Annotated in this window: 94 protein-coding genes, 1 tRNA gene, 2 pseudogenes and 1 CRISPR repeat array; of the genes and pseudogenes, 68 read left to right on the top strand and 29 right to left on the bottom strand. The window is 72.3% G+C overall.

The window, feature by feature from the left end; all coding sequences use genetic code 11:
- Positions 1–64: 64 nt before the first annotated feature.
- Entirely contained in the window at positions 65–1,189 is a 1,125-nt protein-coding gene (locus tag ACL02R_RS08160; RefSeq protein ID WP_412796183.1) for a hypothetical protein, read from the bottom strand.
- Positions 1,190–1,325: 136 nt separating this feature from the next.
- Positions 1,326–2,216, bottom strand: coding sequence for a hypothetical protein (locus ACL02R_RS08155; protein ID WP_412796182.1), 891 nt, complete (start codon positions 2,214–2,216; stop codon positions 1,326–1,328).
- Between the two features lie 149 nt (positions 2,217–2,365).
- On the opposite strand from ACL02R_RS08155, the gene ACL02R_RS08150 reads away from it, so the two are divergent.
- The 19 genes from ACL02R_RS08150 to ACL02R_RS08060 all read left to right on the top strand — a co-directional run bounded on the left by ACL02R_RS08150 (position 2,366) and on the right by ACL02R_RS08060 (position 31,485).
- The gene (locus tag ACL02R_RS08150; protein ID WP_412796181.1) at positions 2,366–4,993 is read left to right on the top strand and encodes a valine--tRNA ligase; all 2,628 of its coding nucleotides are present in this window, start codon (positions 2,366–2,368) and stop codon (positions 4,991–4,993) included.
- Between the two features lie 128 nt (positions 4,994–5,121).
- On the top strand, positions 5,122–6,648 hold the full coding sequence (folC, locus tag ACL02R_RS08145) for a bifunctional tetrahydrofolate synthase/dihydrofolate synthase (protein ID WP_412796180.1): 1,527 nt from the start codon (positions 5,122–5,124) through the stop codon (positions 6,646–6,648).
- Positions 6,648–6,989, top strand: a complete 342-nt coding sequence (locus ACL02R_RS08140; protein WP_412796179.1) for a DUF4233 domain-containing protein — start codon at positions 6,648–6,650, stop codon at positions 6,987–6,989. The genes folC and ACL02R_RS08140 overlap by 1 nt, the downstream gene beginning before the upstream one ends.
- 127 nt (positions 6,990–7,116) lie before the next feature.
- Positions 7,117–7,530, top strand: a complete 414-nt coding sequence (gene ndk, locus ACL02R_RS08135; protein ID WP_412796178.1) for a nucleoside-diphosphate kinase — start codon at positions 7,117–7,119, stop codon at positions 7,528–7,530.
- Between the two features lie 351 nt (positions 7,531–7,881).
- Positions 7,882–8,901 carry a rod shape-determining protein gene (locus tag ACL02R_RS08130; RefSeq protein ID WP_052851024.1) on the top strand — a complete coding sequence of 340 codons (1,020 nt, stop codon included), beginning with the start codon at positions 7,882–7,884 and terminating at the stop codon, positions 8,899–8,901.
- A gap of 181 nt (positions 8,902–9,082) precedes the next feature.
- The gene (gene mreC / locus ACL02R_RS08125) at positions 9,083–10,192 is read left to right on the top strand and encodes a rod shape-determining protein MreC (protein ID WP_412796177.1); all 1,110 of its coding nucleotides are present in this window, start codon (positions 9,083–9,085) and stop codon (positions 10,190–10,192) included.
- 3 nt (positions 10,193–10,195) lie between these two features.
- Entirely contained in the window at positions 10,196–10,906 is a 711-nt protein-coding gene (gene mreD, locus ACL02R_RS08120; RefSeq protein WP_412796176.1) for a rod shape-determining protein MreD, read from the top strand.
- The gene (gene mrdA, locus ACL02R_RS08115) at positions 10,903–13,248 is read left to right on the top strand and encodes a penicillin-binding protein 2 (RefSeq protein ID WP_412796175.1); all 2,346 of its coding nucleotides are present in this window, start codon (positions 10,903–10,905) and stop codon (positions 13,246–13,248) included. The genes mreD and mrdA overlap by 4 nt, the downstream gene beginning before the upstream one ends.
- 42 nt (positions 13,249–13,290) lie before the next feature.
- Positions 13,291–14,529, top strand: coding sequence for an FtsW/RodA/SpoVE family cell cycle protein (locus ACL02R_RS08110; protein ID WP_412796174.1), 1,239 nt, complete (start codon positions 13,291–13,293; stop codon positions 14,527–14,529).
- Between the two features lie 75 nt (positions 14,530–14,604).
- On the top strand, positions 14,605–16,527 hold the full coding sequence (locus ACL02R_RS08105) for a TIGR03960 family B12-binding radical SAM protein (protein ID WP_412796173.1): 1,923 nt from the start codon (positions 14,605–14,607) through the stop codon (positions 16,525–16,527).
- Positions 16,527–17,108 carry a GNAT family N-acetyltransferase gene (locus ACL02R_RS08100; protein ID WP_412796172.1) on the top strand — a complete coding sequence of 194 codons (582 nt, stop codon included), beginning with the start codon at positions 16,527–16,529 and terminating at the stop codon, positions 17,106–17,108. The genes ACL02R_RS08105 and ACL02R_RS08100 overlap by 1 nt, the downstream gene beginning before the upstream one ends.
- 128 nt (positions 17,109–17,236) lie before the next feature.
- Positions 17,237–18,007, top strand: coding sequence for a TIGR03936 family radical SAM-associated protein (locus tag ACL02R_RS08095; RefSeq protein ID WP_362955514.1), 771 nt, complete (start codon positions 17,237–17,239; stop codon positions 18,005–18,007).
- 197 nt (positions 18,008–18,204) lie between these two features.
- On the top strand, positions 18,205–22,380 hold the full coding sequence (locus ACL02R_RS08090) for an Rne/Rng family ribonuclease (protein ID WP_412796171.1): 4,176 nt from the start codon (positions 18,205–18,207) through the stop codon (positions 22,378–22,380).
- A gap of 228 nt (positions 22,381–22,608) precedes the next feature.
- Positions 22,609–22,932 (top strand): 50S ribosomal protein L21, encoded by a 324-nt coding sequence (gene rplU, locus ACL02R_RS08085; protein ID WP_129840469.1) that lies wholly within the window; start codon positions 22,609–22,611, stop codon positions 22,930–22,932.
- A 14-nt stretch (positions 22,933–22,946) separates the two neighbouring features.
- Entirely contained in the window at positions 22,947–23,207 is a 261-nt protein-coding gene (gene rpmA, locus ACL02R_RS08080) for a 50S ribosomal protein L27 (RefSeq protein WP_362955520.1), read from the top strand.
- Between the two features lie 129 nt (positions 23,208–23,336).
- A complete protein-coding gene (gene obgE, locus ACL02R_RS08075; RefSeq protein ID WP_412796170.1) occupies positions 23,337–24,779 on the top strand; it encodes a GTPase ObgE in 1,443 nt (480 codons plus the stop codon).
- Positions 24,780–25,123: 344 nt separating this feature from the next.
- Complete coding sequence (locus ACL02R_RS08070; RefSeq protein WP_412796169.1) at positions 25,124–26,635, top strand: SDR family NAD(P)-dependent oxidoreductase; 1,512 nt, start codon at positions 25,124–25,126, stop codon at positions 26,633–26,635.
- A gap of 5 nt (positions 26,636–26,640) precedes the next feature.
- Positions 26,641–28,692 (top strand): hypothetical protein, encoded by a 2,052-nt coding sequence (locus tag ACL02R_RS08065; RefSeq protein ID WP_412796191.1) that lies wholly within the window; start codon positions 26,641–26,643, stop codon positions 28,690–28,692.
- 48 nt (positions 28,693–28,740) lie between these two features.
- Positions 28,741–31,485, top strand: a complete 2,745-nt coding sequence (locus ACL02R_RS08060) for a CDP-glycerol glycerophosphotransferase family protein (RefSeq protein WP_412796168.1) — start codon at positions 28,741–28,743, stop codon at positions 31,483–31,485.
- A 65-nt stretch (positions 31,486–31,550) separates the two neighbouring features.
- Here the strand turns inward: ACL02R_RS08060 and ACL02R_RS08055 are convergent, their stop codons facing one another.
- Positions 31,551–32,645 carry an acyltransferase family protein gene (locus tag ACL02R_RS08055; protein ID WP_412796167.1) on the bottom strand — a complete coding sequence of 365 codons (1,095 nt, stop codon included), beginning with the start codon at positions 32,643–32,645 and terminating at the stop codon, positions 31,551–31,553.
- Positions 32,646–32,810: 165 nt separating this feature from the next.
- Here ACL02R_RS08055 and ACL02R_RS08050 point away from each other — a divergent pair, with 165 nt between their 5' ends.
- Positions 32,811–32,984, top strand: coding sequence for a helix-turn-helix domain-containing protein (locus ACL02R_RS08050; protein ID WP_412796166.1), 174 nt, complete (start codon positions 32,811–32,813; stop codon positions 32,982–32,984).
- Positions 32,985–33,072: 88 nt separating this feature from the next.
- On the opposite strand, the gene ACL02R_RS08045 is transcribed toward ACL02R_RS08050, so the two are convergent.
- A complete protein-coding gene (locus tag ACL02R_RS08045) occupies positions 33,073–35,310 on the bottom strand; it encodes a hypothetical protein (RefSeq protein ID WP_412796165.1) in 2,238 nt (745 codons plus the stop codon).
- 379 nt (positions 35,311–35,689) lie between these two features.
- On the opposite strand from ACL02R_RS08045, the gene proB reads away from it, so the two are divergent.
- The 11 genes from proB to ACL02R_RS07990 all read left to right on the top strand — a co-directional run bounded on the left by proB (position 35,690) and on the right by ACL02R_RS07990 (position 45,494).
- On the top strand, positions 35,690–36,811 hold the full coding sequence (gene proB / locus ACL02R_RS08040; RefSeq protein ID WP_412796164.1) for a glutamate 5-kinase: 1,122 nt from the start codon (positions 35,690–35,692) through the stop codon (positions 36,809–36,811).
- Between the two features lie 226 nt (positions 36,812–37,037).
- A complete protein-coding gene (locus tag ACL02R_RS08035) occupies positions 37,038–37,493 on the top strand; it encodes a hypothetical protein (protein ID WP_412796163.1) in 456 nt (151 codons plus the stop codon).
- Between the two features lie 52 nt (positions 37,494–37,545).
- Positions 37,546–37,989 (top strand): tautomerase family protein, encoded by a 444-nt coding sequence (locus tag ACL02R_RS08030; RefSeq protein ID WP_412796162.1) that lies wholly within the window; start codon positions 37,546–37,548, stop codon positions 37,987–37,989.
- Positions 37,990–38,000: 11 nt separating this feature from the next.
- A complete protein-coding gene (locus tag ACL02R_RS08025) occupies positions 38,001–39,287 on the top strand; it encodes a glutamate-5-semialdehyde dehydrogenase (RefSeq protein ID WP_412796161.1) in 1,287 nt (428 codons plus the stop codon).
- Positions 39,288–39,337: 50 nt separating this feature from the next.
- Positions 39,338–40,276, top strand: coding sequence for a hypothetical protein (locus tag ACL02R_RS08020; RefSeq protein ID WP_412796160.1), 939 nt, complete (start codon positions 39,338–39,340; stop codon positions 40,274–40,276).
- Positions 40,277–40,552: 276 nt separating this feature from the next.
- Entirely contained in the window at positions 40,553–41,632 is a 1,080-nt protein-coding gene (locus ACL02R_RS08015; RefSeq protein ID WP_412796159.1) for a hypothetical protein, read from the top strand.
- A 150-nt stretch (positions 41,633–41,782) separates the two neighbouring features.
- Entirely contained in the window at positions 41,783–41,953 is a 171-nt protein-coding gene (locus ACL02R_RS08010; RefSeq protein ID WP_362955551.1) for a hypothetical protein, read from the top strand.
- 7 nt (positions 41,954–41,960) lie between these two features.
- Positions 41,961–42,599: a nicotinate-nucleotide adenylyltransferase gene (gene nadD / locus ACL02R_RS08005; RefSeq protein WP_412796158.1), complete on the top strand. Its 639-nt coding sequence runs from the start codon at positions 41,961–41,963 to the stop codon at positions 42,597–42,599.
- Between the two features lie 22 nt (positions 42,600–42,621).
- Positions 42,622–44,316: an LCP family protein gene (locus ACL02R_RS08000; RefSeq protein WP_412796157.1), complete on the top strand. Its 1,695-nt coding sequence runs from the start codon at positions 42,622–42,624 to the stop codon at positions 44,314–44,316.
- An 81-nt stretch (positions 44,317–44,397) separates the two neighbouring features.
- The gene (rsfS, locus tag ACL02R_RS07995) at positions 44,398–44,841 is read left to right on the top strand and encodes a ribosome silencing factor (RefSeq protein ID WP_362955557.1); all 444 of its coding nucleotides are present in this window, start codon (positions 44,398–44,400) and stop codon (positions 44,839–44,841) included.
- Positions 44,838–45,494, top strand: coding sequence for a histidine phosphatase family protein (locus ACL02R_RS07990; protein WP_412796190.1), 657 nt, complete (start codon positions 44,838–44,840; stop codon positions 45,492–45,494). The genes rsfS and ACL02R_RS07990 overlap by 4 nt, the downstream gene beginning before the upstream one ends.
- A gap of 312 nt (positions 45,495–45,806) precedes the next feature.
- Here ACL02R_RS07990 and ACL02R_RS07985 read toward each other — a convergent pair.
- Both ACL02R_RS07985 and ACL02R_RS07980 read right to left on the bottom strand, forming a co-directional pair.
- Positions 45,807–46,175 (bottom strand): annotated as a pseudogene (locus ACL02R_RS07985) (aromatic amino acid lyase); the annotation flags it as partial.
- A gap of 21 nt (positions 46,176–46,196) precedes the next feature.
- Positions 46,197–47,054 carry a helix-turn-helix transcriptional regulator gene (locus ACL02R_RS07980; RefSeq protein ID WP_412796156.1) on the bottom strand — a complete coding sequence of 286 codons (858 nt, stop codon included), beginning with the start codon at positions 47,052–47,054 and terminating at the stop codon, positions 46,197–46,199.
- 102 nt (positions 47,055–47,156) lie between these two features.
- On the opposite strand from ACL02R_RS07980, the gene ACL02R_RS07975 reads away from it, so the two are divergent.
- The 7 genes from ACL02R_RS07975 (at position 47,157) to ACL02R_RS07945 (ending at position 55,882) form a co-directional block, all read left to right on the top strand.
- Positions 47,157–48,626: an MFS transporter gene (locus ACL02R_RS07975; RefSeq protein ID WP_412796155.1), complete on the top strand. Its 1,470-nt coding sequence runs from the start codon at positions 47,157–47,159 to the stop codon at positions 48,624–48,626.
- Positions 48,627–48,804: 178 nt separating this feature from the next.
- Positions 48,805–49,038, top strand: a complete 234-nt coding sequence (locus ACL02R_RS07970) for a hypothetical protein (RefSeq protein ID WP_362955566.1) — start codon at positions 48,805–48,807, stop codon at positions 49,036–49,038.
- Positions 49,039–49,136: 98 nt separating this feature from the next.
- Positions 49,137–49,209, top strand: a tRNA-Ala gene (locus ACL02R_RS07965).
- Between the two features lie 304 nt (positions 49,210–49,513).
- Positions 49,514–51,193: an ABC-F family ATP-binding cassette domain-containing protein gene (locus ACL02R_RS07960; protein WP_412796154.1), complete on the top strand. Its 1,680-nt coding sequence runs from the start codon at positions 49,514–49,516 to the stop codon at positions 51,191–51,193.
- A gap of 215 nt (positions 51,194–51,408) precedes the next feature.
- A complete protein-coding gene (gene leuS, locus ACL02R_RS07955; protein WP_412796153.1) occupies positions 51,409–54,246 on the top strand; it encodes a leucine--tRNA ligase in 2,838 nt (945 codons plus the stop codon).
- Positions 54,247–54,362: 116 nt separating this feature from the next.
- A complete protein-coding gene (locus ACL02R_RS07950) occupies positions 54,363–54,980 on the top strand; it encodes a hypothetical protein (protein ID WP_412796152.1) in 618 nt (205 codons plus the stop codon).
- 56 nt (positions 54,981–55,036) lie between these two features.
- Positions 55,037–55,882 (top strand): DegV family protein, encoded by an 846-nt coding sequence (locus ACL02R_RS07945; RefSeq protein ID WP_412796151.1) that lies wholly within the window; start codon positions 55,037–55,039, stop codon positions 55,880–55,882.
- 21 nt (positions 55,883–55,903) lie between these two features.
- On the opposite strand, the gene ACL02R_RS07940 is transcribed toward ACL02R_RS07945, so the two are convergent.
- On the bottom strand, positions 55,904–56,353 hold the full coding sequence (locus ACL02R_RS07940) for a GNAT family N-acetyltransferase (RefSeq protein ID WP_412796150.1): 450 nt from the start codon (positions 56,351–56,353) through the stop codon (positions 55,904–55,906).
- A gap of 75 nt (positions 56,354–56,428) precedes the next feature.
- Positions 56,429–57,151, bottom strand: a complete 723-nt coding sequence (locus tag ACL02R_RS07935) for a PepSY domain-containing protein (protein ID WP_412796149.1) — start codon at positions 57,149–57,151, stop codon at positions 56,429–56,431.
- 121 nt (positions 57,152–57,272) lie between these two features.
- On the opposite strand from ACL02R_RS07935, the gene ACL02R_RS07930 reads away from it, so the two are divergent.
- Together ACL02R_RS07930 and ACL02R_RS07925 are read left to right on the top strand one after the other, a co-directional pair.
- Positions 57,273–57,941: a response regulator transcription factor gene (locus tag ACL02R_RS07930; protein WP_412796148.1), complete on the top strand. Its 669-nt coding sequence runs from the start codon at positions 57,273–57,275 to the stop codon at positions 57,939–57,941.
- Positions 57,934–59,439 carry a sensor histidine kinase gene (locus ACL02R_RS07925; protein ID WP_412796147.1) on the top strand — a complete coding sequence of 502 codons (1,506 nt, stop codon included), beginning with the start codon at positions 57,934–57,936 and terminating at the stop codon, positions 59,437–59,439. The genes ACL02R_RS07930 and ACL02R_RS07925 overlap by 8 nt, the downstream gene beginning before the upstream one ends.
- On the opposite strand, the gene ACL02R_RS07920 is transcribed toward ACL02R_RS07925, so the two are convergent.
- Both ACL02R_RS07920 and ACL02R_RS07915 read right to left on the bottom strand, forming a co-directional pair.
- Entirely contained in the window at positions 59,431–59,721 is a 291-nt protein-coding gene (locus ACL02R_RS07920) for a hypothetical protein (protein ID WP_412796146.1), read from the bottom strand. The two genes, ACL02R_RS07925 and ACL02R_RS07920, sit on opposite strands and share 9 nt — an antisense overlap.
- 82 nt (positions 59,722–59,803) lie before the next feature.
- Positions 59,804–60,151, bottom strand: a complete 348-nt coding sequence (locus tag ACL02R_RS07915) for a VOC family protein (protein ID WP_412796145.1) — start codon at positions 60,149–60,151, stop codon at positions 59,804–59,806.
- Between the two features lie 241 nt (positions 60,152–60,392).
- Between ACL02R_RS07915 and ACL02R_RS07910 the strand changes: the two genes are divergently transcribed.
- From ACL02R_RS07910 to ACL02R_RS07895, 4 genes are all read left to right on the top strand, one after another.
- Positions 60,393–62,030: a PucR family transcriptional regulator gene (locus ACL02R_RS07910; protein WP_412796144.1), complete on the top strand. Its 1,638-nt coding sequence runs from the start codon at positions 60,393–60,395 to the stop codon at positions 62,028–62,030.
- A gap of 218 nt (positions 62,031–62,248) precedes the next feature.
- Positions 62,249–63,601 (top strand): diaminopimelate decarboxylase, encoded by a 1,353-nt coding sequence (locus ACL02R_RS07905; RefSeq protein WP_412796143.1) that lies wholly within the window; start codon positions 62,249–62,251, stop codon positions 63,599–63,601.
- Positions 63,598–65,049, top strand: coding sequence for a Na+/H+ antiporter NhaC family protein (locus ACL02R_RS07900; RefSeq protein WP_412796142.1), 1,452 nt, complete (start codon positions 63,598–63,600; stop codon positions 65,047–65,049). The genes ACL02R_RS07905 and ACL02R_RS07900 overlap by 4 nt, the downstream gene beginning before the upstream one ends.
- A gap of 15 nt (positions 65,050–65,064) precedes the next feature.
- Positions 65,065–66,657, top strand: a complete 1,593-nt coding sequence (locus ACL02R_RS07895; protein ID WP_412796141.1) for an N-acyl-D-amino-acid deacylase family protein — start codon at positions 65,065–65,067, stop codon at positions 66,655–66,657.
- Between the two features lie 95 nt (positions 66,658–66,752).
- On the opposite strand, the gene ACL02R_RS07890 is transcribed toward ACL02R_RS07895, so the two are convergent.
- From ACL02R_RS07890 to ACL02R_RS07875, 4 genes are all read right to left on the bottom strand, one after another.
- Entirely contained in the window at positions 66,753–67,124 is a 372-nt protein-coding gene (locus tag ACL02R_RS07890) for an SH3 domain-containing protein (RefSeq protein WP_412796140.1), read from the bottom strand.
- A 28-nt stretch (positions 67,125–67,152) separates the two neighbouring features.
- On the bottom strand, positions 67,153–67,533 hold the full coding sequence (locus tag ACL02R_RS07885; RefSeq protein ID WP_412796139.1) for an SH3 domain-containing protein: 381 nt from the start codon (positions 67,531–67,533) through the stop codon (positions 67,153–67,155).
- A gap of 41 nt (positions 67,534–67,574) precedes the next feature.
- A complete protein-coding gene (locus ACL02R_RS07880) occupies positions 67,575–67,955 on the bottom strand; it encodes an SH3 domain-containing protein (RefSeq protein WP_412796138.1) in 381 nt (126 codons plus the stop codon).
- Positions 67,956–68,130: 175 nt separating this feature from the next.
- Positions 68,131–68,505 carry an SH3 domain-containing protein gene (locus ACL02R_RS07875; RefSeq protein WP_412796137.1) on the bottom strand — a complete coding sequence of 125 codons (375 nt, stop codon included), beginning with the start codon at positions 68,503–68,505 and terminating at the stop codon, positions 68,131–68,133.
- Positions 68,506–68,736: 231 nt separating this feature from the next.
- On the opposite strand from ACL02R_RS07875, the gene ACL02R_RS07870 reads away from it, so the two are divergent.
- Positions 68,737–69,066, top strand: a complete 330-nt coding sequence (locus ACL02R_RS07870) for a hypothetical protein (protein ID WP_412796136.1) — start codon at positions 68,737–68,739, stop codon at positions 69,064–69,066.
- 58 nt (positions 69,067–69,124) lie between these two features.
- Here the strand turns inward: ACL02R_RS07870 and ACL02R_RS07865 are convergent, their stop codons facing one another.
- On the bottom strand, positions 69,125–70,087 hold the full coding sequence (locus tag ACL02R_RS07865) for an alpha/beta hydrolase fold domain-containing protein (protein ID WP_412796135.1): 963 nt from the start codon (positions 70,085–70,087) through the stop codon (positions 69,125–69,127).
- Between the two features lie 92 nt (positions 70,088–70,179).
- Between ACL02R_RS07865 and ACL02R_RS07860 the strand changes: the two genes are divergently transcribed.
- From ACL02R_RS07860 to ACL02R_RS07850, 3 genes are all read left to right on the top strand, one after another.
- Positions 70,180–70,761, top strand: a complete 582-nt coding sequence (locus ACL02R_RS07860; RefSeq protein WP_412796134.1) for a TetR/AcrR family transcriptional regulator — start codon at positions 70,180–70,182, stop codon at positions 70,759–70,761.
- Positions 70,762–70,996: 235 nt separating this feature from the next.
- Entirely contained in the window at positions 70,997–71,908 is a 912-nt protein-coding gene (locus tag ACL02R_RS07855) for a hypothetical protein (protein WP_412796133.1), read from the top strand.
- On the top strand, positions 71,905–73,902 hold the full coding sequence (locus tag ACL02R_RS07850; RefSeq protein WP_412796132.1) for a hypothetical protein: 1,998 nt from the start codon (positions 71,905–71,907) through the stop codon (positions 73,900–73,902). Before ACL02R_RS07855 ends, ACL02R_RS07850 begins: the two co-directional genes overlap by 4 nt.
- 179 nt (positions 73,903–74,081) lie before the next feature.
- Here ACL02R_RS07850 and ACL02R_RS07845 read toward each other — a convergent pair whose 3' ends face one another.
- Complete coding sequence (locus ACL02R_RS07845) at positions 74,082–74,522, bottom strand: MarR family winged helix-turn-helix transcriptional regulator (RefSeq protein WP_412796131.1); 441 nt, start codon at positions 74,520–74,522, stop codon at positions 74,082–74,084.
- 87 nt (positions 74,523–74,609) lie between these two features.
- Here ACL02R_RS07845 and ACL02R_RS07840 point away from each other — a divergent pair, with 87 nt between their 5' ends.
- From ACL02R_RS07840 to ACL02R_RS07815, 6 genes are all read left to right on the top strand, one after another.
- Positions 74,610–75,731: an epoxide hydrolase family protein gene (locus tag ACL02R_RS07840; protein WP_412796130.1), complete on the top strand. Its 1,122-nt coding sequence runs from the start codon at positions 74,610–74,612 to the stop codon at positions 75,729–75,731.
- Positions 75,732–75,961: 230 nt separating this feature from the next.
- Positions 75,962–76,228, top strand: a complete 267-nt coding sequence (locus ACL02R_RS07835) for a hypothetical protein (protein ID WP_412796129.1) — start codon at positions 75,962–75,964, stop codon at positions 76,226–76,228.
- Positions 76,209–76,724 carry a DUF6879 family protein gene (locus tag ACL02R_RS07830; protein ID WP_412796128.1) on the top strand — a complete coding sequence of 172 codons (516 nt, stop codon included), beginning with the start codon at positions 76,209–76,211 and terminating at the stop codon, positions 76,722–76,724. Before ACL02R_RS07835 ends, ACL02R_RS07830 begins: the two co-directional genes overlap by 20 nt.
- 5 nt (positions 76,725–76,729) lie before the next feature.
- Positions 76,730–77,578 (top strand): helix-turn-helix domain-containing protein, encoded by an 849-nt coding sequence (locus tag ACL02R_RS07825; protein WP_412796127.1) that lies wholly within the window; start codon positions 76,730–76,732, stop codon positions 77,576–77,578.
- 220 nt (positions 77,579–77,798) lie between these two features.
- Complete coding sequence (locus ACL02R_RS07820; RefSeq protein WP_412796126.1) at positions 77,799–78,929, top strand: adenosylhomocysteinase; 1,131 nt, start codon at positions 77,799–77,801, stop codon at positions 78,927–78,929.
- A gap of 5 nt (positions 78,930–78,934) precedes the next feature.
- Positions 78,935–79,471, top strand: coding sequence for an NUDIX hydrolase (locus ACL02R_RS07815; protein WP_412796125.1), 537 nt, complete (start codon positions 78,935–78,937; stop codon positions 79,469–79,471).
- 209 nt (positions 79,472–79,680) lie between these two features.
- Here the strand turns inward: ACL02R_RS07815 and ACL02R_RS07810 are convergent, their stop codons facing one another.
- From ACL02R_RS07810 to ACL02R_RS07780, 7 genes are all read right to left on the bottom strand, one after another.
- A complete protein-coding gene (locus ACL02R_RS07810; protein WP_412796124.1) occupies positions 79,681–80,067 on the bottom strand; it encodes a VOC family protein in 387 nt (128 codons plus the stop codon).
- A 44-nt stretch (positions 80,068–80,111) separates the two neighbouring features.
- The gene (locus tag ACL02R_RS07805; protein ID WP_412796123.1) at positions 80,112–80,324 is read right to left on the bottom strand and encodes a DUF397 domain-containing protein; all 213 of its coding nucleotides are present in this window, start codon (positions 80,322–80,324) and stop codon (positions 80,112–80,114) included.
- 177 nt (positions 80,325–80,501) lie between these two features.
- Positions 80,502–80,912: an NUDIX domain-containing protein gene (locus ACL02R_RS07800; RefSeq protein WP_412796122.1), complete on the bottom strand. Its 411-nt coding sequence runs from the start codon at positions 80,910–80,912 to the stop codon at positions 80,502–80,504.
- A gap of 100 nt (positions 80,913–81,012) precedes the next feature.
- Positions 81,013–81,339: a hypothetical protein gene (locus tag ACL02R_RS07795; protein ID WP_412796121.1), complete on the bottom strand. Its 327-nt coding sequence runs from the start codon at positions 81,337–81,339 to the stop codon at positions 81,013–81,015.
- 63 nt (positions 81,340–81,402) lie between these two features.
- Complete coding sequence (locus ACL02R_RS07790) at positions 81,403–82,737, bottom strand: UDP-glucose dehydrogenase family protein (RefSeq protein ID WP_412796120.1); 1,335 nt, start codon at positions 82,735–82,737, stop codon at positions 81,403–81,405.
- 101 nt (positions 82,738–82,838) lie between these two features.
- Entirely contained in the window at positions 82,839–84,071 is a 1,233-nt protein-coding gene (locus tag ACL02R_RS07785; protein WP_412796119.1) for a hypothetical protein, read from the bottom strand.
- A gap of 10 nt (positions 84,072–84,081) precedes the next feature.
- Complete coding sequence (locus ACL02R_RS07780) at positions 84,082–84,567, bottom strand: NUDIX domain-containing protein (RefSeq protein WP_412796118.1); 486 nt, start codon at positions 84,565–84,567, stop codon at positions 84,082–84,084.
- 315 nt (positions 84,568–84,882) lie between these two features.
- On the opposite strand from ACL02R_RS07780, the gene ACL02R_RS07775 reads away from it, so the two are divergent.
- Positions 84,883–85,953, top strand: a complete 1,071-nt coding sequence (locus tag ACL02R_RS07775; protein ID WP_412796117.1) for an XRE family transcriptional regulator — start codon at positions 84,883–84,885, stop codon at positions 85,951–85,953.
- Between the two features lie 17 nt (positions 85,954–85,970).
- The gene (locus ACL02R_RS07770; RefSeq protein WP_412796116.1) at positions 85,971–86,549 is read left to right on the top strand and encodes an HD domain-containing protein; all 579 of its coding nucleotides are present in this window, start codon (positions 85,971–85,973) and stop codon (positions 86,547–86,549) included.
- A gap of 112 nt (positions 86,550–86,661) precedes the next feature.
- On the opposite strand, the gene ACL02R_RS07765 is transcribed toward ACL02R_RS07770, so the two are convergent.
- The 3 genes from ACL02R_RS07765 to ACL02R_RS07755 all read right to left on the bottom strand — a co-directional run bounded on the left by ACL02R_RS07765 (position 86,662) and on the right by ACL02R_RS07755 (position 88,157).
- Positions 86,662–86,784 carry a DUF397 domain-containing protein gene (locus ACL02R_RS07765; RefSeq protein ID WP_412796115.1) on the bottom strand — a complete coding sequence of 41 codons (123 nt, stop codon included), beginning with the start codon at positions 86,782–86,784 and terminating at the stop codon, positions 86,662–86,664.
- 257 nt (positions 86,785–87,041) lie between these two features.
- Entirely contained in the window at positions 87,042–87,269 is a 228-nt protein-coding gene (locus tag ACL02R_RS07760) for a DUF397 domain-containing protein (RefSeq protein WP_412796114.1), read from the bottom strand.
- A gap of 3 nt (positions 87,270–87,272) precedes the next feature.
- Positions 87,273–88,157, bottom strand: a complete 885-nt coding sequence (locus ACL02R_RS07755; RefSeq protein ID WP_412796113.1) for a helix-turn-helix domain-containing protein — start codon at positions 88,155–88,157, stop codon at positions 87,273–87,275.
- A 277-nt stretch (positions 88,158–88,434) separates the two neighbouring features.
- Between ACL02R_RS07755 and ACL02R_RS07750 the strand changes: the two genes are divergently transcribed.
- The 4 genes from ACL02R_RS07750 (at position 88,435) to ACL02R_RS07735 (ending at position 90,898) form a co-directional block, all read left to right on the top strand.
- Entirely contained in the window at positions 88,435–88,863 is a 429-nt protein-coding gene (locus tag ACL02R_RS07750; RefSeq protein ID WP_412796112.1) for an ATP-binding protein, read from the top strand.
- Positions 88,863–89,009, top strand: a complete 147-nt coding sequence (locus tag ACL02R_RS07745) for a hypothetical protein (RefSeq protein WP_412796111.1) — start codon at positions 88,863–88,865, stop codon at positions 89,007–89,009. The genes ACL02R_RS07750 and ACL02R_RS07745 overlap by 1 nt, the downstream gene beginning before the upstream one ends.
- A complete protein-coding gene (locus ACL02R_RS07740; protein ID WP_412796110.1) occupies positions 88,999–89,712 on the top strand; it encodes a hypothetical protein in 714 nt (237 codons plus the stop codon). Before ACL02R_RS07745 ends, ACL02R_RS07740 begins: the two co-directional genes overlap by 11 nt.
- Before the next feature lie 253 nt (positions 89,713–89,965).
- Positions 89,966–90,898 carry a hypothetical protein gene (locus ACL02R_RS07735; RefSeq protein ID WP_412796109.1) on the top strand — a complete coding sequence of 311 codons (933 nt, stop codon included), beginning with the start codon at positions 89,966–89,968 and terminating at the stop codon, positions 90,896–90,898.
- A gap of 98 nt (positions 90,899–90,996) precedes the next feature.
- A CRISPR array of direct repeats spans positions 90,997–91,391; the repeat unit is 29 nt; unit sequence GGGAACACCCCCGCATGCGCGGGGAAGAG.
- 84 nt (positions 91,392–91,475) lie between these two features.
- Here ACL02R_RS07735 and ACL02R_RS07730 read toward each other — a convergent pair.
- Positions 91,476–91,826, bottom strand: coding sequence for a DUF427 domain-containing protein (locus ACL02R_RS07730; protein ID WP_398840832.1), 351 nt, complete (start codon positions 91,824–91,826; stop codon positions 91,476–91,478).
- A 110-nt stretch (positions 91,827–91,936) separates the two neighbouring features.
- On the opposite strand from ACL02R_RS07730, the gene ACL02R_RS07725 reads away from it, so the two are divergent.
- From ACL02R_RS07725 to ACL02R_RS07705, 5 genes and pseudogenes are all read left to right on the top strand, one after another.
- Positions 91,937–92,341, top strand: coding sequence for an SgcJ/EcaC family oxidoreductase (locus tag ACL02R_RS07725; protein ID WP_362955684.1), 405 nt, complete (start codon positions 91,937–91,939; stop codon positions 92,339–92,341).
- A 48-nt stretch (positions 92,342–92,389) separates the two neighbouring features.
- A complete protein-coding gene (locus ACL02R_RS07720) occupies positions 92,390–92,524 on the top strand; it encodes a hypothetical protein (RefSeq protein WP_412796108.1) in 135 nt (44 codons plus the stop codon).
- Between the two features lie 46 nt (positions 92,525–92,570).
- Positions 92,571–92,798, top strand: coding sequence for a hypothetical protein (locus ACL02R_RS07715; RefSeq protein ID WP_412796107.1), 228 nt, complete (start codon positions 92,571–92,573; stop codon positions 92,796–92,798).
- Between the two features lie 378 nt (positions 92,799–93,176).
- Positions 93,177–93,332 (top strand): annotated as a pseudogene (locus tag ACL02R_RS07710) (DUF4440 domain-containing protein); the annotation flags it as partial.
- A 236-nt stretch (positions 93,333–93,568) separates the two neighbouring features.
- Positions 93,569–94,657, top strand: coding sequence for a MerR family DNA-binding transcriptional regulator (locus tag ACL02R_RS07705; protein ID WP_412796106.1), 1,089 nt, complete (start codon positions 93,569–93,571; stop codon positions 94,655–94,657).
- A gap of 203 nt (positions 94,658–94,860) precedes the next feature.
- Here ACL02R_RS07705 and ACL02R_RS07700 read toward each other — a convergent pair whose 3' ends face one another.
- The gene (locus tag ACL02R_RS07700) at positions 94,861–95,178 is read right to left on the bottom strand and encodes an immunity 53 family protein (protein ID WP_412796105.1); all 318 of its coding nucleotides are present in this window, start codon (positions 95,176–95,178) and stop codon (positions 94,861–94,863) included.
- Between the two features lie 108 nt (positions 95,179–95,286).
- Here ACL02R_RS07700 and ACL02R_RS07695 point away from each other — a divergent pair, with 108 nt between their 5' ends.
- On the top strand, positions 95,287–95,586 hold the full coding sequence (locus tag ACL02R_RS07695; RefSeq protein ID WP_412796104.1) for a hypothetical protein: 300 nt from the start codon (positions 95,287–95,289) through the stop codon (positions 95,584–95,586).
- A 56-nt stretch (positions 95,587–95,642) separates the two neighbouring features.
- Here ACL02R_RS07695 and ACL02R_RS07690 read toward each other — a convergent pair whose 3' ends face one another.
- The gene (locus ACL02R_RS07690; protein ID WP_412796189.1) at positions 95,643–96,749 is read right to left on the bottom strand and encodes a ricin-type beta-trefoil lectin domain protein; all 1,107 of its coding nucleotides are present in this window, start codon (positions 96,747–96,749) and stop codon (positions 95,643–95,645) included.
- 327 nt (positions 96,750–97,076) lie between these two features.
- Here ACL02R_RS07690 and ACL02R_RS07685 point away from each other — a divergent pair, with 327 nt between their 5' ends.
- Both ACL02R_RS07685 and ACL02R_RS07680 read left to right on the top strand, forming a co-directional pair.
- On the top strand, positions 97,077–97,571 hold the full coding sequence (locus tag ACL02R_RS07685) for a hypothetical protein (RefSeq protein WP_412796103.1): 495 nt from the start codon (positions 97,077–97,079) through the stop codon (positions 97,569–97,571).
- Complete coding sequence (locus tag ACL02R_RS07680; RefSeq protein ID WP_412796102.1) at positions 97,568–97,891, top strand: transcriptional regulator; 324 nt, start codon at positions 97,568–97,570, stop codon at positions 97,889–97,891. Before ACL02R_RS07685 ends, ACL02R_RS07680 begins: the two co-directional genes overlap by 4 nt.
- The last annotated feature ends 673 nt before the right edge of the window (positions 97,892–98,564 follow it).

Below are 98,564 nucleotides of genomic sequence, written 5' to 3'. Positions count from 1 at the left end.
GGACCAACCCCCCCCTCCCCCCCCCCCCCCCCCCCCTTCGCTGTTGCCGTCACCGCCTCCGAGGTCAGGCCGGATCGGCCGAGGGGTCGTCCCCGGCGCCCTCGTCAGCCTCGTCCGCCTCGTCCACCGGCGTCAGGGAGTCCGTCCGCAGGTCGGCCGCTATCTGCGCGGCCTCCTCGAACGTCACGTCCACGTTGCCCTGGCCGTCCACCCGCTGCGCGATGACCGCGCCGAGGGTGCTGGTGTCGGCCCAGACGCAGACCGGCACCACGACCGTCTCCATCAGGACCGGGTCCTCGGCCTCGGCGCCCTGGCACTTCATGACCGCGTCGCCGATGCCCTCGGGCGACGCGGCCTCGGGCTCGCCGACGAGCGTGAACTGGTCGTCGGCCTCCGAGGCGGTGTAGGCGAACAGGGCGTCCACGGCGGCGTCCGGTTCCTCCAGGGTGCCCCACAGGCCCACGACGAAGAGCGTCGTCGCCGCGCGGTCGCCCAGTTCGGCCGGGTCGGTGATGCCCGCCAGTTCGGTCGGGGAGATGCCGCCGACGTACTGGGCGGTGGCGCCCTCCGCGTCCTGGAGACCCATGCGCGCGAGGTCCTCGGGGGAGGCGTTCTCGGCGGTCTGTGGCGGTGCGAGGACCGCGTAGTCGCCGAAGACGCCGGGGAAGTCGAGCTGGTACGAGGTGCCCTCGGCCAGCTCGCCGCCGCCCTCACCGCCGCCCCCGCCCCCGCCGCCGCCACCGTTGTCGTCGTCACCGCCGAGCAGCGCGATCCCGCCGGCGACGAGCGCCGCCACGACCACGACGGCCGCGGCCACGATGCCGATCTTCTTGTTCCGGCCGCCGCTGCCGCCGGGCGGGGGCGCCTGGCCGTACGGCGGCTGCTGCCCGTAGGGACCGGGCTGGCCCGGCGGGGGCTGCTGCCCGTAGGGCTGCTGTCCGTACGGGCTCTGCGGGGGCTGCTGGCCCGGCGGGGGCTGCTGCGGGAAGCCGTAACCCTGGCCGCCGGGCGCGGCACCGCCCTGTCCGTACGGGTTCTGCCCGGCGGGCTGGCCGTAACCGCCGCCCTGCGGCCCGCCGTACGGGCCCTGCTGGTTCGGCGGCTGGCCGGGCTGTCCCGGTGGCGGCCCCTGCGGAGGCTGCTGCCCGTACGGCTGCTGCCCGTACGGACCCGGCTGGTGGTGACTCATCGATGCATCCCCTCACAAGCGCGTAGCTCGACGCTTCCGTTCATCCTGTCGGACGGTGTATGCGTATGTACATCTGACCGCCTGCCAGGGCCTGCGCCTTCCCCGGCAGCCCAGCCGCACCCCCCCCGCGGACGGGTCACGGCATCCCCTGCTCCTGCCCGCTCCCCACCTCGACCAGGGACGCCGCGCGCAGATCCGCCGTGAACCGGGCCGCGTCCGCCAGGGAGACCGGTTCCGGATGTTCCCCGGTCGTCTCGTCCACCAGCCGGTCGGTGACGACGATGCCGAGGGTGTCGAAGTCCGCCCATGCGCACACCGGTACTCGCGGCGTCTCCTCAGGATCGACGTCAACGCCCTCCAGCATCCGGCAGGTCATGAGGGCGTTGCCGAGCCCGTCCGGCTCCATCGCGGTCGGCTCGCCGACGAAGCGCGCGCCGCCGTTGGAGGTGAACATGCCGCCGTCGGCGAAGAAAGCGTCCAGGGCCGCCTGCGGGTCCCCGATGGTGCCGTAGTACCCGTTGAACATCGCGAACCCGACCACCGGGCCCTCGGGCGGGTTCGGGTCCTGGTACATCGCGCCGGTCGTGTCGTCGACCTGGACCGACGGGTGGAGGTTCCCCTCCGTGACGTCCTCCATGTCCTCCGATCCGTCGGGGTCCCTCTCCAGCGTCCCGACCGCGGCCGGGGGCTGGAGGGCGTACGCGCGGCCGTCGTCGCGGAGGCCGCCGTCGTCCCCGCCGAGCGCGACGACGAGGCCGACCGTCACCGCGGCGGCCACGGCGACGGCGACGGCCACGAGCAGTCCGGTCCGCCGCTTCGCGGGGCCCTGCCCCGGCGGCGGCGGATAGGGCTGCCCGTACGGCGCGGTGCCGTAGGGGGCGGGCTGCGGCGGGGCCGGGTATCCGTGAGGCGGGTATCCGTGGGCCGGGTTGCCGGGGGCGCCCGGGAAAGCGGGACTGCCGGGGGGCTGGTGGCCGTAGGGGGACGGGCTTCCCTGCGGAGGCGGGCCCGGCGGCTGGTGAGTCACGTGGCGTTCTTCCCTCTCGTTCCTGTGGCGGCCGCCCGGCGGGGCCGCACCGCCGCCTGCCGCCATCCTCTGCCATCCCCGCGCCGGTGCCGCCGGGGAGCGGCATTCTGATTCGAACTTGGGACACACCGCCTCGTAGACTGACCGTCGTGACCGAGAACACTCAGCCGCCCGCGAACGGGCCCCTCAGCACCCCAGCCGATCTGCCGACGCAGTACACGCCGGCCGACGTAGAGGGAAAGCTGTACGAGCGCTGGGTAGACCGGGGCTGGTTCAGGGCCGACGAGAAGAGCGGCAAGGACCCCTACAGCGTCGTCATCCCCCCGCCGAACGTCACCGGCAGCCTGCACCTGGGCCACGCCTTCGAGCACACGCTGATCGACGCCCTGACCCGCCGCAGCCGCATGCGGGGCTACGAGACGCTGTGGCAGCCGGGCATGGACCACGCGGGCATCGCCACGCAGAACGTCGTGGAGCGCGAGCTGGCCAAGGAGGGCCTGTCGCGGCACGACCTCGGGCGTGCGGCGTTCGTCGAACGCGTCTGGCGCTGGAAGTCCGAGTCCGGCGGCCGGATCTCCGGGCAGATGCGCCGCCTCGGCGACGGCGTCGACTGGGACCGCGAGCGGTTCACCATGGACGAGGGCCTGTCGCAGGCCGTCCAGACGATCTTCAAGCGCCTCTACGACGACGAGCTGATCTACCGCGCCGAGCGCATCATCAACTGGTGCCCGCGCTGCCTGACGGCCCTGTCGGACATCGAGGTCGAGTACCAGGAGGACGAGGGCGAGCTCGTCTCCATCCGGTACGGGGACGGCGAGGACTCGCTCGTCGTCGCGACCACCCGCGCCGAGACGATGCTCGGCGACACCGCCGTCGCCGTGCACCCGGACGACGAGCGCTACCGGCACCTCGTCGGCCGCCGCATCGCGCTGCCGCTGACCGACCGGACCATCCCCGTCGTCGCGGACACGCATGTGGACCCGGAGTTCGGCACCGGCGCCGTCAAGGTGACGCCCGCGCACGACCCGAACGACTTCGAGATCGGCCGCCGCCACGACCTGCCGCAGCTCACGGTCATGGACGAGCACGCCGTCATCACCGTCCACGGGCCCTTCCTCGGGCTCGACCGCCTCGAAGCGCGCTCGGCCGTCGTGGCCGCGCTGCGCGCCGAGGGGCGGATCGTCGCCGAGAAGCGCCCGTACACGCACTCCGTCGGGCACTGCTCGCGCTGCAAGACCACCGTCGAGCCGCGCGTCTCGCTCCAGTGGTGGGTCAAGGTCGCGCCGCTCGCGAAGGCGGCGGGCGACGCCGTGCGCGACGGGCGGGTGGACATCCACCCGAAGGAGATGACATCCCGCTACTTCGAATGGGTCGACAACCTCCACGACTGGTGCATCTCCCGGCAGTTGTGGTGGGGCCACCGCATCCCGGTCTGGTACGGGCCGGACGGCGAGGTCCGGTGCGTCGGCCCGGACGAGGAGCCGCCGGCGGGCGAGGGCTGGCACCAGGACACCGACGTCCTCGACACGTGGTTCTCCTCCGCCCTGTGGCCGTTCTCCACGCTCGGCTGGCCCGAACGGACCGGCAGCGTCGAGAAGTTCTATCCGAACTCCGTCCTCGTCACCGGCTACGACATCCTGTTCTTCTGGGTCGCGCGGATGATGATGTTCGGCCTCTACGCGATGGACGGCACCCCGCCGTTCGGCACGATCGTGCTGCACGGCATGGTCCGCGACCAGTTCGGCAAGAAGATGTCCAAGTCCTTCGGCAACGCGGTCGATCCGCTCGACTGGATGGACGCGTACGGCGCGGACGCCCTGCGCTTCACGCTGAGCCGCGGCGCCAACCCGGGCGTGGACGTCCCGATCGGCGAGGACTGGGTCCAGGCGTCGCGCAACTTCGCCAACAAGGTGTGGAACGCGACGCGCTTCGCCCTCCTCAACGGCGCGACGGTCGGCGGCGACCTGCCGGACGCGGCCGAGCTGGGCCCCGCCGACCGCTGGGTCCTCTCGCGGCTGAACTCGGTGGTCGCCGAGGTGGACGCGTACTTCGACGACTACCAGTTCGCCAAGCTCAGCGACGTCCTCTTCCACTTCGCGTGGGACGAGGTCTTCGACTGGTACGTCGAGCTGTCGAAGACGACGTTCGCCGCCGGCGGCCGGGCCGCCGAGGTGTCGCGGCGCGTCCTCGGCGAGGTCCTGGACGTGACGCTGCGGCTGCTGCACCCGCTGATGCCGTTCGTCACCGAGGAGCTGTGGACCTCGCTCACCGGCCGCGAGTCCGTCGTCGTCGCCGCCTGGCCGGCCGACTCCGGGTTCCGCGACCGGGCGGCGGAGGACGAGCTGGCGGCCGTCCGCGCGCTGGTCACCGAGGTCCGCCGCTTCCGCGCCGACCAGGGGCTCCAGCCGGGACAGCGCGTCCCGGCCACGCTCGACCTGGGCGGCACAGGACTGGAGGCGCACGAGGAGGCCATGCGCGCCCTGCTGCGCCTCCAGCCGCCCGGCGAGACCTTCGAGGCGACCGCCTCCCTCCCGGTCGGCGGCGCCACGGTCGCGCTCGACCTGCACGGCGTCATCGACTTCGAGGCCGAGCGCAAGCGGCTGACGAAGGACCTGGCCGCCGCCGAGAAGGAGCTGGCCCAGACCACCGCGAAGCTCGGGAACGAGGCGTTCCTCGCCAAGGCGCCCGACCACGTGGTGGACAAGATCCGCGCCCGCCGTGCCGCCGCCGAGGCCGACATCGCCCGCATCGGGACACAGCTCGCACAGCTCCCGTAACGGGACTGTCGGTGGTGCTCCGTACACTGGCCCCGTGAACGGCACACTCCGTGCCCGGCCCCCCGCCACCGGCGGGCGGACCGGGCGCGGGGTGGGGGTGCGGGCGGAGAAGTGAACGGAATGACGCAGTGACTGACAGTCCTACCGGCGGTGGTCCCCGGGACGAGAGCGGCGACCCGTTCGAGGACATCGTGGCCGCGGAGAGCGACCGCGACCCGGACCTCGCGGTCATCGAGGCGGGCAGCCGCACGCTGCGGGCCCAGTCCGGCCCCCCGCGCGCCGAGGACCTGCCCGGACGGCCCGCCGACCCCGAGGTGGACCGCGCCCTGCGGGAGGTCGAGGCGGAGCTGGCCGGGCGCTGGCCCGAGACCAAGCTCGATCCCTCGGTGGTCCGCATCCAGGCCCTGATGGATGTCCTGGGCGAGCCGCAGCGCGCCTACCCGTCGATCCACATCACCGGCACCAACGGCAAGACCAGCACGGCCCGCATGATCGAGGCGCTGCTGACCGCCTTCGACCTGCGCACCGGCCGCTACAGCAGCCCGCACGTCCAGTCGGTCACCGAGCGCATCAGCCTCGACGGCGCCCCGATCCCCGCCGACCGCTTCGTCGCCGCGTACGAGGACATCAAGCCGTACGTCGAGCTGGTGGACGCGCGGCAGGACTACCGGCTGTCGTTCTTCGAGGTGATGACCGGCATGGCGTACGCCGCCTTCGCCGACGCCCCGGTGGACGTCGCCGTCGTCGAGGTCGGCATGGGCGGCACCTGGGACGCGACCAACGTCGTGGACGCCCAGGTCGCGGTCCTCACGCCGATCTCCCTCGACCACACCGAGCGGCTCGGCGACACCCCCGCGAAGATCGCCGTGGAGAAGTCCGGGATCATCAAGCCGGACGCCCGCGTGGTCCTCGCCCAGCAGCCCGTGGAGGCCGCCTCCGTCGTGCTGCGCAAGGCCGTCGAGGTGGACGCCACCGTCGCCAGGGAGGGCCTGGAGTTCGGCCTGCTGTCCCGCGAGGTCGCGGTCGGCGGGCAGCTGCTGACGCTGCGCGGCGTCGGCGGCGACTACCCGGACGTCTTCCTGCCGCTCTACGGGGAGCACATGGCGCACAACGCGGCGGTCGCCCTCGCGGCGGTCGAGGCGTTCTTCGGCGTCGGCGAGGGCCGGGAGGCGGGCACGCTCGACCCGGACGTCGTCAGGACCGCGTTCGCCTCCGTCACCTCGCCCGGCCGCCTCGAAGTGGTGCGCAGCAGCCCCACCGTGATCCTCGACGGGGCGCACAACCCGGCGGGCGCCCAGGCGGCCGCCGCGGCCGTCACCGAGGCGTTCGGCTTCAGCCGCCTCGTCGGGGTGATCGGGACGAGCGAGGGCAAGGACGTACGCGGCCTGCTCGAAGCCTTCGAGCCGGTCCTCACCGAGGTCGTCGTCACCGGGAACGCGAGCCACCGCGCCCTCGACCCCGACCGGCTCGCCGCGATCGCGGTGGAGGTCTTCGGCGAGGACCGCGTGCAGGTCGAGCCCCGGCTCGACGACGCGCTGGAGGCGGCGATCGGTCTCGCCGAGGAGGAGCACGAGTACGCGGGGGCCGGGGTGCTGGTCACCGGCTCGATCATCACGGTCGGCGAGGCCCGGCTGCTGCTGGGAAGGAATCGCTGATGCGGACGCTCTGCGCCGGCACGCTCGTCGGGGAGTTCATCGTCATCGCGCTGGCCGCGCTCGCCACCGGGCAGCTGTCCGATGTCGCCACCGGCACGCTGTGGGCCGTCAGCGGCACCGCCATGGTGCTGTGCCTGCTGGTGTGCGCGCTGATCACCCGTCCGGGCGGGGTCCAGCTCGGCTGGCTGCTCCAGGCCGGGCTGGTCGCGGCCGGCTTCGTGCTGCCCGCGATGTTCTTCCTCGGCGCCGTGTTCGCCGGCCTGTGGTGGGCCTCGGTCCACTACGGCCGCCACATCGACGCGATACGCGCGGCCCGCGCCCGCGAGGAGGCGGCGGCCTGACGGGCCGCCCCGCGACCCGGCACGCCCAACTGCCGGGCCCTGATGCGGAACGGCGTCCCCCTGCCGGGTAATCTTGCTGCCCCCGCCGTCCTCCCTGTTGCCAGGCCTGTCGTCAGGAGCCGCGTCCATGAGCCAGCGCACCCTCGTCCTGCTGAAGCCGGACACCGTCCGCAGAGGACTTGTCGGTGAGGTCCTCGGCCGGATCGAGCGGAAGGCCGAGTGGACCATCACCGCGCTGGAGCTGCGCACGCTGGACCGAGCCACCCTGGAGACGCACTACGCCGAGCACGCCGGCCGCCCGTTCTACGAGCCGCTGATCGAGTTCATGTCCTCGGGCCCGAGCGTCGCGCTGGTCGTGGAGGGCGAGCGGGTGATCGAGGGCCTGCGGGTGCTGGCCGGTCCGACCGACCCGATCGCCGCCGCCCCCGGGTCCATTCGGGGGGATTACGGCACGATCGTGCGGGAGAATCTGATTCACGCCTCGGATTCCGAGGACTCGGCCGAGCGCGAGTTGAAGATCTTCTTTCCCGGACTCGACTGAGCGGAATGAACGGGACGGGCGCGCCTGACGTTCCCTCAGTGAAAACGGCGCGCCACGCCCGGTTCACCTGAAAGCAGTCCGCCATTCCGGTATGTACAGTCGAACGAGGGAACCCTTCACCCGAACACGACGTCACCATGACGGAGGGTGGGCCGGGTTCCGCCGACAATGGCGAGAGCGGCGCTACGGCGCTCCGTGTCCGACCGGCGGTGGCTACGATGGCAGCACCGCGACTCTCCTCCGCTCCGGGCGGAGAGGGCCCGCCTGGCGCTCCGTTCATCGCAGCCCCGCCGACCTCCCCGCACAAATCGCTCCAGCTGGAAGGCCAGATGTATCCCTATGGCGAACAATATGTCGTTCATCGGCCGTGACATGGCAGTCGACCTCGGGACGGCCAACACGCTGGTGTACGTCAGAGGTCGCGGGATTGTTCTCAACGAGCCGTCCGTCGTCGCCATCAACACCAACACCGGCGGCATTCTCGCGGTCGGTGCCGAGGCGAAGAAGATGATCGGCCGCACGCCCGGCAACATCGTGGCGGTCCGCCCCCTCAAGGACGGCGTCATCGCCGACTTCGAGATCACCGAGCGGATGCTCCGCTACTTCATTCTCAAAATCCACAAGCGCCGTTATCTGGCGCGCCCGCGCGTGGTCGTCTGCGTGCCCTCCGGCATCACCGGGGTGGAGCGCCGCGCGGTCATCGAGGCGTCCACCCAGGCCGGTGCCCGCCAGGTGCACATCATCGAGGAGCCGATGGCCGCCGCGATCGGCTCGGGGCTCCCCGTCCACGAGGCCACCGGCAACATGGTCGTGGACATCGGCGGCGGCACCACCGAGGTCGCCGTCATCTCCCTCGGCGGCATCGTCACCGCGCAGTCGATCCGGGTGGCGGGCGACGAACTGGACAACGCGATCATCCAGCACATCAAGAAGGAGTACAGCCTCCTCCTCGGCGAGCGCACGGCCGAGAGCATCAAGATCACCATCGGCTCGGCCTACGACCTCGACGCCGACGAGCACACCGAGATCCGCGGCCGCGACCTCGTCAGCGGCCTGCCGAAGACCGTGGTCATCTCCTCCGCCGAGGTCCGCAAGGCCATGGAGGAGCCGGTCAACGCCATCGTGGACGCGGTCAAGACCACGCTCGACAAGTGCCCGCCCGAGCTGTCCGGCGATGTCATGGACCGCGGCATCGTCCTCACCGGCGGCGGCGCGCTGCTGCGCGGCCTGGACGAGCGGCTGCGCCGGGAGACCGGCATGCCGATCCACATCGCCGAGGACCCGCTCGACTCGGTCGCGCTCGGCTCCGGCAAGTGCGTCGAGGAGTTCGAGGCGCTCCAGCAGGTACTGGACGCCCAGCCCCGGCGGTGATCCGCGGCACCCCCGCGCGCCGGTCCGCCGCGTGCGGGGCGGTCCGCCCGCGCGGCGGATCACCGGACCACCCCCGCCGACCGGCGCAGCACCTCGGCGTCCTGCCGCCCGGCACATTCCTGTAGCGCCACACAGCTTTCAGCGCCACACAGCTTTCCAGAGAAAGGCACGGCCGCCGCCAGTGAGGGACACCCGAGAGAGCCGGCTGCTTCTCGTCCTGTTGGTATCCATCGCGTTCGCGCTGATCTCGGTGGATATCCGGGGCGGGGACAACTCTCCGCTGGACGGTCCGAGACAGGCGGCGGCGTCGCTGTTCGGCCCGGTCGAGGAGGGCGTCGCGGGTGCCGTCGACCCGGTGGCCAACGCCATCGCGGCCGTCCGCGAGTCCGGTGACCGGCACGACCGGATCAGCGAGCTGGAGCGGGAGAACGCGGAGCTGCGCCAGCAGCTCGGCTCCGACGCGCACCGCGATTCGCGGATAGAGCAACTGGACGACATGCTCCAGACCGCCGGGGCGGGCCAGTACGGCATCGTCGCCGCGCAGGTCATCGCGATCGGCGCCGCCCAGGGCTTCTCCTGGACCGTCACCATCGACGCGGGCAGCGAGGACGGCATCACCCGCGACATGACGGTACTCAACGGCGACGGGCTCGTCGGCCGCGTCACCACCGTCGGCTCCGGCACCGCGACCGTGCTGCTCGCCAACGACCCCGGCTTCACCGTCGGCACGCGCCTGGAGGACAGCGAGGAACTCGGCTTCGCCACCGGCCGCGGGGACAACGAGCTGGAGGTCCAGCTCCTCAACCAGCAGGCGCGCGTGGCCGAGGGGGACCGCATGGTCACCTTCGGCTCGGACGACAACCGGCCGTTCGTGCCGGGCGTCCCGGTCGGCGAGGTCGTCAGCGTGGACCGCACGGCGGGCGACCTGACGAGGACGGTGCGCGTGCGGCCGTACGTCTCGTTCACCCAGCTCGACCTGGTGGGCGTCGTCGTCGAGCCGCCGCGCGACAACCCGCGCGACTCCGTCCTCCCGCCGCGTCCCGAGGACAGGGACGAGGGCCGCGACGAGGACGAGCGGGCCGACCGCGGCGCCCGCGAGCGCGACGGGGACAGCGGCACCGAGGACGGTCCCGGCGGCGTGGAGGACGGCACCCGGGAGCCGGAGGCGCCGGGCGAGGGCGGCCAGGACGGCGACGTCGCCGCCGAGGGCGGGCAGCCCGGCGGTCCCGGCGCGGGTCCACCCGCCGATCCCGCCGACCCAGCCGCCCCCGCCGACCCAGACGTGGAGTGACCGATGCGCGTAGCACGTACCCTCCTCACGATCCTCCTCGTGACCGTGGCGCTCGTCGTCCAGGTCAGCGTCCTCGCGCGGCTCGGCCTGCCCGGCGCCGTCCCCGACCTGCTGCTCCTGACGGTCCTCGGCCTCGCCCTGGTCTACGGCCACGTGGGCGGCTGCCTCGTCGGTTTCGCGGCCGGGCTGCTCGCCGACCTCGCGCCGCCCGCCGACCACGCGGTGGGCCGGTACGCGCTGGTCCTGTGCGTCGTCGGCTACGCGGCCGGGCTCACCAAGCCCGAGGGCGGCCAGCACAGGTCGGCGACCGTGCCGATGCTCGTGGTCGCCGCGGGCGCCGCCTCCTCGACGCTGCTCTACGCGGGCGTCGGCGCGCTGGTGGGCGACTCGGCCGCCCGTGACGTCGGGCTGACCGGCCTGCTGGTCAGCGCCACGCTCTACGACCTGCTGCTCGCCCCGTTCGTCGTCCCGCTGGTGATGGCCATGGCACGCCGCACGGAGAACGACCCGCTCGCCGGCGACGGCGGCTCCGGCGGCGCCGGGGACGCGCCGGTCAGCTGGCTCGGCCGCTCCGGCACCGGGCTCCGTACCCGCGCGCCGCGCCGCAGCCGCTACGGGAAGGCGACCCGTCTCGCCGGGAAGCAGCGGTCCTCGCTGCTCAGCCGCTCCGCGCGCAACCGCGCCGGCCGCATCAAGGGGGTCAAGCGCCTGTGACGAACATCCCGGAGACCGGGCGGACCTCGCGCATCACCATCCGCCTGGTCGTCATCCAGATACTGGTCTTCTCCCTGCTGCTGACGCTCGGCGGGCGCCTGTGGTACCTCCAGATCAGGCAGGGCGACGAGTTCGCCGCCCAGGCGGCGGGCAACCACGTGCAGCAGGTCATCCAGCCCGCCGTGCGCGGCGCGATCCTCGACGCGCGCGGCGTGCCGATCGCTGACAACGAGACACGGCTCGTCGTCTCCGCCGACCGGACCGAGCTGAGCAAGCTCCCCGACGACGGGGAACAGGTACTCGCCGACGTCGCCGAACTCCTCGGCCTGCCCGCCGACGAGGTCGCCAACCGGGTGCGGCTGTGCGACGCGCAGACGCCGCAGCCCTGCTGGAACGGTTCGCCGTACCAGCCGATCCCGATCACCGACGAGGCCACGACACGGCAGGCGCTCCAGATCCGCGAGCGCACCGAGGACTTCCCCGGCATCAGCGCCGAGCCCACCGCCGTACGCCGCTACCCCGCCCCGGACGGCGCCGACACGGCACAGGTCCTCGGCTACCTCTCGCCCGTCACCGACGACGAGGTCGCCGACTCCGAGGACACCGACAACCCGCTGCTGCGCTCGGACCAGATCGGCCGCGCGGGTCTTGAGCGGTCCTACGACGAGTACCTGCGCGGGCAGGCCGGTGTGACGCGGTACGAGGTGGACAAGTTCGGCCGGGTGCTCGGCCAGTCGGAGAGCGAGGCCGCCCGCGCCGGCGACTCCCTCGTGACCACCATCGACACCCGCGTGCAGGCCGTCGTGGAACAGGAGCTGGCGCAGGCCATGGAGGTCGCGCGCGCGCAGTACGACGACATCTCGGGCCGCAACTACGAGGCCGAGGCCGGCTCGGCCGTCGTCCTGGAGAACGCGACCGGCCGCGTCGTCGCCATGGCGTCCGCGCCCGACTACGACCCGAACGTCTGGGTCGGCGGCATCTCCAGCGACGACTACGCCGCGCTGACGGACGAGGACTCCGAATACCCGCTGCTCAACCGGGCGATCATGGGCCAGGGGCCGCCGGGATCGACGTTCAAGGTCGTCACCTCGACCGCCGCCGTCCGCGCCGGGTACGACTGGAACGGCCGCTACGACTGCGCCTCCTCGTACGACATCGGCGGCCAGACGTTCCGCAACTTCGAGTCGTCCTCGTACGGCCCGATCTCCCTCGGCCGCGCCATCGAGGTCTCCTGCAACACCGTCTTCTACGGCATCGCCCACCGCGAGTGGCAGGCCGACGGCGGCAACGACCCGGTGGACGACCCGGACGACTGGCTCTTCCGCACCGCGCACGACTTCGGCCTCGGCGAGCGCACCGGCATCGACCTCCCCGACGAGGCGGCGGGCCGCATCCCCGACCGCCAGTGGAAGCGCGACTACTGGGAGGCCAACAAGGACGAGTGGTGCGAGATCGCCGAGTCCGACCGCGACGACTACGCGGCCCGCATCGCCCGCGAGAACTGCACCGAGGGCATGACGATGCGCGCCGGTGACATGCTCAACTTCTCCATCGGGCAGGGCGACGTGCTCGTCACGCCGGTCCAGCTGGCCACCGTCTACGCGGCGCTCGGCAACGGCGGCACGCTCTACCAGCCGCAGGTCGGCCGCGCCGTGATCGGCCCGGACGGCACGGTGCGCGACGAGTTCGAGCCGGTGGAGACCGGCAGCCTCCCGGTGGACGGGGAGACGCTCGGCAACCTGCGGGACGCCACCGAGAGCGTCATCACGACGGGTAGCGCGGCGTGGAAGTTCGGCGGCTGGCCGCAGGGCGAGATCCCGCTGCACGGCAAGACCGGTACGGCCGAGGCGTCGGGCGACCAGCAGACGACGTCGTGGCTCGCGACGTACTCCGACGACTACACCGTCGTCATGACGATCTCCCAGGCCGGCACGGGCTCCGGCGCGTCCGGTGACGCCGTGCGGCACATCTGGGAGGCGATCTACGGGGTGAGCGGCGGCTCGGTGGACGAGGACAGGGCGCTGCTGCCTGAGCCGCACCGCGACCTGCCGCGCATCGACGAGAACGGCACGATCGTCCCCGACCGCGGCGACGAGGAGCGGGCCGACCGTGGCGAGCGCGACGGGGACGGCCCAGGCGGCGCCGACACGGGCGACACCGGCGACCCGGGCGGTGATCCCGGCGGCGATCCGGGGGACGACCCGGGGACCGATCCCGGCACCGACACCGGCGGCGATCCCGACGGCGACCCGGGACCCGACCCCGGCGCGGAACCGGGCGAGGAACCCGGCGCCGATCCGGGCACCGACCCCGGCGGCGGACCGCCCGACGACACCGCCTGACCACGACAAGCCCCCGACCCCCAGGCTGACGAGGCACCTCCGGTGAGCACGCGTAACCTGACCATCGCCCGGCTCGCCCCGCCCAAGAGCGCGTGGCGCAGACTCGCCGCCCGCGACTCCCTGGTCCGGCGGATCGACTGGGTGCTGCTGCTCGCCGCGCTCGCCCTGTCCGGCCTGGGGATCGTGCTGATCTACTCGGCGACCCGCAACAGGACCGGGATAACGGGCGGCGACCCGCAGTTCTTCCTGATACGCCAGACGATCAACCTCGCGATAGGCGTGGCCCTGGCCGTCGGCGTCATGTGGCTCGGGCACCAGCGGCTGCGCAGCTTCGTCCCCGTCTTCTTCGCGCTCTCGCTCGGCGCGATGCTCCTCGTCTTCAGCCCCCTCGGCACCGAGATCAACGGGCAGCGCGCCTGGCTGTCCATCGGCGGCTACACGCTCCAGCCAGGCGAGTTCGCGAAGGTCGCCGTCGTCCTGGGGCTCGCCGTCATCCTGGCCGACCAGGTGGACGCGGGCGACCGCGAGTTCCCCGGCACCAAGGCGATACTCCAGGCGCTCGGGCTGGCCGCGATCCCGCTGGCCGTCGTCGTCGTGGACGACATGGGCATGGCCATGGTGCTCAGCGTCATCGTGCTCGGCATCCTGCTGGCGTCCGGATCGCCCCTGAGGTGGTCGCTCGGCCTGATCGCGGCCGGGATCGCGGCGGCCGTCCTCGTCTGGCTGCTCGGCCTCCTCGACAGCTACCAGATCGACCGCTTCGCCGCCTTCGCCGACCCGTCGCGCGACCCGTCCGGCGTCGGCTACAACACCAACCAGGCCAGGATCGCCATAGGGACCGGCAGGGTCTGGGGCAGCGGACTGTTCAACGGCACGCAGACGACCGGCCAGTTCGTCCCCGAGCAGCACACCGACTTCATCTTCACGGTCGCGGGCGAGGAACTGGGCTTCGTCGGGGCGGGCGGCATCATCCTGCTGATCGGCGTCGTCCTGTGGCGCGCGCTGCGCATCGCCCGCGAGTCCACCGACCTGTACAGCACCGTCATCGCCGCCGGAATCGTGGCGTGGCTGGCGTTCCAGTGCTTCGAGAACATCGGGATGGCGCTCGGCATCATGCCGGTCGCGGGCATCCCGCTGCCGTTCCTGTCGTACGGCGGCACCGCCATGTTCGCCGTGTGGATCGCCGTCGGGCTGCTCCAGTCGGTCCGCATGAAACGGCCGCTGTCCGTCACCGCGGCCCCCGCCGCCGGACGGGCCGCGCGCGCGATGCCGGTACGCTGAGTGGCCGAGCCGGTCGCGGGCACGCCGCCCGCGCGCCACGCCCCGATGGTGACCCCGATGCTGAAAGGCGCCCGTATGCCTGTCGAGTCGGTCTTCCCGCGCCTGGAGGCCCTGCTCCCGCACGTGCAGAAGCCCATCCAGTACGTCGGCGGTGAACTGAACTCCACCGTCAAGGACTGGGACTCCTGCGACGTCCGCTGGGCGCTGATGTACCCCGACGCGTACGAGGTCGGGCTGCCCAACCAGGGCGTCATGATCCTCTACGAGGTGCTGAACGAGCGCGAGGGCGTCCTCGCCGAGCGCACGTACAGCGTGTGGCCCGACCTGGAGGAGCTGATGCGCAAGCATCAGGTCCCCCAGTTCACGGTGGACGGGCACCGGCCCGTCGGCGCGTTCGACCTGCTGGGCGTCTCGTTCTCCACCGAGCTGGGCTACACCAACCTCCTCACCGCGCTCGACCTGTCCGGCGTCCCGCTCGCCGCGGCCGACCGCACCGAGGACCACCCGGTCGTCGTCGCGGGCGGGCACGCCGCGTTCAACCCGGAGCCGATCGCCGAGTTCATCGACTGCGCGGTCATCGGCGACGGCGAGCAGGCCGTGCTGGACATCAGCGAGATCGTGCGCGCCTGGAAGGCCGAGGGCAGGCCGGACGGCAGGCCGGGGCTGCTGCTGCGCCTCGCGCGCACCGGCGGCGTGTACGTGCCGGGCTTCTACGACGTCGAGTACCTGCCGGACGGGCGGATCGGCCGCGTCGTGCCGAACCGTTCCGGCGTGCCGTGGCGCGTGTCCAAGCACACCGTCATGGACCTGGACGAGTGGCCGTACCCGAAGCAGCCCCTCGTGCCGCTCGCCGAGACCGTGCACGAGCGCATGTCGGTCGAGATCTTCCGCGGCTGCACCCGGGGCTGCCGCTTCTGCCAGGCCGGCATGATCACGCGGCCGGTGCGCGAGCGGTCCATCACCGGCGTCGGCGAGATGGTCGAGCGCGGCCTCGCCGCCACCGGCTTCGAGGAGGTCGGCCTGCTGTCGCTCTCCTCGGCCGACCACAGCGAGATCGCCGACATCGCCGGCGGCCTCGCCGACCGGTACGCGGCGGACAAGATCGGCCTGTCGCTGCCGTCCACCCGCGTGGACGCGTTCAACATCGACCTGGCCAACGAGCTGACGCGCAACGGCCGCCGCTCAGGACTCACGTTCGCCCCCGAGGGCGGCAGCGAGCGCATCCGGAAGGTCATCAACAAGATGGTCTCCGAGGAGGACCTGATCCGCACGGTCGCCACCGCGTACGGCAACGGCTGGCGGCAGGTGAAGCTGTACTTCATGTGCGGCCTGCCCACCGAGACCGACGAGGACGTGCTCCAGATCGCCGACATGGCCGTCAAGGTCATCGCCAAAGGCCGCGAGGTCACCGGCGCCAACGACATCCGCTGCACCGTCTCCATCGGCGGCTTCGTGCCCAAGCCGCACACCCCGTTCCAGTGGGCGCCGCAGCTGTCCGCCGAGGAGACCGACGCGCGCCTCGCGAAGCTGCGCGACCGCATCCGCGGCGACAAGCGCTACGGCCGCTCCATCGGCTTCCGCTACCACGACGGCAAGCCCGGCGTGGTCGAGGGCCTGCTCTCGCGCGGCGACCGGCGCGTGGGCGCCGTGATCCGGGCGGTGTACGAGGCGGGCGGGCGCTTCGACGGCTGGCGCGAGTACTTCTCCTACGACCTGTGGATGGACGCCGCCGCGCGCGCCCTGCCGCCGGCCGGCGTGGACGTCGACTGGTACACGACGCGCGAGCGCGGCTACGAGGAGGTCCTGCCCTGGGACCACCTCGACTCCGGGCTCGACAAGGACTGGCTGTGGGAGGACTGGCAGGACGCGCTCGACGAGACCGAGGTCGAGGACTGCCGCTGGACCCCGTGCTTCGACTGCGGCGTCTGCCCGCAGATGAACACCGAGATCCAGATCGGCCCGACCGGCAAGAAGCTGCTGCCGCTGACGGTGAAGTGATGGCGGGCGCGCCACAGCCGGGACCTGGGCCGGGGGACGCGGCGCTGACCGCCCCCGCGACGGCGGTCCACGCGTCGTTCCTCGCGGCCGTCCGCGAGTTCCGCGCCGAGGGGCGCGGGCTGCCCGACGACAACTCCATGCTCGGCCGGGACATGGCCGCCTTCGGCGACCGCTGGGCCGACCCGGCGGTCTTCGCCGAGTACGCGCGCCTCACCCGGGCCGACGCGGCGGACGACACGCCGCGGCCGGTCGGCCACGTACCGTCCACGGTGCTGTGGTGGACGGCGGGTGACACGTTCCTCGGCCGGCTGTCCATCCGGCACCGCATGACGCCGCGCCTGCTGGAGTGGGGCGGCATCATCGGCTACGACGTGCGGCCGTCCGCGCGGCGGCGCGGGCACGCCACGGCGATGCTCCGCGCCTCGCTGCCCGTCGCCCACCGCCTGGGCTTCGACCCGGTGCTGGTGACCTGCGACTGGGACAACACGGGCTCCCGCAAGGCCATCGAGGCGTGCGGCGGCGTCCTGGAGGACCGCAGGGCCGAGAAGCTCCGCTACTGGATCGCCACCGGGGGCACGTAACCTTGGAGGCAGGCAACGGTTCACCCACCGGTGACCGGCAGCCGTACGACCGGTGCACGACAGCAGCTACGAGGGACTGAGAACCACTGGGCAAGCGACAGCCCGTAGGCCCGCCGCCCGCACCCGCGGTGCAGCGCATCCGACTGCGCTACACCAAGCGGGGCCGCCTGCGATTCACCAGCCACCGCGACTTCCAGCGCGCCTTCGAACGGGCGCTGCGCCGCGCCGCGGTGCCGATGGCCTACTCGGCGGGCTTCACCCCGCACCCCCGGGTCTCCTACGCGAACGCGGCGCCCACCGGCACCGCGAGCGAGGCGGAGTACCTGGAGATCGCCCTCAGCGAGCGCCGCGACCCGGCCGCGCTGATGGCCGACCTCGACACGTCGCTGCCCGACGGGCTCGACATCGTGGAGGCCGTGGAGGCGCGTACACCCGACTTCGCCGACCAGCTGGCGGCCTCCCGGTGGGAGCTGCGGCTCGACGGCGTGGACCCGGCGGACGCCCGCGCGGCGGTCGCGTCGTTCCTCGCCGCGGAGACCGTCGAGGTGCGGCGGGAGACCAAGAAAGGGCTGCGCACCTTCGACGCGCGCACGGCCGTGGTGTCCCTCGAAGCCGGGTCCGATGGGCTCGACGGCCGCCCTTGTGCGATACTGCGCCTGGTAGTACGGCACCTCACACCTGCCGTACGACCTGACGACGTCCTGTCCGGTCTCCGCGCTACGGCCGACCTGGCGCCGCCGGTCCCCGCTGCGGTGACCAGGCTGGCGCAGGGGCCGCTCGATGAGGAGACCGGCACGGTGACCGACCCGTTCGCGCCCGACCGCGACGCTGCCCTGGCCGCCTCTTCCACGGCCGCCGGACAGCAGGCCGCGGCGGCGCCGGGCACCGCCGGACAGTGATGCCGTTGCCGCGCCGCCGAACCGCTAGGTGCCAGGGAGCCACTCGGGCCCCGCTGTTCCGGGCGACGCACCGACCAGGAGACTTTCGCCGTAGCCATACCGCAAGGGTCTGGAACCGGCGAGCTACACGACAGCTCCCGAGCGGCGCCCGCCGTCACCGGTGAGGCGCCCGGGAGCGTGACGGGAGAACCGCCCGCATGCACGAGCCCAACGAGTCCGCGGAAGCGGACGGCGCTGAACGCATCGACAGCACCACCAGCGTCCCCAGCTCCGACGACCGACCGACCGACGACCCAGGCACCGCCGCCGGGGACACGAGCCCCAGCGACACCCTGCCGCCGCGCCGCCGCCGCCGTGCGACCCGCGCGGCGTCCGCGCCGGACGTGACGCGCGTCACCGGCACCGGTGACACGCCCGCCGGGCAGCCCGCCGCCGAGGCGGAAGCCGCCCCTGAGCAGCAGCAACCCCAGCCGGAGGCCGAGCCCGCAGCCGCTCCGGCACCGCGCCGCCGCCGCGCCACGCGTGCGGCAGCCTCCCCCGAGTCCCCGGCCGCGGCCGTGTCCACCCCGGCTCCGGTGGAGGAGACGGCGGCGACCGTGTCCGAGACGGCCGAACCCGCTGCGCCGCGCCGCCGTCGCCGCGCCACGCGTGCCGCCTCGGCGCCCGAGGAGACCGGGAGCGCGCTCGCCGCCGAGGCGGTCGCCGTCTCCGAGGAGGCGGCTCCCGAGCCCGCCCCCGCGCCGCGCCGCCGCCGTACGACCAGGGCCGCCGCCGCGCCCAAGGCCCCGGTGGAGCCCGAGGCGGAGTCCGCCGACGTCAACGACGCCTCTGCCACCACCGACGTCACCGAGGAACTCGTCCCCGAGCCCGCCGCCGAGCCGGCCGCGGTCGAGGACCCGGTCGTCGGCGCGCCCGACGCGGCGGAGGAAGCGGCCGAACCGGCCGCGCCGCGCCGCCGTCGGCGTGCCACCCGGGCCGCCGCGCCCGCCGAGCAGCCCGCCGCCGAGGCGGAGGCCGCGCCCGCGCCCCAGCCGGAGGCCGAGCCCGCAGCTCCGGCGCCGCGCCGCCGCCGTGCGACGCGCGCGGCCGCCTCGCCCGAGTCCGTGGCCGAGGAGGTGTCGGCGCCCGCACCCGTCACGGTGGAGGAGACGGCGGCGACCGTGTCCGAGACCACGGAACCGGCCGCGCCGCGCCGCCGCCGCCGTGCCACCCGGGCCGCCGCCGCGCCCGACGCCGCCGCGCCCGACGCCGCCGAGGCCGTGGCCGTCTCCGAGGCCGCCGGGCCCGGGAGCGCCGAGCCGAAGGCCGCCGAGCCCGAGGCCGTACCCGCCCGGCCGGAGGAGACCCCGGCGGCCGCGCAGGACGAGACCGCCGCGCCCTCGCGCCGTCGCCGCCGCGCGACGCGCACCGAGCAGCAGGCCCGTGAGACCGCCCCCGCGGAGGCACCGCAGGCGCCTGCCGCCGTCTTCCGCGCGCCGGTGTTCCAGGCCCCCATGTTCCAGACGCCGCAGCGCGCCGCCGAGGAGGCCGCCGCCGGGCGCCGCCGGGCGGACGACGAGCACGACGACCGGTACCCGTTCCAGGCGCCCGGGATCGACGACGGGCCGGAGGAGACGGAGGAGGCCGCGCCGGCGGCCGAGGCCGACGAGCAGTCCGTCCCCGACGCCGCCGCCGGTGAGTACGACGAGGACGAGGGCCACGACCGGCCCGCGCGCCGCCGCCGCCGCGGTGGTCGCAGGCGGCGCCGCGGCGAGACCGCCGAGCGTGCCGCCGAGGTCGCCGGTGCCGCCGCCGAGGCGGACGGCGACGAGGACGAGGCCGGGCACACCGGGGCCGAGCCCGCCACCGACACCGCCGACACCGCCCGCGGTGACGAGGCGGGCGCCGACGAGACGGACGCCGACGAGGGTGCGGGCGGCTCGCGCCGCAGGCGCCGCCGCCGTCGCCGCAGCGGCGAGGGCGACGCCGAGGGTGACAGTGGTTCCCAGGACTCCGGGGACGACCCGGAGCGCACCGTGATCAAGGTCCGCGAGCCGCGCCGCAAGCGTGACGGCGCGACCGAGAGCGCGGACGGCGTGCAGTCCATCAAGGGCTCGACCCGCCTTGAGGCGAAGAAGCAGCGCCGCCGCGAGGGGCGCGAGCAGGGCAGGCGCCGTGCGCCGATCATCACCGAGGCCGAGTTCCTGGCGCGCCGGGAGTCGGTCGAGCGCGTGATGGTCGTCCGGCAGAGCGGCGAGCGCACCCAGATCGGCGTGCTGGAGGACAACGTCCTCGTCGAGCACTTCGTCAACAAGGAGCAGTCCGCCAGCTACGTCGGCAACGTCTACCTCGGCAAGGTGCAGAACGTCCTGCCGTCCATGGAGGCGGCGTTCGTCGACATCGGCAAGGGCCGTAACGCGGTGCTGTACGCGGGTGAGGTCAACTTCGAGGCGCTCGGCCTCGGACACGGCCCGCGCCGCATCGAGTCCGCGCTCAAGTCCGGCCAGCCGGTCCTCGTCCAGGTGACCAAGGACCCGATCGGCCACAAGGGCGCCCGGCTGACGAGCCAGATCTCGCTGCCCGGCCGCTACCTGGTCTACGTCCCCGAGGGCTCGATGACCGGCATCAGCCGCAAGCTGCCGGACACCGAGCGGGCGCGGCTGAAGCAGATCCTCAAGCGGATCGTCCCCGAGAACGCGGGCGTCATCGTGCGCACGGCGGCCGAGGGCGCGACCGAGGACGAGCTGACGCGTGACGTCGAGCGCCTCCAGGCGCAGTGGGAGGAGATCCAGAAGAAGGCGAAGAAGGGCAACGCGCCGACGCTCCTGTACGGCGAGCCCGACATGACCGTCCGCGTCGTCCGCGACATCTTCAACGAGGACTTCTCGAAGGTCATCGTCAGCGGTGACGCCGCGTGGGGCACCATCAGCGACTACGTGTCGCGCGTCGCCCCCGACCTGGCGGACCGCCTCCAGCGGTGGACGTCGGACGTGGACGTCTTCGCGACCTACCGGATCGACGAGCAGCTGATGAAGGCGCTCGACCGGAAGGTGTGGCTGCCGAGCGGCGGTTCGCTGGTCATCGACCGCACCGAGGCGATGGTCGTCGTGGACGTCAACACCGGGCGCTTCACCGGCCAGGGCGGCAACCTGGAGGAGACCGTCACCAGGAACAACCTGGAGGCGGCCGAGGAGATCGTCCGGCAGCTGCGGCTGCGCGACCTCGGCGGCATCATCGTGATCGACTTCATCGACATGGTGCTGGAGTCCAACCGCGACCTGGTCCTGCGCAGGCTGCTCGAATGCCTCGGCCGAGACCGCACCAAGCACCAGGTGGCCGAGGTCACGTCGCTCGGCCTCGTGCAGATGACGCGGAAGCGGGTCGGTCAGGGGCTGCTCGAATCGTTCTCCGAGCCGTGCGTGCACTGCAACGGGCGGGGCGTCATCGTCCACATGGACCACGCGCACACCTCCGGTGGCGGCGGTGGCGGCGGCGGTGGGCGGAAGAACCGCAAGCGCGGCAAGGGCGGCGCCGAGCACGCCGAGCACACCGAGCAGGCCGGGCAGACGGAGCCGGCGGAACAGACCGAGCCCGTCGAGGAGACCGGGCCGCTCGGGCTGGCCGACATCGCGGACCTGACCGTCACCGCCGAGGCGGAGGCGGCCGAGGCGGCCGGGGCCGTCGCGCCGGAGCCGGGCGCCGGGGAGGGCGAACGCGCGCCGCGCCGCCGTCGCCGTGCCACCCGGAAGGTCGGCACGCCCGCCGGGCCGCCGCAGACCGGCGAGGACTCCGAGGCCGAGGCCGAGGTGGTCGTGCCGGCGGTGGCCGAGGAGGCCGCCCCCGAGCCCCGGGAGGAGGCCCCGGCCGAGGCCGGGCCCACGCCCCGGCGCGGGAGCCGCCGCAAGGTGTCGGTGCCCGCAGGATCGCCCCGGGCCACGCAGGAGCCGGAGGTGCTGGTCGTCCCGGCGGCCCCGTCCGAGGCGGGGCCCGCCGTGGCCGAGGTCGCCGAGTCCGCCGTGCCCGCCGAGCCGGTCGAGGCCAAGCCGAGGCGGCGTGCCGTACGCCGTGCCTCGGCCCCCGCCGGGTCCCCCGAGGGCTCCACGGAGGCCGTGGTGACCGTCGTCCCGTCCGGGGCGTCGAAGACCGCGGAGAGCCCGGAGGCACCTGAGGCCCCCGAGGCGCCTGCCCCGGCCAGGAAGACGGCGAAGAAGGCGGCGGCCAAGAAGACCGCCACGAAGAAGGCGGCGGCGAAGAAGGCCACCACGAAGAAGGCGGCCGCCAAGAAGGCCACCACCAAGAAGACGGCCGCCAAGTCGGCGGCGAAGAAGTCGGCCAAGGCCACCGCCGCCGAGGCGACCCCGCCGCCCTCGGTCTCGGCCTCGACCGACGAGTGACAGGGTGACGCGCGGCCGTACGGCCGTGGACGCCGGTGGGACGGGTGATTTGACCGCCCCACCGGCGTCTCCGTATCCTTGGCGGTCGGCGTGTCACCTGGCACGTCACACCCCTGAGCATCTTCCTCCCGCGTCAGGCGCGGGCCCGGCAGTGGGCCGCGCGCGGGAGAGGCCGGGTCCGCCCGCTGCTGGCGTCAGGGGACCGAATCGAGCGAGAGAGAGTTCCGCGTGTACGCGATCGTGCGCACCGGCGGCCGTCAGCAGAAGGTTGCTGTCGGCGATGTCATCGAGACCGACCGTCTGGCCGGGAACGAGGTCGGCGACACCGTCGAGCTCTCCACCCTGCTCGTCGTGGACGGCGACACCGTGACCAGCGACCCGTGGGTCCTGGCGGGCGTCAAGGTCACGGCCGAGGTCCTCGACCACACCAAGGGCGAGAAGATCCGGATTCAGAAGTTCAAGAACAAGACCGGCTACCGCCGGCGGATGGGTCACCGCCAGCTTCAGACCCAGCTGAAGATCACCGAGATCCCCGCCCCGGCCGCGAAGTAAGGGACTGACGCGAGATGGCACACAAGAAGGGCGCCTCGTCCACCCGGAACGGGCGCGACTCCAACCCCCAGTACCTCGGTGTGAAGCGCTTCGGCGGGCAGCTGGTGAACGCCGGCGAGATCCTGATCCGTCAGCGCGGCACGCACTTCCACCCCGGCAAGGGTGTCGGCCGTGGCAAGGACGACACGCTGTTCGCCCTCCAGGCGGGCACCGTCGAGTTCGGCACGTACCGTGACCGCAGGGTCATCAACATCGTGCCGGCTGCCGCCGCGTAACGACCGGCAGCGCGTACACCCGAGGGCGGATCGCCTCCCCGGCCGGGGAGGCGGGTCCGCCCTTGCCCGTTGGGGCACGCCCCCGACCCAGCCCTGAAGCACACGCCAGAACCTGCCGGGAGGCACACCATGACCACCTTCGTGGACCGCGTCGAGCTGCATGTCGTCGCGGGTAACGGGGGCCACGGCTGTGCCTCCGTGCACCGGGAGAAGTTCAAGCCGCTCGGCGGCCCGGACGGCGGCGACGGCGGGCGCGGCGGCAGCGTCACCCTCGTCGTGGACCGCGACGTCACCACGCTGCTCGAATACCACCACCGCCCCTACCGGAAGGCCACCAACGGCAAGCCGGGCGGCGGCGGGAACCGTACGGGCGCCCACGGCCAGGACCTCGTCCTACCCGTCCCCGACGGCACGGTGGTGCTCGACACGTCCGGCGAGGTGCTGGCCGACCTGGTGGGCGAGGGGACCACGTTCGTCGCCGGACAGGGCGGCCGCGGCGGCCTGGGGAACGCGGCGCTCGCCTCGCCGCGCCGCAAGGCCCCCGGCTTCGCGCTGCTCGGCGAGCCGGGCGAGGAGCGGGAGATCGTCCTCGAACTGAAGACGGTCGCGGACGTCGCGCTGGTCGGCTTCCCGAGCGCGGGCAAGTCGTCGCTGATCTCCGTGCTGTCCGCCGCCCGCCCGAAGATCGCGGACTACCCGTTCACGACGCTGGTGCCGAACCTCGGCGTCGTCACGGCGGGCACGACCGTCTACACCGTCGCCGACGTCCCGGGGCTCATCCCCGGCGCGAGCGAGGGCAAGGGCCTCGGGCTCGACTTCCTGCGGCACGTGGAGCGCTGCTCGGTCCTCGTGCACGTCCTGGACTGCGCGACCCTGGAGTCGGAGCGCGACCCGCTCTCCGACCTCGACGTGATCGAGCGCGAGCTCGCCCAGTACGGCGGCCTCGACGGCAGGCCGCGCCTCGTGGTGCTCAACAAGACGGATATCCCGGACGGCGCGGATCTGGCGGAAATGGTCAGGCCGGAACTCCAGGCCCGCGGCCTGCCGGTATTCGAGGTTTCCGCGGTGTCGCGGAAAGGGCTGCGGGAACTCTCCTTCGCGCTCGCCGAACTCGTCGCGGAAGCGCGGGCCGCGGTGCCGGCCGAGGCGCCGACGCGGATCGTGATCAGGCCGCGCGCCGTCAATGACGCGGGCTTCACGGTGACGCGGGACGGCGAGGGATTCTTCCGGGTGCGCGGCGAGAAGCCGGAGCGCTGGGTGCGGCAGACCGATTTCAGCAACGACGAGGCGGTCGGTTACCTCGGGGACCGGCTGAACCGCCTCGGCGTCGAGGCGGAACTCGTCAGGGCGGGCGCCAGGGAGGGCGACGGCGTGGCGATCGGGAGTGACGACGACGCGGTCGTCTTCGACTTCGAGCCGTCCGTCACCGGGGGCGCGGAGATGCTGGGCAGGCGTGGCGAGGATCACCGCATCGCCGAGACGCGGCCCGCCGTGCAGCGCCGCCGGGACCGGGAGGCGCGGCGCAACGACAGCGCGCAGCGGGAATTCGAGGAATTCCACCCCTTCGACTGAACGGGCGCCGCGGGGACGCGCGGTGCCGGTCCGGTGCCCGCCTTGTGCGGACACCGGGCGGCGTTCGTGACAGGAGCGTCGTGCCCGGAGGGAGAAATACGCGCCTTTGTGAGTGATGTGACGGAAATGACCCGTCCCGCGCTGAATCATCCGGCGCTGCCCGGACATCTGTAAGAGAACGGGGGACGGCCGCCCGGTGAACGGCGGAGTACCCCTGTGTAACGTGCCCCTGTCACAAAGCGATAACCCCCGACAACGGTTCATCTCACTTAGGGGTCAGGCTTCTACGGGGGTTAACCTTCTCCTCGCGTAGGCGACACTTCTTGATACCGGCAGGAGCTGCCTTGTCCAACCAACCCAAAGGACCGTCCCCCCACACCACAGCGGTCGTGCTCGCCGGTGGTACGGGCCAGCGAGTGGGTCTCTCCATACCGAAGCAGCTGATCAAGATCGCGGGAAAGGCTGTCATCGAGCACACCCTCGCCGTCTTCGAGGACGCCCCGGAGATCGACGACGTGATCGTGCTGATGGCCCCGGGGTACGTGCCGGACGTCGAGCGGATCGTCGCGAAGAGCGGCCTCACCAAGGTCAGCCGGGTCGTCGAGGGCGGCGCGACGCGGAACGAGACCACGCAGGTCGCGATCGCCGCGCTGAGCGAGGGCCTCGCCGAGGGTGAGGAGCGTCACGTCCTGTTCCACGACGCCGTGCGGCCCCTGCTGTCGCAGCGCGTGATCAGCGACTGCGTGACGGCGCTGGAGCGCTACCAGGCGGTGGACGTCGCCATCCCTTCCGCCGACACCATCATCGTGACGCGCACGCACGGCGAGGACGGCGAGTTCATCACCGACGTCCCCGACCGTTCGCGCCTGCGACGCGGCCAGACCCCGCAGGCGTTCCGGCTGTCCACGATCCGCCGGGCGTACGAGGTGGCCGCGGGCGACCCGAACTTCCAGGCGACCGACGACTGCTCCGTGGTCCTGAAGTACCTGCCGGACGTGCCGATCCACGTCGTGCCGGGTGACGAGTTCAACATGAAGGTCACCCAGCCCGTCGACGTGTTCATCGCCGACAAGCTCTTCCAGCTCGCCTCGACCGCGGTGCCCCAGCAGTCCGACGAGGACGCGTACCGCGAGCGGCTGGCCGGGCGTACGGTCGTCGTCTTCGGCGGCTCGTACGGCATAGGCAAGGACATAGCCGACCTCGCCGAGCGGTACGGCGCCACCGTCTACGCCCTCGGCCGCTCCACCACCGGCACGCACGTCGAGAACCCCCAGGACATCTCCGAGTCCCTCGCCAAGGCGTACGCCGACACCGGCCGCATCGACTACGTCGTGAACACCGCCGGCGTCCTGCGCATAGGGAAGCTCGCCGAGACCGACGACGCGACCATCGAGGAAGCCCTCAAGGTCAACTACCTCGCGCCGGTCCGCATCGCCCGCGAGGCGCACAAGTACCTCGCCGAGTCCCGCGGCCAGCTGCTGCTGTACACCTCCAGCAGCTACACCAGGGGTCGCGCCGAGTACAGCCTCTACTCCTCCACGAAGGCCGCCATGGTGAACCTCACCCAGGCGCTGGCCGACGAGTGGGCCGGCGACGGCATCCGCGTCAACTGCGTCAACCCCGAGCGGACCGCCACCCCGATGCGGACCAAGGCGTTCGGCAAGGAGCCCGCCGGGACGCTGCTGTCCTCCGAGGCCGTCGCCCGCACGTCCCTGGACGTGCTGCTGTCCGCGATGACCGGGCACGTCATCGACGTCCGCCAGCAGGACCCGACCGCCGACGCGAGCAACGCCGGGTCGTTCGAACGCGCCCTGGCCGCCGCCCTCAGCGCCGACGCCTCCGGGGAGGTGGCGTGACGGGCATGCTGCTGCGCCGTCTCATCGGCGCGGTCTCCACCGCCGAGATCGTGGCGACGCTCCTCACGGTGCTGAGCTACCCGGCGATGCTGGTCACCGCCCTGCTGCCGTCCGGCTACGCGTTCGCCGTCGCCGCCGCGGTCTCGTACCTGGGCGACCACTACCTGCACCGCAGGGGCAGCTACATGCTGGTCCGGATGGGCAAGGCCAGGCTCGGCCTGACCATCCGCTTCCTCATACGGCAGTTCCTGCTGGTCCTGCTGCTGGCCCGCACCGAGGTCGCCGGGGACACGGTCTTCTACGCGGCCGTCGTCGGCTTCCTCGTGTTCTACGGCCTCCAGGCCCCGCACACCGCGCTGGTCATGCTGCTGCGCCGCAAGCGCCGCCTGCCCATCGCCACCCGCAACATCGACCTGACCACCCTGCCCGTGCCCGACGGCGCCCCGCGCTGGCTGACGCACCGGGCCGTGGAGAAGGTGCTGCACACCGAGGTCCCCACGTTCGCCGGCCTCCTCGCCGTCGCCGCGACCGGGACCGCCGCGTACGGCTACGCCGGCATGGCCGTGACGATCCTGCTGGTCGTGGCGTACATGGCCGTGCTGCTGCCTTTCTTCCGGGCGGGCAAACTGCCGCCGTCGCCCGAGCGGACCATGGAGTGGTTCGACGAGTGGCTGCGCACGTACCGGCCCGAGGTCGCCCTGTACTTCTCCGGCTCGAAGGACTCCGCCTACCAGGCCAACATGTGGCTGGAGACGATGGAGAACCTCGACGCCCGGCCGATCGTCATCCTGCGCGAGCGGTCCATCCTCGCCCGCCTGGCCACGACGAGCGTGCCCGTCGTCTGCGTGCCGAGCGCCGTGGACCTGATGAACATGGACCTGTCCATGCTGCGGGTCGGCCTCTACCCGGCCAACGTCGGCAAGAACCTGCACCTGCTGCGCGTCCCGACCATGAAGCACGTCTTCATCGGCCACGGCGACAGCGACAAGATCGCCAGCATCAACCCGTACTCCAAGGCGTACGACGAGGTGTGGAGCGCGGGCCGCGCCGGGCGCGACCGGTACGCGCTGGCCGACGTCGGCGTCCGCGACGAGGACATCGTCGAGGTGGGCCGCCCGCAGCTGGCGCCCATCCGCCCGGCCGGGCCGACGCCGCGCGCCGACCGCATCCCGACGATCCTCTACGCCCCCACCTGGGAGGGCTGGACGGACGACCCGGGCAACACGTCGCTGCTCCTCGCCGGCGAGAACATCGTCCGCCGCCTCCTTGCGTCGGAGCGCCCGGTCCGCGTGCTCTACAAGCCGCACCCGTTCACCGGTACGCGCAACCGCGCCGCGGGCGTCGTCCACCAGCGGATCGCCGCCATGGTCGAGCAGGCCGCCGCCGAGCGCGCCGCCGACCCGCGCTGGGCCGAGGAGGCACGCCGTACCGCCGCCGACCGCGCCGCGGCGCAGGCGCAGCTCAAGCGGCTGCGCGAGGCACGGCCCGCCACGGCCGTCACCGGGCTGTGGGATGACGCGTCCGTCTCGCGCGACGCGATGACCCCGGCGGACCGCGCCGTCGTCGAGCAGTACGCCGCCCGCGAGTGGAACGACGTGTACTGGCGCTCGCAGGGCTGGTGGGAGCACCGGGTCATCACCGGCCCCGAGCCCCTGCTGTTCGACTGCTTCAACGAGTCGGACGCGCTCGTCTCGGACATCTCCAGCGTCGTCTCCGACTGGATCGCCAGCGGCAAGCCGTACGCCGTGACCGACTCGGCCGAGATCGGCGAGGAGGAGTTCAAGCGGCAGAACACCGCCGTCCGCGCCGCCGTGGTCCTCGGCAACGACGCGGCCCGGCTCGGCGAGCTGATCGACGCCGTGACGCTGCCGGGCGCCGACCCCCTCGCCCAGGACCGCGCCGAGCTGAAGCGGTACCTGCTCGGACCCGACGAGCCGTCCTCCCTGGAGCGGTTCAACGCGGCGGTCAAGGCGCTCGCCGCGCGGGCCGAGGCGCGCAACCGGGCCCTCGGCGAGGCGGGCACCGCCGATGCCACCACCGTGGTCCCGGCCCCGTAGGAAGCGGAAGTAAAGGCACTGAGTGACGTGGTAGCGAAGCCTGAAGACGTGATCCCCGAGGAGCTGAAGCGACAGCTCCGGTTCCTGCCCGAGGCGGACGAGGGGGAGCGCGCCGCGTTCTTCTCCGCCGTCGCGGAGTTCCTCGGATCGGCGGACGGGGCGAAGGTCCGCAAGCTGCCGCCGCTCGCGCGCATCAAGTGGCACCTGGCCGGTGAGCGCCGCCTGGACGACCTGCTGGCGGTCATCGCCTTCGAGCGGGTCAACCCGAACGCGCTCCCCGTCCGGGGCCGCCTGCGCCCGTACGTCGCCGTCCCCGGCGTGGACACGGGCGCGCTGCCCGCGTCCGTGGGCCGGCTGCGGCTGCGCGAGATGCCGGTGCGTGCCAAGGCGACCGAGGTGCTGTGGCAGGACGGCAAGCTCGTCCTGCGCGGCTACGCCTTCGTGGTCAACCTGCCGGGCGGCGGCACCGGGCCGATGCCCCGGCTGGCGTGGCTGCGCGCCCCCGGCGGGCGCCGCGTGCCGGTGCGCTACCGCGCCGAGGAGTCGAAGCGCGCCACGCGCGACTCCAAGCAGGCGCTGCACAACTACGACGACGCCGGTTTCGAGATCACCATCGACCCGGCGAAGCTCAAGGTGCGCGGCAAGTGGAAGGCCGGCACGTGGGGGCTGACGCTCGCGCTGCCCCGGCCGGGCGGCTACGTGCCGGGCAAGGTGGAGCGCGTCGACGTCGGCTCCGCCGGGCACTCCCAGGCGCACCACCTGGGCGACGGCGCCCGGCTGATCGCCGGTTTCGCCGAGGACAAGTTCCAGGTCACCATCGACATACCCGAGGCGGAGATCGTCGACCAGACCGCCACGGCCGACGCCCTGCGGCTCGGCCTGCGGGCGCCCGTCTCCGCCAAGCACGCGACGAAGCTGCGCGTCGTCCGCAAGGGCCAGAAGGGCGGCGTCGAGTACCCGCTGACCCCGGCCGCCGGGAGTGACGCGCGCTGGCACCGCTACAGCGCCGAGATCCCGTTCGCCGACCTGTCGGTGGGCGCGGAGGGCGAGCGCAAGACGTACGACTTCCTGACGCACATCGAGTTCGCCGACGGCTCGTCGCGCCGCGCCACCGTCGTCGAGGGCTTCCTGCCGGGCCGCTACCTGCGTCCTGGCGGCCGGGAGATCGCCGTCACGACCGACGGCCCCGGGCTGCTGAAGCTGCACGACCGCGCGCGGCAGGCCGTCGTGGACCGGCTGGAGTGGGTCGCGAAGAACGAGCTGCTGATCGAGGGCTCGTACACCGGCCCCGGTGAGCGGATGCGGTTCGTCCTGCGGCACGGCGAGCGCTTCGAGGAGCACGTGCTGCCGCTGACGTGGTCGGAGTCGCAGAGCCGCTTCAGCGCGCGGATCACGCCGGACCGCATGGCGCTGTACGACGCGATCCTGCCGCTGCGCGCCGGACGCTGGTACTTCTCGCTGCGCGACAAGGACGCCTGGGGCAACGGGCAGGACGTGCCCGTCAAGCTGCGTGCCGACCTGATCGACACGCTGCCGCTGAAGACACGCACCGGCGGCCGTTCCTACGCGGTGAACCGGCGCTACTTCGACCGCATCTTCCTCGGCTCGGGCCCGGTCCTGTCGGCGGACGAGCGGGGCGCGTACCAGCAGCGGCAGCTGCGCGAGGTGCTGACGCCGCAGTTCAAGAAGGAGCCGCTGACCGACACGGTCTTCTACAACAGCTTCGGCGGCAAGCAGTTCTCGGACTCGCCGCGCGCCGTGTACGAGGAGCTGGCGCGGCGCGGTGTCGAGGTGGAGCACCTGTGGTCGGTCGCCGACCAGCAGGTGGACCTGCCGCCGGGCGTCCGCCCGCTGGAGTGGCACAGCCGCGAGTGGTACGAGGCGCTGGCGCGCAGCCGGTACGTCATCACGAACGTGGGCCTCGGCGACTGGTACGAGCGGCGCGAGGGGCAGGTCGTCGTCCAGACGTGGCACGGCACGCCGCTGAAGAAGATCGGCGCCGACCTGCTGGGCACGCCGCGCGCCAACCTCCAGTACATCGCGAGCCTCCCGCACCGCTTCCGGCAATTCGACTTCGTCGTGTCGCCCAACGCGTTCACGACCCCGATCATGCGGAACGCGTTCCGCTGCGAGGGCGAGATCCTGGAGGCGGGCTACCCGCGTAACGACATCTTCCACCGGCCCGACCGGGAGAAGACCGCGCAGCGCGTGCGCGCCACCCTGGGCATCCCCGAGGGCAAGAAGGTCGTGCTGTACGCGCCGACGTGGCGCGACGACCAGCGGCACACGCAGTCGAAGTTCAAGCTCGACCTCAAGGTGGACCTGACGGCGGCGGCCGAGGCGCTGGGCGACGACCACGTCTTCCTGTTCCGCAAGCACCCGAAGATCCTGGACGCCATCCCGGGCGCGGGGCAGGGCTTCGTCTACGACGTGTCGGCGTACCCGGACATCGCCGAGCTGTACCTGATCACGGACGTGCTGATCACGGACTACTCGTCGGTGCTGTTCGACTACGCGCACTCCGGGCGGCCGATGCTGTTCTTCACGTACGACCTGGAGCACTACCGGGACACGCTGCGGGGCTTCTACTTCGACTTCACGGCGAAGGCGCCGGGGCCGCTGATCAAGACGTCGGCGGAGCTGATCCACGCGATCCGCAACGTGGAGGGCGTGAAGCGGACGTACGCCGACAAGTACGCGGCGTTCGTGCAGGACTTCTGCGAGCCGTCGGACGGGCTGGCGACGGCCCGGGTCGTGGACCGGATGCTGGAGCTGGGCGAGCGGAGGCCCTGACGCTCCGCCCAGTACGTACGACAGCGCCTCCCGGATCGGGGGGGCGCTGTTCGTCGTGCGGGTGGTTACCGCGGGGTCGCGGGGGTGGGGCGTTCGGTGCGGCGGAAGAGCCAGTTCATGCGCGGCTCCATCAGCGGGCGGAAGACGCGTTGCACCAGCGGTGTGCACAGCAGCGTCATGCCGATGACGGCGGCGAGGGTGGCGATCACCAGTGCGCCGGGCTGGTCGTTCATCACGTCCGCGTCGTAGAGGTCGAGCCCCTGGGCGCCGCGGATGAGGAAACCGTGCAGCAGGTAGCCGTACAGGGTGCCCGCGCCCAGTTTCGTGAACCACCGGTGCTTGCCGGGGACGAGGGCGAAGAAGCAGACGGTCAGGATGACCGAGACGAGGAAGATCAGGCCCGTCGCGACGATGCCCATCCACCAGGGCTGGCCCAGCTCCTGCGCGCTCTCGCGGTGGTAGAACCACGTGTAGCGCATGCCGCGTGGGACGGCCCAGTACGCGGCGACGGCGGTCACGGCGAGCACCGGCAGCGCAGCCAGCCGTACGATCCGGTGGCGGGCGAGCCGGAAGTGCTCCGGCTTGAGCACCAGGCCCAGCACGAAGAACGGCATGAACTGGAGCACGCGCTGGATCTGGAGGTCGTCGCTCAGCGAGGGCTGCATGCACGCCACGGCCGCCACGCACAGCGCCAGCGGCACCGGCCAGCGGACGGCCTTCCACAGCGGGATCGTGAGCCGCCAGATCAGCAGGGCCAGCAGGAACCACATCAGCCAGCGCGGCTCGAACATCGCCAGGTACGTGTTGTCGTCCCCCTCGACCCGGCGGATGTACAGGGTGTACGCGATCTGGAAGACCACATAGGGGACGACCACTCCGGTGACCAGCCGCTGCACGCGGTCGGCGCGGCCGTCGAAGTTCCGGGAGAGGTAGCCGGAGATGACGATGAACGCCGGCATGTGGAAGGCGTACATCGTCATGTAGAGCGCCAGGACGGCGCGGGAGTCGCGCAGCGGCTCCCAGGCGTGCCCCATGGCGACCAGCACGATGGCGAAGTACTTCGCGTTGTCGAAGAACGCGTCGCGCGTCTTCGGTGTGGGGGTCTCGGCGGGCTGCCGGGGGACGGCGACTGTCCCCGTTATCCCTCGGGAGTCGTTCATCACCCCGGCACCCTAACGCCATCGGCCGTTCAGTGGCCCGGCGGGCGGGGCGGGCCGCTCTCCGTCTCACCACCGCGCGCCGTCCCGCCGCGCACCACGGGGAGCTGGGGGCGTTCGCGCTGTTCGGCCGGGTGCCGGACGAGGCCGCGCGGGTGTGCCGCCGACGTGGCCGCCGAGCAGCCGCGCCTCCATCACAGCACCGTCGCCCGCCGGCTTGAACGGATCGGGGAGAGACTGGGCATCGATCTCGCGGAACCGGCGGGGGCGGCGTGGCGGCTGCTCGACGGCTGGTTCACCCGTTCGAGCGATACCGCATCGGCTACGGAGCGTTTATGTTGATTGCGTGAATCGCTACGTAGAGTCATTGGGTCGGTGGGGGAAAGACCCTGCGGGGAGGGCGCGTCGCGGGGCCTCGACGCCCCGGGGTTCAGCGCGGGGCGCCCTGCGGGGCGGCCGGGCGCGCTATCGGCAGCTCCGAGGGGTCCGCCGGGTCGCCCTGGTCGCCGCCCGCCTCGGCCTCCGCCGTCTCGGCCAGCTCCACGACCCCGGCCGCGCGTGCCCCGGCCGCGCCGGGCGGCGACGTCTGCCGGGCCCGGCGTGCCTCGGCCGCCGCGCACAGCGCCCGCACCGCGTCCTGGAAGCGGGCCAGCGACGGCGGCTCCGCCGGGCCGAGGAGATACTCGGTCAGCTCCGCGCGGGCCTCCGCCAGCTTGTCCTGGCCCGGGTCCACGACCGCGTCGAGCAGCGCGGACACACCGTCGGCCTCGGGGGTGAGCACAGTCGCGCCGCGCACGGTCGGGTTGGCCGCGCGGAACTCGTCCTCGGGCAGCCCCGCCGTGTTGACGACGGCGTACGGCTTCCCGGACGCCAGGTGGTCGGCGACGACGCTGGACACGTCGGAGACCAGCACGTCCGCCTCGTTGAAGCACGAGTACAGGTCGGGCCGCGCGCCCGTGAGGACCAGGTGCGCGGACGGGTCCTGCGCCGCCCAGAACGCGCGCCGCCATGCCTCGGTGGCCGCCTCGACGGCCTCGGCGTGACCCGGGCGCGGCGTGCCCTGCGCCGCCATGCGCTCCATCTCGTCGGCCCAGGGGCGTCCGGCGCGCGCCGTCAGCGCGTCGAGCGCGGCCTCGCGGCGGGCGAGTTCCCCCGGGTCCGCGTCGGCGTGCCGTCCGGCCACGGAGACCGCGCCGCGCTCGGCCACCGGGTCGCCGGCCGGCAGCCGCAGCTGCGTGCGGCGCGGGCCCGGCGCGGGCCGTCCGGCGGCGGTGTCACGAGCGGCCTCGCGTGCGGCGGCCGTCCGTTCGTTGGCCTCGGCGATCAGCGCGCGGATACGGGCGTCCGCCGCGCCGGCCCTCGGGTTGACCGAGCCGGTCATCGGGTGCGGCCGGTACAGCAGCCGGACGCGCGGGTCGGCCAGCAGCGCGCGGACCACGTTCTCGCCGGCCAGGATGACCGAGGTGTTCCCGGGATCGTTGGTCCAGCCCTCCCACGTCGGCGCGTACAGCACGGTGACGGGTCCCGTCGCGGGTGGCGGGCCCTCGGCACGGCGGATCGGCGCCAGCTGCGGGCGGCCTACCTCGACGACGTCGCGGTCGTCCACGCCGACATCGGCCCGCGCGTACCGCAGGCGGGCGGCCGGGCCCGCGACCCACACCTGGTCGTAGACCTTGGCGTAGGGGTTGCAGCTCGACAGCTTGTCGCTCTCGCCGTGGTTGGTGAAGGCGTGCTTGATGGTCGGGATGCGCAGCACCTGGGACGTCTTGGGCGCGTTCGCCGGATGCAGCAGCATCTTCAGCGTGGAGTGCTCCAGCTCCATCAGGTGTGCGACGCGGGGGATGCAGACGATGGGCACGTCCGTGTCGGCGAGCTGCTGCGTCATGGGCCGCTCGCGCAGCACCACGAGGGGGCGCGGCAGTGTCGCCAGGGTGGAGAGCCACATGTTGGCCTGGTACGCGGTGCCCGAGCCGCCGGAGAAGTACAGGCCGACCTCCGGCCGGTAGTCGGCCAGCCAGGCGCGGAACCAGCGCAGCACCTTCTCCTCGCCCGGCGGGCGCTTGCCGGGCAGCAGCCACGTCGCCAGGTACGCCGTGCCGCCCGCGAAGAGCAGCAGCGACGTGCAGACGCCGATCAGGCCCCACACGACGCTCTCGGCCGCCACCGTGGCGATCATCCCGGCCGTGGCGGGGACGGAGAAGAGCAGCATGCGGCGCCCGGGGTAGGCCAGCAGGCGCGGCGGGGCGGGGGAGAGGTTCAGCGGACTGGTGTCCACGTTCCGGGTGAGCACCGGCAGCGTACGGGCGCGGCGCACCAGCACGCCGAGCGCGCGGCAGACGAAGTGCGCGCCATAGCAGGACAGCAGGCCGCCCACCAGCAGGAGGCGGGCCAGGGTGTCCACGGCGGACAGATGGGTGAGGCCCATCACCAGCAGCAGGTCGCGCAGGAGCTGTCTGACGGTCTCGTCGCAGTGCACCCGGCCGAGCACGGCGAGTACGCCGGGCTTCCAGAAGCGCAGGCCGAGGTCGAACGCGAGGCACGCGGCCCCGGCGGCGCACAGCAGCGGCGCGCTGGGCAGCTGCGCCCCGACGAGCTGGGCGGCGAAGAGACCGAGCAGGATGCCCAGGGCGAGTGGGGTGCCGCGGCGGAGCGACGGTCCAGCAGGCAAGGTGAGGCTCCGGTTCGGAGAGGGAACGGTGGAGGAGAGGGGGGCGTCCGGGAGGTTCAACGGGCGCGCGGGAGCAACCGCAGCGCGGAATCAACCGAAGGAGTGAAGCGGCCGTGCCGGACGCATGGGTGCGGCCCCGGGCGGCCGGCGCGGGACGCGGGCACCGCCGGGGCGGGAGCGGGGCGGCTATATGAGCGGGCGGCCCGTCCGCACGGTGGCATAGATTACGGAGAACAGACCGGTCTCACCGGGTACGAACGAACGCACGGGCGGTACGGCGGACGGCGGCGAGTGCGGCGCGGCGCCGCCGGGGACGGCGGACCCCGGCCCACCCGTGCCCACGCCGCCGAGGCGGCGCAGCGAACAGGGAGCAGCAGCAGTGGCAGCGGCACCACGCCAGGACGTCTCCGACGCCCGCAGGATCGTCGTCAAGATCGGCTCATCCTCGCTGACCACGGCGGCCGGGGGGCTGGACGCCGACCGGGTGGACGCGCTGGTCGACGTGCTGGTGAAACAGGACGGGAGGCAGATCGTACTGGTTTCCTCCGGTGCGATCGCCGCGGGTCTGGCGCCCCTGGGGCTCGCCGGACGCCCCGCCGACCTGGCCAGGCAGCAGGCCGCCGCCTCGGTGGGGCAGGGCCTGCTGCTCGCGCGCTACACCGCTTCGTTCGCCCGGTACGGACGGCGTGTCGGGCAGGTGCTGCTCACCTCGTACGACACCAGCCGCCGCAGCCACTACCGGAACGCCTACCGGACGCTCGACCAGCTGTTCGCGATGAACGTCGTGCCGATCGTGAACGAGAACGACACCGTCGCCACGGACGAGATCCGCTTCGGCGACAACGACCGCCTCGCCGCCCTCGTGGCCCACCTCGTCCGGGCCGACCTGCTGGTGCTGCTGTCCGACGTGGACGGGCTGTACGACGGCGATCCGTCGAAGCCGGGCGCGCGCCGCCTGACCGAGGTGGCCGGTCCCGGCGACCTCGCCGGGGTCGGGATCGGCAGGGCGGGCCGCTCCGGCGTCGGCACCGGTGGCATGGTCACCAAGGTCGAGGCCGCCGCCATCGCCACCGGCGCGGGCATCCCCGTCGTCCTCACCTCGGCGGGCCACGCGGGCGAGGCCCTGTCGGGCGCCCCCACCGGCACGTACTTCCGCCCCACGGGCCGCCGCGCCGCCGGGCGGCTGCTGTGGCTCGCGCACGCGTCCGCGCCGCGCGGCGCGGTCGTCCTGGACGCGGGCGCGGTGGAGGCGATCACCGAGCGGCACGGTTCGCTGCTGCCCGCCGGGATCACCGGGGTGGAGGGCGAGTTCGCGGCGGGCGAGCCGATCGAGCTGCGCGACCAGGCGGGCCGCCCGGTGGCGCGCGGCCTGGTCAACTTCGACGCCCGCGAGATCCCCCTCCTCATCGGCCGCTCCACGCACGACCTCGCGGCCGAGCTGGGCCCGGCGTACGAGCGGGAGGTCGTCCACCGGGACGACCTGGTGCTGCTGCGGCCGTAGCCCCGCCGCCCCGGTGGCCCGTACTCCTGGTGCGCTCTTCTTTCTGATGCCCCGTTCCTTCCCATGACGTGGCGTCCACGTGACGCAGTGCGCCCGGCCGTGCCGTCCAGGTGACAGCAGGCGGCCTTCGACGTGCGCAGATGTGTGAAAGACCAGTCTTTCCACGGAAGGTTCGGAAAACCGCCCACGCCGTGGCGCGTGAGCTGGTCAACTCGTGCGGGGGCACATGCCGTACCGCCCCGTACGTTCCGCACGTTCCGCACGATGCCAGGAGGCCGCGGTGAGACGACTGGCCAGCGTCGGTGGGGGCCGCCAGGGCCACACGCCGACCCGACCCGACACCAGCCGCCTGTGGCACATCACCCTCAGCGTCTCCGGCCCTGCCGCCCCGCTGCCCGACGTCAGGCGCGGCCTCGAACAGCTCGCGCACGACCACCCGTTCCTCCTCACCAGCCGCTACGCCCGCGACCGCGCGGAGATCCGCTACTGGGAGGAGGCCCGCGACCTGCACGACGCGGCGGCCGTCGCGCTGCGGCTGTGGGGCGAGCACCGGCGTACGGCGTGCCTGCCGCCGTGGGAGATCGTCGGCCTTGAGGTCATCGGCCGCGAGACGTACCACCAGCGGCTCGCCGAGGGGCACGGGCTCCCGGCGGCCGTACCGGTAGGCGTGCACCCGTTCTGACAGCGTCCGGCGCCCCGCGGAAGGGGGCGCCGGAGGGCCCGAGAGGCCCCGCATGCCGTTCGTCCGCATCGAAGCGTTCCGCGCCGCCCCCCAGCGGCTCGACGCACCCGGCCGCGCCGTCCACCACGCCCTCACCGGCACGCCCGGCTTCCCCGACGACGATCTCCTCCAGATCCTGACCAGCCACGACGGCGCCACGAGCACCATCCGCACCGGCACATACCCCGGCGTCCCCCGCGACGAGGGCGCCGTCTCCGTCACGATCACCCTGCGCGCCGGGCGCCCCGACGCCCAGGAGCGCGCCCTCCACCACCGCATCGCCCTGCTCGCCGAGGAGCACGCGGGCACCGAGCCCCGCAACGTCATGGTGATCCTCCACGAGAACGGCCCGGCGGACCGGTCGTTCGGCCACGGTGAGGCCGCCTACGCGCCCGCACCCCCGGACGAGCCGTCCACCCCTCGTACGCCCGGCCCCGACCGCACACCGAGCGCCTAAGCTTGGGCCCCATGACCGCCGCATCCGCCGACACCGCGTCGTCCCCCGTCCTCGCCGCCGCCGCCCGCGCCAGGGAGGCCGCCGCCGAGCTGGCCCCGCTGCCGCGCACCGCGCGCGACGCGGCGCTGCTCGCGGTCGCCGACGCGCTGGAGGCCAGGTCGGCCGAGATCGTCACCGCCAACGCGGCCGACCTCGACCGCGCCCGCGCCGCCGGCACACCGGAAGGCATGATCGACCGCCTGACGCTCACGCCGCAGCGGATCGCCGCCATCGCCGCCGACGTGCGGCACATCGTCACGCTCCCCGACCCGGTCGGCGAGGTCGTGCGCGGCTCCACGCTGCCCAACGGCCTCGAACTGCGCCAGGTCCGCGTGCCCCTCGGCGTCGTCGGGATCATCTACGAGGGGCGGCCCAACGTCACCGTGGACGCCGCCGCCCTGTGCCTGAAGTCGGGCAACGCGGCGCTGCTGCGCGGCTCGTCGTCCGCGTACGCCTCCAACACCGCGCTGGTCGCGGTGCTGCGCGACGCCGTGGTGAGTGCCGGGCTGCCCGCCGACGCCGTGCAGCTCGTGCCCGGCGAGAGCCGCGACTCGGTGCACGAGCTGATGCGGGCGCGCGGCCTCGTGGACGTCCTCATCCCGCGCGGCGGCGCCTCGCTGATCCAGGCCGTGGTGCGCGACTCGACCGTGCCGGTGATCGAGACCGGCACCGGCAACTGCCACGTGTACGTGGACGCCGCCGCCGACCTCGACATGGCCGTGGACATCCTGGTCAACTCCAAGGCGCAGCGCCCCAGCGTGTGCAACGCGGCGGAGACCGTCCTCGTACACGCGGACATCGCCGACCGCTTCCTGCCGCGCGCCCTCGCCGCCCTGACCGCGGCCGGGGTGACCGTGCACGGCGACGAGGCGTGGCAGAAGGCGGGCGCCTCGGCCGGGACCGAGGTCGTGCCCGCGACGGACGCGGACTGGGAGACGGAGTACCTGAGTTACGACATCGCCGCCGCCGTCGTCCCCGACCTGGACGCGGCCGTGGCGCACATCAGGCGCTGGACGTCCGCGCACACCGAGGCCGTCGTCACGCGCGACACCGCCGCCGCCCGCCGGTTCGTCTCCCGCATGGACTCGGCGGCGGTGATGGTCAACGCGTCCACCCGCTTCACGGACGGCGGGCGCTTCGGCTTCGGCGCCGAGATCGGCATCTCCACGCAGAAGCTGCACGCCCGCGGACCCATGGGCCTGACCGAGCTGACCTCCACGACGTATGTCGTCACAGGTGATGGTCACACCGTTGAGTGAAATCCCAATGGCCCTCCCCCTCGTCCGGTTTCCGGCCTACGCTGGTTGCCGTGCCGGACGACGTGGGGGGCCTGCCGTTCAGTGACGGCGACGGTCCCGACAACGAAGACCGCCACGGGGCAGCCGACGAGGCATTCGCCGCCGTGGTACTGGACGAGGCGTTCGTCGATGCCGCCGAGATCCACGAACCGACCGCAGCCGAACGGCTCCTGTACGCGGCGGTGGAACGGGCCGAGGAGCGCGCCGACGAGCGGGCCGACGAGCGGGCCGACGAAGGAGTGGCGGGCGAGCCGCTGTTCTACCGCGACCCGGACCTCGATCCGGGCAGCTCCACCGGGCTCGCCGGGTTCGCGGCCGGGGACGCCACCGACGCGTTCGACCCCGGGCGGCCGCTGACCGACGGGTTCGACGGGTTCGACGGTTACGACGGCTTCGACGGGCCGGGCGGGTACGACCCGTTCGAGGACCTCCGCGACCTGACCGCCCTCGGCGCCGCGCCGCACGAGGACGGACCCGGCATCGCGGGCGGAACGGTCGAAGGGGATGAAGAGGACGACGACGAGGGGCGGTTCGACCGCTCCGACTACCTGCGCTACCTCCCCGGGGAAACGGCCGACACCCCGGACACGGCGGACGCCGCCGACACGGCGGGCACCACGGGCACCGCAGCGCCGTTCGGCGGCCGCGGCGTCCCCCGCGTCCCGCCGCCCCGCGCGGCGATATCCCGGGCCCTGCCGCCCGGCGCGGGCCCGGTCCGCTGGCAGCGGCCGGTGGCCTGCGTGCTGGCGATGGTGATGGGCCTGAGCGTCCTCGCGTTCGCGCTGATCGCCATCCGGCGCGCGGGCTCGTTCCCCTCGGGCGACCCCGACCCGCTGCCCCCGTCGCCCTCCGGCGGCCCAGGCGCCGCCACGGGCGGGTCTCCCGGGCCGACCGGCATCGCGGAGGACGCTGCCGACGACACGTACCGCGCCGAGGGGGACGATTCCTAGGCCGTGTCGCCCGGATCGTGGCGGATCGGCCCGCGTCGTCGGACGCCGTGCGTCGCGAGGCACCGGATCGCCACGCGTGCCGGGTGTATCCGGGCGATGCGGTGACGCGGCGAGGTGCGGTGGCCGGCGGCGCGTGCCAGGCACGATCCGGACGACACGGCCCAGAAGCACCCGCGGTCCCGTACCAGGCCCCCGCGCCCCCACCGTGCCGTGGTGTGCCGAAAGTCCTGCCTGGCGGGGCTTTTTGAACCAGGCGTGGCGCTTTACGCTGGACAGGTGGCCGGGCGTTACGAGCCTCCTGGAGCATCCGGGAGCACCCCGGGAGCCGGGGACGACGAGTACGGGGCGACCGTCTTCGACGAGTCGTTCGTCAACGCTGCCCGCCTCCAGGAGTTCTCGGCCCAGGAGCGGCTGGCGGACCACACCACCGCCGTACGCCGCAGGCCGTCCGAGCCGCACGGGCCGCACGGGCCGCTCGCCCGCACCGTGCCCCGGCAGGGCATGGCGCTCGCCGTGATCATCCTGCTCGCCTTCGCCGCCGCCATCTACCTCGGCAGCCGCAACCCCTACGGCGCCAGTGGCCGGCTCATACCCGACCCGCCCTCGGGCACGACCGTCGTCCTCGCGCCGGCGGACGACGTGCCGGGCGCCGCGGACGCCGAGGCGCTGTTCGACAGCGGCCCGGTCCGCTCGTTCGGCATCGGGGAGGGCGGCGTCGCCCTCCCCGACCCGCGCCCCACCGAGCACTTCTCGCGCGAGCAGGTCCTCACCGCCCTGACGCTCGCGAAGCAGTACCTGGTGGCGAGCGCGCTCGACCCCGACGTCTTCGCGGGCGCCACCGCCGTCCCCGTACGGCAACTGCTCGGCGAGGAGCAGCAGCGGCAGCTCGACGACTCCCTCGCCGGGCGCGGCGGCCGGTCGGTGGCGACGGACTGGCTGGTCCGCTTCGACCCGGCCGAGGTCACGCCCGCGGGCACCCACGCGCGGGTGGACGGCCGCTTCACCTTCGGCGAGACGGCCGAGGAGGTCCTCCAGGTCACCGGCCGCCACGCGGTGGCGTACGCGCTCCAGCCCGCCGGTGAGCCGACCGCGCCCGTCGTCCTGTTCACGGTGCAGCGCGAGGTGCGGCTGCTGTTCGGCGACGACGAGCTGCGCGACCGCCGCGTCGTGGTGCGCCAGGTGGACACGCTCGCCGGGCCCATGGACTGCGCCAGCGACCCGGCGGACGCCCTGCACCCGCTGCTGGCCGGGCAGCACGCGTCGCTGCCCGGCACGTCGGGGATCGACCTGTACGCCCTGGACGACCAGCACCCCGTGCTGTGCGCGGCGTACGCGCCCGGCGGTGTGCCGCGCTGAGCGGACGGCCCATCGCGGCCCGGCGGACGGCCGGTTCACGCCCCCAGGGGTGGGGGCGGGAGGCCGGGGCGCGCGGCTCCGCTTACGATGACCCTACGTTCCAGACGTTCCAGCAGTCCGCCCGTTCCCGGATACCGGATAGGCAAGCCCATGACTCCGCTTCTCCAGCCCGCCGCCGAAGCCCTCACCCTCCTCGCGAACGAGGAGGGCGGCGGCGGCCACGGGCACGAGAGCCTGAACCCGTACGCCATCGGCGGCGGCGCCCTGCTCGCGCTGCTGATCCTGCTGTGGATCACGACGCGCCTCAACCGCGACCGCTGAGCCTGCCGTGGGAGACCGGATAGGCGCCCCCGGCAAGCGGCGGATCGGGGTGATGGGCGGCACGTTCGACCCCGTGCACCACGGTCACCTCGTCGCCGCGAGCGAGGTCGCGGCCCGCTTCGCGCTGGACGAGGTCGTGTTCGTGCCGACGGGCCGTCCGTGGCAGAAGGGGCACCGGCGGGTGTCGGCGCCCGAGGACCGTTACCTGATGACGGTGATCGCCACGGCGTCGAACCCGCAGTTCTCCGTCAGCCGCATCGACATTGACCGCGGCGGCACCACGTACACCATCGACACGCTGCGCGAGCTGCGTGCCGAACACCCCGAGGACGACCTGTTCTTCATCACCGGCGCCGACGCGCTGGCGCAGATCCTCGGGTGGCGCGACGCGTCGGAGCTGTTCTCGCTCGCGCACTTCATCGGCGTCACCAGGCCGGGGCACGTCCTCACCGACCCCGGCCTGCCGAACGGCGGCGTCTCCCTCGTCGAGGTCCCCGCGCTGGCCATCTCGTCCACCGACTGCCGCCAACGGGTGGCCAGGGGCGACCCGGTCTGGTATCTGGTGCCGGACGGCGTCGTGCGCTACATCAGCAAACGCGCGCTCTACCGCGACGGTCCGGACGCGACGGCGGGTGGCACGGCCTGATCCCCACGGAAGGGCGGCATTGGTGAACGACCGGCAGGACCCGTACGGGGGACAGCAGATCTACGGCTACGACGAGTACGGCCGGCCGTTGTACCGCGCCGGGGGCGAGGAGCCACCGGGCGGCCAGCAGTACCAGGACCCGTATGGGCAGGGGTACTACCAGCAGGACTACCAGGGCGGCTATCCGCAGCAGGACCAGCAGGGCCGGCCCGCTTACGGCACGCCCGGGTACGGGGGGCAGCAGCAGGCCCAGCAGTACCAGGCGCCGTACGGGCAGGGACAGGGACAGGGGCAGGCACAGCCGGGGCACCAGGGGTACTACGACCCTCCCGGCACGCCCCCGGCGCAGGAGCCGCCGTACGACGGCTGGGACGCCGGTACCGGCCGGCAGCCCGCCGTCGAGGACGCCCCCGCCCCGCCCGTACCGCCGCAGCGCCCCGGCGACGACCCGGCCGCGGGGCCGGACGGCGAGGAGTACCACACCGAGCAGTTCGCCTTCGTCGACGAGCAGAGCGACGAGGTCGAGGACGTCATCGACTGGCTCAAGTTCAGCGAGAGCCGCACCGAGCGCCGCGAGGAGGCCAAGCGGCGCGGCAAGTCGCGGCGCCGCCTCCTCGTCGTCGCGCTCGTCCTGGCCGTCCTCGGCGGCGTCGGCGGCCTGTGGGCCACCGGCAACCTGCCAGGCCTCGCCGCGCCCGGCGAGGAGGGCGCGTCGGGGCCGGGCGGCGAGGCGCGCGACGTGATCCTCGTCCACCTGCGGCCCGTCGATTCCGACGCCAGCTCCACCGCCCTCCTCGTCGCGAACGGCGGCGAGGGCACGGGCACCACGCTCCTGCTGCCCGGCGACCTCGCCGTCCTCGCCGACGGCACCGGCACCACCCTCGCCCAGGCCGTCGCCGACGAGGGCGCGTCCGCCGTCCAGGAGGCGGTGGGCGGCCTGCTCGGCGCGGACATCGTCGGCACCTGGCGGCTGGACACCCCCTACCTCGAACGGCTCGTGGACCTCGTCGGCGGCGTGCGCCTCGACACCGACACGGACGTGCCGGGCGACAGCGGCGAGCCGCTCGTCTCGCGGGCCGACGACACGCGCCTCTCCGGCCAGGCCGCCGTCGCGTACGCCACCTACCGCGGCCCCGACGAGCCCGCCACCGCGCAGCTCGACCGCTTCGGCCAGGTCATGCAGGCCGTCCTCACGGCCCTGCCGGCCGACCGCGCCGGCGCCACCGACGTCGTCCGCACGCTGGAGCAGATCGTCGTGCCGCCCCTCGGCGTGGAGGAGCTGGGCGCGAGCCTCGCGACCCTCGCCGGGTACGCGCAGGACGACGCGTACACGACCACCGTCCTGCCCGCCGAGGAGGACGGCACCATCAGCGACGAGACGGCCGAGGGCCTTGTCGCGGACGTCCTCGGCGGCACGGTCGGCGACGTCGGGCTCGACGGCGTGGTCCGCGTGGGCGTACGGGACGCCACCGGCGTGGACGGCACGGCCGAGGAGGCGCGTATCGCGCTGGTCAACGGCGGCTTCACCGTCGTGGACGCCAGGGCCGTGGACGCGGCGGAGGAGACGTCGCAGGTCACCTACGCGGACGAGGAGGACCAGCCGACCGCGCTGGAGGCCGCGCGCACCCTCGGACTGCCCGAGGAGGCGGTCGTCCAGGGCGACCCCGCGGGCAATGCCGATGTGACGATCATCCTGGGGGCGGATTATGGCGAGTGACTCCGCCGGGGGCCGTGAGACCCTGGAAGACCACGGCCGGGCCACCGGACCGGCCATGAGACCGAGGAGACAGCCGCACCTGTGACCGCCACGGACCGCGCCACCGAGCTGGTCAGCGCCGCCGCCCAGGCCGCCGCCGACAAGCTGGCGCACGACATCATCGCCTACGACGTCAGCGACGTCCTCGCCATCACCGACGCCTTCGTCCTCGCCTCCGCGCCCAACGACCGCCAGGTCCGCGCCATCGTGGACGGCGTCGAGGAGGCCCTGCGGGACAAGTGCGGCGTCAAGCCGGTGCGCCGCGAGGGCGAGCGCGACGGCCGCTGGATTCTCCTCGACTACGTGGACGTCGTCGTGCACGTCCAGCACTCCGAGGAGCGCGTCTTCTACGCCCTGGAGCGGCTGTGGAAAGACTGCCCGCAGCTCGACCTGCCCGAGGACGCCAAGGCCACCCGTGGCCGCGGCGCCGCCCAGGGCGAGGAGCAGCCCGCCGGCACCGGCGCGCCTGGCGGTGAGCTCAGCTGAGCGGCACGCCCGGCACCGCGCCGCCCCGCCGCGTCGTCCTGTGGCGGCACGGCCAGACCGCCTGGAACCTGGAGGACCGCTTCCAGGGGCAGCTCGACATCGACCTGACCGACACCGGCCGCGCCCAGGCGCGCCGCGCCGCCCGCCGGCTGGCCACGCTGGCGCCGCACGCCATCATCTGCTCCGACCTGCGGCGTACGCGGGACACGGCGGCCGAGCTGTCCGCCGTCACCGGCCTTGAGGTCACGTACGACGAGGCGCTGCGCGAGACGTACGCGGGGGAGTGGCAGGGACTCACGCACACCGAGATCCAGGCGCGCTTCGGCGACCAGTACGCCGCCTGGCGGCGCGGTGAGCCGGTGCGGCGCGGCGGGGGCGAGCTGGAGACGGAGGTCGCGGACCGTGCGGCGACGCTCGTCGAGCGCACCGTGGAGAAGCTGCCGCCGGGCGCCGTGCTGGTCGTGGTCAGCCACGGCGGGGCGATCCGTACGACCATCGGACGGATGCTGGGGCTGCCGTCGCAGAGCTGGGAGGCCCTCGGCGGGCTGACGAACTGCTGCTGGTCGGTGCTCGGCGAGAGCTTCCGGGGCTGGCGCCTGCTGGAGCACAACGCCAGCTCGCTCCCCGAGGCCGCCATCGGCGACGACGTCTGACCGCGCGGCTCCCCGTCCGTGCCGCGGCGCCGGACGTCCGGCGCCTGACGCGTACGGCGATGGAGGGGGCGCCCGCCGGGTCGGTCACCTCGGGCAGCACAGCGGTGATGCCGCCGCCGACCGGCGGCCCTCCGCGGTCGCCTCCCGCACGGGCCCCCTGCTGGCCGTCGCCGCGCGGCGGAGCACCCACGAGCGTCGGCGACCACGCCCGTTTCCCTTGACGCCCATGATCGGCGCGCCCCACCCGGCAGGGTCCCCGCCCGGCACCACCCTGGAACACGGGCTCCTCGACGCGGACGACCCTCCCGACGCTGCCCGCGCCGCCGCCAGGTCGGGTGCGAGGAAGCGGTCCTCCCCCGCTCCGCCGGCCCCGGCCGCGCGCGCCGCCGCGACCACCGCACGCGCGGCGGGCCCCGGCAGCAGCCCCTGTGCGGCGAGCGGCGCCCGCGGCCCCAGCGCGCGCGCCGCCGCGAACAGCTCGACCGCCACCACGCGCGTCAGCCCGTCCACCGCCGCCCGCAGCTTGCGCGCCGCCGACCAGCCGAGCGACACGTGGTCCTCCCGCATCGCGGGCATCGTCGGCCGATTCAGCTCGGCGACCAGCGCGACCCGCGCGTACTGGGTGATCAGCAGCCCCGAGTCCACGCCCGGGGCGTCCGCGAGGAACGGCGGCAGCCCGTGCGGCCCGCTCCGCGCCGGGCGTCAGACGGCGGCGCGGCGCGCGGCGGCCTTCTGCTCGATCAGCCGGTCGAGGCGGTGCCGGTGCCGCTCCTCCTCGGGGAAGAACACGTCCATCCGCGCCTCCGGCAGCCCGCCCACCGCAAGCGACTGGAGACGCGTCCTGATCTCGCCCACCAGCGCGTGCCGGAAGATCTTCGGGCGCGGCCCCGGCGGCGTCACGTCCCCGTTCGTCCACAGCAGCGCGAACTCGGCGCTCTCCCGCGTCAGCTCCTCGATGAACGCCTCCCACACCGGTTCGCCGACATGGTTGCCGTACGACCAGCGCAGCGTGGCCACCAGCCGCCGCCGTTCCGGCCCGTTCAGCACGACGGGGCAGTTGTCGCCGCCCTCGCCGCAGAAGACGGTCCGCAGGACGTTCCGCCCCGGGGAGGCGCCGCTCAGCGCCGCGTAGGCCTCGTTGAGCCCGAGCGCGTCGAACCGCGCGTTGAACAGGACGGCGGGCAGCGGGTGCAGCGCGTCGAGCATCGCCTGGAGGTCGGGCGCGAGCCGCGCGCAGGCGTCCGGTTCCGTGTCCGCCCCGCTGTGGTACGGCACCTCCGCGAGGTGGTACAGGTGCTCGCGCTCGGCCGTGTCGAGCCGCAGCGTGCGCGCCACCGCGTCGAGCACCTGCGCGCTCGCGTTGATCGGCCTGCCCTGCTCCAGCCACGTGTACCACGTCACACCCACCCCGGCGAGCTGCGCGACCTCCTCGCGCCGCAGCCCCGGCGTCCGCCGCCGGAAACCCGGCGGCATCCCCACGTCCGCGGGCGCTATGCGGGCGCGCCTGCTGCGCAGGAACGCCCCCAGCTCGGGTCGCCGCCGTGTGGCCGTCACACTCATCCCTCCACCCTGCCCCCGGGCCGCTGCCTCAGCCAGGTGTCTGCCAGTACCAGTATCAGGCGGCTCTCGTTACCCGTACCGGACGGGCCCGAGGGTGAGTGCATGACCCTGTCCTCCCCACCCGCCGCCGCCCCGGCGCCCGCCGTGCCCACCGTGCCCGCGCCGCACCGGTTCCCGCCCCGTACGGGACGGCTGCTCACCGTCGTGCTCACCGGTCAGTTCATGGCGCTGCTCGACGTCTTCATCGTGAACGTCGCCGCCCCCACGATCCGTACCGACCTCGGCACATCCGCCGCCCAGCTCCAACTCGTCGTCGCCGGCTACACGATCACATACGCCGTCCTGCTGATCACCGGCGCCCGCCTCGGCGGCCGCTACGGGCCCGGCCGCCTCTACCTCGCCGGGCTCTCCCTCTTCACCGTTGCCTCCCTGGCCTGCGGTCTGGCCGGAAGCACCGGGGCGCTGATCACCGCGCGCGCCGTCCAGGGCGTCGGCACCGCGATGATGACGCCGCAGGTCCTCAGCCTGATACAGCGGACGTTCACCGCCCAGGCGCGGGCGCGGGCGCTGACGTACTTCTCCGCCGTGCTCGCCACCGGCGCCGCCGCCGGGCTGATCGTGGGCGGCGTCCTGCTCGACGCGGACCTCTTCGGCCTCGGCTGGCGCTCGGTGTTCCTGGTCAACGTGCCGATCGGGCTCGTGCTCCTCGCGGCGGGCGCCCGCGTCCTGCCGCTGTCCCGCGCGGGCACCGACCGTGCGCGGGGCCTCGACCCGGTGGGCATCGTGCTGCTCAGCGCGGTCGTGCTCCTCGTCACCGTGCCGCTGGTGCTGGGGCAGGAACGCGACTGGCCCGCCTGGTGCTTCGCCTGCTTCGCGGGCGGCGCGCTGCTCGCGGCGGCCTTCGCCGCGCACGAGGTGCGGCTCGCCCGCTCCGGCGGCCAGCCCCTCATCTCGCCCCGCGTGCTGCGCACCCCCGGGGTCCTGCCGGGCGCGGCGGGGGTGCTGCTGACGATGGTGGTGAACGGCGGCGTCACGTTCACGCTCTCGCTGCACGCCCAGGGCCCCGCCGCCGGGGGCGGTCTCGCGTACTCGGCGCTCCACTGCGGGCTGACGTTCCTCCCCATGGCGACCTGCTACGGCCTCATCTCCCTGTACTGGCGCCATCTGCCCGCGCGCCTGCACAACCTGCTCGCCCCTGCGGGCTTCCTGCTGGCAGCGGCCGCCCTGGCCGCCACCGCCCTGCTGCTGCGCGACGGCGACGGTGTGGGCCCCGCGGTGCTCGTCGCGTACGCGGTCACCGGCCTGGGGATGGGCCTCGCGTACGCGCCGACCCTGGCCCGTACGCTCGGCTCCGTCCGCCCGGAGGACGCACCCGACGCGAGCGGCATCACGGTGCTGTGCACGCAGCTCGGCATGCTCGTGGGCATCGCGGCGATCGGCACCGTCTTCTTCAACCGCGCGGAGGCCACCGGGTCCTCGGCGGAGGCGCTGGGGCCGACCCTGGCGGTGCTCGCGGTGACGGCCGTGGTGGGTGCGGCGGCCGGTGCGCGGCGGGGCGTGAAGACGCCCTGAAGGACGGCCGGGGAGCGTATATCGATCCCGTCTCCCTTCCGTGGAGGCGGGATCTTCCGCTTATCGCCCCGTCGTTGCCGTGGCACAATCCGGGTAGACGCGGGGCGGCGGGAGCCCTGGCCGACGAGGGGTACGCCACGTGAGCACGGCCCACGACAGAGGGTGGAGCTGAGCGCTCTTGGGTGCACACAGCAGGAAGTGCGACTGGTGCGGGACAGGCACGCCCATCGTCCGCGATCTCCAGCCGGTCAACACGTCCTACCAGTACTGGTGCGTGGAATGCGCCCGCGCGCTGATCATCAAGGGCGACCCGATCGAGGTCTACCGCGAGCTGGAGGGCGAACCGATCTACGGCCGCCTGCTGGACGAGCACTGCGCGCTGAAACGCTTCTACTCCTTCGCCAGCGTCTGACCCCCCGCCCCCCTCCTCCGCGGATTTGGCATCAGCCCCCGGGGAGTGTGTAAAGTAGGGATCACCGCGAAGGGGAAGCCCGGAGCGGAGCAGGACAAGGGGCTATAGCTCAGTTGGTAGAGCGCTTGCATGGCATGCAAGAGGTCTGGAGTTCAATTCTCCATAGCTCCACAGGTCAGAGGCCGTCTCCCGCGAGGGAGGCGGCCTCTTTCGTGCGTGACGTGATGAGGACAACACCCAGTTTCTCCGAGGTGTTGTCGGTCTTCATGGGTGGCCCGGGGGTCTCGCTCGTCGGGGCGCAGGCGGCGGGTGCTGCCTGGCTCCTTGTCCAGCACGCCGAGAGGAGTTGGATGCGCGGCGGGCGGCTGTGGGGCTCGAACCGCATGGTGAGTACGACGCCCGGTTTCGGCGTGACCGTGGGGAGCGGGAGTAAAGCGGTGGGCGGGGTGGTGTGGGGGCGTGCAGACTGTGGTGTGTGGGGCATATTGATGTTGCCGGTGTGAGTTATGCGCTGGCTGATGGGCGGCCGTTGTTGTCGGATGTCTCGCTGCGTGTCGGTGAGGGGCAGCGGACGGCGCTTGTCGGGCCGAATGGGGCGGGCAAGACCACGCTGCTGCGTATCGTCGCCGGTGAGGTCGCCCCGCACGAGGGGGCCGTCACGCGGTCCGGTGCGCTCGGTGTGATGCCGCAGGACGTCGGGGCCGGCTGCGCGCTCGTCCGCGACCTGCTGCTGAGCCTCGCGCCCCCCGCTGTCCGCGACGCGGCCAGGGCGCTCGACGCCGCCGAGCTCGCCATGATGGAGTCGGACGCCGAGCCCGTCCAGCTCGCCTACGCCCAGGCCCTGTCCGACTGGGGCGACGCGCAGGGGTACGAGGCCGAGGTGCTCTGGGACGTCTGCTGCCAGGCCGCGCTCGGCCTGTCGTGGGAGCGGGCGAGGTGGCGTGAGGTCGCGTCGCTGTCGGGTGGTGAGCGCAAACGGCTGGCGCTGGAGACGCTGTTGCGCGGCCCGAGCGAGGTCCTGATGCTCGACGAGCCGGACAATGCGCTCGACGTCCCCGGCAAGCGGTGGCTGGAGGCGCGCCTCGGGGAGTCGCCGAAGGCCGTGCTGCTGGTCAGCCACGACCGCGAGCTGCTGGCCCGCACCGCCACCCGCATCGCGACGCTCGAACCCGGCCCGGCCGGTGCCGGGCTGTGGGTGCACGGCGGCGGCTTCGCCACGTACGCCGACGGCCGCGCCGAGCGGATCAGCCGCCTGGAGGAACTGCGGCGCCGGTGGGACGAGGAGCACGCGAAGATCCGCCAACTCGTCGTCACCCTGGGGCAGAAGGCGAAGTTCAACGACGGCATGGCGTCCCGCTACCAGGCCGCCCAGACCCGGCTGCGGCGTTTCGAGGAGGCGGGGCCGCCCGAGGCCGTGCCGGTGAAGCAGCGGCTCGGGATGCGGCTGCACGGCGGTCGTACGGGGAAGCGCAGCGTCGTCTGCGAGCGGCTGGCGCTGCCTGGGCTTGTCGAACCGTTCGACCTGGAGGTGCACTTCGGGGACCGGGTGGTGGTCACCGGCCCCAACGGGTCGGGGAAGTCGCACCTGTTGCGGCTGCTCGCGCTCGGCGGCACCGACCCGGACACCGAGCACCTGCCGGTCGGCGATGACCTGCCGGACCCGGTCGCGGCCACCGGTGCGGCGCGGCTGGGGGCGCGCGTGCGGCCGGGGTGGTTCCGGCAGTCGTCGTCGGCGGCCGGCGGCATGGAGGGCCGGACGCTGCTCGACGTGCTGCACCGGGGTGAGGGCCCGCGCCGGGGGATGGCGCGCGAGGAGGCGTCGCGCGCCCTCGACAGGTACGGCCTCGCGAAGTCGGCCGAGCAGCGCGTCGGGAGCCTGTCGGGCGGGCAGCGGGCGCGGTTCCGCATCCTGCTGCTCGAACTGTCGGGCGCAACCCTGCTGTTGCTGGACGAGCCGACCGACAACCTCGACCTCGACTCGGCGGAGGCGCTGGAGGACGCGCTCGGGCTGTTCGAGGGGACGATCGTGGCCGTCACGCACGACCGCTGGTTCGCCCGCTCGTTCAACCGCTTCCTCTTCCTGCGCGAGAACGGCTCGCTGGTCGAGACGACCGAGCCCGCATGGGACGACCGCGCGGTGGACGCCCGCCGCTGACCGGCACGGGGGACGACGGGGCGGTGACGTCGGTTTTCGCCGGTGGGTGTGGCGGGGCCGTGCGGTACCCTGGCGCCATGCGTGCCGCACGCCTCCTGCTTACGCGGCCGTGCTGACGAACGACGAACGGTGAGCGACGTCAGCACGGCGGACCCCTCCTGCGCGAGGGGTTTTTTCATGGCGTGGCAGTGACGACCGATGGAGCTTCGAAGACGATGAGCGAGACACACAAGTACGACGCCGCCCTGGCCGGTGAGATCGAAGCGCGCTGGCAGGACTACTGGGAGGCGAACGGCACGTACGAGGCGCCCAACCCGTCGGGCGGGCTGGCGGGCGACCCGGAGGTGGCGGCGCGCCCCAAGCAGTTCATCATGGACATGTTCCCGTACCCCTCCGGCGCCGGGCTGCACGTCGGCCACCCGCTGGGGTACATCGCGACGGACGTGTACGCCCGCTACCGCCGCATGACCGGGTACAACGTCCTCCACACCCTGGGCTTCGACGCCTTCGGCCTGCCCGCCGAGCAGTACGCCGTCCAGACCGGCACGCACCCGCGCGTCTCCACCGAGGCGAACATCGCGACGTACCGCACGCAGCTGCGCCGCCTGGGCCTGGGCTACGACCAGCGCCGCTCGTTCGCCACGATCGAGCCCGAGTACTACCGCTGGACGCAGTGGATCTTCCTCCAGATCTTCCACTCCTGGTACGACGCCGACGCCGGGCGGGCGCGGCCGATCGCCGAGCTGGTGGAGCAGTTCGCCTCCGGTGAGCGCGCGACGCCGGACGGGCGCCCCTGGGAGGCGCTGAGCGCCGCCGAGCGCGAGGACGTGCTGGGCGGCCACCGCCTGGCGTACGCGTCCGACGCGCCCGTGAACTGGTGCCCGGGGCTGGGCACGGTCCTGGCCAACGAGGAGGTCACCGCCGACGGGCGCTCCGAGCGCGGCAACTTCCCGGTCTTCAAGTCCCGCCTGCGGCAGTGGAACATGCGGATCACCGCCTACGCGGACCGGCTGATCGACGACCTGGACACCGTGGACTGGCCCGAGGCCATCAAGCTCCAGCAGCGCAACTGGATCGGGCGGTCGCACGGCGCGCGGATCGACTTCCGCGTCGGCGACGACGCCGTCACCGTCTTCACCACCCGGCAGGACACGCTGTTCGGCGCCACCTACATGGTGCTCGCGCCGGAGCACCCGCTGGTGGACGCGGTCGTCCCGGCCGCCTGGCCGGCGGGCACGCGGCAGGCGTGGACCGGCGGGCACGCGACCCCGGCCGACGCCGTGGCCGCCTACCGCAAGCAGGCCGCCGGGAAGTCGGACGTCGAGCGGCAGGCCGACGCGCGCGAGAAGACCGGCGTCTTCACCGGCGCCTACGCCGTCAACCCCGCCAACGGCGAGCACATCCCGGTCTTCGTCGCCGACTACGTGCTGCTGGGCTACGGCACCGGCGCGATCATGGCCGTTCCGGCGCACGACACCCGCGACTTCGCGTTCGCGCGCGCCTTCGACCTGCCGATGCGCTGTGTCGTGCGCCCCGGCGACGGGCGCGGCACCGACCCGGCGGAGTGGGACGACGCGTACGCCTCCCCGGACGCGGAGATCGTCAACTCGGCGGGCGAGGGCGTCACGCTGGATGGCCTGTCCGTCGCCGACGCGAAGGCGCGGATGACGGAGTGGCTGGCCGCGTCGGGGCTGGGCGAGGGGACGGTCAACTACCGGCTGCGGGACTGGCTGTTCAGCCGCCAGCGGTACTGGGGCGAGCCGTTCCCCATCGTGTACGACGAGGACGGCGTCGCGCACGCGCTGCCCGAGTCGATGCTGCCGCTGGAACTGCCGGAGGTGGACGACTACTCGCCGCGCACGTTCGACCCCGACGACGCCGACACCCGCCCCGAGACGCCGCTGTCGCGCAACGAGGCGTGGACCCATGTCACCCTCGACCTGGGTGACGGGCCGCGGAAGTACCGCCGTGAGACCAACACCATGCCGAACTGGGCCGGTTCGTGCTGGTACCACCTGCGCTACCTGGACCCGCGCAACGACCGCACGCTCGTGGACCCCGAGATCGAGCGGTACTGGATGGGCCCGCGCGAGGGCGCGTCCACCGGCGGCGTGGACCTGTACGTCGGCGGCGCCGAGCACGCCGTGCTGCACCTGCTGTACGCCCGGTTCTGGCAGAAGGTGCTGTTCGACCTGGGCCACGTGTCCTCGGCCGAGCCGTACCACAAGCTGTACAACCAGGGCATGATCCAGGCGTACGTCTACCGCGACGCGCGCGGCTTCCCCGTTCCCGCCGCCGAGGTCGCGGAGGGCGAGGGCGGCAGCTGGACGTGGCAGGACGAGCCGGTCAGCCGCGAACTGGGCAAGATCGGCAAGTCCCTGAAGAACGTCGTCTCGCCCGACGAGGTGTTCGCCTCCTACGGCGCCGACACGCTGCGCCTCTACGAGATGGCCATGGGTCCGCTGGACATGTCCAGGCCGTGGGAGACCCGCGCGGTCGTCGGCCAGTACCGGCTGCTCCAGCGCCTGTGGCGGAACGTGCTGGACGAGGTGACGGGCGAGGTGACGGTCGTAGACACCGCCCCGGACGACGCCACGCTGCGCGCCACGCACAAGGCCGTGGACGGCGTGCGGCAGGACCTGGCCGCGCTGCGGTTCAACACGGCGATCGCCAAGATCACCGAGCTGAACAACCACGTCACCAAGCTGCCGTCCGTCCCGCGCGTGACCGCCGAGACGCTGGTCCTGCTGGTCGCGCCGCTCGCCCCGCACATCGCGGAGGAGCTGTGGCGGCGCCTCGGCCACGAGGGCAGCGTCACCACCGCCGACTTCCCGGTGGCGGACCCGGCGTACCTGGTGGACGAGACGGTGACGTGCGTCGTCCAGGTGCGCGGCAAGATTAGGGCGCGCCTGGAGGTGCCGCCCGCGATCACGGACGCCGAGCTGGAGGCACAGGCGCTGGCCGAGCCCGCCGTCGTCACGGCGCTCGGCGGGGCCGAGGTGCGCAAGGTGATCGTGCGCGCGCCGAAGCTGGTCAACATCGTTCCCGCCTGAACGGCCCCGGTCGGCCCCGGTCGTCCGGATCGTCCCGCCGCGTTCCGGCCGTGCGGCCCTACTCTTGGGAGAGCACGGCCGGAGACGGCGGACGGCGGATGTGAGGTGGGCCGGACATGGAGATCGCCCTCGCCGGGGTACTGGCGCTGACGTTCCTGCTGTTCGTGCTGCTCGTCGTGCGCGGTGCGCGCGCGGTGCGGCGCGGGGTGGACACGGCGCGGCGCGAGGTGCGCCGCACGGTGTCCGACGTCAAGCTGACGGCGCGCTCCGTGCAGCCGGGCGTGGTCGGCGAAGCGGCGCGCGTACGCAGGGAGTTGCGCGCCTCGCTGGACAGCACGCGCGTCACGCTCCAGGGCGGCGCGGTGGACGACCCGGCGCTCGGCGAGGCGCTCGCGCTCTTCGGGCAGCTGGAGGACCACGGGCGGCAGCTCGACGCCGAGCTGACGGCGCTGACCGAAGCCGAGCCCGACCGCACGCGGATCGCCGCCCGGCTGCCGGAACTGCGCGACCGCGTCACGCGCGTTCGCCACTCCGCCGACGCCCTGCGCTTCGCCGCGCAGGACCGCGCCCGGCGGCACGAGGGGCTCGACGCCGACGCACTGCACGAGCGCATCGGCATGGAGGCGGAGGCCTTGCGGCACTGGGCGCCCGCCGGTGAACCGCCGCCGCAGGCCGATCCCGGCGAGACCCGCGCCGAGCTGCCGGGGCGGCTGCGCAAACGCCGGCCGAGGTGACGGGCGGCGGCGGATCGGATGGGGTGGGGCGGGCGGCGCCGGGTACCCTCCGGTTCATGCCCCGTTCAGTCGCCATCGTCACGGATTCCACGGCCTACCTGCCGCGCGCGCAGGCCGCCAGGCACGGCATCACGGTCGTGCCGCTCGCCGTCGTCCTCGGCGGCGAGGCGCTGGAGGACGGCACCGGGGAGACGGCGCGGCGGCTGACGGACGCGCTGGAACGGCGGCAGGCGGTGACGACGTCACGCCCTGGGCCCGAGGTGTTCGCGGCGGCCTACCGTGCGGCGGCTGAGGCGGGGGCCGAGGAGATCGTCTCGGTGCACCTGTCGTCGGAGATCTCCGGCACGCACGACGCGGCGCTGGTCGCGGCGCGGCGGGCGCCCGTGCCCGTCACGGTGGTGGACACCGGGCTGATCGCGATGGCGCTCGGCTTCTGCGTGCTGGCGGCGGCCGAGGTCGTCGCGGCGGGCGGCTCGCCGGAGGAGGCGGCGGCGTCGGCGCGGAAACGGGCCGGTGCGGCGGGCGCGTACTTCTACGTGGACACGCTGGAGCACCTGCGGCGCGGCGGCCGGATCGGCGCGGCGCAGGCGCTGCTCGGCTCGGCGCTCGCGGTGAAGCCGCTGCTCGAACTCAAGGGCGGGCGCATCGAGTTGCGGGAGAAGGTGCGGACGGCGTCGCGGGCCATCGCGCGGCTTGAGGAGCTGGCCGTCGAGCACGCGGGGAACGGGCCGGTCGATGTCGCGGTGCACCACCTGGCGGCGGAGGAACGGGCGGCGCAGCTCGCGGAGCGGCTGGCGCGGCGGCTGCCGGACGTGGCGGAGCTGCACGTCAGCGAGGTCGGCGCGGTGCTGGGCGCGCACACGGGTCCCGGGCTGCTGGGGGCGGTCGTCTCGCCGCGGTGAGGCCGGGCGGGGCCTTCAGGCTCAGGCGGGCGGGGCGCCCAGGTCCTTGGCGAAGCAGCGGGCGAACGGCTCGGAGACGTACTTCCCGAACGACGCGGTCGGCGCGTAGCCCTCGGCGGTGTAGAGCGCGCCCGCCGCGTCGTTCTCGACGCCGGTGGCGAGGAGCAGCCGGGTGTGGCCGGCGGCGCGGGCGTGGCGTTCCAGTTCCCTGAGCAGGACGCGGGCCAGGCCGCCGCGCCGGGCGGCGGGGGCGACGTACATCCGCTTGATCTCGGCCGTGCCGGGGACGCCCGTGGGCTGGACGGCGCCGCAGGCGACGGCGCGGCCGTCGCGGACGGCGACGAGGCAGACGGCCTCGGGGTGCAGCGGCGTGCGGCCCTGGGCGCCGTAGCGGCGGACCAGTTCGGCGAACGCGTCGGCGAGGAGGGCGGCGAGGCCGGGGTCGTCGGGGGTGCGCTGTTCGACGAGCATGGCGGGATGGTACGGCGGAGGGCCGTGGGGCGGGAGGGGTCCCGGCCCACGGCCTGTGGGGAGGTGGTGCGCGGGTCAGTCGTCGTCGCCGTCGTCCTGGTCGTCCTGATCGTCGGAGTCGTCGTCCCCGTCGTCGTCTGCGCGCGCGGTCACGTCGCCGGTGGCGAGGTCCACGCGCACCTCGTACTCGGTTCCGTCCTCGGCGCGCAGCTCCAGCTCCCAGGCGCCGTCGTCGAGGGACGCCTCGCGCAGCGTGCCGGAGGTCTCCTCCTGGGCGAGGCGGATGGCGGTGGCGGCGTCGGTCGCGCCGTCGCCGGTGAGCGCGCGGGCCTCGGCCAGGTCGTCACCGTCGTCGTCCGTGCCGGTCCCGCCGCCGAGGACCTCGCCGCCGTCCTCGGCGACGCGGACGCGGTACCACTCGCCGTCGTCGCCGTAGATGTCGATCTCCCAGCCGAGCACCCGGTCGCGGTCGCGGTCCAGCTCGACGTCGGTGACGGCGCCCGCATGCTCGGCGAGCGCGGTGGCGACGGCCCGTTCGGCGGCGGAGGCGTCACCGGCCGGTGCGGCCTGGCCGCCGTCGTCGGCGGTGTCGGTGCCCCCGGTGTCGTCCCGGCTGTCGGCCCGGGTGTCGTCCGCCGTGTCGTCGGCGCCCGCGTTCAGGGCGGACAGCGACCCGTTCGAGGCCGTCGTCCTGACCTCCCCGCCGTCGTCCCCGGTGGCCAGCGCGGCCCCCGCGAGGCCACCGCCCGCGATCACGGCGCCCGCGGCGGCCACGGCGATGATGGTGTTCCGCTTCATGACAGTCCTCCCGTTTCGTCCCGGCTTTCGGTGCCGATGGAAGAACTGTGGCCGACCGACGCTGAAGCGGACCTGAAGTCACCTGAAGATCTCTTCAGGTGTCCTTTGCCAAGCTGGGTCCATGCGCGTGCTGATCGTGGAGGACGAACGGCGCCTCGCCCTGTCCCTCGCCAGGGGGCTCACGGCCGAGGGCTTCGCCGTCGATGTCGTGCACACCGGGACGGACGGCCTGCACCTGGCGACGGAGAACAGCTACGACCTGGTCATCCTCGACATCATGCTGCCCGGCATGAACGGTTACCGTGTCTGTGCGGCCCTGCGCGCGGCCGGTGACGAGACGCCGATCCTGATGCTCACGGCGAAGGACGGCGAGTACGACGAGGCCGAGGGCCTCGACACCGGCGCGGACGACTACCTGACGAAGCCGTTCTCGTACGTCGTCCTCGTCGCCCGCGTCCGGGCCCTGCTGCGCAGGCGCGGCGGGCGCGGCGCGTCGCCCGAGCTGCGCGTCGGCGGGCTCACCGTGGACCGCGCCACCCGCCGCGTGACCCGGGAGGGGGTCGAAGTGACGTTGACCGCGAAGGAGTTCACCGTGCTGGAGTATTTGGCGAGCCAGGCGGGCGAGGTCGTCTCCAAGGCGGAGATCCTGGAGCACGGCTGGGACTTCGCGTACGACGGTGACCCCAACATCGTGGAGGTCTACGTCAGCGTGCTGCGGCGCAAGCTCGGCCCCGGGCTGATCGCGACGGTGCGCGGCGCCGGTTACCGGCTGGCGGCGACCGGTGGGTAGCGTCCGGGCGCGTACGGCCGTGGGCGCGACCGTCGTCGTGGCGCTGGCGCTGCTGGCGGCGGGCCTGTTCATGCTGAGCGCGCTGCGGGACAACCTGGGGCAGCAGGTCGGCCTCCAGGCGGAGGTCACGGCCAGGGACGTCGCGGGCCGCCTCGTCACGGACACCGAGATCGCCGACCTCGACCTGGGGATGGACGTGCCGGTGCAGGTCGTGGACCGGGACAGCGGCGCGCTGCTCGCTGCGACGGAGGACCTGGAGGCGATCTCGGGGACCGGCACCGGGGAGGTGGTGGCGCGGGCGCCGGCCGCTCCCGCGCGTGACGTGCCCGCGACGGCGCCGCCGGACGACGACGGTGACGGTGACGACGACGGTGACGACGACGGGGACGACGACGGGGACGACGACGGGGACGGTGACGACGACGGTGACGGCGGCACGGCCCTCGCCCCCGGCGAGGTCGCCGACGACATCAGGTCCGGCAGCGGCAGCGCCGTCATCGACGGCGAGTCCCGGGACTACCGCTTCGCCGCCCTCGACCTGACCACCCCGCGCGGCACGGACGTCGTCGTCTGGGCGGGCGCCCCCCTCGGCCTGGAGCAGGTGGCGGTGGACAGCGTGCGCGACTCCCTCGTCACGGGCCTCCCGTTCGTCCTGCTCGTCGTCGCGGGCGCCACCTGGCTGCTGACCCGCCGCGCGTTCCGCCCGGTCGAGGGCATCCGCCGCGAGATGGACGCCATCACGCACTCGGGCGACCTCAGCCGCCGCGTCCCGCAGCCCGCCACGCGCGACGAGATCGGCCGCCTCGCCACGACCACCAACGAGACCCTGGCCGCCCTGGAGTCCTCGGTGGAACGGCAGCGGCGCTTCGTCGCCGACGCCTCCCACGAGCTGCGCAGCCCCATCGCGTCGCTGCGCACCCAGCTCGAAGTGGGCCAGGCGCACCCGGAGCTGCTGGACGTCCCCGGCGCCGTGCAGGACACCGTACGGCTCCAGGCGCTCGCCGCCGACCTGCTGCTCCTCGCCCGCCTCGACGCGGGGGAGCGGCCCGCCGGGAAGCCCGTACGGCTCGGGACGCTCGTCGCGGACGAGGCGGCGCAGCGCGTGGGCGACCGGCACCCGGTCCGCGTCATGGAGACGGGCGGCGACCCGGTGGTCACCGGCTCGCGGACCCAACTGGCCCGTGTGCTGGGAAACCTGCTGGACAACGCGCAGCGGCACGCGGCGGGCGCGGTCCGCGTCGCGGTGCTGCGGCGCGACGGGGCGGCGGTGGTCGAGGTGGCGGACGACGGGGCGGGCGTGCCGGAGGCGGACCGCGAGCGGATCTTCGAGCGCTTCGTGCGCCTGGACGACGCGCGCAGCCGCGACGAGGGCGGCGCGGGCCTGGGCCTGGCGATCGCCCGCGACGTGGCCGCACGCCACGGCGGCACCCTCACCGTCACCACGGCCCCCGAGGGCGGCGCCCTCTTCACGCTCCGCCTGCCCCTTGCGTCAGGGTAGTTCCGGGGACTGCTGCCGCAGCCGTGCGCCGAGCGTCGCGTAGTCGTCGCCGGTCAGGCCGTGGCGTGGGGCGACGCGGTGGAGGAGGGCGGGGGCCGGGTGGTGCGTGGTGACCCAGGCGAACGGTCGTCCCGCCGCCCGGGTGACGAGCGCCCGGGGCTTCCCGTGCGGCCCGTTCCCAGCGTCCGGCGCGTCGGGGTCCGACGGCTCGGGCGAGGGGGGAGGGGCGAGGGGCGAGGGGCGAGGCAGTCGTTCGCATCGTCGCCCCAGGTGGTCGCCCACACCGGCTCGCACGCGAGGGCGGCGAGCCGGTCCGGCAGGGTGTTCCCCGCCCCTGCCGGTGCCGGGCGCCGCGCGGGGCTCGTCAGCGGTGCGAGAGGACGTTGATCACGCGGCCGGACGGGTCGCGGGTGAAGAAGCGGCGGACGCCCCACTCCTCGTCCTGGAGGGGGTGCACGATCTCCGCGCCGCTCGCGACGACCGCCTCGTGGACGGCGTCCACGTCGTCCACCTCGATGCTCAGGTCGGGGCTGACGGGGGCCGTCAGGTCGTGGCTCATCACGCTCACCTGCGCCGCCGGGACGGTGGGGGAGGCGAGGGTCATGATCCAGCCGTGGTTCATCACCTCCTCGAAGCCGAGCAGGCCGTAGAACTCCCGGCTCTCCCCGGCGGCCTCGGAACGGATGTTGGGCACGACACGGCGGACCGACATGGACGCCTCCTCTGTGAGATGCGGATCACTGCCGCCACCCTAGCCAGTGGCCCGGGGCCCTCCTCGGGCAGGCCGGGGGCGAGTGTCACGTTCCGTGGAGGTGATGCCTTTGGCGTTGGGGCCGTCCGGGTGGTAGCAAGGGGGTGAGGGTGGTGTTCACCTGCGGCGCGGTGGCCGGGGAGCGGTCGGGGCGGATCGCCCGCCGTCCTCACTCACCGTGACACCGTCTGGGAGGTAGGACATGGCGCTCTCCGGTACCGACCCGGACGGCACGCTGGAACGGCTCCTCGCCGTCGTCGGCGCGGGCGCGCTCGAACTGTTCGCCGCCCCGCAGGGCCTCGGCGCCCGCGTCCAGGGCGTGACCGTCTGGGACGCGCAGGAGCCGGAGCTGCCCGCCGGGCAGGTGGTGCTCGCGGTGGGGATCGACCCGCAGTCGCACGCGGCCGTGGACCTGGTGCGGCAGGCGGGCCGCTCGGGCGCGGTGGCCGTCGTGTTCCGGCAGACGCGGCCGGGCCCGCCGGGCGGGGCGCTGCGGGCGGCGGCCGGCGAGGCGGGTGTCGCGGTCCTCTTCCGCACGGCGTGGGTCGGCTGGGCGCAGCTTGTCGGCTCGGCGCGCGCGTGGCTGGCCGCCGCCGGGATTCCGGCGGACCCGGAGATCGAGCAGGTCGCGCTCGGCGACCTCGACGGGCTGGCGGAGGCGGTCGCGGCGCTGGTCGGCGGCGCGGTGACCATCGAGGACGTGCACTCGCGCGTCCTCGCCTACTCGACGACCGACGCGGACGTGGACGAGCTGCGGCAGCTGACGATCCTGGGCCGCCGTGTGCCGCAGTGGCGCGTGGCGGCGCTGCGCGAGGCCGGGTTCTTCTCGGCGCTGTGGGCGTCGGGCGACGTCGTGCACCGGCCCGCCGGGGGCGCGGTGCCGGAACGGCTGGCGGTCGCCGTCTCGGCGGCCGGGGAGATCCTCGGTTCGATCTGGGTCGCGGCGGCGGGCGGCCCGCTGCCGCCCGGCGCGTCCGACACGCTGCGCGCCGCCGCGCGCGCCGCCACCCCGCACCTGCTGCACCACCGGTCGCGGCGCGCGGGCGAGGCGCGCCTGACGCAGGACGCCGTACGGGCGCTGCTCGACGGGAACGCGCCGGTGGACCAGGTGGACATGGCGGCGGTGCGGATGGCGCTGCCGTCGGACGGACCGTGCGCCGTGCTGGCCGTGTGCGCCGGGGCCGGGACGGGGGAGAGCCCCGGGCGGCTCCAGGACCTGCTGGCGCTGCACTGCGCGGCGTACGGGCACCAGGCCGTCGTCGTCCCGTCCGGGCGTGACGCGCTGGTGCTGGTCGGCGACCTGGCGGCGGACGCGGAACGGGCCGCCGCGCAGGTGGGGCAGCGCGCGTCGTTCCTGGCGCAGCAGCTCGGGGCGGTGTTCGGCGCGTCGGTGCGCATCGGGGTCGGCGAGGTCGCGGCGCGTCTCGAACAGGCGGCGGCGTCGCGGCGTACGGCGGAGCTGGCGGTACGGGCGCTGCGGTTCGCCGAGTCGGGGCGCGTCATCGCGCGCGTGGGCGAACTGACGGAGGCCGTCGCCCTGTTGCGGGTGTCGGAGGCGCTGCGCGGCGCGGAGCTGCCCGCCGGTACGCCGGTGGCGCGGCTGCTGGCGATGGACGCGCGGCACCGGGGCGACCTCGTGGAGACGCTGCGCGCCTACCTGGACCACTTCGGGGACATGCCCGCCGCGTCGCGCGCGCTCGGCGTGCACCCCAACACGTTCCGCTACCGCGTGCAGCGGTTGCGCGACAAGTGCGGTATCGACCTGGGCAGCGCGGACAGCCGCCTCCTCGCGCACCTCCAGCTGCGGCTGCTGGAGCGTGAGCCGGGCTGCGACGCCTGACGTCCGTCCCCCCGCACGAAAACCGGCCCGTGCGTGGTGTCACGGCACAGGCGGGCCGTCCCGGGCCGTACGGCTTGGGCGCGCGCACCGGGCCGTGCCGCGAATCCCGTCCGGACGCATGAAGACGCGCGCGGGCCACTGCGTGCAGCATGAACGCACCTCTCGTCCTGGGCACGACAGCCGGACGGTGAGCCAAAAAGACCCCCACAGGACGTCATATGAGTGTGACGCGTGAAAGGTGCGGTGTGAACGACTTCCAGGCGGCGAAGCGGCGCGAGGACATCCTGCGCGCCGCCGTCCACCGGCGGCTCCTCGACCCCGAGGACGCCCTGCTGGCCGGTTTCCTCGACCTCGACGGCGTCGCGGCGACGGTGACCGCGCTGCACGACGCGTTCGCCGGGACCGCCGCGCCCGTCCTCCACACCTTCGCCGCCAAGGCGAACAGCCTGATACCCGTCCTCGCCGAACTGCGCCGCCTCGGCATGGGCTGCGAGGTCGCCAGCCCCGGCGAGCTGGCGCAGGCGCTGGCCGCCGGGTTCGCGCCCGAGCGGATCGTGCTGGACTCCCCGGCAAAGACCCGCGCCGAGCTGGCCCACGCGCTGGACCTCGGCATCGCCGTCAACGCCGACAACTTCCAGGAGCTGGAGCGCATCGACGCCCTCCTGGCCACGCGGGAGACCCCCAGCGCCTCGCGGCTCGGCGTCCGCGTCAACCCGCAGGTCGGCAGCGGCTCCATCGTGGCCATGAGCACGGCGACGGCCACCTCCAAGTTCGGCATCACCCTGCGCGACGAGGGGAACGAGGAGCGGCTCGTCCGCGCCTACCTCGACCGCCCCTGGCTGACCTGGCTGCACACCCACGTCGGGTCGCAGGGCGTGCCGCTCGCCCGGATCGCCGAGGGCGTCGCCGCGGCCGTCGCGTTCGCCGACAAGGTGAACGCCGCCGCCGGGCGCCGCCAGATCACCGGTATCGACATCGGCGGCGGCCTGCCCGTGAACTTCGACGGCGACGAGGTGACCCCCACGTTCGCCGACTACGTGGCCGCGCTGCGCGCCCAGGCGCCCGCGCTGTTCGACGGCGGGTACGAGATCGTCACCGAATTCGGCCGCTCCCTGCTCGCGAAGAACGGTTTCATCGCCGCCTACGTCGAGTACACCAAGAGCGCGGGCGGACGCCCCATCGCCATCTGCCACGCCGGGGCGCAGGTCGCCACCCGCACGGTCTTCGCCCCCGACTCCTGGCCCCTGCGCGTCTGTGCGCACGACCCGACCGGCACCGCCAAGACCGGCGAGCCCGTCGCCCAGGACATCGCGGGCCCCTGCTGCTTCGCCGGCGACCTCGTCGCCCAGGCACGCCCGCTGCCGCCCGTCGACCCGGGGGACATCGTCACCCTCCTCGACACGGGCGCCTACTACTTCTCCACCCCCTTCCACTACAACAGCCTGCCCGAACCGGCGGTCCACGGCGTGCGCCGCGACCCCTCGGGCGGCCTCCGGTTCGAGACGCTGCGGTCCGCCCAGACCGTCGAGCAGCTGCTCGCCACCGTCATGGACCCAAGGAGCACCACATGAGCGACACGCACCTCGCCACCGACCGGGCGGCGCGGAAGACGGAGACGAGACCGCCCACCGCCACCGGCCCGTCCCCGCTGCGCCGGAACATACGCAACGGCACCGCCGCCGCCGGACTCCTCCTGTCCGCCGCGATCGGCCCGTTCGTGGACGGCGCCACGCTGTGGGGACTCACCCCGATCGTCCTGTACGCCGCGCTCGCCCTGCTCGGCATGGACATCATGGTCGCGACCGTCACGGCCATCGTCTCCGCGCTGCTGATCCTCCAGCCGAACCCCAAGGGCATCGGCGACATGCTCGGCTCCTCGCTCGCCGACCCGGTGACGATGATCGGCCTCGTCATCATGCTCGGCGCCGGTGTCGGCGAGGTCCTGCGCACCACCGGCGTGGCCGCGACGATCGTGCGCGGCGTCATGCGGCTGGTCGGCGAGACGAACAGGACGGCGGTCACGTTCGGCGTGATCCTGTCCTGCCTGGTCCTCGTCGCCAGCCTCGGCACGCTCGCCGGCGCCCTGGCCATCGCCGCGCCGCTGCTGCTGCCGATCGTCGCCCGCCTGGGCTTCACGCGCTCGGCGACCGCGTCGATGATGTTCATCGGCGGCTGCGCCGGCCTCGCCCTCGCGCCCTTCGCCGGGTCGAACGTCGCCATCATGGACGCCGCCGAGGTCGGCTACCTCAAGTACCTGCTGTACGGCGCCGGCCCGCTCGCCGTGCTGTCCGTGATCGCCGGCCTGCTGATCACCCCGTGGATGCAGCGCCGCACCGAGAACACCGGCGACGACTACGAGGGGGAGGGCTTCGACGAGGAGGACGGGCCCGGCGACCGCCGCAGCTCCCGCGCCACGGCCGCCTTCGGCATCGTCCTGGTCGCCAGCGTCGTCTACGCGATCATCTCTGAGGCGGGCACCGCGTTCCCGCTGCTCGCGCTGCCCGCCATGGGCGTCGCCGCCGGCCTCGCGGGCGGGCTGACGCCGACCGAGGTGGCGAAGACGATGTACGCGGGCGCCGGGCGGCTCGTGGACGTCTTCCTCCTCTTCTGGCTGCTGGCCGCGCTGTTCCTGGCGGTGGACGGACTCGCGCCGTTCGAGGTCATCCTCGACACGTGGGGCGACAGCCTCGGCGGCCTGTCCCCGTTCGTCTTCGCCCTGGTCATCGCGCTGCTCGGCTGGGTGGGCGTGCCGGGCGCGACGGCCGCGCAGGTGGTGCTGCTCGACCAGGTCTTCGGTTCGCTCGCGGGCGACGTGGGCGTGGGCGTGGGCGCCTGGGTGATCGTGCTGCTCTTCGCCTCGAAGGCCGACACGTACGGGCCCTTCCCGAACGCCAACATGGTCGGCTCCATGGGCCTGGCGCGCTCCACCCGGCTGAACAACATGATCCTCACCGGCTTCCTCGTCCTGATACCGGTCTGCGTGATGTACGCCGGAATCCTGCTGGTCGAGACGCTCTAGGGAGGGAGACCCACCGTGTCCACCGTGTCACCTGCCCTCGACATCGCCCTCAACGGCGGCCTCGTCGTGGACGGTACGGGCGCCCCCGCGCGCCCGCTGCACGTCGGCGTCCGCGACGGCAGGATTGCCGCGCTGGCCACCGAACCGCTCGCCGCGCGCCGGGAGATCGACGCCACCGGCCAGGTCGTCACCCCCGGGTTCATCGACCTCCACTCACACGCCGACTACTCCCTCGAACCCACTCCGGGCGCCGACACCCAGCTCACGCAGGGCGTCACCACACTCGTCACCGGGAACTGCGGCCACTCGCCGTTCCCGGTGGACGAAGGCGGCATGCTGCCGCGCTCGGGGGCGCTCGACGGATCGGCGCTGAGCTGGACCTGGAAGGACACCGACGGGTTCCGCGCCGCGATGACAGCTGTCAACCCCGGTGTGAACCTGGCCTTCCAGCTGGGTCACAACGCCGTGCGTCTCGCCGTCCTCGGCATGGCGGACCGCGCGCCGGACGAGGACGAGCTGCGGCGCATGCGCGCGCTCGTCGAGGACGCCGCGCGGCAGGGCGTCGTCGGGTTCTCCACCGGCCTGATCTACACCCCCGGCCTGTTCGCGGCGACCGACGAGGTACGCGCCCTCGTCCGCACCGCCGCCGCCCACGGGCTGCTGTACTCGACGCACATGCGCAACGAGTCGTCCCACGTCATCGACGCCGTGCGCGAGGCCATCGGCACCGCCGAGGCGGCCGGCGCCCGGCTGGAGATCTCCCACCTCAAGGCCATGGGCCCGGAGAACCACGGCGCCGTCACCGAGGCGCTCGCCCTCCTCGACGCCGCCCGCGAGCGCGGCGTGGACGTGACGGCCGACGTCTACCCGTACACCGCGTCCAGCACGGGCCTGATCTCCCGGCTGCCCGCCTGGGCCGTGGACGGCGGTGTGGACGCGACCCTCGGCCGCCTCGCCGACCCGGCCGCGCGCGAGCGGATCGCCGGTGAGCTGCGGGCGCGTTTCGGCCGGGACATCGACCCCGAGGGCGTCGTCGTCGCGGCGCTGCCCGAGGGCCGTTACAGCGGCAGCGTCGGGCGGTCGATCGCCGGGATCGGCCGCGCCGAGGGCACCGACCCGGCCGAGGCGGCGCTGCGCGTGCTGGAGAGCCACCGGTGCAGCGTCGCGATCGTCAACCACGCGATGAGCGAGGACGACGTGACGGCCGTGCTGCGGCACCCGTGGGTGTCGGTCGCCAGCGACGGCTGGGTGATGACGGACGAGCGGACCGGCCGTCCGCATCCGCGCAGCTTCGGCACGTTCTCGCGGGTTCTGGGCCGGTACGTGCGGGAGCGCGGCGTGCTCACGCTGGAGGACGCGGTGCGGAAGATGACGTCGCTGCCAGCGTCGCGGATCGGGCTGACCGACCGGGGTGTGCTGCGGGAGGGCGCGGCGGCCGACGTCGCCGTCTTCGACCCGGCGGCCGTCACCGACCGTTCGACGTACGACGAGCCGTGGCAGCTGTCCACCGGCTTCTCGACGGTGCTGGTCAACGGGGTGCCGGGGCTGCTCGGCGGCGAACTGACCCGGACGCCCGGGGCGGGCCGGGTCCTGCGGCGGGGGGCCTGAGACGGGGGCCGACGGGGGTACGGCGCCGGTCCGGTCGCGGGGGCGAGCCGGGCCGGCGCCGCGGGAGGGGAAGGAGAGGGACGAGAGCGTTCGGTTCAGCAGCGGACCCTGGAACCGTTGTCCGTCAGGTTGCCGTCCCAGATCCAGCCCCAGTAGTCGTTGCCGCTCATGTTGACGCGGACGTGGGTCCAGGTGTTGCCGGCCGTGTTGGTGACGAAGCAGTGGTAGAAGAGCACGTTCGACTGGATGACGGGAGTCACCGTGGAACAGCCCTGGTTGGGGCCGGTGCGGAGGGAGTACGAGCCCTCGTACGTCCTGCCGGTGTCGCTGTCCTTGTTCTCCCACCACGGGTGGTAGCACTCGGCGGCGGCGCCCTGGGTGTCCGCCATGGCGGCGGGCGTGACGGCGAGTGTGGTCGCGGCGATGGTCAGGGGGAGGAGCGCGGCGAGTCGGGCGCGCGGTTTCATGGGTCCTTCCTCGGGGGGCGGGGAGAGGTCAGCAGTGGTAGATGGAGCCGCCGTCGTTCAGGTACTCGTCCCAGACCCAGCCGCTGACGTCGTTGTCACCGGCGTAGTCCACCCGCAGGTGGGTCCAGGTGTTGCCGGCCGAGTTGAGGCGGTAGCAGTGGTAGTACGCGGTGGCGGTGTACGCGAAGCGGCCGACCTCGGAACAGCTCCCCGCCGGTCCTGAGTGGACGGGCACGCTGGCGCGGTTCGGGCCCTTGAGGCGGCCCGTGTCGGCGTCCTTGTTGCTCGACGACGGGTGGGTGCAGGCTATGGCCTCGCCCGCCGAGGCGGTGGGGGCGGTGATCAGGGCGGTGGCGGCCAGCACCAGGGGGATGGCCGTGGCGGTGAGCTTCGCGCGGTGGGACGTCATGGAGGCTCCTGGGTTCGTCCGGAGGTTGTCCGGGGGTGTGGTCAGTCGCAGGGCTCGGCCGAGCCGCCCCAGCCGATGTTGCCCTCGTACATCCAGCCGTAGATCTGGGTGCCCTCGATGCGGACGAACGTCCACGCGTTGCCGTACTTGTTGACCCAGTAGCAGTGGAAGAAGAATTTCGTGTCCGGGTAGACGTTGACGACGGTGGGGCAGTCGCTGCTCGGACCGCTGCGCAGGGGCGCCGAGCCGAGGGACGACCAGATCCAGGAGAAGTCGCTGTCCTTGTTCTGGTGCGCGGGCTGGGGGCAGTAGGCGGCGGCGCCTGTCTCGCCCGCCGAGGCGGTGGGTGCGGCGACCAGGGCGGTGGCGGCGAGCACCAGGGGGAGGGCGGCTGCGGCGAGAGCGGTGCGGAGGGACTTCATAGGGGCTCCTCGGGACGGGCATGCCCGGTGGATCAGTGGGGCGACGTCACCCTAGGACGACGGTGAACGCGGAGGAGGCGCCGGACTGTTGCCTGATGTTGCCGAAGAACGGAAACCCCCGCGGGCGCGCGGAGAAGCCGCCGCGCGCCGTCCGGCGCGGCGGGCCGGGACCGGGTCAGCAGCCGACCGTGGAGCCGTGGAACGTCAGGTGCTCGTCCCAGATCCAGCCCTGGGTCTGCGTGCCCTTGATGCGGACGTGGCTCCACGAGTTGCCGGACGAGTTGAAGGTGTAGCAGTGGTAGTAGAGGACCTGGCTCGTGTTGACGTTGGCGACGACGCCGCAGCCCTCGTTGGGCCCGGTGCGCAGCGGGGCGGTGCCCGAGGTCTTGTTGAGGCCGCCCCAGCCGTCGTCCTTGTTGCTCCACGACGGGTGGGTACACGCCTCGGCACCGGCCGCGCCCGCCGACGCGGAGGGGGCGGTGATCAGGGCGGTGGCGGCCAGGGCCAGGGGCAGGGCGGCTGCGGCGAGTCGTGCGCGGTGGGACGTCATGCGGCTCCTCGGAAGCTCAGGTGACGGGCGGACCCGTGCGGGTGGCGTCACTCTAGGAGCGCTTCAGGGTGTTCAACTCCCCTCCGGTTGTTGCCTGTTGTTGCTCGATGAGGGAAACCTCCGCCGCTCTGCGCGGGCTGCCGGGGGCGCGTTGGTCCGCAGTACGCTCCCGCCCTGGTCTCCGACAAAGCCTCGTGAGGCCGTGCCGGCCACGGCGGCCGGGCTGTGGCAGTGGCGGCGCGCCCAGGCCCGCGACGCACGGACGGACTTCCGCGCCCGGCGGGTGGCGGCCCGGACTCCGGCGGGGCGGCCGGCTCCGACCGGCTGACGCCGGTCAATCTGCTCCCGCTGCGGCGCTCGCCGTTCCTCCGGGCGGACGAGCAGGAGTGGGCGCCGACGTTCGCGCGACACGTTGCGGAGATCGACACCCTGGTCCGGGCGGAGCTGGCCGACGGGCGCCCCGGCGAGGAGTGGTGGGCGACGACCGGGGCGCAGCTCGCCCGGCTGCGCGTCACGCTGGGCGGCCGGTACGCGGCGGTCGTGCGCGGCGAGATCGACTGAACGGGCCTCCGCCCGCCCGCCGTTCGGTCCCCGCCCGGCCTCCGCCACGGCGCCGCCGTCAGCGTGCGTCGCCCTCCCCGGAGAACGACTCCGCGAGGAACGCCAGGATCTCGTCCCGCGCCGCCTCGGCCTCCGGCACCAGCCCCGGCAGACTGAGGAACGCGTGGCCCACGCCCGGGAGTTCGGACAGGCGCGCCGGTGTCCCCGCCGCCCGGAGGCGTTGCGCGTAACGGCGGCCGTGGTCGGCCAGCGGGTCGTGGGTCGGCACCACGACGAGCGCGGGGGCCAGCCCGCCCAAGTCGTCGGCGTGCAGCGGCGAGAGGCCGCGCGGGTCGGTCCCGGCCGGTACGGCGAGCCGCCGGAACAGCCGCAGGGTCGGCGCGGCGAGCGTCGGGGTGCGGGCGTGCTCGGTCATCGAGGGGTGGTCGAACATCGCCGCGGTCACGTCAGTGGCCGGGTTGACCAGCACCTGCGCCCGGAGCCGAACGCCCGCCTCCCGCGCCCGGATCGCCGCCAGCGCGCTGATCAGCCCGCCGCAGCTCTCGCCGAACAGGGCTGCCCGCGACGGGTCCACGCCCCACTCGGCCGCGTTCCCCAGCACGTGGGCGAGCGTGTCCCAGCCGTCGTCGGCGGCGTCGGACAGGGGCGTGTCGTGGGCGAGGAGGCGGTGTTCGACGGAGACGACGAGGGCCGGGAGCCGGGCGGCGAGGTGGCTGTTCACCCAGTCGGACTGGACGGCCGTGCCCACGAACCCGCCGCCGTGGACGTGGACCACGAGCGGCAGGCCCGTTCCGCCGTCGCCCGCGGACGCCGGGCGGTACACGCGGACGGGCAGGTCGCGGCCGGGCAGGGCGATCGTCTGCCAGCGGATCGCCGCGCCGGGGTGGGGTGCGCCGGTGATCGGCCGTATCGCCGCGGAGGCGCGGAAGCGGTTCTCCGCGTCGCGGTAGGCGGTGAGTTGGGCGGCGGTCGCCGTGTCCCAGTCCGGCTCCTGGGGCCGTCCGGCGGGGATGTCGTTCATGGTCCGCTCCTTGTCCATGGGTTTCCGCGACCTCAAGTATCGATACCTTGAGTATCGAAACCAAGAGTAGCGTAACCCGGTATCGTGCCGGTATGACCCCGCCCCCGCCCCCCTCCGCCCGGCCGCCGGGCCGCCCGCGCGCCGCCCTGGACGCCGAGGTGTTCGCCGCCACGCTGCGCACCGTCCACGAACTCGGCTACGCCCGCGCCACCGTGGACCGCATCGCCGCCGCCGCCGGTGTCGCCAAGTCGACCGTCTACCGGCGCTGGCCGACGAAGGGCGCGCTGATCGTGGACTGCCTGCTGGACGCGTTCGGCCCCGCGCCGCTCGACGGCGGGAGCCGCGCCGGGATGCTGGCCTCGGCCGTCCGCTGGGTCGCGGCGAAGATCGGCGAGCCGGGGGTGGGGGACGCGTTCGCGGGCGTGTTCAGCGACGCGGTGAGCGATCCCGCCCTGCGGGAGATCCTGGCCACGCGCCTCCAGGACCCGTACCGCATCGCGCTCCAGGAGGCGCTGGACGAGCCGGAGCAGCGGGTCCTGTTCTTCATCGACGTCACGGTGGGCACGCTGCTGCACCGCATGGGCATGACGGGAGTCCCGATGGTGGACGACGACGTCGCCGCCCTCACCGAGATGCTGCTGGCCCAGTTCCACGCCGACGACGCCCCGGCGTAGCCGCGTTGCCCCGTCACTTGGAGGCTCCGGCGGGACCTCGCGGCAGCGCTTGCCGAGGACGCGGACGCCGTGGTCGTCGGGACGGTCGGGGACTCCCGTTCCCTGCTGCGGCGGGAGCGGTGCGGGCTCGTCGCCGTGTGAGGACCGGGCGGCCGTCATCCGTTGGCCACGGTGGGCCTTGCCTCTCGAAAGGCGGCCCGGTCGGCTGTCAGCGGCCGCCCCTAGAGTGCTCCGCATGGGAACGACCCCACTGGAACATTTGCTACAGGAAAGCCCGGACGACCTCGCCGCCTGGCGCGCGTACAGCGACGTGCTGTCGGAGCAGGACGACGCCCGGGGCAGGCTCATCCAGCTGGAACTGCGGCTCGCGCGCGAGGTGCGGGACCGTGAACGCGAGGCACTGCGGAGCGAGATCGACCGGCTGACGGAGGAGCATCAGGAGAGCTGGGACGCCGAACTGCCAGAAGGAGTGACGGCTGTCGCGCGCTGCCACGGCTTCGCCACCAAGGTGGCCGTCGACTGGTCGCGGGAGGCACCCGCACGCATAGCCGAGGCCCGGCAGGGCCGGTTCGTGACCCGCCTGCGGATCAAGCCGGGCGCCGCCGCCGAGGAGTCGGACGCCGAGTACTTCAGCGCCGGGCCCGACATCGACGAGTACGACATGCCGCTCCCGCCGCCGCCTCACGAGGCCGGTGGCCTCGCGGACCTCGACCTCGGCGGGGTCCGTGAGCTGGACCTCTCGTACTTCCGCATCGGCGATCCCGGCGCAGAGGCCCTCGCCGCCGCGGCCTCGACCGGGCGGATCGAGACGCTCGACCTGCGCTACTGCGGCATCGGCGACGACGGCGCGGCAGCCCTCGCGACCTCCGGGAGCTTCGGCGACATACGGCGGCTGCACCTCCAGTACAACCGGCTCACCGGCGAGGGCGTGCGCGCGCTGGCACGTTTCGAGCGGCTTGAGGCGCTCGACCTCCGGTACAACCGGATCGGCGCCGATGGCGCACAGGCCCTGATCGAGGCACCGTTCGCCGGTTCCCTCACGCGCCTGCTCCTCCACCGCCGGGACGTCTCCGACGCCGGTGTGCAGGTGCTGGCGTCCGCCCCGCAGCTCCCGTCCGCGCTGCGCAGCTTCTGGAGGAGCGTATGAGCGCCGAACTCCGTGACCGTTTCTTCGCCCTGTCGGCCGGCCCGGCCTCCGAGGACGAGGTGGCCCGCTACCGCGCCGAGGTCGACGCGACCGACACCGAGGCCGCCGCCGTGATCGACGGGCTGTCGGTCTCCTGGCACCCGACGGCGCGTTTCAAGGCGGTGCGTTTCGTCGACACGGAGCGTATCGACGAGGCGGCGCGCGAGCTGTTCGCCCGGCCCAGCGAGGGCGCGCCCCACCTGGCCGCGGTGTTCGTGGACCCACGTGAGCTGTCGTTCCGTACCTTCGAGAACATCGTGCCGCTGGACCGGCTCTTCGCGGACGTGCCCCTGGAACTCACGCTCACCGCGCCCGTGGAGCTCGCGCAGGACGCGTACGCGGCGCGGCTGCGGCTGCCGGACGCCGATCGCGCCCGCATCGAGGGCCTGGACGAGCTGGACCTCTACGTCCCGCCGCTCAACTCCGGCTCCCGTGGCGGTGCACGCTACATCTTCCACTCGGCGCTGCTGGCCGACGCGCTCACCGAGGCGGTGTCCAGGGCGCTGCCCGCGGCGGTGCTCGACGGCTTCTCGCACGTGAATCCGGTGTTCCGGTGCAACCGCTTCGAGCCCGGCGACGCCAACTTCCACCACCACCGGGACACGCCCTACTACGACGCCGCCCGCGGACACGTGTCCCGTTACACAGTGCTGCTCTACCTCACCGGCGGCTCGGGCGAGCCCGCGCTCGACCTCGCCGGAGGCACCGCCCTCACCGACATCGAGCCCTTCACTTGCGTCATCTTCGACCAGCGGTACGAGCACGAGGGCGCGCCCTACCGCCACGGCCGCAAGGTCTTCCTGCGCACCGAACTCGTCTTCGAGCAGGCCGAGTCCGGGATCGCTCACGACGAGGGGATCGGCGCGCTGTTCAGCAAGGCCTGCTACCTGACCGGCGAAAGTGTCTTCGCCCCGGAGCTCGCCCGGCACGCCGACGCGTACTACAACCAGGTCGCCGCCGCGCACTGGGACGGCCCGCGGACCGGTGACGCGGCGAGTGAGCCGTTCGTCCACAAGCGGTTCCGCGGGGTGGACTTCGTCGCGAACGGCTACGACTTCTGGTTCGCCAAGGACGACGGGCTCTCGCTCACCGAGTGCGCCGCGATCACGCTGCTCGACTACTTCAACTGCAAGCTCGGCGGGACGGCCTTCCGCGACGCGTGCGGGTCGTCCGTGATCCAGGCCACGGGCACGGACTGGATTCCCGGCTTCCTCGCCGAGCGGCGTGGCGAAGGCGGCCGGCGCACGGCGGACGCGGTCGCGGCATTCGACAAGTCCCTGCTCTTCCCCGAGCCGGAGGAGACGGAGTCGTGCTGCCCGTTCCACGCCCAGGGCAGGTTCGGCGCCACACGCCTTGGCGACGTCGTCGGCCTCCACGAGGCGGCGCAGTCCTTCGCCAGGGCGCACATCATGCCGGCGCCCCTCCTCATGCTGGGCCAGGACGTGGTCCTCGACCCGGAGAAGTTCGTGGTCCGGGGCAACCAGATCCACGTCCTCGGCAAAGAGCCGCTCGCCCCGGTGAACTTCGCGGCCTGCTGGAACTCCAGCGGCCTGCCCGCGAACTACATCGATGTGGCGGCCACCGTCGGTGCGGCGCACTTCCTCGTCCCGCCGATCGTCTTCACCGAGACGGACGACTGCTACCACCTGCGGTTCGACTTCTTCCGCAACACGTGGATGGTGAGGCACGAGCAGTCGCCGGTGCCTGTTCCCAGGATCCGCGACATCGACGAGATGGATTTCGACCCCGACGACTACGACACGCCCGTCGAAGCGGGTGTGGCCTATCCCTGGCTGGACGCGGTCGCCCCCGCGCTCAGCGAGCAGCCTTCCGGGGAGCGCAGGGCCGCCCCGTGGTGGGCGGAAGAGAGCCCGCTCGTCGATGAGCTTCTCGCCCACCTTGAGGACATCGCGGAGGAGCGCGGCGACTACGACGACGATGACGACGAGGAATGAGCAAGAGGACGGCGGAGCGGAGGAGCGGCCCCTGCCTGACCGCCACCGCGGAAGCCGGCAGCACAGGAGACGCGTCCTCCTGATCGGCTGACGGCCCCCGGTCCGGGAGGGCTTCGTCCTCCCGGGCCGGGGACCTGGGGCGTACGGCCCCAGGCGGCGGCTGCCGCCGCGAACGTGCGTCAGTCCTGTTCGTGGTGGATGAGGACCTGGGTCAGGAGGCGCGTGAACGTTTCGCGGTCGGCTGGGGTGAGGGGGCGCAGCAGGTCGTCCTGCACCTCGTCTAGCACCTCGTCCATGCGCCGCAGCTGTTGGAGGCCCGTCGGGGTGAGCGTGACCCTGTTGCGCCGCCCGTGCTCCGGGTCCGGCGAGCGGTCCACGTGACCGTTCGCGACGAGCTGGTTCACGACCGCCACGACGTCGCTGCGGTCGATGCGGCACCGGCGGCCGATGTCGGCCTGGCTCGACGGCCCGAACTCGTGCAACGCCCCGAGGACGCGGTAGTGGTAGCCGCGCGCGCCCGTGGCGGCGAAGCCGCCCATCGCCAGTCGGTGCGCGTGTACGGCGAGCTGGGTGATCAGCCAGCTCGGCTTCCTCGCCATGCGGTCGGGGGTCTCGTCCATGCCGACCACTCTAATGTGTTGGCCGGACCAACACTCAGGGGCTAATGTGGGGGCAACCAACACAGGTCTGATCCCGCAGGAGATCCCGTGTCCCCTTCCGATTCCCACGCCATCGAGCCGTTCCGCGTTGCCGTCCCCCAGGCCGACCTCGACGACCTCCGTGACCGCCTCGCCCGCACCCGCTGGCCCAACGAAGTCGCCGACGCGGGCTGGGACTACGGCTTCCCGCTCGCCCGCCTCAAGGAGCTGGCCGACCACTGGCGCACCCGCTACGACTGGCGTGCCCACGAGGCCCGGCTCAACGAACTGCCCCACTTCACCACCGAGATCGAGGACCAGACGATCCACTTCGTCCACGTGCGGTCCCCGAAGCCGGACGCGCTCCCGCTGGTCCTCACGCACGGCTGGCCCGGCTCGTTCCTGGAGTTCCTGGACGTGATCGAGCCGCTGTCGCGCGACTTCCACCTGGTCATCCCGTCCATCCCCGGCTACGGCTTCTCCGGACCCACGCACGAGCGCGGCTGGGACGCCACGCGGATCGCGCGGGCCTGGGCGGAGCTGATGCGCCGCCTCGGGTACGAGCGGTACGGCGCGCAGGGCGGCGACTTCGGCTCGGGCATCTCCCAGGCCCTCGGCGTGGTCGCGCCGGAGCACGTCGTCGGCGTGCACGTCAACTACCTGCCGGTGCGCCCCGATCCGGACGTCCCCGTGTCCGCCGAAGACGAGGCCAGGCTCGACAAGATCAGGGCGCTGATGGCCGTCCGCCCGCCCTTCCAGGCTCTCCAGGCCCTCACACCGCAGACCATCGGCTACGCGCTCACCGACTCGCCGGTCGGCCAACTCGTGTGGATCGCCGAACGGTTCGCCCACTGGAGCGACCCCGCCACCCCCGTGGACGACGAGCGGATACTCACCGACGTGTCCCTGTACTGGCTGACCGCCACGGCGGCCTCCTCGGCGCGGCTGCACCACGACGTGCGGCGCGGCACCTTGCCGTGCAAGGTGCCGATGGGCGTGGCGGTGTTCGCGCACGACATCACCCAGTCGGTACGGCCGCTGGCGGAGCGGCTGTTCGACATCCGGCACTGGTCGGAGTTCGAGAGCGGCGGCCACTTCGCCGCGATGGAGGTCCCGGAGCTGTTCGCCGAGGACGTCCGCGCGTTCTTCCTCGCCCGCGTCGAGGAAGAACGTGTGGCCGACGCCAGTTAGCCGCCCGGCGGCCGGGGGTTTGACCCCGCCGCCGAAACCGTGACCATGGCACCCGAAGACGAAACGTCCGTCGAGTGCGGCGACCACCCCCGCGCCCCTATAGCCCTCGTGCTGCCCGTTCCCCATATGGGGCAAGGCTGCGCGAGGGCTTCAGGCACTCTTGACGGGTCCTCACTATCTGGCCAACCATCAAGCAATCGTCTGCAATTGGATCGGCACAGGGGGTTGCCATGCGCTTGCGTTTCCTTGGAATCATTCCGAACACCGGCAAGGATGACTCGCCCACCATTTGGCTGGACGAAGACACCGGCGATCTGCTGATCCAGTCGTACACCGCGACGGAAGAAGAAGTGAAGGCATGCCAGGAAATTGGTTCCCTTCCCGGGCACGGCACCGGCGTGCCGGGCCATGAGAGCATCATCCGCCTCCCCAAAGCCATGATTCAGTACATCCCGCGCCCGGATGGAGACCAGCCGAGTGAAGCCTCCCGCCCGTGAGCCACTGGCAAAGGCCAGGGCCTCCGCCATTCATCTTGAAGTTCGTGACCACTATGCCAGTAGCGACCCGGACTACTTGGAATGGCGCAACGGGAACAGAGAGTTCACGCCCGAAAATCGGGATAGCTGGTGGGAAGGCTGGCACGACGCTGTTCACTCGGCCGTTGGTCGTGGAGTGAAAGTGCGGAGGGCGCGCGTTGTCTCGGAACCTTTGAGTGAATATGTGCAATGGGAGTACGCCTATACACTGACCAACTGCTTGGCCGGGGAAGAAGTGCGTTGGCTTCCCCGGAGGGCGGCCAAAGATCTTGCTGTGCCTGCCGTGGACTTCTGGGTATTTGACAGTAGTCTCGTCCTCTTCCACTATTTCAGCGGTGATGGTGTTCTGATGGAACGCGAGTACGTCGAAGATCCCGAGTTGGCGAAGTGGTGCACAGCATCCTTCGAGGCCGTCTGGGGGCGTGCGACTCCGCACGAAGGGTACGCGCCGGTCTGATCGCCATGCCTCGATCGGAATCCTCCAGCGTTCAGCAAGCTCGTCAAATGCTTGCGGACAGGCTTCGCGAACTGGCGAAAGATGCCGGGTTGGAAGGAAAGGGGCTGGCTGCTTTGTGCGGCTGGCATCCTTCCAAAGTGTCTCGCATCGCAACCGGGAAAACGCGGCCAAGTGAAGATGACATCCGCATCTGGTGTACTGCTTGTGGGGCGGAAGACCAGGTGCCGGATCTTGTTGCTTCTTCACGTGACGTAGAGGGTATCTGGCGTACCTGGCGCCGACTGGAGCGGGCGGGTCTTCGACGTTCTCAGACCGAAAGGCTTCCGCTGTACGAGAGGACCCGCAGGTTCCGTTCGTACGGCTCGTGGGCCTTCCCTGGACTGCTGCAAACCTATCGGTACACCGAAGACGTGTTACGGATGATTCAAAAGCAACGGGTCGCGCTGGATGACGTAGCCGATGCAGTGGCTGCGAGAATGGAACGGCAGCGAGTTATGCACGAAGGGCGGCGGACCTTCGCGTTCCTGATCGAGGAGTCCGTTCTGCGAAACTCGTTGAGTTCCCCCGAGGTGCACGATGAGCAGCTCGCGCACGTCGTGACGGTGATCGGGCTGGCCAATATAAGTGTTGGGGTCATTCCTGCGCGTCGGCGGCGCACGCAACTTCCCGTTGAAAATTTCTGGATCTACGATTCCACCCAGGTGAATGTCGAACTGGTTTCCGGATATCTCGCGCTTACGCAGCCGAGTGAGGTAGAGGCGTATGCGGATACTTTTTCGCGGATGGCGGAGATGGCGGTTCACGGAGCCGAGGCGAAAGAGCTGATCAACAGAGCGCGGCAAGCGATCTTGTAGGTGACGTGCAATCACGTAGAAGCGGCTTGGTCGCCTGTCGCTGAGTCACCTAGCGTAATGCGGAATCGCGCTACGCAAAGGGGCAGTTGGTGAGGCTAGGACGACACCGAACCGCCCGAGCTATGCGCGCTGCTGGTGGTACTGACTCCGGTCCGGGTCGCGGCCGCCCTGACGTGTCGCCACCCGGGACGGCTACACCACCGAAGGGAAGGGGAGACCTTTGGAACCGTCCGACAGGGCCAGGCTCAACACCTACTGGTCACGCATCGCGGCCGACTTCGCCCCTGAGCCGGCTGCCCGTCCGTCCTCACTGCTCATCACGCACTTGCTGCCCGAGCGGCCCGCGTTCGTGCGTGCCGTGGGAACCGTCTCCGACCTGCGCGCAGTGCTTCCCAAACCGAAGTCGATCAACGACAACGCTCGGCGTGAAGTGGAACGCGCCTTCACTGTGGACGAGTTGACGCGCGAGCTGTTCACCGATCCGGACTCGGCGCTGTCCTACCTGGAAGGCCGGGCGGCCGGCGAGCGGCTCGTTCTGCTCGACGTGGGCGGGTACTTCGCGCCCGTGCTGGACGACCTGTGCGCGCGCTACTCCGGCACGATCCTGGGCGTGGTCGAAGACACGGAGAACGGCCACAAGCGCTACGCGGAGCGGGCCAAGCTGCCGTGCCCCGTGGTCTCGGTCGCTCGTTCTCCGCTCAAGGACCCGGAAGACTTCCTGGTCGGTCAGAGCGTGGTGTTCTCCGCCGAGGCGCTGTTGCGTGAGCGCGGGGACATCCTGCACGGCCGTTCCGCGCTCGTGATCGGTTTCGGCAAGCTCGGGTCCAGCATCGCCCGTCTGATGCATGCGAAGGGGGTTCATGTCACGGTGTACGACATCGACCCCGTGCGGCGTGCACAGGCGCTCTCGCAGGGGTTCGGGGTCGCCCGGGACCGGGATGCGGCCATCCACGCCGCCGCCGGGCTCGTCCTGTGCGCCACGGGATCTCTCTCCCTGCGGGGCGAGGACTTCCCCACGCTGCGAAACGGCGCGTACGTCGCCACGGTCACCAGCTCGGAGGATGAGTTGGAACTGTCCAGCCTTCCGGAGGGCTACCGGCGTTCCCACTTCGGTGCCCACGTCACCCGGTACGAGACGAGCGGCCACTACTTCTACTTGCTCAACGGCGGGGAAGCGGTCAACTTCCTGCACGGTGCGAGCGTCGGACCGTTCATCTTCCTGGTACAGGGCGAGATCATCGCGGCGACGCGAGCGATAGGCCGGGGTGGACTGTCACCCGGGATGCATGAAGTCCCCGCCGCCGACCGAAGAGCCATCGCGGCGCAGTGGCTCAACTACTGGAACAGGTAAGGCACATGGCCATTTCCCCCGCACACATCCGGACCGTCCTCACGGGCTACGCGGACGAGCACCCCGAGGACAAGGACAGCCTTGCCCCGGTGTTCGCCGCGCTGGACCGGGACGACGACCCGACCAGCCGCAGCACGTCCCCGCTGCACGTCACCGCTGGGGCCGTGCTCATCGACGACGCCGGGAACGTGCTGCTCATCCACCACAACGCAACCGGCAAGTGGCTGACGCCGGGTGGACACCTGGAGCGCGAAGACTCCGCACTCATGCGTGCCGCGCTGCGGGAACTCGCCGAGGAAACCGGCGTGGACAGCGGGTTTCTCCCCATCCTGGAGATGCCCGTTCACGTGGACGTGCACGACATCCCCGAGAACCCGGCGAAGGGGGAGCCCGCACACCAGCACGCGGATTTCCGGTTCGTCTTCCGCACGGTCCGTGAGGTGACCCCCCGGATTCAGGAGGAGGAGGTTTCCGCCGCCGAGTGGCGACCACTGAACGACCTGCCGACGACTCTGCACAAGCGCGTCGCCGCGCTGGTGTAGTACCCCGAAGCCCCACCCGACGCGCGTACTCTCCGTTCCGCCGGGCGGGTGGTCGTCGGCCGCCGCGTGAGGTGGGGTCGGCGGCACGGGTCACTGCGTCCGGGGTGCGGTCCCCGCCGTACCTCTGACCCGCGAGAGCCCCGCAAGGCGGTCCCTCCCCCAGGCTGCCGGGTGGGGCTCTCGTGCGTCTGGGGCGGGGTCGGTGGTCCTCAGTCGTCCTTGAACAGGCAGAACTCGTTGCCGTCCGGGTCGGCCAGCACGGTGTTGTCCGCGTGCCGGGCCTGAACGGTCGCGCCGAGGGCGGTCAGGCGCTCGGTCTCGGCCTCCGGGTCCTGGGCGAACACGTCCAGGTGTACGCGGTTCTTGGCGACCTTGGATTCGGGTACGAGCTGGAACCACAGGCGGGGCCCGCCGTCGGTCGTCTCCACGAGCACGGTCGGGTCGTCCTCGACGCTGGTGATCCCGGCGGCGCGCAGCCGGGCGAGTTCCGCCTCGTCGTACGGGGCGACGGCGTAACCGTCCAGGGCGGCGGCCCAGAAGCGGGCCGTGGCCGCGGGGCGGGAACTGTCGAAGACGATGTCCTTGAGTCGCGCCATGCGGGGCATGGTTCACGCACCGGGTGACGTTGTCGAGCGGTTTCTTACACGACGCCTGTTGGGTCGCCGAGACGCCTCGTGGTGGCGGCCCCGATGAACGCCGCCCACGCGGCGGCAGAGACACGGGCGGTCGCGGCGGCACGGTCCTTGGTGTCCCGCACGGCGACTGTCGGCGCGAGGGCGACTTCGACGCATGCGTCGTTCTTACCGCTGCGGTAGGAGGGGACGTGCCAGTGGAGTGGGCTGTCTGTCGTCACGAGGGAATGGCTGCCCTGCGGTGGCGCCGACTGTGGGTATCAGTCGGAGGGTGGCCGGATAGGCCTGGCCTCCGGACAGTGTGTTCCTGCCCCCGTGCTGCCCGCCCCCTCATCTGCCGCCCGGGATGCATGAAGTCCCCGCCGCCGACCGAAGCGCCATTGCGGCCCTGCCGCGAGTCAGGGGTGGCCGCGACCGAATGCGTCCGTCGAGTAGGCCCCCGACGCGATCTGTGTCACGTAGTGCCGGATGTGGGGTGGCATCTTCGCGGGGAGTGCGTCGACGGGTACGAACGCGAGGGCTTGGCCCTCGCCGAGGACGAGGTCGCTCTCGTGGCCGTTCCAGATTCCGAGGAAGACATGCGGAGGGTTCGCCGGGGCGGGGTCATAGTCGGTCACCGTGACCTGCTGGAGGCTGTCGAGCGAGATACCCGTCTCCTCCTTGAGTTCTCGAAAGGCCGCCTCCCCCGGCGTCTCGCCGGGCTCCCGTCCACCACCTGGAACGGACCAGTACCCCGGCCAGCAGATGCCCTTCTTGTCATCGCGGTGTTGCAGGAGGACTTCCCCACGGTCGGTCATGACGACGATCACACATCCGGACCGCCTCTTCGGCAGAGAATCCACCACAACAGCTCGCTTCGACGCGTGGGAAATGGGCGCCCCCCACGGTAGTCGCAGGGGGCGCCGCGTCTCAGGAGTGCTGAGCGTTCTCCTGCTTCGCCCTGGTGCAGCCGTAATCGAGGTAGTTGCCCCAGAACTCGCGTGCCGACTCGCCGGGGGAGAGCCTGTCCAGCGCCACCATGCCGGCCATGATCGCCGCGCAGATCTCGTCCTGGACCTCGCGCAGTGTGGCTGTGACCTCCCCGTTGGTACCCCAGCCCTTGTACCTGCGGTAGAGCTCGGCGGCTTCGTTGGCCTCCTCGGAAACCTTGCTGACCAGAAGAAGCTCCCTGACCGGATCAGCGGCGCCGCTTCGCCGTTCGTCCCGGCCTCTGAGTTCTCGGATCTGCGTCCACATGTCTGCCACGAAAGAGCCTCCGCTTCGAGTGAGGGGATGGGGCACCCGGCGGGTCCGCCGGAACTATGTGGTGGGGCGTTGGGCAGGGCGGCCGAGCTGCCAGACTTCCCAGCCGGCCGCGATCCAGGCGGCGGTGTCCACGGCGTTGCGCACGTCCACCAGGACCTTCCTGCGCACTGTCGTGGCGGCCTGGGAAGGGAGCTGGAGGTCCGCAGTGAAGTGGGGCCATTCGGTGGCCAGCACCACCAGCTCGGCGCCGTCGAGGGCCGAGGCGATGCTGTCGGCGTAGGCGTACTCGGGGCGCAAGCGACGGGCCGCGTCCAAGGCTTCGGGATCGTAGATGACCGTGCGGGCCCCGATCTGGTGCAGGCGGCCCGCCAGACGCAGGGCGGGTGAGTGCCGCACGTCGCTGGTGCCGGCCTTGAAGGAGGCGCCGAGGACGGCGATCGCGGCGCCGTCGAGGGGCCCGTCGTGTGCCCTCTCGACCAGGGCCAGGGCGGCGTCCATGCGGCTGTCGTTGATGGACTCCACCGCTGTGAGCAGTCCGGCGGCGCCCGCCGCGCCGATCTCCCCGACGCGGTGGGTGAAGGCGGCCACGTCTTTGGGCAGGCAGCCGCCGCCGTAGCCGATGCCCGGGCGCATTCCGCCGTGGCCGATCCGATGATCGATGCCGATCCCGTGGGCGACAGCGTTGACGTCCGCCCCGGTGAGGTCGCAGATCTCCGCCATCGCGTTGATGAACGAGATCTTCGTCGAGAGGAAGGCGTTGGCCGCAGACTTCAGGATCTCGGCCGTCTGCGGGTCGGTGACGATCAGCTCCACGTTCCCGCTGTCGAGGATCGGTGCGTAGACCTGCTCGATGGCCTTGCGGGCCTCGGCCGAGGTCAGGCCCGCGACGATACGGTCGGGGCGGAGCGAGTCCTCCACGGCGTGCCCTTCACGCAGGAACTCGGGGTTCCACACGAGATCGACGTCATCGGCGGCCTCGGCGGTCACGATCTCCTGGAGTCGGGCGACGGTGCCGACCGTGACGGTCGATTTGCCGACGATCGTGCAAGGCCGCTTCAGCAGGGGGGTCAGTGACCTTATGGCACCGATGACCTGGCTGACGTCGTATCCACGGCCGTCCTCGCGGAGCGGTGTGCCGACCGCGATGAAGTGCAGGTCGGCCCAGTCGGCGGCCTTGGCCAGATCGGTGGTGAAGCGGAGCCGCCCGGAGTGGACGTGCCGGGTCAGCAACTCGTCCAGGCCCTTCTCGTAGAAGGCGCCTTTGCCGCTTTGCAGGATCCGGCAGGTTTCCGAGTTCAGTTCGACGCCGATCACCTCGTGGCCCAGTTCCGCCATCGCGGCGGCGTGCGGGGCGCCCAGGTGGCCACAGCCGATCACTGATACACGCATGGATGTCCTACTCGTTGATGGTCGGGGCGCACCTTCCGAGGCGCTGCCCCGACGCTACCGGTCACGCCTGAACGACACGCGGCGCAGGACGTGCTGCCGATTCAAGGTGTGATGTTCAGCAGCTCGCACAATTGCGTGAGCGCGGGGATGGCCTCATCGCGGACCACGACGTCACCCTCACGGGCGCCCTCGACCGGGTACTCCTTGAACACGCCGTTCTCCTGAAGACCCTCCGGATCGACGAAGAAGATTTTCATGCCCTTCTGCCTGGCCCGCTTCTGGACCGCGCGCCGGTCTGCATGGAGGCCGATGACCAGCAGCGACTTCGCCTCGTCCAGGAGCGGAACGGGCGGGATCTTCTGGTCGTAGCGACGCACGAAGCACTCCGGAAGCCCGGCGCGCGCGGAGAGCACATCGAAGTTGTGGGTGATGACGGGCCCCACCATGTGCCCGGCATCGTGGAGAGCTTTCAGCGCCCGGTGGGCCGGCGTCGGTTCGGCGAGGAAGCACGCCTGGAACATCCGCACCAAGGCCGGTGCTTTCCCGGCCGGGTCGGTGAGCATCTCCCGCACCAGCGTGTCTGCCGCCGGGGTGAGGGTGAAAGCGTGCGACTGGGTGAGCGCGTTGTCCGTGCGTGCGGTGACCCGGTAGACCTCGTGGAGGAAGTGCAGTGGGGGGATACCGGCCTCGATCGACGTGCCGCACCCTGCCTCGACCTGGAACGGCAGGTGGTCCAGCAGCCCGCTGAGGTCCTCGGCGATGTCCGGGGTGCCGCGCTGATCCTTCAGGCGCATGCCGCCGGCCAACACGTCCCACGGCAGATTTCGCACGGTGCGGGGAACGTGGAAGTCCTCGGAGGTGAAACATACGTCCAGCGAACGGAAACCTGCCGGAGCGTCACGGCCGGCACGCTCGTCCTGGGGGTGCTCGTCGTACTCGGTGAAGGTGACCAGCAGGTCGCCACGACGCCACGAGCCCTGTTTCTCCCGCCAGCGCCCCTGCGCCAGCCAGCCGTTGATGTCGCGCCGGTAGGCGTCGATCTCACCGGCCGGCACAGTCAGGGAGTGGAACAGGTAAAGGTCCGACAGCACCAGCCGAGGGACCGGGAAGGTGTAGTCCAGAGCGTAGCGATACCGGTAGTGCACGACACGACGGCGGCCAGAGCCGTCCGCGTGCCAGCCGGACTGTTCGGCATTGGCGGGGTCTTGGGTACGGCGCCAGATGCCTTCCTCGACCGCGCGCGGCCGTTCGTGCTCGTTTCCGGCGAAGTGCTTCTCCCAGGTGGTCACCTGCTGCGGGGACAGTTGCTCGATGATGGGATAGGGCAGGAACACGGGTCCCTCCTCAGATCATGGGGATGCCCATCAGCAGCTCCTTGAAGGAGCCGGTACGCAGCGCCTCGGCACACTGCCGGATGCGCAGAAGTTCGTGATCGACCGCCAACTCAGCGATGCCGTCGAGCGTGAGCCAGCGGCTTTCGGCGTAGCCGCTGGAATCGGACACTGTCACTTCCGCCTGTCCCGACAGCCTGACGTGGTAGACGAAGTTCATTCCCTCGCGGAACCTTCCGGGCCACTCCGGCGCATGGTCGAGTGCGAGGAGGGCGTCCGCCGTCGCGCGCAGCCCGAGCTTTTCGGCGAGCAGTCGGCTCAACGCACGCCGGGGCAGCTCATTCGGCTGGGCGGAGCCCCCCGGAAGGCCCCACCGGGAGACTTCCTGCCAGTACGAGCGCTGGATGACCAAGAACTCGCCGCTTCGCTCGATGAGGGCGAGGGCGCCCACACGACGAGGGGGCGGGTACGTGAAGTAGTCCCCGGTCGGCGTTGTCATGAGAAGGCCATCCCCCTTTCGATGATTTCTACCGCTTCGGTGGGGCGAGCGGGAACGTGAGAACGCGCGCCGTCGGCGTGGCGGGATGCACGTCCGAATCACGTGACTGCCCACCTCGGAGCGCTTCGAGGAATCGGCACACGAGCCGGGCCCCGGGTCCTGATACCGGGTCTTTGGACACCCTTGTCGATTCCGTCGGAATCACCGTAAGGTCGCCGCCAGTGCGGTAGGACTGACTGTCAGTACGGGTTGGGGCAGCCGAGTGCACTGAGGAGCCTCATGACCGGTAGAGCGCCGGCAAGGCGTAGCACTGCCGTGGGCGCGATCGCCGGGTTCGTCTTCCGTCTTGCGCGCGAGAGCATCCCGCGCACTCAGGCCCAGTTGGCGCAGGAGTTGACGGCAGACCTCGCCACGGTACAGGGCTGGGAGTCGGGCCGTCGCCCGTTGGCCAACGTGAAGGCGGGCGCTCTCTTGGACCTGCGGCGCCGACTGGTCACCCTGGGCGCGGACCCTTCTGTCCTTCGGCTGCTTGATCCCGCGATGGACGCCGACCACCTCATCAGCATGGCACTCGACCCCACCGGTTCCCTGCGCGAGCACCCTCTCGCGGGTTGGGTGCGCACCCGAGACACCGCCCACATGATCGCCTGGGCCGTGAACGGCACAACCCCACCCGCCCTTGCGGGCCGGTCGGCCTTGCCCCGTCGTGGTCCTGTGGCCCAAGCCCCGCTTCTCGGAGCACAGGAACGCGGCGCCTTCTTCACCCACCTCTGGGACACGGCGGAGTCTGCCAGCCGGTCAGGAGAGGCCAGTGCTCTGCTCCACCGCCAAGCGCTGTATCTCACCTCGTACGATCGGACCTCCGAGGTGTCGTCATGGCGCGCCCAAACTCTGCACGCGGGCCGTGATGCTCTCACGGCTCGGGGGTGGACGCCGCGCTGGGCCGAGGCCCGCTCGACTGCCACAGCTCTCGCCCGCCTTGGAGACCCACAACCGCTGCTCGACTTCATCGAGCGTTCGATGGCCGACGATGACACCGCTGAGGCCGCTAACCTCAACTACTGGGCCTACTGGCTGGGCACCTCATCCTTGCCGCAGGCGAACGACGGGTTCATGCGGAACCGCCGACTCGAAGGGTGGGAAGCCTCCTTTGTCCTCCATGCGTTGATCGAGGGCTTTCATGAAACACCTGGCTTCGTAGATCTGTACGTGCATTCCCTCTGGGCGCTGGTCACGGCGTACAGGTGGCTCCCTCTTGCCTCGCCCGACTTCGCGGTACGGCTGGGCGAGCGGGCCGAGACGCTTTTCGACGGCGGCCGGATCTCCCCGCGATCAAGGCGGGAGCTCAGCGAGGTGCATTACGTTCTACGCGAGCACCGAACGTGAAACTGGAGGCACACAGTATGACGGAAGAGACAGAGCGGGCGAAGGGTACCGCCGGGTTCCTGTTCGAGGTGGGGATGTTGAAGCGGGCCAAGCGGTCCGGATGGTGGATCGCGGGAGTAAAGGACCCGGAGACCATCGCGGAGCACTCGTTCCGCGTCGGTCTCATCGGCTCGGTGCTCGCCATGATGGAGGGCGCCGACCCGGCGAAGACCGCGCTGCTCGGCCTCTGGCACGACACACAGGAGACGCGTGTCAGCGACATCCCCCACATCGGGCGTCGGTATCTCGACGCGGCGTCGAACGAGAAGGTGACCGCGGACCAGGTCTCGGCCGCCCATCCGGCTGTCCGCGAGGCTGCTCGGCGCATTGTCGAGGAGTACGAACACGGCGACTCCCTGGAGGTCATCTGCGCCCATGACGCGGACAAGCTGGAATGCCTGATCCAGGCCGTCGAGTACCGCGAGCAGGGCTGTTCGAACGTCCAGGGCTGGATCGACAACAGTCGGGAGAAGCTGAAGACGCCCTCCGCTCAGGCTCTCGCGGAAGCTGCGCTCACCATGTCCTCGGTGGAGTGGCAGAAGACGTACCTTCGCTGACCGCCCCCGAGATGGCCTCCTGAGAGCGGCCATCCGGCACCGGGCGCACAGCCGAACAAGCCTGGCCCCCGCACAGTGGGTGTGTCTGGCGGGGCCTGGGCGCTTGCCGGTATCAGGAGGCGTCCGCCGAGTTGGTGAAGTGGCCAGTCGTAGCCGCCCCGACGAACGCGGTCCATGCGGCATGTGAGACGCGCGCCGCCCCCGCAGCCCGGTCCTTGGTGTCACGGAAGGCCACCGTCGGCGCGAGGGCGCCTCGACGCAGCTACCGCCATGGTCGTTGCTGTACGAGGAGGTTCGCCACGCGACCTCGATGCATGCCCCGCCCTGATCGTTGCTGTAGGAGGAGACGTGCCAGTCGAGTTGGGTGTCTGTCGTCACGAGGAGATGGCTTCCCAACGGCGGTGCCAGCTATGGCGATCGGCCTGATCGTGGCCGGATAGGGCTGGCCCCCGCACAGTGGTGTGGCTGGCGGGGGCCGAGTGACTGCCGGTGTTAGGAGACGTCCGCCGGGCTGAAGTACCCGCCGGTGGCGGCCCCGAGGAACGCGGTCCACGCAGCAGTGGAGACTTGCGCTGTACCGGCGAGGCGGTCCTTGGTGTCGCGTACGGCGACACCGGGCATCCCGGCGACGGCGACTTCGACGCAGCTACCACCGTGGTCGTTGCTGTAGCTCGACACGACCCACCGGGCACCGGCTGTGTCCAGCTTCCTGTTGATCATCTGTCAGTGCTCCTTAATTGCCTTCTTGATCATAGCTAGTGACTCTTCCTGGCCAGGCGCCAATGCCTGGATGTCCGCGAACGCATCTGCGTACAGGCTCACGCTCTGCTCGCGGCGGCTGACCCATGCGTCGGCGAGGTTCTCCAGGTAGACGATTGATCGAGGCCCGGCCCCATCCGGGAACCGGAGCAGTTCGAAGCTGCCGTTCATGCCAGCGTGGGCCCCAGCGGTGAACGGGACGACCTGAACCCTTATGTTGGGCAAGGTCTCTGCCTGTTCGACGATGTGAGCCAGTTGCTCACGCATGAGGTCTGCGCCGCCGATCCGCCTTCTCAGAACGGCCTCGTTGATGATGGCTGTGTACTTGAGTGGGTCCCTGCTACGCCGCAGAATCGCCTGGCGATTCATCCGGATCGCGACATGCCTGACCACTTCCTCCGTGCTAAGTCTCCGGTAGGCACTCTGGTGGATGACTCGGACATACGCTTCGGTCTGCAACAGTCCAGGGACGTATTCCGCCGCGTAGTTGTGCAGTGATGCCGCTGTGGCTTCGAGGCCGAGGAATGCCCTGAAACCCGGTTCGATCACCGGGCGGTATTCCGGTGACTGCCACCAGTCCCTGCGTGTCTTGGTGACGGCCGCGTACTCCATCAGGAGCGCGCGTGTCTCGTTGTCGATTCCGTAGATCTCGCTCAGGGCCATGATGTCGGCCTGCTCGACAGTAGCGTTCTCGCCTGTCTCCAGGCGAGTCAGTTTGGACGGGCTCCACAGCAGCTTCCTGACGACGTAGGCGCCTGACAGGTCTGCCTCCAGGCGTAGGCGACGTAGCTCGCTACCCAGCTGGAGCCTGCACAGCGCGGGCGTGGCCGACTCGGTGTCCAGGGTCATCGACAGTCCTTCCGTGTACCAGTCTGACGTGTGATGTTCCGCTCCGGCAAGGAACGTTCTGCGCCACAGCAGAACGTTCTTCGATCCGGCACGACGTGTCGGTGGTGGGTGGGAGTTCTCGGGAGAAATTGATGACCAGAATTCTCAATTCCGGCCTGTAGCCCCCGCGTTCTGCTGGGATGCTGATACCTGCGAAGCGTAGCCGTCCCGACGCTAACAGTCATGACGGTAACCGCATTTGCGCCGCGAAAGGCGCGGGGAAGTCAGGAGGGCAGTCATGACGGTTCCGGTCCGGTTCTTCGAGGAGCGTAGGCACGCGTTCGCGTGGGACTTACTCGCTCAGGCCCGGGGGATCGAGACGTGGCGGCGGACCCTGGCTCTCGTGCTGCGCGATTGGGGGGCCTCCGCGCCCGCGGTCGAACTTGCGTGCCTGGGGGTGAGCGAGCTGCTGGCGAATGTCGTGCGGCACGTGGACGACCCCCGTTGCCGTCTCGCCGTGGTGCTGGACGGGGAGTTGGTCGGGGTGCTGGTGCACGACCGTTCGCCCCGGCTGCCCGTCGTGGTCGAGCCAGCGTGGGACGCGGAGTCGGGGCGCGGCCTGTGGATGCTGCGGGCGATGGCTGAGGAGTTTGGCTGCGAGACGGTGCACCAGGGCAAGGCCGTGTGGTTCGGCCTGCACCTCAACTGCGGGGAAGCGGCGGCGTGATGAGGACGGCGAGGCGGATCGGCTTCGTACTGGGGCTGGTGTCGGTGGTCGGCGGCGGGTTGTGGCTGGGGGCCGTGCTGCTGATCCTGTGGATCACGCGGGTGATCGGCGCGCACGACCACGAGGAGCCGCCGCATGACCGGTGAGAACGCCGGGGCGGAGCCGTCGTGGTCCGTCGGCCTCTGCTGGCTCTGGTGCGGGCACAGGAACACGCTCGTGACCTGGATCGGGACCGTCTCCACCGGAACGCCCGCCGTCGCCGCGCCGCTGTACGCCTGCGGGCCGTGCCTCGAAACGTTGCAGGGCGCGGTGGAGGACCACGCGCACGCCAGCGCGCACCTGCCGGTGGACGAGGAGGGACGTGACGTACCGCTGTACGTCACGCCCGGCCTCTCCTCGCCGCGCGCGGTGCGCGCGCGGCCGGGCGGGCGGCACCGCAGGCCGCGCACGACGCTGGGCCGCCGCTGGCAGCGGTTGATCGACGGGGACGACCCGGAACCGTTCATAAGCACGACCGAGAAGAGAGGAGTGCGGCAGATGCCGTACCGCGAACGTTCCTCGTCCCTTGCTGTGGCGGCGGCGGTGGGGGCCGCGTTGGGGGTGGCGGCGGTGGGCGCGCCGCGCGGGCGGACGCGGAAGGGGCTGCGGCGGCTGGTGAGGCTGGTGGACGAAAGCTGGTTCTGCTTCTACCAGGGCGTGTTGATCTGGCTGGACGAGGACCCGGCCGGTGCGCGCGACCCGCACGGCAAGCCGCCGCCCGCCGGGATAAGGGTGGTGCCGGAGGAGGAACTCGTCCGCCGCATCTTCGCCCCGGACAACGCGGCCGGGGCGGAGCCGCGTACCGACTGAGCCCGCAGCCGGGTCACGGGGGCGATGGTGACTGTCAGTGGTGGGTGGCAGGATCGCGGGCATGGTGTTCGTACGTACTACTCCGCCACGGTCCGTCGATGTCGCCGTTGTCTTTCCTGAACTGGCTCCGCTGGCGCGGGAGGCGATCCGGCTGCATCCCCGGCCGGGGGCGCCCTCGGTGGGAGACAGTTCCGTTGGGGGGCCGCTGCTGTGGCCGGCCGGGGAGCCGTGGCCGCATTGCGGGGAGCCGCACGTGGACAGCGGGTTCCGCACCTCGCTCGCGCAAGCGCGGCATCTCAGGCGCGTGCTCGCCCGGCGGCACGCCGAACCTGACGGGCCCGCGTTCACGCCGGAGGAGAGTGCGATCAGGGACCGGCTCGCCGTGCAGTACACGGAGCGGCTCGACGCCGGTCCGCTGCCCTCGGAACAGCCGGTCCCGCTGCTGCCGGTGGCGCAGCTGTATCTGCGCGACATACCTGTGCTGCGGCCGCCGGGGCAGGCCGATGTGCTCCAGGTCCTCTGGTGCCCTTACGAGCACGAGTCGTACCCCAAGCCGTTGACCAGGCTGTTCTGGCGGTCCGCCGCCGACGTCACCGATGTCCTCGCCGCGCCGCCGGAGCCGTTCGAGGTGGAGAACGACGACTACGTGCCGGTGCCGTGCCTGCTCGCGCCTGAAGCGATCACCGACTACCCCCACAGTTACGAGGTGGACCCGGAGATCCAGGCCGCGCTGGAGGACTGGGACCGATGGCTGACGGCCGAGGCCGGGGTGAGCCCGGAGGCGCGCGAGATGCTGGAGGAGTGGAGAAGGCAGCAGGAAGCGGGCGAATACCACTCCGAGTCGTATGAAGCTCGGGTGTTCTACGACGAGTGCCTGGGTGAGGCTCCCGGCTGGAAAGTCGGCGGCTGGCCGCCCTGGGGCCGCACCGACCCCTACCCCCAGTCCTGCACGGTCTGCGACGCCCGGATGGTTCCCCTGCTGACCATCGCCTCCTACGAATGGGACGGCGGCGCGGCACGCAGCTGGGCACCGCAGGAGGAACACGCCGCCGCCTACGCCGACAGCCACCGGGCCGACAACGACCCCTCACAGCCAACCCAGGTGCAGGTCGGCAGCACCGACAACATGCAGCTCTACATCTGCCCGACTTCCCCCGACCACCCCCACACCGACCTGATCCAATAACCCACCCGCCCCACCCTTCACCACCGCTGGCCACGCGCCGGAAAACCCAACATGTGTTGGGAAGAAACGAAGTACTTGGTCCCGCCGGTATCCGCGTCTGGAGCACCCCCGCGTGTGCGGGGAAGAGCGGAGGAACGCTGCCCAGCCGGCGACCCTCGCGGGAACACCCCCGCATGCGCGGGGAAGAGTGGCTGCGCCATCAGCGGATGGCGGGGGACACGGGAACACCCCCGCATGCGCGGGGAAGAGGGCGCGCTCGTACGCCTCAGCGGCGGCGGCCTGGGAACACCCCCGCATGCGCGGGGAAGAGCGGAGCTGGACTTCAAGGAGACGGCGCGCGCTGGGAACACCCCCGCATGCGCGGGGAAGAGGGGAAGACGGCCTCGGGGGACACCGGACAGCGGGGAACACCCCCGCATGCGCGGGGAAGAGACGTACAGCAGCACGTCGTCCGCGGCGCCGTACGGAACACCCCCGCATGCGCGGGGAAGAGAGTGAGTGACCTGCGGGTTTATCGCGGGGTGCGGGTGGATTTTACTTACTTTGCCATTGCTGGACGCGCTGGGTGTGGGTGCTGTCATGGGAGTGCTGTCACCGTTGCGTGGCGGTCGTAGAAGGCCAGGTGGTCTTTGATTGCTGACACCGCCGGGAGTGGGTCGGGGTAGGTCCAGGCGATGTTGCGTGTCGGGTTCGTCGCGTCGCGCAGGGTCCAGTAGGTCGCCTCGCCCTTGAAGGGGCACGTCGTGCGCAGGTCCGAGGGGTCGAAGAGGTCGAGGCGGACGTCCGCCGGGGGGATGTACCAGCGGTCGGGGAGGCCTGTCTCCTTCAACAGCACGGGCTGTTGGGTCTCGGCGACGACCTGGCCGTTGACCTCCACGCGGATGTGCTGTTCGACCACCGCCGCCTCGACGTGGTGTCCGGCTGCCATGTGTCTCCCTTCCGGACCGGCCCCCGCCGGTCCGCGTCGATGCCATTGTCCCTCCGGCGCCCAGGGCCGCGCTTGACCTCAAGAGCTGTTGAACTTGCAGCATCGTGTCCATGAGCGCAGACAACGCAGTGAACGCCGACGACCTCAAGGCCGTCACCGAGATCGTCGCCATCGTCGAGCGGACCCAGCGGGCGAAGGACCCCGAGGGCTTCCTCGCCCTCTTCCACCCGGACGCGCTGTGGACCACCGCGCACGGCAAGGTGCTGATCGGGCGCGACGCGATCGCCGAGTTCACGTGGGCCGTCCTGCCCAACTCGGACTGGGACGGCGCGGTGACGTACGAGGTGGCGCACACGCAGTACGTGCGGCCCGACGTGCTGGCCGTCAAGGTGCGGCAGGTCTACCACTCGGCGGACGGCGACAGCGAGGGCAGCCCGTTGTACGTGCTGACGCGTGCGGAGGACGGCCGCTGGCTGCTCACCGTGGGCCAGAACACCGAAGTACACGCGTCGTGAGACAAGGGGGAGGAAGAACCGATCGACACACCCGCTGGAGGAACCGCCTTGTCCCTTGAGATCCCGCTCGCCGACCGGGCCGAGATCGCCGACCTGTTCGCCCGCCTGCTGGACGAGCGGCGGCACGATGACGCCGCCACTGTCTTGAGCGACTGCTTCAGGGGGGCGCTCGCCGCGCGGTGAACTGCGTGGCCTGGCCGAGCTGGTCGCGCTGCTGAAGGGGAGCGAGGTGGAAGGGGTCCGTACCCAGCACGTCCACGGTGACGTGCTGGTGGCAGGGACCGGCGACGCGGACCGCGCGTCGGCCGACGCGAACCAGCTCGTCTCCTTCTTCCGGGAAGGCGAGCCGCCGCACAAGGAGAGCGGGCTGCGCGTGGCCTGTACCGCCGAACGTACCGCCGAGGGCTGGCGGTTCGACGGCATGGAGGTCACGCTGCTCTGGACGCGGGACCACTGACGCGCCCGCGGCCATGCGTGAGGGGCCTGTCAGCTCGCTGACGGGCCCTGCTTGTGTGCAGGTCGATGGCTCGGCACGGGCCGTGCCGTCACGGGTGCTGCGGCGCGGGCACACTGCTCGCCGTCTTCACGCAGGTCTTCCGCGCGTTCGGCGAGCCAGTCGAGGTGAGGCTGAGGTGTGTCCGACGCCGGGGCACCGCACCACAGATCGGCGCTGCGCTCCAGCGTCCGGGCCAGCCCACTCGGGTCTGTCGGCCACGACCCTCTCCACGAGGACGAGAGCCGCGTCCGGCTCTGGCGGCCCGCCGGGCGTGAGGCGCCCGCGCCGTCTTGAAGGAGGGTGCGGGGCTGTCGCGTCAGGCCGCGACCAGTCCCCCCATATGTGCGGCCCGATGTGCCGGCCGTCAAGGTGCGGCAGGTCCACCACTCGGCGGACGGCGACAGCGAGGGCAGCCCGTTGTACGTCATGACGCGGGCCGAGGACGGCCGTTGGCTGCTCGCCGTATGCCCGAACGCCGAAGCGCACGCGTCGTGAGACGTGGCGGAACCGCCTTGTCCCCTGGCATCCCGATCACCGGTCTGTTCGGAGGTGTCCGTGAGGACGCTGCCGCCAGCCGCGAACGGCGATGGTCGGTCCGCTGACCTGGAGGGGCGGGGTGGTTCCGCCGTGTGTTGCGAGAGACGCCGAGGAGCCGACCTTCGGGTCTGCGGCATGTTGCTGTTGACCCTCGACATGGTGGAGGGCACAGAGTGCTCGGTGTGGAGAGCGAGATGCGCAGTATCGGTGAGATGGCCCGGGACAGTGGGCTGAGCGTGAGCGCCCTGCGGTTCTACGACAAGGCCGGCGTGCTGGTCCCGGCCTGGGTGGACCCGGTGAGCGGCTACCGCTGGTACGCGGGCCCCGAGCAGTTCGAGGAGGCCCGGCTGCTGGCCCGGCTGCGCCGGACCGGTATGCCGTTGGCGGACATCCGGCTGGTGCTGGCCGGATGGTCCGGCGCGGACACCGATCTGGTGCGGAAGCTGCTCCTGGCGCATCTGCGCCGTCTGGAACTCGGGCTGTCCGATGCCCGCAACGAGTTCTCCACGATCCGAGCGCTACTCGAATGCAGGGAGAATCCCATGACCACGCTCCGCACCACGACCGTCCGGTCGGCTGTCCACGCACCCGCGCTGGCCGCCGCGCTGGACGCGGTCCGCTTCGCGGCCAGTACCGACCCGGAGCTGCCGACGCTCGGTGGTGTCCTGTTCGACATCGAGGGCGACGAGCTCCGTGTCGTGGCCACCGACCGGTACCGGATGGCCGTCGCGCAGGCCGCCACCACCGGGCACGGCGGGGCCCGTGCGCAGGTCATCGTGCCGTCCCCGCTCGCCGACGCGATGCGGGCGCTGCTGACCGATGACGCGTCCGTCCAGCTCACGGTGGACGGTGACCGCGTCGCCTTGGAGACGGGGGACCGTCAGGTGGCCGGCCAGTGCCTCGACCACGACTTCCCGGACTACCGTCGTCTCGTCCGCCTGCCGGCGGGGCGCCGTGCCCTTGTCGACGTCCCGGCCTTCCGGGAGACGCTGGAGAGCGGCCCTGTGCGTGCGAGCGAGGTGCGCGAGCAGGACGGGGTTCCCTGTGATCTCAGCCTGCTGAAGGTGGCGGCGGACGGCGTGGTGACCGTCTGCGAGGACGGTGACGACGGCCAGGACCCGATCGTCGCCGTCAACCGCGAGTTCCTGCTGGAGGCCCTCGCCGCCGGAGCCCGGGACCAGCTGGTGCTGGAGTTCGGTGCCCCCACGGCGCCCCTGGCGATCCGCCGGACCGACACCGAGGACACCTTCTCGATCCTGATGCCTGTCCGCCTGGAGGACTGACCGCTGGGGTGGGGGCTCGGACCCGGCTCCCGGGGCGCGGGGGTTGGGCGGCGTGGAAGTCGCGCGCCGCCGGTCGGCTGGCGCTGTGCTTCTCAGTCGGCCTTCGCGGTGGATCGTCGCGCACGATGGCGTCCGGCGTGGCCGGTCGGGCGGGCTGTGGCGCAGGAGAGCCGCTGGGCGGGCGCGATCCACTGCCGCCTCTCCTACGCTCCTGGCGGGGCACCTTCCGAAGCCCAGGTGCGGAACAGCGTGAGGGCTTCGGTCAGGTTGCCGGGCCCGCAGGCGATGTGGAACGTCTTCTCCGCCGTCCAGACCACCACCCAGTCGTGCTCGTCCCGGGTGACCTGCTGCCGCGGGCACGCCCGGTCCGCCAGGCCCGTGCCCTCCAGGCTGATCCCGGCGGTCCAGCCCGGGTTGTCGAGTGTGCCGATCGCCACGCCCCCTTCGTGTTCCCAGTCGCCGTCGCAGTGCGCGGCATACCAGTGCTGCAACCAGTCCAGGACGTGTCCGGCTTCCGGCATGGCCGGAGATGGTAGGCGAGACGGGCGTGGACCGCGAGAACCCGGCGTACCTTCCCGTCACAGCACCTAGGCTGCCGCGGACGAGACCTGAGCAGATTGCGAGCCCGCATGGTGACGCGAGACCTCTTCAACGTCCGGCCGGTGCCCGCCGAGGACGCGGTCGCGCCGTTGACTGAGGAGGAGGAACGGCGGTACGTGGCACTGCTGTTCAAAGAACTCGGCGACACGATCGCCGGCCACGGCTGGGCGCGTTGTCCGGCGTGGACGCGGGAGGACCGCCGCCGGCTCGTGGAGGTGGCGCGGCGGCTCAGCGACCACTGGGGGCGGGAGGTGTGCGTGGCGGCCGAGGACGAGAGTCGGCTGCGGCTCTGGCTCGCCGGGCACGAGGAGGCGCCGGCGCGCCCCTGAAAGCGGCCCGCGCCCCGCCGTACCCCGGGCAGGTGGGGTACGGCGGGGCTGTCGCGTCAGGCCGCGACAGGGAGGGAGGTCCAGCGCTGGGCGTTGGTGCCGTTGCAGTCGTAGAGCTGGAGCTGCGTGCCGTCCACGGTGGTGGAGCCGGGGACGTCCACGCAGCGGCCCGAGACCGGGTTGCGGTAGCCGCCGTTGTGGACCTGCCACACCTGGTTGGCGCCGCCGGTGCAGTCCCACAGCTGGAGCTTGGTGCCGTTCGCCGTGCCGTGGGCGTTCGCGTCGAGGCACTTGCCGAGGGCGCGCAGCGTGCCGTCCGAGCGGAGGGTCCACCACTGGGCGGTGCTGGTGTTGCAGCTCCAGAGCTGGACGCGCGTGCCGTTGGCGCTGCTGGAGGCGTTGACGTCCATGCACTTGCCGGCGAGCGCGGAGCGGACCTGCCCGCCGGTGGCCACCGGCGGCTGGAGCCAGCCCGCGGCCTCGGCGGCGCGGATGCCGCCCTGGAAGACGGTGGCCATCTTGCGGTAGCCGGCGTCGTTAGGGTGCAGCGCGTCGGCCAGGTCGGCGGTGGTGAGGCTGCTCATGTCCACATAGCGGACGTGGTGGCCCGCCTGCTGCTTCGCCGCGACGATGCCGGGGATCTGCTGGTTGAACGCGGCCCGGTACGTCTCCAGCGTCGGGCTGGTGGAGACGACGAGCGAGGCGACGACCACGGTCGCGTCCGGGGCGCCCCTGACGATCTGGTCGATGAGGGCGCTGAGGCGGGCGGGGGCGCCCGCCGGATCGTCGTTGTTGTTCAGGTCGTTGGTGCCGATCTCCAGCGTGACGACATTGGGCCGGTAGCGGGCCAGGGAGGCGTCGATGATGGAGGCGATCTGGTTGATGCGCCAGCCGGAGTGGCCCTCGTTGTCGGGGTCGGCCATGTTGCCCGCGCGGGCGGAGCCGACGAAGTCGAGGGAGTGGCCGTCGGCGGCGAGGGCGTCCCAGAGGGGGGCGCGGTAGCCGTTGCCGGTGCTGCTGCCGACGCCGTCCGTGATGGAGTTGCCCAGGGGCATCAGGCGCAGCGGGGTGGGCGCGGCGGCGACGGCGGGGGCGGCGGTGCCCAAGGTGAGGCCGAGTATCGCCGCCGCGAGGGCGACGAAAGCGGTCAGGAGCTTTTTGATCACCGATTCTCACCATTCGTGGTCAGGCCGGGCGGCCCTGGCGGGTCGTTGCCGGTCAGGGTGGGGCCCACGGGCGCCGGGGCGCGGGCGGGGGGACGGGTGAACTGGGCGTGGCGGCAGGGCCGTTCGGGACGTGGAGTGACGGCGGTGTCGCTGTGCGGAACGTAGCACCCCACGCGGGCGCGTCAATCCCACGCGCACACAGAGAACAACAGTGCTGCGCCCGTGGGTCGAACACGCGCGCACGCACTCGCACACGCGCGCTTCGTTGCCGAGGGGGAAACTCGACTCTTGCCGGGTTGGAAAGTGTCGGCTAGTCTTTCCGGCATGGAAACAGACAGGGCACGTCCCACACCCGAGCAGGCGCGCGCGGCACTGGCCGAGGCGGAGCAGGTCAGCACGTCCACCGCCGCGCTGTCGGCCACCCCGTGGCCGACGTGGTTCGCGGTGACGCTGACGGTGTACCTGGCGGGGCTGCCGTTCGCCGTCGGCGGCGCCCTGGACGACTCCGACTGGCTGCTGCCCCACTCGCGGTGGGTGGTCGTCATGACGGCCGGAACCGCCGTGTTCATGGCGCTCCTGGCCGTGGCCGCCAAAGGATGGCAGGAGAAGACGGGCGTCGCGCTGCGGACGGACGTGCTGCCGAGGCGGCTGCTGATCCCGCTGTTCACCGGCCTGCCGCTGGTACTGCTCGGGGCGCCCGCCGCCTTCGCCGCCACCGGGCAGGCCGCCTGGCTGGTCGCGGCCTCCGCGATCGCCGCGGCCGCGTCGGTCGGCTACCACCGGGTGTTCGTCCGGATGCACCGGCGGGAGGGCGCGTGAGCGGCGACCTGCTGGAAGGGTTCGACGCCACGATCCACGCGCCGAACCGGCTGCGGATCTGCGCGCTGCTGGAGGCCGCGGAGGAGGCGGAGTTCGGGCTCGTGCAGCGGCAACTCGGGGTGTCGGCGTCGGTGTTGAGCAAGCACGTCACCGTGCTGACGGACGCGGGCTACGTCGGCCAGCGCAAGGCGGTCCGCGACACGCGCCAGCGGGTGTGGCTCCGCCTGACGGCGGAGGGACGTCGGGCGTACCGGGCGCACATCGCGGCCCTGCGCGCGATCGTGGACCCCGAGGACGCTCCTTCGCCGACGGGGAGTTGAGCGGAGCGGATCACGGCAAGGCGTACGCCGCGTGGCGGGATGCACTCGACGTGCTGACGGCGGGCGCGGCCGAACTGTCGGAGTGACAGAGTCGGCGTTTCGACTTCGCCCACCGGTTCGGCACGCTCCTGACCGCCGAGGACGGCGAGCACGGCGTGGTGCACGGGCCCGCTCTTCACGGGACTTCCCCGTCGGCGAGGGCCACCACGTGCCCACCATGCTGCCGCAGGAACTGTGGGAACGGGCGGTCGTCGTCCAGTGGCCGCGGCTCGTCGCGGACTTGTCCGAGCGACGAACTCCGCGGGCCGGCCCTCGAACACCTCGTCCAGCTCCCCACGCGACCGCCGCTCGATGCGCGCCGACGTACGGCCGACGGGAAGTGGCGGCTCCGCCACCTCGAAACGAGCCGTTCCAGGGGCGCCGTCCACGCGCGGACGATCGCGAGGCTGGGCGAACTGGTGGAAGAGGCGTGGCGGGACCTGGAGGACCGGCCCGTCCCGGCGACAGGCGGGAGCGTCCTGCACACGCGTGCGGGACGCGTCGTCGTCCCGCCGGAGATCTGACGGGCGTCACGGTGGCGACGGAGCGATGGGGTCCGGGTACCCGCTGGCGAAGTACTCGGTTGTGGGGACGCTCGCCACCAGCGCCTCGCGGAAGCGGCTCGGAGCACGGA

This window comes from Streptomyces sp. MS19 (assembly GCF_047200595.1).
GTDB lineage: Bacteria > Actinomycetota > Actinomycetes > Streptomycetales > Streptomycetaceae > Streptomyces.
Note: the sequence above shows the minus strand (reverse complement) of the source record. Positions and strands in the feature narration are given on the sequence as shown.

Coding starts and splice junctions, on each gene's coding strand:
- ACL02R_RS08090 (WP_412796171.1), top strand. CDS start 18,205: ATGCACGAGCCCAACGAGTCCGCGGAAGCGGACGGCGCTGAACGCATC.
- mreD (WP_412796176.1), top strand. CDS start 10,196: ATGCGCGTAGCACGTACCCTCCTCACGATCCTCCTCGTGACCGTGGCG.
- ACL02R_RS07980 (WP_412796156.1), bottom strand. CDS start 47,054: ATGAGTGTGACGGCCACACGGCGGCGACCCGAGCTGGGGGCGTTCCTG.
- ACL02R_RS07815 (WP_412796125.1), top strand. CDS start 78,935: ATGGCCATTTCCCCCGCACACATCCGGACCGTCCTCACGGGCTACGCG.
- leuS (WP_412796153.1), top strand. CDS start 51,409: ATGAGCGAGACACACAAGTACGACGCCGCCCTGGCCGGTGAGATCGAA.
- ACL02R_RS07730 (WP_398840832.1), bottom strand. CDS start 91,826: ATGGCAGCCGGACACCACGTCGAGGCGGCGGTGGTCGAACAGCACATC.
- ACL02R_RS08035 (WP_412796163.1), top strand. CDS start 37,038: ATGCCGTACCGCCCCGTACGTTCCGCACGTTCCGCACGATGCCAGGAG.
- ACL02R_RS07900 (WP_412796142.1), top strand. CDS start 63,598: ATGAGCGACACGCACCTCGCCACCGACCGGGCGGCGCGGAAGACGGAG.
- ACL02R_RS08010 (WP_362955551.1), top strand. CDS start 41,783: ATGACTCCGCTTCTCCAGCCCGCCGCCGAAGCCCTCACCCTCCTCGCG.
- ACL02R_RS07770 (WP_412796116.1), top strand. CDS start 85,971: ATGACGGAAGAGACAGAGCGGGCGAAGGGTACCGCCGGGTTCCTGTTC.
- ACL02R_RS07695 (WP_412796104.1), top strand. CDS start 95,287: ATGGTGACGCGAGACCTCTTCAACGTCCGGCCGGTGCCCGCCGAGGAC.
- ACL02R_RS07945 (WP_412796151.1), top strand. CDS start 55,037: ATGCCCCGTTCAGTCGCCATCGTCACGGATTCCACGGCCTACCTGCCG.
- ACL02R_RS08140 (WP_412796179.1), top strand. CDS start 6,648: ATGCGGACGCTCTGCGCCGGCACGCTCGTCGGGGAGTTCATCGTCATC.
- ndk (WP_412796178.1), top strand. CDS start 7,117: ATGAGCCAGCGCACCCTCGTCCTGCTGAAGCCGGACACCGTCCGCAGA.
- ACL02R_RS07855 (WP_412796133.1), top strand. CDS start 70,997: ATGGGAACGACCCCACTGGAACATTTGCTACAGGAAAGCCCGGACGAC.
- ACL02R_RS07915 (WP_412796145.1), bottom strand. CDS start 60,151: ATGTCGGTCCGCCGTGTCGTGCCCAACATCCGTTCCGAGGCCGCCGGG.
- ACL02R_RS07935 (WP_412796149.1), bottom strand. CDS start 57,151: ATGAAGCGGAACACCATCATCGCCGTGGCCGCCGCGGGCGCCGTGATC.
- obgE (WP_412796170.1), top strand. CDS start 23,337: ATGACCACCTTCGTGGACCGCGTCGAGCTGCATGTCGTCGCGGGTAAC.
- ACL02R_RS07725 (WP_362955684.1), top strand. CDS start 91,937: ATGAGCGCAGACAACGCAGTGAACGCCGACGACCTCAAGGCCGTCACC.
- ACL02R_RS07875 (WP_412796137.1), bottom strand. CDS start 68,505: ATGACGTCCCACCGCGCACGACTCGCCGCAGCCGCCCTGCCCCTGGCC.
- ACL02R_RS07910 (WP_412796144.1), top strand. CDS start 60,393: ATGGCGCTCTCCGGTACCGACCCGGACGGCACGCTGGAACGGCTCCTC.
- ACL02R_RS07810 (WP_412796124.1), bottom strand. CDS start 80,067: ATGGCGCGACTCAAGGACATCGTCTTCGACAGTTCCCGCCCCGCGGCC.
- ACL02R_RS08160 (WP_412796183.1), bottom strand. CDS start 1,189: ATGAGTCACCACCAGCCGGGTCCGTACGGGCAGCAGCCGTACGGGCAG.
- ACL02R_RS08065 (WP_412796191.1), top strand. CDS start 26,641: ATGCTGCTGCGCCGTCTCATCGGCGCGGTCTCCACCGCCGAGATCGTG.
- ACL02R_RS07795 (WP_412796121.1), bottom strand. CDS start 81,339: ATGTGGACGCAGATCCGAGAACTCAGAGGCCGGGACGAACGGCGAAGC.
- ACL02R_RS07975 (WP_412796155.1), top strand. CDS start 47,157: ATGACCCTGTCCTCCCCACCCGCCGCCGCCCCGGCGCCCGCCGTGCCC.
- ACL02R_RS08055 (WP_412796167.1), bottom strand. CDS start 32,645: ATGAACGACTCCCGAGGGATAACGGGGACAGTCGCCGTCCCCCGGCAG.
- ACL02R_RS07700 (WP_412796105.1), bottom strand. CDS start 95,178: ATGCCGGAAGCCGGACACGTCCTGGACTGGTTGCAGCACTGGTATGCC.
- ACL02R_RS07865 (WP_412796135.1), bottom strand. CDS start 70,087: ATGAACGACATCCCCGCCGGACGGCCCCAGGAGCCGGACTGGGACACG.
- rpmA (WP_362955520.1), top strand. CDS start 22,947: ATGGCACACAAGAAGGGCGCCTCGTCCACCCGGAACGGGCGCGACTCC.
- ACL02R_RS07880 (WP_412796138.1), bottom strand. CDS start 67,955: ATGAAGTCCCTCCGCACCGCTCTCGCCGCAGCCGCCCTCCCCCTGGTG.
- ACL02R_RS07760 (WP_412796114.1), bottom strand. CDS start 87,269: ATGATCAACAGGAAGCTGGACACAGCCGGTGCCCGGTGGGTCGTGTCG.
- ACL02R_RS07790 (WP_412796120.1), bottom strand. CDS start 82,737: ATGCGTGTATCAGTGATCGGCTGTGGCCACCTGGGCGCCCCGCACGCC.
- ACL02R_RS07740 (WP_412796110.1), top strand. CDS start 88,999: ATGACCGGTGAGAACGCCGGGGCGGAGCCGTCGTGGTCCGTCGGCCTC.
- ACL02R_RS07745 (WP_412796111.1), top strand. CDS start 88,863: ATGAGGACGGCGAGGCGGATCGGCTTCGTACTGGGGCTGGTGTCGGTG.
- ACL02R_RS07940 (WP_412796150.1), bottom strand. CDS start 56,353: ATGCTCGTCGAACAGCGCACCCCCGACGACCCCGGCCTCGCCGCCCTC.
- ACL02R_RS07780 (WP_412796118.1), bottom strand. CDS start 84,567: ATGACAACGCCGACCGGGGACTACTTCACGTACCCGCCCCCTCGTCGT.
- ACL02R_RS07685 (WP_412796103.1), top strand. CDS start 97,077: ATGGAAACAGACAGGGCACGTCCCACACCCGAGCAGGCGCGCGCGGCA.
- ACL02R_RS08025 (WP_412796161.1), top strand. CDS start 38,001: ATGACCGCCGCATCCGCCGACACCGCGTCGTCCCCCGTCCTCGCCGCC.
- ACL02R_RS07755 (WP_412796113.1), bottom strand. CDS start 88,157: ATGACCCTGGACACCGAGTCGGCCACGCCCGCGCTGTGCAGGCTCCAG.
- ACL02R_RS08130 (WP_052851024.1), top strand. CDS start 7,882: ATGTCGTTCATCGGCCGTGACATGGCAGTCGACCTCGGGACGGCCAAC.
- ACL02R_RS08100 (WP_412796172.1), top strand. CDS start 16,527: ATGGCGGGCGCGCCACAGCCGGGACCTGGGCCGGGGGACGCGGCGCTG.
- ACL02R_RS07905 (WP_412796143.1), top strand. CDS start 62,249: ATGAGTGTGACGCGTGAAAGGTGCGGTGTGAACGACTTCCAGGCGGCG.
- ACL02R_RS08105 (WP_412796173.1), top strand. CDS start 14,605: ATGCCTGTCGAGTCGGTCTTCCCGCGCCTGGAGGCCCTGCTCCCGCAC.
- ACL02R_RS07885 (WP_412796139.1), bottom strand. CDS start 67,533: ATGACGTCCCACCGCGCGAAGCTCACCGCCACGGCCATCCCCCTGGTG.
- ACL02R_RS07930 (WP_412796148.1), top strand. CDS start 57,273: ATGCGCGTGCTGATCGTGGAGGACGAACGGCGCCTCGCCCTGTCCCTC.
- ACL02R_RS07860 (WP_412796134.1), top strand. CDS start 70,180: ATGACCCCGCCCCCGCCCCCCTCCGCCCGGCCGCCGGGCCGCCCGCGC.
- ACL02R_RS07890 (WP_412796140.1), bottom strand. CDS start 67,124: ATGAAACCGCGCGCCCGACTCGCCGCGCTCCTCCCCCTGACCATCGCC.
- ACL02R_RS07750 (WP_412796112.1), top strand. CDS start 88,435: ATGACGGTTCCGGTCCGGTTCTTCGAGGAGCGTAGGCACGCGTTCGCG.
- ACL02R_RS07705 (WP_412796106.1), top strand. CDS start 93,569: ATGCGCAGTATCGGTGAGATGGCCCGGGACAGTGGGCTGAGCGTGAGC.
- ACL02R_RS07835 (WP_412796129.1), top strand. CDS start 75,962: ATGCGCTTGCGTTTCCTTGGAATCATTCCGAACACCGGCAAGGATGAC.
- ACL02R_RS07825 (WP_412796127.1), top strand. CDS start 76,730: ATGCCTCGATCGGAATCCTCCAGCGTTCAGCAAGCTCGTCAAATGCTT.
- ACL02R_RS07845 (WP_412796131.1), bottom strand. CDS start 74,522: ATGGACGAGACCCCCGACCGCATGGCGAGGAAGCCGAGCTGGCTGATC.
- ACL02R_RS07950 (WP_412796152.1), top strand. CDS start 54,363: ATGGAGATCGCCCTCGCCGGGGTACTGGCGCTGACGTTCCTGCTGTTC.
- ACL02R_RS08030 (WP_412796162.1), top strand. CDS start 37,546: ATGCCGTTCGTCCGCATCGAAGCGTTCCGCGCCGCCCCCCAGCGGCTC.
- ACL02R_RS07850 (WP_412796132.1), top strand. CDS start 71,905: ATGAGCGCCGAACTCCGTGACCGTTTCTTCGCCCTGTCGGCCGGCCCG.